105 protein-coding genes, 7 tRNA genes and 1 pseudogene (2 of these 113 cut by a window edge) are annotated in these 113,285 nt (G+C 70.1%); 50 read left to right on the top strand and 63 right to left on the bottom strand.

The features are described 5' to 3' along the window. From ACLBYG_RS00790 to ACLBYG_RS00780, 3 genes are all read left to right on the top strand, one after another. Positions 1–223, top strand: the final stretch of a protein-coding gene (locus ACLBYG_RS00790) for an SURF1 family protein (RefSeq protein ID WP_447680287.1). 542 nt of this gene lie to the left of the window's left edge; the window shows 223 of its 765 coding nt (coding positions 543–765); its start codon lies off the left edge, out of view; it ends in the stop codon at positions 221–223. Between the two features lie 212 nt (positions 224–435). Then, positions 436–1,551 carry a dimethylsulfone monooxygenase SfnG gene (sfnG, locus tag ACLBYG_RS00785; protein WP_091678104.1) on the top strand — a complete coding sequence of 372 codons (1,116 nt, stop codon included), beginning with the start codon at positions 436–438 and terminating at the stop codon, positions 1,549–1,551. 42 nt (positions 1,552–1,593) lie between these two features. Next, complete coding sequence (locus ACLBYG_RS00780; RefSeq protein WP_447680286.1) at positions 1,594–2,850, top strand: SfnB family sulfur acquisition oxidoreductase; 1,257 nt, start codon at positions 1,594–1,596, stop codon at positions 2,848–2,850. 7 nt (positions 2,851–2,857) lie between these two features. Here ACLBYG_RS00780 and ACLBYG_RS00775 read toward each other — a convergent pair whose 3' ends face one another. The 3 genes from ACLBYG_RS00775 to ACLBYG_RS00765 all read right to left on the bottom strand — a co-directional run bounded on the left by ACLBYG_RS00775 (position 2,858) and on the right by ACLBYG_RS00765 (position 4,315). Then, entirely contained in the window at positions 2,858–3,745 is an 888-nt protein-coding gene (locus ACLBYG_RS00775) for a cation diffusion facilitator family transporter (protein WP_447680285.1), read from the bottom strand. 97 nt (positions 3,746–3,842) lie between these two features. Continuing rightward, positions 3,843–4,061 carry a hypothetical protein gene (locus tag ACLBYG_RS00770; protein WP_447680284.1) on the bottom strand — a complete coding sequence of 73 codons (219 nt, stop codon included), beginning with the start codon at positions 4,059–4,061 and terminating at the stop codon, positions 3,843–3,845. Beyond that, positions 4,058–4,315, bottom strand: a complete 258-nt coding sequence (locus ACLBYG_RS00765) for a hypothetical protein (RefSeq protein WP_020091400.1) — start codon at positions 4,313–4,315, stop codon at positions 4,058–4,060. Before ACLBYG_RS00765 ends, ACLBYG_RS00770 begins: the two co-directional genes overlap by 4 nt. A 98-nt stretch (positions 4,316–4,413) precedes the next feature. On the opposite strand from ACLBYG_RS00765, the gene queA reads away from it, so the two are divergent. Beyond that, a complete protein-coding gene (queA, locus tag ACLBYG_RS00760; RefSeq protein WP_447680283.1) occupies positions 4,414–5,478 on the top strand; it encodes a tRNA preQ1(34) S-adenosylmethionine ribosyltransferase-isomerase QueA in 1,065 nt (354 codons plus the stop codon). After that, a complete protein-coding gene (gene tgt, locus ACLBYG_RS00755) occupies positions 5,475–6,611 on the top strand; it encodes a tRNA guanosine(34) transglycosylase Tgt (RefSeq protein WP_091924285.1) in 1,137 nt (378 codons plus the stop codon). The genes queA and tgt overlap by 4 nt, the downstream gene beginning before the upstream one ends. A 7-nt stretch (positions 6,612–6,618) precedes the next feature. On the opposite strand, the gene ACLBYG_RS00750 is transcribed toward tgt, so the two are convergent. Beyond that, a complete protein-coding gene (locus ACLBYG_RS00750; RefSeq protein WP_447680282.1) occupies positions 6,619–7,662 on the bottom strand; it encodes a hypothetical protein in 1,044 nt (347 codons plus the stop codon). 211 nt (positions 7,663–7,873) lie between these two features. On the opposite strand from ACLBYG_RS00750, the gene ACLBYG_RS00745 reads away from it, so the two are divergent. Further along, positions 7,874–8,626, top strand: coding sequence for a class I SAM-dependent methyltransferase (locus ACLBYG_RS00745; protein ID WP_056522071.1), 753 nt, complete (start codon positions 7,874–7,876; stop codon positions 8,624–8,626). 148 nt (positions 8,627–8,774) lie between these two features. Beyond that, entirely contained in the window at positions 8,775–9,485 is a 711-nt protein-coding gene (locus ACLBYG_RS00740; RefSeq protein ID WP_447680281.1) for a restriction endonuclease, read from the top strand. 783 nt (positions 9,486–10,268) lie between these two features. Here the strand turns inward: ACLBYG_RS00740 and ACLBYG_RS00735 are convergent. Together ACLBYG_RS00735 and ACLBYG_RS00730 are read right to left on the bottom strand one after the other, a co-directional pair. Beyond that, a tRNA-Pro gene (locus ACLBYG_RS00735) sits at positions 10,269–10,345 on the bottom strand. Positions 10,346–10,430: 85 nt separating this feature from the next. Then, complete coding sequence (locus ACLBYG_RS00730) at positions 10,431–11,147, bottom strand: 4'-phosphopantetheinyl transferase family protein (RefSeq protein WP_447680280.1); 717 nt, start codon at positions 11,145–11,147, stop codon at positions 10,431–10,433. A 130-nt stretch (positions 11,148–11,277) separates the two neighbouring features. On the opposite strand from ACLBYG_RS00730, the gene ACLBYG_RS00725 reads away from it, so the two are divergent. From ACLBYG_RS00725 to ACLBYG_RS00715, 3 genes are all read left to right on the top strand, one after another. After that, positions 11,278–12,570, top strand: a complete 1,293-nt coding sequence (locus tag ACLBYG_RS00725; RefSeq protein WP_447680279.1) for an MFS transporter — start codon at positions 11,278–11,280, stop codon at positions 12,568–12,570. A 64-nt stretch (positions 12,571–12,634) separates the two neighbouring features. Continuing rightward, positions 12,635–15,067 (top strand): NAD-dependent DNA ligase LigA, encoded by a 2,433-nt coding sequence (gene ligA, locus ACLBYG_RS00720; protein WP_447680278.1) that lies wholly within the window; start codon positions 12,635–12,637, stop codon positions 15,065–15,067. 72 nt (positions 15,068–15,139) lie between these two features. Continuing rightward, positions 15,140–16,009 (top strand): 3'-5' exonuclease, encoded by an 870-nt coding sequence (locus ACLBYG_RS00715; RefSeq protein WP_447680277.1) that lies wholly within the window; start codon positions 15,140–15,142, stop codon positions 16,007–16,009. Positions 16,010–16,015: 6 nt separating this feature from the next. Here ACLBYG_RS00715 and ACLBYG_RS00710 read toward each other — a convergent pair whose 3' ends face one another. Then, positions 16,016–17,074: a GntG family PLP-dependent aldolase gene (locus tag ACLBYG_RS00710; RefSeq protein ID WP_447680276.1), complete on the bottom strand. Its 1,059-nt coding sequence runs from the start codon at positions 17,072–17,074 to the stop codon at positions 16,016–16,018. Between the two features lie 15 nt (positions 17,075–17,089). Further along, positions 17,090–17,974: an amino acid ABC transporter substrate-binding protein gene (locus ACLBYG_RS00705; protein WP_244526823.1), complete on the bottom strand. Its 885-nt coding sequence runs from the start codon at positions 17,972–17,974 to the stop codon at positions 17,090–17,092. A 185-nt stretch (positions 17,975–18,159) separates the two neighbouring features. On the opposite strand from ACLBYG_RS00705, the gene ACLBYG_RS00700 reads away from it, so the two are divergent. Continuing rightward, the gene (locus ACLBYG_RS00700) at positions 18,160–19,122 is read left to right on the top strand and encodes a LysR substrate-binding domain-containing protein (protein ID WP_447680275.1); all 963 of its coding nucleotides are present in this window, start codon (positions 18,160–18,162) and stop codon (positions 19,120–19,122) included. On the opposite strand, the gene ACLBYG_RS00695 is transcribed toward ACLBYG_RS00700, so the two are convergent. Continuing rightward, on the bottom strand, positions 19,092–21,293 hold the full coding sequence (locus ACLBYG_RS00695) for a 3-hydroxyacyl-CoA dehydrogenase NAD-binding domain-containing protein (protein ID WP_427507547.1): 2,202 nt from the start codon (positions 21,291–21,293) through the stop codon (positions 19,092–19,094). The two genes, ACLBYG_RS00700 and ACLBYG_RS00695, sit on opposite strands and share 31 nt — an antisense overlap. A gap of 113 nt (positions 21,294–21,406) precedes the next feature. Between ACLBYG_RS00695 and ACLBYG_RS00690 the strand changes: the two genes are divergently transcribed. Then, positions 21,407–22,186 (top strand): EAL domain-containing protein, encoded by a 780-nt coding sequence (locus tag ACLBYG_RS00690; RefSeq protein WP_447680274.1) that lies wholly within the window; start codon positions 21,407–21,409, stop codon positions 22,184–22,186. 30 nt (positions 22,187–22,216) lie between these two features. Here the strand turns inward: ACLBYG_RS00690 and ACLBYG_RS00685 are convergent, their stop codons facing one another. From ACLBYG_RS00685 to ccmA, 6 genes are all read right to left on the bottom strand, one after another. Further along, on the bottom strand, positions 22,217–22,732 hold the full coding sequence (locus ACLBYG_RS00685; RefSeq protein WP_427507546.1) for a hypothetical protein: 516 nt from the start codon (positions 22,730–22,732) through the stop codon (positions 22,217–22,219). Between the two features lie 120 nt (positions 22,733–22,852). Then, positions 22,853–24,061, bottom strand: coding sequence for an acetyl-CoA C-acetyltransferase (locus ACLBYG_RS00680; protein WP_447680273.1), 1,209 nt, complete (start codon positions 24,059–24,061; stop codon positions 22,853–22,855). A gap of 279 nt (positions 24,062–24,340) precedes the next feature. After that, positions 24,341–25,837: a chromosomal replication initiator protein DnaA gene (dnaA, locus tag ACLBYG_RS00675; RefSeq protein WP_100250871.1), complete on the bottom strand. Its 1,497-nt coding sequence runs from the start codon at positions 25,835–25,837 to the stop codon at positions 24,341–24,343. Positions 25,838–26,326: 489 nt separating this feature from the next. Further along, positions 26,327–26,593, bottom strand: coding sequence for a 30S ribosomal protein S20 (gene rpsT / locus ACLBYG_RS00670; protein WP_007561677.1), 267 nt, complete (start codon positions 26,591–26,593; stop codon positions 26,327–26,329). A 311-nt stretch (positions 26,594–26,904) separates the two neighbouring features. After that, positions 26,905–27,573 (bottom strand): heme exporter protein CcmB, encoded by a 669-nt coding sequence (gene ccmB, locus ACLBYG_RS00665; protein WP_012322650.1) that lies wholly within the window; start codon positions 27,571–27,573, stop codon positions 26,905–26,907. Further along, positions 27,570–28,205, bottom strand: a complete 636-nt coding sequence (ccmA, locus tag ACLBYG_RS00660; protein ID WP_447680272.1) for a heme ABC exporter ATP-binding protein CcmA — start codon at positions 28,203–28,205, stop codon at positions 27,570–27,572. The genes ccmB and ccmA overlap by 4 nt, the downstream gene beginning before the upstream one ends. 127 nt (positions 28,206–28,332) lie before the next feature. On the opposite strand from ccmA, the gene ACLBYG_RS00655 reads away from it, so the two are divergent. Further along, positions 28,333–28,518 (top strand): hypothetical protein, encoded by a 186-nt coding sequence (locus ACLBYG_RS00655; RefSeq protein ID WP_020091379.1) that lies wholly within the window; start codon positions 28,333–28,335, stop codon positions 28,516–28,518. On the opposite strand, the gene ACLBYG_RS00650 is transcribed toward ACLBYG_RS00655, so the two are convergent. After that, on the bottom strand, positions 28,519–29,304 hold the full coding sequence (locus tag ACLBYG_RS00650; protein ID WP_447680271.1) for an RNA methyltransferase: 786 nt from the start codon (positions 29,302–29,304) through the stop codon (positions 28,519–28,521). 206 nt (positions 29,305–29,510) lie between these two features. Here ACLBYG_RS00650 and ACLBYG_RS00645 point away from each other — a divergent pair, with 206 nt between their 5' ends. Further along, positions 29,511–30,725 (top strand): NADP-dependent isocitrate dehydrogenase, encoded by a 1,215-nt coding sequence (locus ACLBYG_RS00645; protein ID WP_020091377.1) that lies wholly within the window; start codon positions 29,511–29,513, stop codon positions 30,723–30,725. Between the two features lie 78 nt (positions 30,726–30,803). Here the strand turns inward: ACLBYG_RS00645 and ACLBYG_RS00640 are convergent, their stop codons facing one another. The 3 genes from ACLBYG_RS00640 to ACLBYG_RS00630 form a co-directional block, all read right to left on the bottom strand. After that, entirely contained in the window at positions 30,804–30,983 is a 180-nt protein-coding gene (locus ACLBYG_RS00640; protein ID WP_447680270.1) for a hypothetical protein, read from the bottom strand. 2 nt (positions 30,984–30,985) lie between these two features. Then, a complete protein-coding gene (locus tag ACLBYG_RS00635) occupies positions 30,986–31,609 on the bottom strand; it encodes an acyl-homoserine-lactone synthase (protein ID WP_026604656.1) in 624 nt (207 codons plus the stop codon). Positions 31,610–31,784: 175 nt separating this feature from the next. After that, positions 31,785–32,477 carry an autoinducer binding domain-containing protein gene (locus ACLBYG_RS00630; protein WP_447680269.1) on the bottom strand — a complete coding sequence of 231 codons (693 nt, stop codon included), beginning with the start codon at positions 32,475–32,477 and terminating at the stop codon, positions 31,785–31,787. 186 nt (positions 32,478–32,663) lie between these two features. Between ACLBYG_RS00630 and ACLBYG_RS00625 the strand changes: the two genes are divergently transcribed. Beyond that, positions 32,664–32,894 (top strand): hypothetical protein, encoded by a 231-nt coding sequence (locus tag ACLBYG_RS00625; protein ID WP_020091373.1) that lies wholly within the window; start codon positions 32,664–32,666, stop codon positions 32,892–32,894. A gap of 31 nt (positions 32,895–32,925) precedes the next feature. Here ACLBYG_RS00625 and ACLBYG_RS00620 read toward each other — a convergent pair whose 3' ends face one another. Together ACLBYG_RS00620 and ACLBYG_RS00615 are read right to left on the bottom strand one after the other, a co-directional pair. Then, a complete protein-coding gene (locus ACLBYG_RS00620; protein WP_020091372.1) occupies positions 32,926–33,363 on the bottom strand; it encodes a DUF3429 domain-containing protein in 438 nt (145 codons plus the stop codon). 138 nt (positions 33,364–33,501) lie between these two features. Further along, positions 33,502–36,759: a hypothetical protein gene (locus ACLBYG_RS00615; RefSeq protein ID WP_447680268.1), complete on the bottom strand. Its 3,258-nt coding sequence runs from the start codon at positions 36,757–36,759 to the stop codon at positions 33,502–33,504. A 301-nt stretch (positions 36,760–37,060) separates the two neighbouring features. On the opposite strand from ACLBYG_RS00615, the gene ACLBYG_RS00610 reads away from it, so the two are divergent. Beyond that, positions 37,061–38,848: an acyl-CoA dehydrogenase C-terminal domain-containing protein gene (locus tag ACLBYG_RS00610; protein ID WP_447680267.1), complete on the top strand. Its 1,788-nt coding sequence runs from the start codon at positions 37,061–37,063 to the stop codon at positions 38,846–38,848. A gap of 128 nt (positions 38,849–38,976) precedes the next feature. Here the strand turns inward: ACLBYG_RS00610 and ACLBYG_RS00605 are convergent, their stop codons facing one another. From ACLBYG_RS00605 to ACLBYG_RS00595, 3 genes are all read right to left on the bottom strand, one after another. After that, a complete protein-coding gene (locus ACLBYG_RS00605; protein ID WP_020091369.1) occupies positions 38,977–40,257 on the bottom strand; it encodes an O-acetylhomoserine aminocarboxypropyltransferase in 1,281 nt (426 codons plus the stop codon). Between the two features lie 101 nt (positions 40,258–40,358). Then, on the bottom strand, positions 40,359–40,574 hold the full coding sequence (locus ACLBYG_RS00600) for a hypothetical protein (protein WP_056522126.1): 216 nt from the start codon (positions 40,572–40,574) through the stop codon (positions 40,359–40,361). Between the two features lie 34 nt (positions 40,575–40,608). Beyond that, positions 40,609–40,851 carry a hypothetical protein gene (locus ACLBYG_RS00595; protein ID WP_020091367.1) on the bottom strand — a complete coding sequence of 81 codons (243 nt, stop codon included), beginning with the start codon at positions 40,849–40,851 and terminating at the stop codon, positions 40,609–40,611. 190 nt (positions 40,852–41,041) lie between these two features. On the opposite strand from ACLBYG_RS00595, the gene ACLBYG_RS00590 reads away from it, so the two are divergent. The 3 genes from ACLBYG_RS00590 (at position 41,042) to ACLBYG_RS00580 (ending at position 45,055) form a co-directional block, all read left to right on the top strand. Further along, positions 41,042–41,242 (top strand): hypothetical protein, encoded by a 201-nt coding sequence (locus ACLBYG_RS00590; RefSeq protein ID WP_056522129.1) that lies wholly within the window; start codon positions 41,042–41,044, stop codon positions 41,240–41,242. 289 nt (positions 41,243–41,531) lie between these two features. Continuing rightward, the gene (locus ACLBYG_RS00585; protein ID WP_447680266.1) at positions 41,532–43,370 is read left to right on the top strand and encodes an ATP-binding protein; all 1,839 of its coding nucleotides are present in this window, start codon (positions 41,532–41,534) and stop codon (positions 43,368–43,370) included. Continuing rightward, the gene (locus ACLBYG_RS00580) at positions 43,367–45,055 is read left to right on the top strand and encodes a putative bifunctional diguanylate cyclase/phosphodiesterase (protein ID WP_447680265.1); all 1,689 of its coding nucleotides are present in this window, start codon (positions 43,367–43,369) and stop codon (positions 45,053–45,055) included. The genes ACLBYG_RS00585 and ACLBYG_RS00580 overlap by 4 nt, the downstream gene beginning before the upstream one ends. A gap of 26 nt (positions 45,056–45,081) precedes the next feature. Here ACLBYG_RS00580 and ACLBYG_RS00575 read toward each other — a convergent pair whose 3' ends face one another. The 8 genes from ACLBYG_RS00575 to ACLBYG_RS00540 all read right to left on the bottom strand — a co-directional run bounded on the left by ACLBYG_RS00575 (position 45,082) and on the right by ACLBYG_RS00540 (position 56,152). Continuing rightward, entirely contained in the window at positions 45,082–46,956 is a 1,875-nt protein-coding gene (locus tag ACLBYG_RS00575) for a Hint domain-containing protein (RefSeq protein ID WP_447680264.1), read from the bottom strand. A gap of 757 nt (positions 46,957–47,713) precedes the next feature. Continuing rightward, complete coding sequence (locus ACLBYG_RS00570) at positions 47,714–49,615, bottom strand: TRAP transporter large permease (RefSeq protein WP_447680263.1); 1,902 nt, start codon at positions 49,613–49,615, stop codon at positions 47,714–47,716. A gap of 12 nt (positions 49,616–49,627) precedes the next feature. After that, the gene (locus ACLBYG_RS00565) at positions 49,628–50,644 is read right to left on the bottom strand and encodes a TRAP transporter substrate-binding protein (RefSeq protein ID WP_447680262.1); all 1,017 of its coding nucleotides are present in this window, start codon (positions 50,642–50,644) and stop codon (positions 49,628–49,630) included. A gap of 303 nt (positions 50,645–50,947) precedes the next feature. Further along, complete coding sequence (locus ACLBYG_RS00560) at positions 50,948–51,970, bottom strand: transketolase family protein (RefSeq protein WP_447680261.1); 1,023 nt, start codon at positions 51,968–51,970, stop codon at positions 50,948–50,950. Next, positions 51,967–52,818 (bottom strand): transketolase, encoded by an 852-nt coding sequence (locus ACLBYG_RS00555; protein ID WP_056522141.1) that lies wholly within the window; start codon positions 52,816–52,818, stop codon positions 51,967–51,969. Before ACLBYG_RS00555 ends, ACLBYG_RS00560 begins: the two co-directional genes overlap by 4 nt. A 13-nt stretch (positions 52,819–52,831) precedes the next feature. Then, complete coding sequence (locus ACLBYG_RS00550) at positions 52,832–53,581, bottom strand: SDR family NAD(P)-dependent oxidoreductase (RefSeq protein WP_447680260.1); 750 nt, start codon at positions 53,579–53,581, stop codon at positions 52,832–52,834. Between the two features lie 219 nt (positions 53,582–53,800). Beyond that, on the bottom strand, positions 53,801–54,697 hold the full coding sequence (locus ACLBYG_RS00545; RefSeq protein ID WP_447680259.1) for a LysR substrate-binding domain-containing protein: 897 nt from the start codon (positions 54,695–54,697) through the stop codon (positions 53,801–53,803). Positions 54,698–55,543: 846 nt separating this feature from the next. Then, positions 55,544–56,152 carry a PAS domain-containing protein gene (locus tag ACLBYG_RS00540; RefSeq protein WP_447680258.1) on the bottom strand — a complete coding sequence of 203 codons (609 nt, stop codon included), beginning with the start codon at positions 56,150–56,152 and terminating at the stop codon, positions 55,544–55,546. A 170-nt stretch (positions 56,153–56,322) separates the two neighbouring features. Between ACLBYG_RS00540 and ACLBYG_RS00535 the strand changes: the two genes are divergently transcribed. Next, positions 56,323–56,631, top strand: coding sequence for a hypothetical protein (locus tag ACLBYG_RS00535; protein WP_447680257.1), 309 nt, complete (start codon positions 56,323–56,325; stop codon positions 56,629–56,631). Between the two features lie 67 nt (positions 56,632–56,698). Here ACLBYG_RS00535 and ACLBYG_RS00530 read toward each other — a convergent pair whose 3' ends face one another. Next, positions 56,699–57,091 carry an Ivy family c-type lysozyme inhibitor gene (locus ACLBYG_RS00530; RefSeq protein ID WP_447680256.1) on the bottom strand — a complete coding sequence of 131 codons (393 nt, stop codon included), beginning with the start codon at positions 57,089–57,091 and terminating at the stop codon, positions 56,699–56,701. A 220-nt stretch (positions 57,092–57,311) separates the two neighbouring features. On the opposite strand from ACLBYG_RS00530, the pseudogene ACLBYG_RS00525 reads away from it, so the two are divergent. Further along, positions 57,312–57,764 (top strand): annotated as a pseudogene (locus tag ACLBYG_RS00525) (transposase); the annotation flags it as partial. Between the two features lie 200 nt (positions 57,765–57,964). Beyond that, positions 57,965–59,182: a flagellin N-terminal helical domain-containing protein gene (locus tag ACLBYG_RS00520; RefSeq protein ID WP_091678195.1), complete on the top strand. Its 1,218-nt coding sequence runs from the start codon at positions 57,965–57,967 to the stop codon at positions 59,180–59,182. Between the two features lie 445 nt (positions 59,183–59,627). Here ACLBYG_RS00520 and ACLBYG_RS00515 read toward each other — a convergent pair whose 3' ends face one another. The 3 genes from ACLBYG_RS00515 to ACLBYG_RS00505 form a co-directional block, all read right to left on the bottom strand. Continuing rightward, positions 59,628–59,834: a hypothetical protein gene (locus tag ACLBYG_RS00515; RefSeq protein ID WP_447680255.1), complete on the bottom strand. Its 207-nt coding sequence runs from the start codon at positions 59,832–59,834 to the stop codon at positions 59,628–59,630. Between the two features lie 58 nt (positions 59,835–59,892). Beyond that, the gene (locus tag ACLBYG_RS00510) at positions 59,893–60,036 is read right to left on the bottom strand and encodes a hypothetical protein (RefSeq protein WP_331299921.1); all 144 of its coding nucleotides are present in this window, start codon (positions 60,034–60,036) and stop codon (positions 59,893–59,895) included. 166 nt (positions 60,037–60,202) lie between these two features. Continuing rightward, on the bottom strand, positions 60,203–61,894 hold the full coding sequence (locus ACLBYG_RS00505) for a methyl-accepting chemotaxis protein (RefSeq protein WP_447680254.1): 1,692 nt from the start codon (positions 61,892–61,894) through the stop codon (positions 60,203–60,205). Positions 61,895–63,012: 1,118 nt separating this feature from the next. Here ACLBYG_RS00505 and ACLBYG_RS00500 point away from each other — a divergent pair. Then, positions 63,013–63,462, top strand: coding sequence for a MucR family transcriptional regulator (locus tag ACLBYG_RS00500; RefSeq protein ID WP_447680253.1), 450 nt, complete (start codon positions 63,013–63,015; stop codon positions 63,460–63,462). A gap of 58 nt (positions 63,463–63,520) precedes the next feature. After that, positions 63,521–63,745, top strand: a complete 225-nt coding sequence (locus ACLBYG_RS00495) for a hypothetical protein (protein WP_447680252.1) — start codon at positions 63,521–63,523, stop codon at positions 63,743–63,745. Positions 63,746–63,878: 133 nt separating this feature from the next. Here the strand turns inward: ACLBYG_RS00495 and ACLBYG_RS00490 are convergent. After that, positions 63,879–63,968 (bottom strand) — tRNA-Ser (locus ACLBYG_RS00490). Positions 63,969–64,146: 178 nt separating this feature from the next. Between ACLBYG_RS00490 and ACLBYG_RS00485 the strand changes: the two genes are divergently transcribed. From ACLBYG_RS00485 to ACLBYG_RS00440, 10 genes are all read left to right on the top strand, one after another. Further along, a tRNA-Gln gene (locus tag ACLBYG_RS00485) sits at positions 64,147–64,220 on the top strand. A gap of 201 nt (positions 64,221–64,421) precedes the next feature. Beyond that, positions 64,422–64,733, top strand: coding sequence for a hypothetical protein (locus ACLBYG_RS00480; RefSeq protein ID WP_447680251.1), 312 nt, complete (start codon positions 64,422–64,424; stop codon positions 64,731–64,733). A 39-nt stretch (positions 64,734–64,772) separates the two neighbouring features. Continuing rightward, a complete protein-coding gene (locus ACLBYG_RS00475) occupies positions 64,773–66,149 on the top strand; it encodes a PepSY-associated TM helix domain-containing protein (protein WP_447680250.1) in 1,377 nt (458 codons plus the stop codon). Positions 66,150–66,174: 25 nt separating this feature from the next. Then, entirely contained in the window at positions 66,175–66,567 is a 393-nt protein-coding gene (locus ACLBYG_RS00470; RefSeq protein WP_447680249.1) for a DUF2946 family protein, read from the top strand. Positions 66,568–66,623: 56 nt separating this feature from the next. After that, on the top strand, positions 66,624–68,933 hold the full coding sequence (locus tag ACLBYG_RS00465) for a TonB-dependent receptor family protein (RefSeq protein WP_447680248.1): 2,310 nt from the start codon (positions 66,624–66,626) through the stop codon (positions 68,931–68,933). Positions 68,934–69,056: 123 nt separating this feature from the next. Beyond that, the gene (locus ACLBYG_RS00460) at positions 69,057–70,034 is read left to right on the top strand and encodes an ABC transporter substrate-binding protein (protein ID WP_447680247.1); all 978 of its coding nucleotides are present in this window, start codon (positions 69,057–69,059) and stop codon (positions 70,032–70,034) included. Then, the gene (locus tag ACLBYG_RS00455) at positions 70,031–72,097 is read left to right on the top strand and encodes a sensor histidine kinase (RefSeq protein ID WP_447680246.1); all 2,067 of its coding nucleotides are present in this window, start codon (positions 70,031–70,033) and stop codon (positions 72,095–72,097) included. Before ACLBYG_RS00460 ends, ACLBYG_RS00455 begins: the two co-directional genes overlap by 4 nt. Continuing rightward, complete coding sequence (locus ACLBYG_RS00450; protein WP_020096377.1) at positions 72,094–72,492, top strand: response regulator; 399 nt, start codon at positions 72,094–72,096, stop codon at positions 72,490–72,492. The genes ACLBYG_RS00455 and ACLBYG_RS00450 overlap by 4 nt, the downstream gene beginning before the upstream one ends. Further along, positions 72,489–73,754 (top strand): adenylate/guanylate cyclase domain-containing protein, encoded by a 1,266-nt coding sequence (locus tag ACLBYG_RS00445; protein ID WP_056527420.1) that lies wholly within the window; start codon positions 72,489–72,491, stop codon positions 73,752–73,754. Before ACLBYG_RS00450 ends, ACLBYG_RS00445 begins: the two co-directional genes overlap by 4 nt. A gap of 138 nt (positions 73,755–73,892) precedes the next feature. Next, on the top strand, positions 73,893–74,879 hold the full coding sequence (locus tag ACLBYG_RS00440) for an ABC transporter substrate-binding protein (RefSeq protein ID WP_447680245.1): 987 nt from the start codon (positions 73,893–73,895) through the stop codon (positions 74,877–74,879). 63 nt (positions 74,880–74,942) lie between these two features. Here ACLBYG_RS00440 and ACLBYG_RS00435 read toward each other — a convergent pair whose 3' ends face one another. The 4 genes from ACLBYG_RS00435 to ACLBYG_RS00420 form a co-directional block, all read right to left on the bottom strand. After that, complete coding sequence (locus ACLBYG_RS00435) at positions 74,943–75,419, bottom strand: YidB family protein (RefSeq protein WP_026605449.1); 477 nt, start codon at positions 75,417–75,419, stop codon at positions 74,943–74,945. 63 nt (positions 75,420–75,482) lie between these two features. Further along, complete coding sequence (locus ACLBYG_RS00430; RefSeq protein WP_447680244.1) at positions 75,483–76,898, bottom strand: TAXI family TRAP transporter solute-binding subunit; 1,416 nt, start codon at positions 76,896–76,898, stop codon at positions 75,483–75,485. A gap of 93 nt (positions 76,899–76,991) precedes the next feature. Then, positions 76,992–77,195 (bottom strand): CsbD family protein, encoded by a 204-nt coding sequence (locus ACLBYG_RS00425; protein WP_020096305.1) that lies wholly within the window; start codon positions 77,193–77,195, stop codon positions 76,992–76,994. A 217-nt stretch (positions 77,196–77,412) separates the two neighbouring features. Beyond that, positions 77,413–78,873: a helix-turn-helix transcriptional regulator gene (locus ACLBYG_RS00420; RefSeq protein ID WP_447680243.1), complete on the bottom strand. Its 1,461-nt coding sequence runs from the start codon at positions 78,871–78,873 to the stop codon at positions 77,413–77,415. Positions 78,874–79,088: 215 nt separating this feature from the next. Between ACLBYG_RS00420 and ACLBYG_RS00415 the strand changes: the two genes are divergently transcribed. Beyond that, positions 79,089–79,763, top strand: a complete 675-nt coding sequence (locus ACLBYG_RS00415; RefSeq protein ID WP_447680242.1) for a sigma-70 family RNA polymerase sigma factor — start codon at positions 79,089–79,091, stop codon at positions 79,761–79,763. 89 nt (positions 79,764–79,852) lie between these two features. Here the strand turns inward: ACLBYG_RS00415 and ACLBYG_RS00410 are convergent, their stop codons facing one another. After that, on the bottom strand, positions 79,853–80,350 hold the full coding sequence (locus tag ACLBYG_RS00410) for a DUF6894 family protein (protein ID WP_447680241.1): 498 nt from the start codon (positions 80,348–80,350) through the stop codon (positions 79,853–79,855). Positions 80,351–81,044: 694 nt separating this feature from the next. Between ACLBYG_RS00410 and ACLBYG_RS00405 the strand changes: the two genes are divergently transcribed. Together ACLBYG_RS00405 and ACLBYG_RS00400 are read left to right on the top strand one after the other, a co-directional pair. Then, positions 81,045–82,001, top strand: a complete 957-nt coding sequence (locus tag ACLBYG_RS00405) for a class I SAM-dependent methyltransferase (RefSeq protein ID WP_447680240.1) — start codon at positions 81,045–81,047, stop codon at positions 81,999–82,001. Between the two features lie 350 nt (positions 82,002–82,351). Continuing rightward, entirely contained in the window at positions 82,352–83,038 is a 687-nt protein-coding gene (locus ACLBYG_RS00400) for a hypothetical protein (RefSeq protein ID WP_447680239.1), read from the top strand. A 77-nt stretch (positions 83,039–83,115) separates the two neighbouring features. Here ACLBYG_RS00400 and ACLBYG_RS00395 read toward each other — a convergent pair whose 3' ends face one another. The 3 genes from ACLBYG_RS00395 to ACLBYG_RS00385 form a co-directional block, all read right to left on the bottom strand. Next, the gene (locus tag ACLBYG_RS00395; RefSeq protein ID WP_447680238.1) at positions 83,116–84,936 is read right to left on the bottom strand and encodes a hypothetical protein; all 1,821 of its coding nucleotides are present in this window, start codon (positions 84,934–84,936) and stop codon (positions 83,116–83,118) included. A gap of 465 nt (positions 84,937–85,401) precedes the next feature. Continuing rightward, positions 85,402–85,599, bottom strand: coding sequence for a hypothetical protein (locus ACLBYG_RS00390; RefSeq protein ID WP_020096365.1), 198 nt, complete (start codon positions 85,597–85,599; stop codon positions 85,402–85,404). Between the two features lie 691 nt (positions 85,600–86,290). Continuing rightward, positions 86,291–86,366: transfer RNA gene (locus ACLBYG_RS00385), tRNA-Glu, on the bottom strand. A gap of 103 nt (positions 86,367–86,469) precedes the next feature. On the opposite strand from ACLBYG_RS00385, the gene ACLBYG_RS00380 reads away from it, so the two are divergent. Next, on the top strand, positions 86,470–87,474 hold the full coding sequence (locus ACLBYG_RS00380; protein WP_447680237.1) for an RluA family pseudouridine synthase: 1,005 nt from the start codon (positions 86,470–86,472) through the stop codon (positions 87,472–87,474). A 237-nt stretch (positions 87,475–87,711) separates the two neighbouring features. Beyond that, the gene (gene rpoH, locus ACLBYG_RS00375) at positions 87,712–88,605 is read left to right on the top strand and encodes an RNA polymerase sigma factor RpoH (protein WP_042672026.1); all 894 of its coding nucleotides are present in this window, start codon (positions 87,712–87,714) and stop codon (positions 88,603–88,605) included. Between the two features lie 135 nt (positions 88,606–88,740). On the opposite strand, the gene ACLBYG_RS00370 is transcribed toward rpoH, so the two are convergent. The 9 genes from ACLBYG_RS00370 to hemB all read right to left on the bottom strand — a co-directional run bounded on the left by ACLBYG_RS00370 (position 88,741) and on the right by hemB (position 97,658). Beyond that, positions 88,741–90,255: a histidine kinase gene (locus tag ACLBYG_RS00370; RefSeq protein WP_447680236.1), complete on the bottom strand. Its 1,515-nt coding sequence runs from the start codon at positions 90,253–90,255 to the stop codon at positions 88,741–88,743. A gap of 280 nt (positions 90,256–90,535) precedes the next feature. After that, positions 90,536–91,828, bottom strand: coding sequence for an adenylosuccinate synthase (locus tag ACLBYG_RS00365; RefSeq protein ID WP_091925032.1), 1,293 nt, complete (start codon positions 91,826–91,828; stop codon positions 90,536–90,538). 157 nt (positions 91,829–91,985) lie between these two features. Then, positions 91,986–92,300: a hypothetical protein gene (locus tag ACLBYG_RS00360; protein WP_447680235.1), complete on the bottom strand. Its 315-nt coding sequence runs from the start codon at positions 92,298–92,300 to the stop codon at positions 91,986–91,988. 112 nt (positions 92,301–92,412) lie between these two features. Further along, on the bottom strand, positions 92,413–93,270 hold the full coding sequence (locus tag ACLBYG_RS00355) for a D-amino-acid transaminase (RefSeq protein ID WP_447680234.1): 858 nt from the start codon (positions 93,268–93,270) through the stop codon (positions 92,413–92,415). Between the two features lie 79 nt (positions 93,271–93,349). Further along, positions 93,350–94,657, bottom strand: a complete 1,308-nt coding sequence (gene purB, locus ACLBYG_RS00350; protein ID WP_447680233.1) for an adenylosuccinate lyase — start codon at positions 94,655–94,657, stop codon at positions 93,350–93,352. Between the two features lie 119 nt (positions 94,658–94,776). Beyond that, positions 94,777–95,523, bottom strand: coding sequence for an arginyltransferase (locus tag ACLBYG_RS00345; RefSeq protein ID WP_091925038.1), 747 nt, complete (start codon positions 95,521–95,523; stop codon positions 94,777–94,779). Positions 95,524–95,647: 124 nt separating this feature from the next. After that, positions 95,648–96,136 (bottom strand): RDD family protein, encoded by a 489-nt coding sequence (locus ACLBYG_RS00340; RefSeq protein ID WP_331299659.1) that lies wholly within the window; start codon positions 96,134–96,136, stop codon positions 95,648–95,650. A 98-nt stretch (positions 96,137–96,234) separates the two neighbouring features. Then, positions 96,235–96,603 carry a hypothetical protein gene (locus tag ACLBYG_RS00335; protein WP_020092850.1) on the bottom strand — a complete coding sequence of 123 codons (369 nt, stop codon included), beginning with the start codon at positions 96,601–96,603 and terminating at the stop codon, positions 96,235–96,237. Then, entirely contained in the window at positions 96,600–97,658 is a 1,059-nt protein-coding gene (gene hemB / locus ACLBYG_RS00330; RefSeq protein WP_026604877.1) for a porphobilinogen synthase, read from the bottom strand. The genes ACLBYG_RS00335 and hemB overlap by 4 nt, the downstream gene beginning before the upstream one ends. Positions 97,659–97,869: 211 nt before the next feature. Between hemB and ACLBYG_RS00325 the strand changes: the two genes are divergently transcribed. After that, on the top strand, positions 97,870–98,328 hold the full coding sequence (locus ACLBYG_RS00325; RefSeq protein ID WP_026604878.1) for a DUF6163 family protein: 459 nt from the start codon (positions 97,870–97,872) through the stop codon (positions 98,326–98,328). Between the two features lie 160 nt (positions 98,329–98,488). After that, positions 98,489–99,001, top strand: a complete 513-nt coding sequence (gene ldtR / locus ACLBYG_RS00320) for a transcriptional regulator LdtR (protein ID WP_056527383.1) — start codon at positions 98,489–98,491, stop codon at positions 98,999–99,001. A gap of 9 nt (positions 99,002–99,010) precedes the next feature. Here the strand turns inward: ldtR and ACLBYG_RS00315 are convergent, their stop codons facing one another. Next, on the bottom strand, positions 99,011–99,613 hold the full coding sequence (locus ACLBYG_RS00315; protein WP_267965786.1) for an exopolysaccharide biosynthesis protein: 603 nt from the start codon (positions 99,611–99,613) through the stop codon (positions 99,011–99,013). A gap of 293 nt (positions 99,614–99,906) precedes the next feature. On the opposite strand from ACLBYG_RS00315, the gene bcsS reads away from it, so the two are divergent. After that, positions 99,907–100,632, top strand: a complete 726-nt coding sequence (gene bcsS / locus ACLBYG_RS00310) for a cellulose biosynthesis protein BcsS (protein ID WP_447680232.1) — start codon at positions 99,907–99,909, stop codon at positions 100,630–100,632. Here bcsS and ACLBYG_RS00305 read toward each other — a convergent pair. Further along, complete coding sequence (locus tag ACLBYG_RS00305; RefSeq protein WP_447680231.1) at positions 100,599–102,197, bottom strand: cryptochrome/photolyase family protein; 1,599 nt, start codon at positions 102,195–102,197, stop codon at positions 100,599–100,601. The genes bcsS and ACLBYG_RS00305 overlap by 34 nt on opposite strands. Before the next feature lie 199 nt (positions 102,198–102,396). Here ACLBYG_RS00305 and ACLBYG_RS00300 point away from each other — a divergent pair, with 199 nt between their 5' ends. Together ACLBYG_RS00300 and ACLBYG_RS00295 are read left to right on the top strand one after the other, a co-directional pair. Next, positions 102,397–103,260: a formyltransferase family protein gene (locus ACLBYG_RS00300; RefSeq protein WP_091681999.1), complete on the top strand. Its 864-nt coding sequence runs from the start codon at positions 102,397–102,399 to the stop codon at positions 103,258–103,260. Positions 103,261–103,342: 82 nt separating this feature from the next. Then, a complete protein-coding gene (locus tag ACLBYG_RS00295) occupies positions 103,343–103,684 on the top strand; it encodes a hypothetical protein (protein ID WP_020092859.1) in 342 nt (113 codons plus the stop codon). Positions 103,685–103,700: 16 nt separating this feature from the next. Here ACLBYG_RS00295 and ACLBYG_RS00290 read toward each other — a convergent pair whose 3' ends face one another. Further along, a complete protein-coding gene (locus ACLBYG_RS00290; protein ID WP_091925052.1) occupies positions 103,701–104,744 on the bottom strand; it encodes a hypothetical protein in 1,044 nt (347 codons plus the stop codon). Between the two features lie 407 nt (positions 104,745–105,151). On the opposite strand from ACLBYG_RS00290, the gene ACLBYG_RS00285 reads away from it, so the two are divergent. Continuing rightward, a complete protein-coding gene (locus ACLBYG_RS00285; RefSeq protein WP_447680230.1) occupies positions 105,152–105,442 on the top strand; it encodes a PilZ domain-containing protein in 291 nt (96 codons plus the stop codon). Between the two features lie 18 nt (positions 105,443–105,460). On the opposite strand, the gene ACLBYG_RS00280 is transcribed toward ACLBYG_RS00285, so the two are convergent. Next, the gene (locus ACLBYG_RS00280) at positions 105,461–105,640 is read right to left on the bottom strand and encodes a hypothetical protein (RefSeq protein WP_020092863.1); all 180 of its coding nucleotides are present in this window, start codon (positions 105,638–105,640) and stop codon (positions 105,461–105,463) included. 262 nt (positions 105,641–105,902) lie between these two features. Between ACLBYG_RS00280 and ACLBYG_RS00275 the strand changes: the two genes are divergently transcribed. Beyond that, positions 105,903–106,841: an alginate O-acetyltransferase AlgX-related protein gene (locus ACLBYG_RS00275; protein WP_447680229.1), complete on the top strand. Its 939-nt coding sequence runs from the start codon at positions 105,903–105,905 to the stop codon at positions 106,839–106,841. A gap of 73 nt (positions 106,842–106,914) precedes the next feature. On the opposite strand, the gene ACLBYG_RS00270 is transcribed toward ACLBYG_RS00275, so the two are convergent. The 4 genes from ACLBYG_RS00270 to aroA form a co-directional block, all read right to left on the bottom strand. Beyond that, entirely contained in the window at positions 106,915–107,202 is a 288-nt protein-coding gene (locus tag ACLBYG_RS00270; protein ID WP_447680228.1) for a hypothetical protein, read from the bottom strand. A gap of 116 nt (positions 107,203–107,318) precedes the next feature. Beyond that, a tRNA-Lys gene (locus ACLBYG_RS00265) sits at positions 107,319–107,394 on the bottom strand. Positions 107,395–107,486: 92 nt separating this feature from the next. Beyond that, positions 107,487–108,125, bottom strand: coding sequence for a (d)CMP kinase (gene cmk / locus ACLBYG_RS00260; protein WP_051123743.1), 639 nt, complete (start codon positions 108,123–108,125; stop codon positions 107,487–107,489). A gap of 5 nt (positions 108,126–108,130) precedes the next feature. Continuing rightward, complete coding sequence (gene aroA, locus ACLBYG_RS00255) at positions 108,131–109,480, bottom strand: 3-phosphoshikimate 1-carboxyvinyltransferase (RefSeq protein WP_427507480.1); 1,350 nt, start codon at positions 109,478–109,480, stop codon at positions 108,131–108,133. A 267-nt stretch (positions 109,481–109,747) separates the two neighbouring features. Here aroA and ACLBYG_RS00250 point away from each other — a divergent pair, with 267 nt between their 5' ends. From ACLBYG_RS00250 to ACLBYG_RS00240, 3 genes are all read left to right on the top strand, one after another. Then, the gene (locus ACLBYG_RS00250) at positions 109,748–110,134 is read left to right on the top strand and encodes a TIGR02300 family protein (protein ID WP_026604880.1); all 387 of its coding nucleotides are present in this window, start codon (positions 109,748–109,750) and stop codon (positions 110,132–110,134) included. Between the two features lie 153 nt (positions 110,135–110,287). Next, positions 110,288–110,363: transfer RNA gene (locus ACLBYG_RS00245), tRNA-Ala, on the top strand. Between the two features lie 55 nt (positions 110,364–110,418). After that, positions 110,419–110,494 (top strand) — tRNA-Ala (locus tag ACLBYG_RS00240). 236 nt (positions 110,495–110,730) lie between these two features. Here the strand turns inward: ACLBYG_RS00240 and ACLBYG_RS00235 are convergent. Further along, positions 110,731–111,219: an Lrp/AsnC family transcriptional regulator gene (locus ACLBYG_RS00235; RefSeq protein ID WP_020092868.1), complete on the bottom strand. Its 489-nt coding sequence runs from the start codon at positions 111,217–111,219 to the stop codon at positions 110,731–110,733. Positions 111,220–111,399: 180 nt separating this feature from the next. On the opposite strand from ACLBYG_RS00235, the gene mdeB reads away from it, so the two are divergent. After that, positions 111,400–113,285, top strand: the 5' portion of a protein-coding gene (gene mdeB / locus ACLBYG_RS00230) for an alpha-ketoglutarate dehydrogenase (protein WP_447680227.1). Its footprint extends 790 nt past the window's final position; only the first 1,886 of its 2,676 coding nucleotides appear in the window; its start codon is at positions 111,400–111,402; its stop codon lies off the right edge, out of view.

Here is a 113,285-nt window from a genome sequence, read left to right as displayed (position 1 = left end):
GGCGGCGCGCGGCCTCGGAACGGTCGAGCCCTACCTGATCGAGGCCGACGCCGTTCCCGGGCAGACGACGTGGCCGCGCGGCGGCCAGCTCCGGGTCGATCTGCCGAACAACCACCTGCAATACGCATTCACGTGGTTCGGCCTCGCCGCCTGCCTGATCGGCGTGTTCTCGGTCTTCGCGTGGCGCCGCCTGCACGATTCGCCCGCGGCCCGCGCCGCCTAGGACAAAGCCGCGCGCGCAGGATCTCGGCGAAGAAGAGTCTCGCCGAGATCGGCTGAAAAACGGCAACCCGTTCCTTTGACCGACGGCCATCGCCCCGGAATACTTTCGGTGTTCTTGAGCGATCGGCCGCGTTCTGCATAGTGTATTCAGTTCGCGGCGATCATCCGAAGACGACACGGCGCCGGACCGCCGTGCAACTGAGGTAACGCCGGATGACCAGCCATCTCGCCGACGCGGCGGCGCGCGAGCCGATCCGCTTCGCCTACTGGGTGCCCAACGTCTCCGGGGGGCTTGTCATCAGCAAGATCCCCCAGCGCACGAGCTGGGACGCCGAGTACAATCGGAAGCTGGCGCAGATCGCCGAGGAGGCAGGGTTCGATTACGGGCTGACGCAGATCCGGTTCACCGCGGGCTACGGCGCCGAGTACCAGCACGAATCGGTCGCCTTCAGCCACGCCCTGCTGGCCGCGACCACCAAGCTCAAGGTGATCGCCGCGCTCCTGCCCGGTCCCTGGCATCCGACCCTCGCCGCCAAGCAGATCGCCACGATCTCGCAACTCACCGAAGGCCGCATCGCGGTGAACATCGTCTCCGGCTGGTTCTCGGGCGAGTTCCGGGCGATCGGCGAGCCCTGGCTCGACCACGACGAGCGCTACCGCCGGTCGGAGGAGTTCATACGGAGCCTGCGCGGGATCTGGACGCAGGACAGCTTCACCTTCCGCGGCGACTTCTACCGCTACAGCGACTACACGCTGAAGCCGAAGCCGGCCCAGCCGCTGCCCGAGATCTTTCAGGGCGGCTCGTCGCGCGCCGCGCGCGACATGGCGACCCGCGTGTCGGACTGGTACTTCACGAATGGCGGCACGCCGGAGACGATCCGCGCCCAGGTGGACGATATCCGCGCCAAGTCGGCCGAGACCGGCAATCATCCCCGGATCGGCGTCAACGCCTTCGTCATCGCCCGCGACACCGAGGAGGAGGCCCGCGCCGTCCTTCAGGAGATCATCGACAACGCCGACCCGGACGCCGTGAAGGCCTTCGGTCACGAGGTCAAGAATGCCGGCAAGGCCTCGCCGGAAGGGGAAGGCAACTGGGCCAAGTCGAGCTTCGAGGATCTCGTTCAGTACAACGACGGCTTCAAGACCGACCTGATCGGCACGCCCGACCAGATCGCCGAGCGGATCCTGGCGCTGAAGGATGCGGGAGCGGACCTCGCCCTGTTGGCCTTCCTGCATTTCCAGGAGGACGTCGCGTATTTCGGCGCGCACGTGATCCCGCGGGTCCGCGCCCTCGAGGCCGCCCGCGACCGGCGCGCCGAGGCCGCCTGAGCGCCGCCCGCCGAACCGTACCCCGACTGATCGGAGTGAGCCATGAACATCGCCGTCGATGCGCGCACGCTCGAGCCGGAGCACCGCCCGGGCGCTCCCGGCCCCGCGCGGCCGCCCTCACCCACCCACGTGATCCGTGACGACGCCGAGGCGCTGGCCGTGGCCCACGGGCTCGCGGCCGAGTTCCGGGCCGGCGCGTCGGAGCGGGACCGCCACGCCGTGCGGCCGCTCAAGGAGCTCGACGCCTTCTCGCAGAGCGGCCTCTGGTCGATCAACGTGCCGCGCGCCTATGGCGGCCCCGAGGTCTCCTACCGGACCCTCGCGCAGGTCATCGCCATCGTGGCGGCCGCCGATCCCGCCATCGCGCAGATCGCCCAGAACCATCTCGGCATCCTGGCGGCGATCCGGACGGTGTCGGACGAGGCGCAGAAGCACCTGCTGTTCGGCGAGGTCCTGCGCGGAACGCGGTTCGGCAACGCCTTCTCGGAGCGCGGCACCAAGCGGGCGGCCGATTTCGACACGCGCATCACCGATCACGGCGACCACGTCGTGGTGCGGGGCCGGAAGTTCTACGCCACCGGCGCCCTCCTCGCGCACCTGGTCCCGATCGTCGCCCTCGATGCCGAGGGACGCGCCTGGTACGCCATCGCCGAGCGGGACGCGCCCGGACTCACGGTGATCGACGACTGGTCGAGCTTCGGCCAGCGCGGCACGGCGAGCGGGACCGTGCTGATCGACGACGTGCGCGTGCCCAAGACCCATCTGGTGCCGGCCTGGAAGGGCTACGCGGCGCCGACCGCCGACGGCGCCGTGTTCCAGATCATCCAGGCCGCGGTCGATGCCGGGATCGGCCGCGAGGCCCTCGACGACACCATCGGCTACGTCCGCGAGAAGGCCCGCCCCTGGATCGACAGCGGGCTGGAGCGGGCGTCCGACGATCCCTACACGATCCAGGCGGTCGGCGACCTGACCATCCGGCAGCACGCCGCCGAGGCGCTGCTCGACCGGGCCGGTCTCGCCCTCGACGCGGCCGTCGCGCGGCCGGACGCCGAGACGGTCGCGGCGGCCCAGATCGCGGTCGCGGAGGCGAAGGTGCTGACCACCGAGGTGGCGCTCGCCGCGTCGAACAAGCTGTTCGAGCTGTCGGGGACCCGCTCGACCCTGGCCGCCGAGAATCTCGACCGCCACTGGCGGAACGCGCGCACGCACACGCTGCACGATCCGGTTCGCTGGAAATACGCGATCGTCGGCAACCACGCCCTCAACGGCGTGAACCCGCCGCTCCACGCCTGGAGCTGACCGGCGCCTACAGCACCGGCAATCCCCGCGCCTTGGCCTCCTCGCCGGGCTCGACGTGGATGGTCACCACCGCCCCGGGGATCGTCGTCTCCAGGGCGGATTCCAGCCGGTCGCAGATCGCGTGCGAATCCTCGACGGTCATCGTGCCGGGGACGACGAGGTGGAAGTCGATGAAGGTCGCCTGACCGGCGGAGCGCGTGCGCACGTCGTGCGCCTCCAGCGCGCCCTCGCCGTGCTGGGAGATGAGCGACCGGATCTGGCTCACCATCTCGGCCGGGGCGGCCCTGTCCATGAGGCCGTCCACCGACTCCCGGACCATGCGGAAGCCGGACCACAGGATGTTCATGGCGACCAGCCCGGCCACCACGGGGTCGAGGACCGGGTAGCCCGTCACCACCACGGCGCCGACGCCGGCCAGGACGCCGCAGGACGTGATTACGTCGGCGAAAACGTGGCGCGCGTCGGCGATCAGGGCCGGCGACCGCCACCGCCTTCCCCAGCGCATCAGTGCCGCCGCCCAGACCGCGTTGACGATCCCGGCCGCGAAGTTGATCGCGAGGCCCACCGCGGGCGCGTCGAGGGCCTTCGGGGCGAGCAGCCCGAAATAGGATTCGCGCAGGATCAGCAGCGCCGCCACCACGATCAGCGCGCCCTCGATCACCGCCGAGAAGAACTCGGCCTTGTGGTGACCGTAGGGATGGTCCTCGTCCGCCGGGCGCGCGGCGACCCGCAGGGCCACGAAGGCGCCGATTGCGGCGACCACGTTGATGATGCTCTCCAGCGCGTCGGAGTACAGGGCGAGGCTGCCGGTGAGCCACGCCGCGTAGAACTTCATCGCCGTGACGGCGAGGCCGATGCCCGCGCTGAAGAGGGCGGCTTTCTGGGTGCGGTCCATGGTTCGCGCCGTTGGGGTGACGCCGCGCCCATACGGCACCGGCCGCGGCCAAGGCCACGGCAAAGGTTCGACGCCGCCGAAAACGTGTTAGCCGCGGCTAAGTCTCCGACGCGCCGCCGTTGTCGCGGGCGGCCTCGCGCCGCCGGCTCGGCTCCGCCTTGGCGCGCGCGGCCTGCGCCTTGCGCAGGTAGCGACGGCGCTGCCAGGCGAAGCGCGCTCCGGCGGCGAGGGTCTCCAGCCGGGCGGCCTCGCGCTCCCAGTACCCGAGGAGCTGCCCGTCGAGGGTGACCCGCCGGGGGCGACCGCGGGGCGTCACGCGTCGCTCCCCCGCGGCGCCGGCGGCTCGCCCGTCTCGGCCACGACCAGGGCGTCCGGATCGCCGCGGAAGCTGCCGGCGCCGGTATTCGGCACCGGGATTCCGGGGCTGCCGAAGGGCTGGCTCGGGTAGGCTGATTCGAACTTCGCGCGGGCGGTGTCGGGATCCTCGGCCTTCAGCACGATCTCGGACGTGCCGGGGAGCGGCCAGCGGGGATCGGCGGCGTCACGGGGGCGAACGGCGTACCAGGGCATGGATCGGGAGCCTCGCGTCTCGGTGACGCTGGAAACGGACGCGCCCCCCGGCGGTTCCGCGGTTGAAACCGCGTGCCGTTCGGTGCAGGCAGCCGGCGATGCGCGTGGACCTCTTCGATTTCGAGCTGCCGGAGACCAGCATCGCCCTGCGCCCGGCCGAGCCGCGCGACGCTGGGCGGATGCTCGTGGTCCGCCCTGGCGCGCCGCTGGCCGACCGGACCGTGCGCGACCTGCCCGACGCCCTCCGGGCCGGCGACGCCCTGGTCTTCAACGACACGCGGGTGATCCCGGCCCGGCTGAACGGCGTGCGCACACGGCCCGGCGCCCCCGGCCAGCGCACCGAGGTGATGCTCCACCTGCGGGAAGCCTCCGACCGCTGGCGCGCCTTCGCGCGTCCGGCCAAGCGGCTCGCGGCGGGCGACGCGCTGCGCTTCGGCGATCTGGCGGCGACCGTTCTCGAGAAGGCCGAGGCCGGGGAGATCGTCCTCGCCTTCGACCGGGCCGGGCCAGACCTCGACGCGGCCATCGCCGCGGAGGGTGCCCTGCCGCTGCCCCCCTACATCGCGGGCAAGCGCGCCACGGATGACCGCGACGCCACCGATTACCAGACGGTCTACGCCCGCAATCCGGGGGCGGTCGCGGCTCCCACGGCCGGCCTGCACTTCTCCGACGCGCTGCTGGCCGATCTCGACGCCGCCGGTCTGCGGCGCCACCACGTCACGCTGCATGTCGGCGCCGGGACCTTCCTGCCGGTCAAGGCCGAAGATACCGAGGCCCACCGCATGCACGCGGAGATCGGCATCCTCGACGCCGCCACGGCCGAGGCCCTGAACGCCGCGCGGGCCGCGGGCGGCCGGATCGTCGCGGTCGGGACCACGGCGCTGCGGCTGCTGGAGAGCGCGGCCCGACCGGACGGCACGCTCGCGCCCTTCTCGGGACCCACCGAGATCTTCATCACGCCGGGCTACCGGTTTCGCGCGGTCGACGCCCTCGTGACCAATTTCCACCTGCCGCGCTCGACGCTGTTCATGCTGGTCTCGGCGTTCTCAGGTCTCGCGACGATGCGCGCGGCCTACGCGCACGCGATCGCCGCCGGGTACCGGTTCTACTCCTACGGCGACGCCAGCCTGCTCTTCCCGGGCCCGAGCGCGGACACCCCATGACCGACAGCGCACCCTTCCGCTTCGACCTGCTGGCCCGGGACGGCACCGCCCGCACCGGCGTGATCGGGACGCCGCGCGGCGAGATCCGGACCCCGGCCTTCATGCCGGTGGGCACGGCCGCGACCGTCAAGGCCATGTACCCCGGCCAGGTCCGCGATCTCGGCGCCGACGTGGTCCTGGGCAACACCTACCACCTGATGCTGCGGCCCGGCCCCGAGCGTATGGCCCGGCTCGGCGGCCTTCACCGCTTCATGAACTGGGACCGGCCGATCCTGACCGATTCCGGCGGCTTCCAGGTGATGTCGCTCTCCGCACTGCGGAAGATCGACGAGCAGGGCGTGACCTTCCGCTCGCACATCGACGGCACCGCGCATCACATGAGCCCGGAGCGCTCCATCGAGATCCAGGGTCTGCTCGGCTCCGACATCCAGATGCAGCTCGACGAGTGCGTCCGCCTGCCGGCGGACCACGGGGCCATCGAGAAGGCCATGCACCTGTCGCTGCGCTGGGCCGAGCGCTGCCGCGTCGCGTTCGGCGAGCAGCCGGGACGGGCCCTGTTCGGCATCGTCCAGGGCGGCGACGTGCCGGCCCTGCGCGTCGAGAGCGCCCGCGCGCTGACGGATCTCGATCTCAAGGGCTACGCGGTGGGCGGCCTCGCCGTCGGCGAGCCGCAGGCGGTCATGTTCGCCATGATCGAGACGGTCGAGCCGCACCTGCCCGCCGGCAAGCCCCGCTACCTGATGGGCGTCGGCACGCCGGACGACATCCTCGGCGCGGTCGCCCGCGGCATCGACATGTTCGACTGCGTGATGCCGACCCGCGCCGGCCGGCACGGCCTCGCCTACACGCGCCACGGACGGGTCAACCTGCGCAACGCCCGCCACGCCGAGGACACCGCGCCGCTCGACGAGACCTCGACCTGTCCGGCCGCGCGGGACTATTCCCGTGCCTACCTGCATCACCTCGTGCGCTCGAACGAGATCCTCGGGATGATGCTGCTGACCTGGAACAACCTCGCCTACTACCAAGACCTGATGGCCGGCGCGCGCGCGGCGATCCGGGACGGCCGCTACGCGGAGTACTGCGCCGAGACCCGCGCCGGCTGGGCGAGCGCCGAGCGCGCCGCCGCCTGACCGGGCGTCACGGGTGCGCGAGCACCCGGTAGATTCCATCCGGATCGTCGCGGCCGGTGGCGGCGGCGCGCGCGAGATCCGAGACGACGCGCGCCGCCACGGGCAGGCGGTAATGCAGCGCGTCCCAATAATTCGCGTCCCGGGTCGTCAGCGGCGAGATCCGGCGAAAATCCACCACGACCGCGCCCCGGCGCTTCCCGATCGCCGCGGCGCGCGCCTTGCAGGCTTCCTCGCGACGGCCCGCGGCCGATCCCGGTGAACCCTGCGCCCCCGCGTGCACCGGCATGAAGGCCACGATCTTCAGGGCCTCGGCGGGCACGCGATCGAGGAGATCGTCCAGGCGGTCGAGGGCCGGCATCGGCAGTTCGGGGGCGTCCGCCGCCGCCGAGTCCACGCGGCCTGCGCGGATATGGGCCTGGGCGCGTGCGAGGTCGTAGCGCGCCTCCGGGGGCGTGAAGACCGCGTAGCCGTCGCCGCGGATCCGCGCCCGCGTCAGCCCGAGATCGGCGAGTCCGGCCCGGACGGCCGTCGTCACCGAGCGTAGGCTGACCTGACGCAGGACATCGCCGGGCGCGCGGTCCGCGTAGAGCCAGTCGGGAAAGGCATGGGCGGTCCGGGCCGGCGGATCGGCGGCGCACCACGGGGCATCGAGGCCGAACAGGACCGCGCGGACCGGCCGGCGGGCCAGGAACAGTGCGGCGAGCCGACCCTGCTCGTCGGGCGTCGCGGCATTCACCGCCAGATTGGCGAACCGGACACCGAAGGCCGCGTCGAGAGCCTGCGGGTCGAGCAGTCGCGCCGTCGAGGTGCCGAAGACCGCCGCGTCGAACGGCCCCCCGCGGGCGATCTGCGGATAGGAGAGCCGCTGATTGGCATCCATGATCGGCCCCGGCGGATGCCCGGGCGCGGCCCGCAGCCCGTAGGGATCGACCGCGGCCACGAAGCCGATCAGCGCCAGGCCCATGAGGGTGGCGCAGACGAGGAAGCTGCGCGCGAAGCCGACCCATCCAGCGGGTCGCCGGCCGGCTCGGCGGTGAGAGGACGGATCCATCGGGCGGCTACATACGCCGTTCGACGGGCCACGTCGCGGGCATCGCGTGCCCGGCCGCACCGTGGAGGCGGCGGTCGCGCCGACCTGACCCATCCCGCCGGTCGACCGTTCGATACGGGCGGATCGACAAAGCGCGTGAACCGATCGGCCGCCGCCCGTATAGACGGACGAAGGCGTTGCCCGGCACGAGTGGGCGGCGTGGGGAGGCGGCATGACGTTCACGGCACACAACATCCGCCTCGCGGACGGGTCCGAGACCTTGCCCGAGGCGGGCTGGCTGATCGCCGACAGCCCCTGGACCCAGGCGGCCCTGCGCTCGCTCCGGCTGTTCTACGGGCACAGGCTGGCCGGCCGGTCGATCGTCGATCTGGGCTGCCTCGAGGGCGGCTACACGCTCGAATTCGCCCGCGCCGGGATGCGCGCCACCGGTGTCGAGGTGCGCCGCTCCAACTTCGAGAACTGCCTGCGGGTCAAGGATGGGACGGGCGTCCCCGACCTCGCCTTCGTCAACGACGACGTGTGGAACCTGGCGGCCCACGGCCCCTTCGATGCCGCCTTCTGCTGCGGACTGCTCTACCACCTCGACAGGCCGGCCGCCTTCATCCGCCTTATGGCCGAATGCGTCCGCGACGTGGTCATCCTGCACACGCATTTCGCGACCGAGACCAACGAGGCCCTGTTCCAGCTCTCGCCGCCCGCCGAGAACGAAGGTCTGCCGGGTCGCTGGATGCACGAGCACGATCTCGACGACACGAGCCAGCTCGAGGCGCACAAATGGACCTCGTGGAGCAACAAGCGCTCCTTCTGGCCCACCAAGCCGGCCCTGATCCAGCTTCTCAAGGAGTGCGGCTTCGACATGGTCTACGAGCAGTACGACATGCTGGGACACGATATCCGCGGCTCGATGGAGAGCGGCTACTACCACCAGCAGGGCCGGAGCATGTTCGTGGCCATGCGGACCTGAGCGGCTGCGGGGCGGACATAAATTTAGAATTCACCATCTCCAAAGACTTGCACTGATCGGTTCAGTACGCATGTGACCGGCAATGTCCGCTTAATTCCTGCGGCGGATAAATGGCGACATCGGCCTTATTTCGCAAAGTCCCGCCGCCATGTTCGCGACGAGCCTCGCCCTGTGGGTGATAGCCATCCTGCTACTGCTCTCTTGGTTGCATCTGCAGGAGCGGGTCACCGAGCGGTGTCGCCGCGCGATCCGACCGCAGATCGAGCGCCTGATCATCGAGAACCGGTGGATGGAGCACCACGCGCGCGGAGCGGCCGCGTTCGAGGCGCTCTGGGACCGGGAACTCGTCAGGCTGCACCGCGCCCATCTCTCGCGCCCGCTCCGCGCCGTCGTCCGGTTCCGCGGCTTCAGGCGTCTGGTCAGCGCGGAATTCGCGTCGATCCTGCCGGCCGAGGTCGCGTCTTGGACCTTCGTCGACCGCGTGAGCGCCTCGCAGGCGCATTACGAGGCGCTGATGCTGCGGTGCCTGAAGGCGGCCGGCTGGCGCCTGGATTACCAGGATCAGGACCACTTCGTGCTCCTCCGGGCCCGAACGCGCGTCGTCGTTTGCCTGCATTGGGCGGACCGCGACGTCGCGTGTCTCCCGATCTCGGACGTCGCGGCGGCGGCGGAGCGCGCTGGGTCGACCACGGCGTGCGTGATGACCAATGGCCGGTTCAGCGGCGCGGCGCGCGCCATGGCGGAGGAGCAGAACGTCCTGGCGCTGCACTGCTCGCAGATCGACCTGCTGCTGCCCCGGGACAAGTCGACGGTCGCGCCCCGCACGGCCCGCGGAACCGGTTTCCGGCTCGCCGCCTGACCGCGCTCGGACCCCGCGTCGTGCGATGAGGGCCCATGAGAACGACGACATCCCGCACGGCCGCGCGCCGGGTCCATTCCTCGACGCGCCTCCCTCTGTCCCGCCGATGAACTGAGCGGCGCGCACGCTTTCGTCAGGGAGAGGCGCGATGCTCCTCTACGCATCGAGCGCTCCGGGCCTCGCCCGCCGGTCCGCCGTTGCGGGCATCGTCTTCCGCGATCGGACTAACGCTCGCTTCACCATCCCGGCCGGACGCTGAGGCCGAATCGTGGTCCGAGCCGTTGAGGCGCATGGATCAGTCCGCAGCCCTCAGAACGGACCACCCCGCGACCGAACAGGACGCTCTCGCCGAGTTGCCGGCGGGCGATTTCGTCAGGCGATGGCGGCAGATCACCGGCGAGCCGCCGGCCATTCTCCTGAGCTCACGGTCCGAGATGATCGCGCTGCTCGTGGAGAGCGTGCCCATGGCGCCCCTGACCCCGCAGGGCGAGAGCCCCGGCACGGCGGGGTCCGGGAAGACTCCGTCCCAGGATCGCGGCTCGGACGGGCCAGACGGGACGGCCTCAGGATCCTCCACGCGCAGTGATCAGCGGGGCGCGAGCCAGGGACCGGCCTGATGCGGAGCCGGGATGGTGCGACGCCTTCGGTCTAGTCGAGGTGGCCGCGTTCGCGAGAGTCTTGGAATACGCGGACGCTGACCAGCGAAGCCACGCGTCATCCGTCAACGAGGTCCCTTGCGAAGGGTGACCGTTCGTCTCGCTGAACTTGAGATCGCGGGAATTTTGGTCGGAGTGGCAGGATTTGAACCTGCGACCCCCACGTCCCGAACGTGGTGCGCTACCAGACTGCGCTACACTCCGAAGGCCGTCCCGCGTGTCCGCCAGGGCCGGCGAGCGGGTGTATAGCCGCGCCTTTCCCGCACCGCAAGCGCGCTGTTGCGCCTTTTCAGCCCAGATGATCGGGCCAGTCGTCCGGGAGACGGTGGCAGGTGATCTCCGCCTCCGCGGAGCGGATCGCCACCGTGGCGACGTGATCGCGCCCGCAATCGACCTCGGCTAGGCTCCACGGACCGTCCAGGTTCCAGGACGCGTCACCGGCGGCCCGGACAAGGCGCGGCGCTTCGGGCGGAACGCTGACGCTGAACCGGTCGAGGGGCAGCGACAGGCCGCTGCCCAAAGCCTTCACCACCGCCTCCTTGCGGGTCCACAGTCCGAAGAAGCGCCGTTCGACCGAGCTTCGCGGGGCCCCGGCCAGGGCCGTCACCTCGTCGGCGGCGAAATGGGCCGCCGCGATCCGCAGCGCGTCCGCGATGGGCCGCACGGCCTCGACATCGACGCCGATCGCCGCGCCGCGGGTGAGCCCGATCAGCGCGCGCCCCCCGGAATGGGAGAGGTTGAAGTCGGCGGCGCCCCGTGCCGGGCCCGCGAGCTCCGGCTTGCCGCCGGCTCCGGCAGCGAACTCGACGTCGGCCGGCGCGAGACCGAGCGCGTCGCCGAGGACCAGCCGCAGCGCGGCGTGGCTGGCGCGGAACCGGGCCCGATCCGCCGGGCGCAGGAAACGGTCAGCCCGCGCGCGCTCCGCGGCGTCGAGGACGACATCGCACCGGTCGACCTGGCTCGGAGACAGGACGAGGTCGACGATCCAGACCTGCACCGCGCTCACGCGACACCTCGCGAGGCGGGAGCTGGGGCGCTAGCGTCGGGAGAGCGAAACGGCACGGGCGACGATCCGATGGGGCAGGAATGAGCAGCATCGGATCGCGGCCCGTCTCCTGCAAGAAGCGCCGCGCGCGGTGACGCGGTCCAGCGCGGATCTCCGCGTCGGCCTCCTGGGCAGACCGAGCCTCGGCCGCCGGTCCGTCCGCTACGGGGTGTTCTTCGCCACCTACCTCTACCAGGGCCTCGTCGCGGGTTTCTCGCTGACGGCGCTCGCCAACCACCTCGCGGCCAGGGGCGTCCCGGCGACCGAGGTCGGGCTGCACTTCGCCCTGGCCGGCCTGCCCTGGACGCTGCAGCCGCTGCTGTGGGGGCCCTGGGTGGACCGGGCCGGGGACACGCGGATCGGACGGCGCCGGCCCTTCGCGGTCGCCGCGCTGGTCGGATGCCACGCGACGCTGGCGCTGCTCCTCGTCGCCGGGGGCGACGCCGTCGGCGCGCTCGGCTTGGTCTTCCTCGCCCACAGCCTGTTCGCGTCGCTCCTCGATACCGCCTGCGACCGGATGATCATGGACCACGTCCCCACCCGGGAACTCGGCCGGGTCAGCGCCTGCACCCGCGCGGGCTTCGTGGCCGGAACGAGCCTCAGCGCCGCTGTCTTCGGATGGACGCTCGCGAATTGGGGCTTCGCCGCGAGCGCCCGCTGGCTGCTCGTCGCCGCGATCGTCGCGAGCCTGCCGATGCTGCTGGTCCGCGAGGCGCCGGCCGATCCGCTCTGGCCGCTCGAGCGCCGGGGACCGGCGCCGCGGCGCCTCCCGTTCCGCCGCTTCCTGCGCCGCACCGTGATCGCCCTGCGCCGCCCGCGCGCCCTGCGGCTGCTCGCCCTGTGCTTCGGCCTCGACGCGGCCCTCGGCCTGTTCGAGCTGCCCTTCTCGATCGACCTCGTCCAGCGTCAGGGCTGGGAGGCCGCGAGCCTGTCGCGTCTCCAGGCGGTCCTAACCCTGGTGAGCGGGACGGCCGGTGCGGTCGCGGTGGGACTCTGGTCGGACCGCGCGGGCGCGGCGTCGCCGCTGCGCGCCCTGCTGCTGGGCAGTGCCGTCACCTTCGTGCTGGCCGGGATCCTGATCGGCGCCGGCCTCGTCGGGGCCGCGGCGCCGGCGATCCTGGCGCTCACCAGCGTGCTGCCCGGCCTGCTGATCGTCGCCCTGATGCCGGCCCTGCTCGCGGCGAGCCGGGGCCGTCCGGGCGCGGCCACGCAGTTCGAGGTCTACATGGCGGCCATGAACCTCGGCTCGGTCGCCGGGACGGCGGTCGCGGGCTGGCTGGCCCCGGTCCTGCCGCTCCAGGCGGTCGCCGCCCTCGTCGCCGCGACGTTCTTCGCGGCCTTCCGGATGGCGGGGCGCGGCGATCTGCTCGGCGCCCGCCGGTGAGGGAATCGGGGATCGCGCGCCGCGGCCGACTCCCCGCCGGCCGCCGATGCGTTAGAACCCCGGCATGGCCGCCACGAAATCCGAACCGCTCGATCTCGACCTCACCGCCGAGGAAGCGCGCGCCGAGTACGCGCGGCTGTCGGACGCGATCCTGGAGGCCGACCGCCTCTACTATCAGGAGGACGCGCCCGAGATATCGGACGCCGAGTACGACCGGCTGCGCCGCCGTCTGGAGGACATCGAGGCCCGATTCCCCGATCTCGCCGGCACGGGCGCCGCCAGCACGTCGGTCGGCGCTAAGCCCTCGGAGAAGTTCGCCAAGGTGCGGCACGCGGTGCCGATGCTCTCGCTGGGCAACGCCTTCGACGACGCGGAGGTGGCCGAGTTCGTCGCGCGCGTGCGCCGCTTCCTCGGCTGGCCGGACGACGCCCCCCTCGCCTTCACGGCCGAGCCGAAGATCGACGGCCTGTCCCTGTCCCTGCGCTACGTGAACGGCCGGCTCGACACCGCCGCCACCCGCGGCGACGGCGAGGTGGGCGAGAACGTCACGGCCAACGCCCGCACGGTGCAGGACATCCCGGCGGTGCTCGCGGGGTCCGGCTGGCCGGAGATCTGCGAGGTGCGCGGGGAGGTCTACCTGTCCCACGCCGACTTCGCCGCCATCAACGCCCGGCAGGAGGCGGCCGGCAAGCCGCTCTTCGCCAACCCGCGCAACGCCGCCGCCGGCAGCCTGCGCCAGCTCGATCCCGCGATCACCGCGTCCCGGCCGCTGCGATTCTTCGCCTATGCCTGGGGCGAGCTGTCGGCGCCGATCGCCCACACGCAGACCGGCGTGCTGGAGCACTTCGCGGCCTGGGGCCTGCCGGTGAACCCGCGGACCCAGACCTTCACCGACACGGAGGCGATGCTCGCCCATTACCGCGGCATCGAGGCCGACCGGGCCGGGCTCGGCTACGACATCGACGGCGTCGTCTACAAGGTCGACGACCTCGCGCTCCAGAAGCGGCTGGGCTTCGTCTCGCGCTCGCCCCGCTGGGCGCTCGCCCACAAATTCGCCGCCCAGGAAGCCACCACGGTCGTCGAGGACATCGTCATCAATGTCGGCCGCACCGGCTCGCTGAACCCGCTCGCCAAGCTCCGTCCCGTGACGGTCGGCGGCGTCGTCGTGTCGAACGCCACCCTGCACAACGAGGGCTACGTGAAGGGCGTCGGCGCCGACGGCGAGCCGATCCGCGACGGCCGCGACATCCGCGTCGGCGACACGGTCACGGTGGTCCGGGCCGGCGACGTCATCCCGAAGGTCATGGATGTCGACCTGACGAAGCGCCCGGCCGACTCGCGGCCCTACGCCTTCCCGGAGACCTGCCCGGCCTGCGGCAGCCGCGCCGTCCGCGCCGTCAACCCCCGCACCGGCCGGCCCGACGCGGTGCGCCGCTGCACCGGCGGGCTGATCTGCCCGGCGCAGGGCGTCGAGCGGATGAAGCACTTCGTGTCGCGCAACGGCTTCGACCTCGAGGGCTTCGGCGAGACCTATATCGAGGTCCTGTTCGAGGCCGGGCTGGTGCGCCAGCCCGCCGACCTGTTCCGCCTCGACTTCGCGGAACTCAAGGCCGCCATCGTGGCGCGGCGCGAGGCGTTGTCGGCCGAGCGGCGCGCGGACTCGGGGACGGTCGAGCCGCCGAAGAAGGCCGCCAAGAAGAAGGGCGACGACGAAGACAAGGCGATCCGGAACCTGCTCGCCGCCGTCGAGGCGCGGCGCGCCGTGCCGATGAACCGCCTGCTCTTCGCCCTCGGCATCCCGCAGATCGGCGAGGCGACCGCCAAGGCGCTGGCGAAGCGCTTCGCCGACATGCCGACGCTGATCGCGGCGATCCGCGAGGCCGCGGCGGCGCAGCCCGGTCCCGACTGGGTCGAGCTCACCGCGGTGCCGCGCGTCGGGGGCACGACCCGGGACCGGCTCCTCGATCTCGGCTTCCCGGAGGACGACGCGGCGCCGGCCAAGGAGCGGGCGCGCCTGAGCGCCGTCCAGCGCGAGAACCTCCTCGCCCATTACGGCGACGTCGACGCGGTACGCGCGGCGATCGCGCGGGCTGCGGCGCAGCGTCCCGGCGACGCCTACCGGGTCTTCGCCGACGACGGCGAGATCGGCCCGGTGGCGACCGACGCGCTACTCCTGTTCTTCTCCGAGCCGCACAATGCCGACGCCGTCGCGGCCCTGCTCGACGCGGTGGCGGTGCAGCCGATGGAGCGGGCCGCCGCGGCCTCAGCGTTCGCGGGAAAGACCGTGGTCTTCACCGGCACCCTGGAGAAGATGACCCGCAACGAGGCCAAGGCGGTGGCCGAGCGCCTGGGCGCGAAGGTCTCGGGCTCGGTCTCGGCCAAGACCGACCTGGTCGTGGCCGGCCCCGGTGCGGGCTCGAAACTGAAGGACGCGGAGAAGCACGGCGTCCGGGTCGTCTCGGAGGACGACTGGCTGGCGATGGTGGCGCAGGGTTGAAGCCCGAGTCCGGGCGGCCTAGACCTCTCGGGGAACACCCCGAGAACTTCCACCCGGTATGGTTGAGCCTCGATGACGGTCCTGGCCCTCGACTTCGAGACGGCCAACGAGCGGCGTGACAGCGCCTGCGCGGTGGGTCTGGCCTGGATCGCGGAGGGCCGCGTCGTGCGCCGCGCGAGCCACCTGATCCGGCCGACCGAGATGCGCTTCGCACCGGGCAACATCCGCGTCCACGGAATCCTGCCGGCCGACGTCGCCGACAAGCCCGACTTCGCCGCCGTCATGGCGCCCTATCTCGGCGATCTCGGGCGGGGGCTGATCCTGGCGCACAACGCGAGCTTCGATATCGGCGTCCTGCGCGCCGGGCTGACGCGGGCCGGCCTGCCGGTCCCCGATCTCGCCTATCTCTGCACGGTCCAGGTGGCACGCCGGGTCTTCCCGGCGCCGGAGGGCTGCGGGCTCGGCAAGGTCGCGCGGCGCCTCGGCATCCGCTTCGAGCACCACGACGCCGGCGAGGACGCCTTCGCCTGCGCGGAGATCGCGCTCGCCGCGATGCGCGAGCGGGCGGTCGCGGACGTGCACGCCCTCGCGGCCGCGCTCGGCCTCCCGGTCGCGCGGGCGGTCGGCGGCCCCGCCGTGCCGCGCCGCGTGCCGGGTGCGATCAGCGCCCGGGCCGTGGCAAGCTTCCCCGACGCGCCGGCGGCCCTGCGGTTCGCCATGCGCGGCTCGACCGGCAACCGCTACCACGTCAGCCTGGAGGAACGGCCGGGGGGCCCGGAGCTGCGCTGCACCTGCACGGCCGGCCGCTACGGCATGCGCTGCCGCCACGTGAAGGCGCTGGAGGTCGGCGACATCACCGACCTGCTCTCGGACAATGCCGGCGACGTCGTGCTCCTCGCCCGCATGCTCGGCGCGAAGACCCGGGTCGCGGGCGCGGCCTGACCGGGCTCAGGCCGCGTCGAGGCAGGCGCGGAAGGCCGCGACGGCGCGGTCGATGTCGGCCGCCGCGATGTGCCGGTGCGTGACGAGCCGCAGCCGCCGCGGGCCGAGCGGGCGCGTGCGGATGCCGGCCGCGTCGAGATCGGCGACCCAGCGCGCGCTGTCCCGCCCGGTCCGAGAGAGGTCGACCTGCACGATGTTGGTCTGCGGCAGGTTCGCCGCGAGGCGCGGCAGGGCGTTGAGCCCGGCGCTCAGTTGCCGGGCCCGGTCGTGGTCCTCGGCGAGACGCGCGCCCATGACGGTGATCGCCTCGAGGCCGGCGGCCGCCACGATCCCGACTTGCCGCTGCGTCCCGCCGATCATCTTCCGCAGGCGCCGTGCCGCGGCGATCACCGGTCCGTCGCCGGCGAGCACGGCGCCGACCGGGGCGCTGAGGCCCTTCGAGAGGCACAGAGACACAGTATCGACATGGGCCGCGAGGTCCGCCGGCGCGACCCCGAGATGGGTGGCGGCATTGAACAGGCGGGCCCCGTCGAGATGGACCGTGATGCCGCGCGCGCGGGCGATCTGCGCCACCGCGGCCATGTGGTCCGGCGGCAGCACGGTGCCGCCGGCGGCGTTGTGCGAGGTCTCCAGCGCGATCATGGCCGTCGACAGCGGGCTCGCGCTCGGCCGGAGGGCGTCCTCGAGCCGGTCGAGGTCCATGGCGCCGTCGGTCCCGGCGATCCCGTCCAGGAACGCCCCGGTCAGGGTGGCGGCCCCGCGCTCGGTGTGGAGCATGTGGGCCTGGGCCTCGAGCAGGACCTGCTCGCTGCGCTGAACCTGGGCCAGGAGCGCCAGCAGGTTGCCCATCGTGCAGCTCGGCACGAACAGGGCCGCCGCCTTGCCGAGCATCGCGGCGGCGGTCTCCTCCAGCGCGCGGGCGGTCGGGTCGGCGTCGAGCCCGTCGTCGCCCAGCGGCGCCGACCGCATCCGGGCGTACATCGCCTCGGTCGGCCGCGTGACGGTGTCGCTCCGCAGGTCGACCGCGGACGGCGCGTCCGTGGCTTCGCCGTGATCGTCTCGCATGTCGGTCTCGCCGCCCTACCGGTAGGCCGCCTCGTCGCCGGAATCGGTCGGGTTGGCGAGGGCCCGCTTGAGCACGTCGCTCATCGGCAACTCCAAGTTGATACCCTTCGGCGGGATCGGCTGCTCGAAATACTTGCCGTAGAGCCGCGCCACGGTCCCGTCCTGGATCAGCTCGACCACCGCCCTGTCGACCGCAGCCTTGAAGGCCGCGTCGTCCTTCGGCTCCAGGATCCCGTAGGGGGCGAATTCCAGGCCCTTGGTGCCGATCTTGTAATCCGCCGGCCGCTTGGCCCCCGCAACCGTGGCGTGGGCCAGGGCGTCGTCGTTGATGGCGCCCGCCGCGCGGCCGGTCTCCACGAGCAGGAACACCTCGGCGGTGTCCTTGGCCGGCATCACCTGGATGTCGAGCTTGTCACGGACGTTGATCCGGGTGGCGACGCGCTGGGTCTCGCCGCCGGCCTGCGCCGAGATGGCCTTGCCGCGGAACGAGGCGATGTCGTCGACATCCACCGGCGTGTCCTTCTTGGCCACCAACACCACCTGCGCCACGAAGGTGGTCGGCGCGAACGAGACCAGCTTGTGCCGCTCGGGCAGGTTGCTGGCGGTGCCGCATTCCAGGTCGATCGTCCCGTTGTTGATCAGCGGGATCCGGGTCGCCGACATCACCGGCACGTGGCGCACCTCGAGCCTGGGCAGGCCGAGCGCGGCCTTGAGCTTCTGCGCGACGTGTTCGCATATCTCCAGCGAATAGCCGACCGGCTTGGCGTTCTGGTCGAGGAAGCCGAAGGGCGGCGAGGCGTCCGGGAAGCCGAGGCTGATCTGTCCGGTCGCGCGGATCTTGTCGAGGCGCCCCTCGGCGACCGACGGCGCGGCGAGGCCGGCCCAGCACAGAGTGGCCAACAGAAGCGGCAGCGTCCTCGACACGATCCGAACCCCCTCGCTATGTCTGAACCGGCGAAGCGCCCGGCCGCCCCGACGGGGAGTCGGCCCGAAGCTTTGCCGACTGATCCTAGGAGCGGCCGCGCGCGTGCGTCCAATGCCGATTCACCTGCCGAGCATACGGATCTGATATGGCCGAGCGGCGCATGACCTTCCGGCACATCGAGGCCTTCCGGGCTGTGGTGGCCACCGGGTCCATGACCGAGGCGAGCCGCCGGCTCCACACCTCGCAGCCTCAGGTCAGCCGGCTGATCGCGCAGCTGGAGGCGATCACCGGCCTGCCCCTGTTCGACCGCAGCGGGAGCCGGGTCGTCCCCTCCCTCGACGGGACGCGGTTCCACGCGGAGGTCGAGCGCGCCTTCGTGGGCCTCACGAGCCTGGAATCGGCGGCCGCGCGGATCCGGGCCTTCGGTGCGGAGCGGCTGCGGGTGGCGGCGATGCCGCGACTGGCGGGCGGGCTCCTCGCGCGCGCGGTCGTCCGCTTCCGGGCCGCGCATCCGGACGTGATCGTGGCGATCCATTCCGGCGACGACGAGACCGTGAACCACTGGCTCGCCACCGGCTCCTGCGACGCCGCGCTGACGATGCTGTACGGCGACGCCCCGGAGGCGCGCGCCGAGCATGTCGAGACGCGCGCCTGCGTCGCCGTCCTGCCGCGGGACCACGCCCTCGCCGCGCGGGAATCGCTCGCGCCCGCGGATTTTCAGGGCGTGCCCTTCGTCGCCGCGTCGCTCGGGAGCGCCCTGCGCGGCCGGACCGAGGCCGTCTTCGAGGCGGCCGGGATCGGCCTGACCATCACCGCCGAGGCCGGCCTCGGCGCCTCGATCTGCACCCTCGTCTCGGCCGGGCTCGGGGTCAGCGTGATGAACCCCCTGGCCGCCCACGAGGAAGCGAAGGTCTCGCCGATCGCGATCCGGCCCTTCGCCGCCGCGCTTCCGGTGCATTTCGCGCTGCTCTTCCCCCCGGACCACGCCCGGGGGCGGCTGATGCGGGCCTTCGGCGCCTGCGCGCGCACGGTCCTGCTGGAGGAGCTCGCCCAGCTGCCGGACGCCGCGAGCGGGCGTCCGGCCGACGTCGCTCAGGCGGCGCGCTTCTCGGCGCCGGCGTAGAAGGTGCCCCCGCGCTCGGCCATGGCGGCCAGGTTGTCGGGGACGTGGAACCGGGGCCCGTGCTTGGCCTCGAGCGTCCGCGCGAGGTCGACGAAGGCCGCCGCGCCCATGAAGTCGATGTACGACAGGGTCCCGCCGGTGAACGGCGCGAAGCCGAAACCGAGGATCGAGCCGACATCGGCCTCGCGCGGGTCGGTGACCACGCCCTCGCCGACCGTGCGGGCGGCCTCCAGCGCCTGGACCACCAGGAGCCGCTGCTTCAGCTCGGTGAAGTCGACGGCGTCGGGGTCGAGGCGGTTCGGCTGCAGGTCCTTCAGGCCGGGCCACAGGCGCTTCGGCGCGCCCTCCGGGTAGTCGTAGAAGCCCTTGCGGTTCTTGCGGCCGAGCCGGCCCTGATTCTCGACCATCTCGGCGAGGATCGCCTTCTGCGCCGGGTCGACGGCGCCCTGCCCGACCTGCGCCTCGGTGGCCTTGGCGATCTTGAGCACGAGGTCGAGGGCGACCTCGTCGTTGAGCGACAGCGGCCCGACCGGCATGCCCGCCTGGCGGCCCGCGCTCTCGATCATCGCCGGCGGCACGCCCTCGAAGAGCATCTTGTGGCCTTCGAGGATGTAGGCGCCGACGCAGCGGTTGGCGAAGAAGCCGCGGGCGTCGTTGACGACGATCGGGGTCTTCTTGATCAGCCGCACGTAGTCGAGGGCGGTGGCGAGCGCCGCGTCCCCGGTCGCCTCGCCCTTGATGATCTCGACGAGCATCATCTTCTCCACGGGCGAGAAGAAGTGGATGCCGACGAACTGCGCGGGCCGCTGCGACGCCTTGGCCAGGCCGGTGATCGGCAGGGTCGAGGTGTTGGACGCGAAGATCGCGTCGGGGCGGATCACCGCCTCGACCTTCTGGATCACCTCGGCCTTCACGCGCGGATCCTCGAAGACGGCCTCGATCACGAGGTCGCACTCCGCGAGGGCGCCGTAATCCGCCGTGGCCTGGATCCGGCCGAGCAGCGCCTCCCGGTCGGCGGTCTTGGCCCGGCCCTTGTTGATCTGGCCGGTGATGAGGGTGTGGGCGTAGGCCTTGCCCTTCTCGGCGGCCTCGACAGACTGGTCGACCAGCACCACCTCGATCCCGGCCTGGGCGGTGACGTAGGCCACGCCCGCGCCCATGAAGCCGGCGCCGATCACGCCGACCTTGCGCAGGTTCGTGGCCGGCACGTCCTTCGGGCGGCGCGCACCCTTGTTCAGCTCGCCCATTGAGATGAACAGCGTGCGGATCATCGCCGCCGCCTCGGTCGAGCGCAGGATATGCGCGAAGTACCGGCTCTCGACCCGCAGGGCGAGGTCCATCGGCAGCTGCAGGCCCTCGTACACGGAGGCCAGGATCGCCTTGGCGGCCGGGTAATTGTCGTGCGTCTCGCGGCGGTAGATGGCGTTGGCCGGCGGCCAGATCATCATGCCGGCCGGCGAGTAGACCTTGCCGGACGGCGCTTTGAACTTCGGCACATCCCAGGGCGCCACAGCCGAGCCGCCCTCGCGGATCCAGGCCTTGGCGCGCTCCACGATCTCGGCCTGCGGCGCCACCGCGTGGATCAGCCCCATGCCCTTGGCCATGGGCGCGCGGATCTGCTCGCCCTTGAACAGCATCTGCAGGGCGTCGCCGGTCTGCATCAGGCGGGCGACCCGCTGCGTGCCGCCGCCGCCCGGGAACAGGCCGACCTTGATCTCCGGCAGGCCGACCCGGGTCTTCCCGTCGTCGGAGGCGACGCGGTGATGGCACGACAGCGCCAGCTCGAAGGCGCCGCCCAGGCACAGGCCCTGGATCGCCGCCGCGAAGGGCTTGCCGCAGGTCTCCAGCCGCCGGAACAGCAGCGACAGGCGTCGGGAGGCCTCGAAGAAGTGGCGCATCGCCACCTCCTCGCCCTGCTCGGCCTTCAGCTGCTCGTAGGCCCGGCCCAGGCCCTGGAGCATGGTGAGATCGGCGCCGCCGGAGAAATTGTCCTTCCCGGTGGCGATGACGCAGCCCTTGATCGCCGGGTCGGACGCGACCTGCTCGATGATCTGCTCGAGCTGGTCCATCACACCTTCGGTGATCACGTTCATCGAGCGGCCGGGCATGTCCCAAGTCGCCAGCGCGACGCCGTCGGGATCGGTCTCGAAGCGGAAATCGGTCAGCGTCACGGTGCCGTCCTCCCTGGGTTCCGCCGACGATCCGCCGGCGCACTTGCATTAAGGTTGTGTTGAGCGCGTCCGGCCATTGTCTGCCGGCCGGGGTCACTCACCGAAAGCCGCACATGACGAAGGATTCCGGCTGCCGCGCCTGTCGCGCCGGCACCAAGCTCGACTTCGACTTCACGATGGCGTTCCAGCCGATCCTCGACCTCGCGGACGGCAGCGTCTGGGCCTACGAGGCGCTGGTGCGCGGCCCGAAGGGTGAGCCGGCCTACACGATCCTCGACCGGGTGACCGACGAGACCCGCTACCAGTTCGACCAGGCCGCCCGCGTCAAGGCGATCGAGCTCGCCGGCACGCTGTTTCCCCGCGACAGCGCCACGCGGCTGTCGATCAACTTCATGCCCAACGCGGTCTACGAGCCGAATGCCTGCATCCGCGCCTCGCTCGAGGCGGCGCGGCGCATCGACTTCGCCCACCGGCGGATCATGTTCGAGTTCACCGAGCAGGAGCGCTTCCGGGACATCGAGCACGTCAAGGGCATCGTCGCCGCCTACCGAAAGCAGGGGTTCCTGACGGCGCTCGACGATTTCGGCGCCGGCTTCGCGGGCCTGAGCCTGCTCGCCAATTTCCGCCCCGACCTGATCAAGATCGACATGGACGTGCTGCGCGGCCTCGACAGCGACGCCGGGCGCTACGCCATCGTCTCGGGCGTGGTCGCCATCGCCCGCGCCCTCGGGGTGACGGTTCTGGCAGAGGGCGTGGAGACCGCGGCGGAACTCGACGCCCTGCGGAATATCGGGATCACGCTCGTGCAGGGCTACCACTTCGCCAAGCCCCTCCTGGCGGGGCTGCCCCCGGTCGCGGGCTTCGCCCCGATGGTGGCCGCGCGCGCAGCCTGACGCCGGACCGACGCGCGCGGCGCTCATCGCCTACTTCGGCGCCGGGGTCGGCGCAGCGGCCGGCGGTGCAGGCGGCACCGGCGGGGTGCCGGGCTTCGGTCCGTTGTCGGTCGCCGCGGCCACCGCCAGCATGTTGAGCAGCTTGGTCACGGAGTTCTGCGAGATCGCCGTCACCGACGAGTTCGGATCGGCGTTCATCGTCTGGAACTTGAGGTAGGTCGGGTCCGAGTAGATCTCGTCGAGGTGCTTGAGCTCGGCGAGACTGAACTTCTCGGCGTAGTCCTTCGAGAGCCCCTGGACCATGAGGGTCCGCTGCTTCTCGAATTCGTCCAGCAGCTCCTTGCGCACGGCCTCGGCGCGGGCCTCCGGCATCGGCGCCACGGTCTTCTCGAGGGCGACGTTGAACCCGGTCTGGAGGTTCTTGATCAGGGTCTTGTTGACGAGGTTGGTTGCCGCGGCGACGCGGTCCGCCGCGTCATCGGCGCGGGCGGCCACCGGCAGGCTCAGGGTGACGCCCAGACAGAGCGTCGCAATCAGGCGGTTCAAGGGCTTGTCTCCCGTTGTTTTATCGTCCGGACCGCGAAAGGGCCGAGCGTCGCCCGCGCCTCTAGCAGCGTTCCCGGACTTTGGGGAGCGGCGCGGCGCCGCTCCCGGCCGCGCGGAGGTTCACACCCGCTCGATGATGGTCGCGGTGCCCATGCCGGCGCCGATGCACAGCGTGACCAGCGCGCGCTCCTTGCCGGTCCGCTCCAGCTCATCGAGCGCGGTTCCGAGGATCATCGCGCCTGTGGCGCCGAGCGGGTGGCCGAGGGCGATCGCCCCGCCGTTCACGTTGACCACCTCCGGGTCGAGGTCGAAGGCCTGGCAGAAGCGCAGGACCACGGCCGCGAAGGCCTCGTTGACCTCGAACAGGTCGATGTCCGACAGGCTCAGGCCCGACTTCGCCAGGACCTTGCGGGTGACGTCCACCGGCCCGGTGAGCATCAGGGCCGGGTCCGACCCGATATTGGCGAAGGCGCGGATCCGGGCGCGCGGGCGCAGGCCCGCGGCCTCGCCGGCAGCGCGGGAACCGATCAGCACGGCGGCGGCGCCGTCGACGATGCCGGAGGAGTTGCCGGCGTGGTGGACGTGCTCGACGCTCTCCACGTCCGGATGGGCGTCCGTCGCGACGGCGTCGAAGCCGCCCATCTGGCCCATCTGCACGAACGAGGCCTTCAGCGCGGCGAGCGACTGCATGTCGGTGCTTGGACGCATGTGCTCGTCGCGGTCGAGCAGCGTGATGCCGTTCACGTCGCGGACCGGAACCACCGAGCGGTCGAACAGCCCCTCACCCCAGGATTTCGCGGCGCGCTCTTGGGAGCGGACCGCGTAGGCGTCGCAATCGTCCCGTGTGAAGCCGTACTTGGTGGCGATCAGGTCGGCCGAGACGCCCTGCGGCATGAAGTAGGACTTGATGGCGATCGCCGGGTCGACCGGCCAGGCGCCGCCCGAGGCGCCGATGCCGATGCGACTCATCGATTCGACGCCGCCGCCCACCGCCATCTCGTGCTGGCCGCTCATGACCTGCGCGGCGGCGAAGTTCACCGCGTCGAGGCCGGAGGCGCAGAAGCGGTTGATCTGCACGCCCGGGACGTGCGCGCCGTAATCTGCCACGAGGGCGGCGGCGCGGGCGATGTCGCCCCCCGCCTCGCCCACCGGATCGACGCAGCCCAGCACCACGTCGTCGACGAGGCCGGTATCGAGTCCGTTGCGGTCCTTGAGGGCGCGGAGCGCGGTCTCGGCGAGCCGCAGGGCGGTGACCTCGTGGAGGGAGCCGTCCGCCTTGCCGCGCCCGCGCGGCGTGCGAACGTGGTCGTAGATGAAGGCGTCCGTCATCAGCACTCCCCCGGGGCGTCGATCTTCGCCGGTCGGCGACGCGGCCTTACAGGGCCGTCTCGGTTCGCGCCAGTCTGCCACGGCGCGCGCGCCCTCGGCCAGCCCCGAGAGCGGGGAGCCGGCGAAGGGCGCGTGACAGCGGGGGTGGTTTGGTCGTGCTCGTCCGGGCTCGGCCAGATCAGCCGGGTGCCCGGCCGTCCCCGCACCCGCCCGGATCGAACCTGCTCGTGAAAGAGCAAACTCAGCCCGGACGCGATGCGGGAAACCCCGCGCGTTCGACTAGTCCTGAAGCATCCGCTTCAGCAGCTCGACCTCGTCGCCGAGCACCGAATCTTCGCCGATCTGCTTCTCGATCTTGCGCACGGCGTGCAGCACCGTGGTGTGGTCGCGGCCTCCGAAGCGGCGACCGATCTCCGGCAGCGAGCGCAGCGTCAGGACCTTCGACAGGTACATGGCGATCTGGCGCGGCTTCACCACCGCGGCGGTGCGCCGTTCCGACAGGATGTCGGACCGCGAGACGTTGTAGCGCGAGGCGACCAGCTTCTGGATGTCCTCGATCTTGATCCGCTTCGGCTCGCGGTTCTTCACGAGGTCGCGGATCGCGCTCTCGGCCGTCTCCATCGTCACGGCGGTCCCGGTGAGCGTGGCGTGGGCCAGCAGGCGGTTGACCGCGCCCTCGAGGTCGCGGCCGTTGGCGGTGATCGCGCGGGCCACGTAGGCCGCCACCTGCGGCGAGACGTCGAAGCCCGGATGCGCGGCCCGCACGGCGGCGAGGCGTGCCGACAGGATCGAGACGCGCAGGGCCTCGTCGAGGGCCGTGATCTCGACCACGAGGCCACCGCCGAGCCGCGAGCGCACCCGCTCGTCCAGGGCCTCGAGTTCGGTCGGGGGCCGGTCGGAGGCGACCACGACCTGACGGCCGGCATCGATGAGCGCGTTGATCGTGTGGCCGAACTCGGCCTGGATCGACTTGCCCTGGATGAACTGGACGTCGTCCAGGATCAGCAGGTCGATGCCCCGCAGCCGCTCCTTGTAGGCGAGCGCCGACTGAGTCTTCAGGGCGTTGACGAAGCCGTACATGAAGCGGTCGGCAGTCAGGTAGATCACCCGGCGGCCGGCCTCGCGGGCGGCGTGGCCGATCCCGTGCAGCAGGTGGGTCTTGCCCAGCCCGACGCCCGCGTGGAGGTAGAGCGGGTTGTAGAGCGCGCCCTCCCCCTGGTGATTGGCGACCCGCTCGGCGGCGGCGTGCGCCAGCGCGTTCGAGCGCCCGATCACGAAGCTCGCGAAGGTCAGCCGCGCGTCGAGCGGCGTGCCGCTCAGGTCACCGCCGGCCTCGGCGCCGCGCGCCTCGGGCGTGGGTGCGACCGCGGCGACCGGCGTCGGCGCGCTGGTCGCGTGGAGGCGGGCGAGCGGGCCGCTGACCGGGCCTGCCTTCGCGGCTCCGACGGCGACCGGACGGACCGGCGCCCCGGTCCCGCGCACGCCGACCTCGATCCGCGCGATCTCCTCGACCTCGGCCTTGAAGGTGTTGAGGACGCGGTCGAGGTAGTGCGACTCGATCCAGCTCTTCAGGAAGCGGGTCGGGACCGTCAGGCGGGCCGTTCCGCCGGCCACGGCCTCCAGCTCCAGCCGGGCGAACCAGCTGGCGAACACGTCCTCGCCGAGTTCGGCCCGCAGCCGGCGCTTCACCCGGGCCCAGGCAGACCCGTAATCCGTGTTGCCGCCGCCGTTGCGGCCCCCGTCGTCGTCGCTCGCCACCGTTCCGTCGACACGCATCACTGGCTCTCCCGACGCTGCCCCCGGAATCCCGCAGGCGGCGCGTACGCACGAATTACGCCCTCAGCGTCCCGCAAGAACGGGCGGGACAGAGTCCTCTGGACGGAGTCAACCCCACCGCGAGGAACTTTTGCCGATTGGGTGAGCCTATCAACAATTACCTACGGTTCCTTTAACAGTGGGACTTGCGGGGACGGCGCCGATTCCCATTCGCAAGTGTTCCCGCGGGAGCTGAACACGGCAGCTAGAGTCTTGGCGAATCAGATCGATTCGCTGGAGTCCCGAAATCGTCGTGTTTTGCTTGTCCAGTGTCAGTTTCTGTTAAGCTACACGCCGTTTCCGGGAACCGCAATCGTGTTGATTCTTGGATAGGGTTAACGCTTTCGACTCATGGCGCCGCCGGCAGCGCGCGGCCCGATCCGGACAGCGCGCACGAAAAAGCCCGGCGCGAAGGCCGGGCTCGAGACCGTCTCGGTGGTGCGTGGCGTCTTAGGCGGCGAGCGCCTTAACGCGGGCAGCGAGGCGCGAGACCTTCCGCGAGGCATTGTTCTTGTGAACGATGCCGTGCTGTGCAGCGCGCATCATCTCGGGCTCGGCGGCGCGGAGGGCAGCCAGCGCGTCCTGCTGGTTACCGGTGGCGATGGCCTCCTCGACCTTGCGGACGAAGGTCCGCATGCGCGAGCGGCGCGAGCGGTTGATCGCCGTGCGCTTGGCGATCTTGCGGGTCATCTTCTTGGCCGAAGCGGTGTTGGCCATGTACGTCCTCGTGTTTCTCGTCGGGCGATGCCGACGGGCCGGCTGTGCCGGAAATCGGTCGTCGCGTCAGGTTGTCTGGCGATGGCCGAGACGCAACGCGCGCGAAAGCGCGGCCCCTCGGCGAAGCGGCTTCTATAGTCAGGGGGGGGCCGCGCGTCAACGCGCTCGGAGGCGAAACCGGATCGCGGGCCTCGGCCTCAGTCCGGGCGCCCGGACGCATCCGGCAGACCTCACCGAAGACGTCGGATCGCGGGAGGCCGCATCGCCGCGACGATGACGGGCGCCGGCCGGCTCTCGCAGGAGCGCTCCGGCTATTCGGGCCAGCGCAGGGCCGCCGCCGCCGCCAGCGTCCCGACCACGGCGGCGATCAGCGTCAGCGCCGCCAGCACCGCCAGCGGCACGAGGAACGGCACCGTGCCGCCGCTCGCCGCCTGCGCGGCCGAGACGCCGAAGATCAGCGTCGGGATCATCAGCGGCAGGACCAGCACGGCAAGGATCAGGCCGCCCCGGCGAATCGAGGCGGTGAGCGCCGCGCCCACCGCGCCGATGAAGCTCAGGGCCGGGGTGCCGGCGAGCAGCGTCAGGGACGTCGCGCCCATGGCGGTGCCGTCGAGGGCCACCAGCAGCCCGAAGAGCGGCGCGGCCAGGGCGAGCGGCAGGCCCGTGGTCAGCCAGTGCGCCGCGACCTTGCCGAGCACCACAAGCTCGAGGGGCACCGGCGCGGCGGTCATCAGGTCGAGGGAGCCGTCCTCCTCGTCGGCCTGGAACAGGCGGTCGAGGCCGATCAGCGTGGCCAGAACGGCGGCGAGCCACAGGATCGCCGGGCCGATCCGCGACAGCAGGTTGAGATCGGGCCCGAGGGCGAAGGGCACCAGCGCGACGATCATCAGGAAGAAGACCAGCGACAGGGCGCCGGAACCGCCGACCCGGCCGGCGAGGCGCAGGTCGCGGGCGATGAGGGCGAGGACCGCGCGAATCACGCCCACTCCTCCAGCACGTCCGCGACCGGCGCCGCGGCGGTCTCGATGCGCAGCTCCGCCGCGCGGGCGAGGCCGAGCGACTGGTGGGTGGCGGCGATCACGAGCCCGCCGCCGGCCCGATGGCCCTCCATCAGCTCCGCGAGCACCGCCTGCGAGGCCGTGTCGAGGGCGGCGGTCGGCTCGTCCAGGAGCCAGAGCGGCCGGGCACAGACGAGGAGCCGCGCCAGGGCCACGCGCCGCCGCTGGCCCGCCGACAGATAGGCCACCGGCAGGTCGTGCGCGTGGCCGAGGCCGAGCCGCTCCAGCGCGGCGCGCGGGTCCAGGCGTGGCGCGCCCAGGAGCCGCTGGGCGAACAGGAGGTTCTCGCCCGCCGTGAGCGAACTCTTCAGCCCGTCGCGGTGGCCGACCGCGTGGAGGCACTCGGGCAGGCTCGCCTCGCCGACGTCGGAGACGTCGACCCGCCCGGCATCGGCCCGCAGCCGGCCCGACAGGATGGCGAGGAGGCTCGACTTGCCCGCGCCGTTCCGCCCGGTGATCGCCAGGGCGTCGCCGGGTCCGAGGGCGAAGGACAGGTTGGCGAAGATGCGGCGGCCGGAGCGGCGGCAGGCCAGATTTTCCACGCTGAGCCGCACCCGATACCCCGCCCTCGTCCCGCCACCGCGCGGCCGCTCGGCCAATCGCCGACTCCATGCCCGATTGCGCCGCGGAACGGAACCGCACGGCCCAGCTGCGCTTTCGTTCTGCAACGGAGGATTGCCCATGGCCGAGGCGAGGAACCCGAGCGAGACCGAGGTCGCCGCGACGCCCGACGCGGTGGCCGGACGCGCCAAGGTCGAGGCGCGCATGGCGCAGTGCACCCCCGAGGAGCAGACGGCGTTCTGGGAGGCGGTCGGCCGCTGCTTCGGCGGCGGCAAGCCCCCGGAGATGAAGCCGGCCTCCGGCTGATCAGCCGCCCTTCCGCGCCAGGGCCCGCAGCGCCCCGCGAAACGTCCGCACATCCTGCTCGGTCAGGCTCATGCGGTGGAGCATGTCGCGCATGTTGCGGGCGATGATCTCCTTCTTCTCCGGCGGGTAGAAGCCGGCCCCGTCGAGCGCCGCCTCCAGGCTTCCGAACAGCGCGATGAGCGCCTCGCGGGTCGCCGGCGGCGACAGGAGTTCGCCCGTGAAGGGCAGGCGCGCCCGGCCGCTCGCCTGCCGCCACGCGTAGCCGACCAGCAGCACCGCCTGGGCGAGGTTGAGCGAGGGAAAGTCCGGGGAGACCGGGAAGGTGACGATCGCGTCGGCGAGCGACACCTCGTCGTTGGTGAGGCCGACCCGCTCGCGGCCGAACATCACCGCGGTGCGCTGGCCCTCGCGGGCCCTGAGCTCGCCCATGGCCTCCTCGGGCGCGAACACCCGCTTCATCTGCCCGCGCTCCCGCGCCGTGGTCGCCAGCACGTACCGGCAGTCGGCGATGGCCTCGGCGACGCTGCCGTAGATCGTGGCCGCGTCCAGGACGTGCGTCGCGCCCGAGGCCGCCTCGCGCACGCCCTTCTTGGGCCAGCCGTTCTTCGGGTTGACGAGGCGCAGCTCCGAGAGGCCGAAATTCGCCATGGCGCGGGCGGTCATGCCGATATTCTCGGCGAGTTGCGGCTCCACCAGGATCACCGCGGGGGCGATCCCGGGCGGCAGTTCGGTGACCTTCCTCGGGGAAACCTCGGGGGCGTCGCCCTGTGCGTCTCGGCTCGTCATGGCGGCCGTCTGGCACGGCGGGCCCGCACCCGTCGAGGGCCGAGTGACGATGCCGCCCGGATGACAGCGCGCGCCTTCCGTCGCCGGAAGGGCCGCGCTATGTCGCGGGGCGATTCCGGCCCGGGGCGCCCGTCAGGCCACCCGGGACAACGACCGCACGGCCCTTGCATGCCGTGCGCGGGGACAACGCGGGAAGGCATCGGTCCATGGCGAAGATCAAGGTAGCGAACCCCGTCGTCGAGCTCGACGGCGACGAGATGACCCGGATCATCTGGGCCGAGATCAAGAACAAGCTTATCCACCCCTATCTCGACGTCGATCTCGAGTATTACGACCTCGGCGTCGAGCACCGCGACGCAACCAACGACAAGGTCACGGTCGACGCCGCCGAGGCGATCAAGCGCCACGGCGTCGGCGTGAAGTGCGCCACCATCACCCCCGACGAGCAGCGGGTGCAGGAATTCGGCCTCAAGGAGATGTGGCGCTCGCCCAACGGCACGATCCGCAACATCCTGGGCGGCGTCATCTTCCGCGAGCCGATCATCTGCAAGAACGTGCCCCGCCTGGTGCCCGGCTGGACCCAGCCCTTCGTGATCGGCCGCCACGCCTACGGCGACCAGTACCGCGCCACGGACTTCAAGGTGCCCGGCAAGGGCCGCCTGACCATCAAGTTCGAGGGCGATGACGGCACGGTCATCGAGAAGGAGGTGTTCAAGTTCCCCGAGGCCGGCGTCGCGATGTCGATGTACAACCTCGACCAGTCGATCATCGACTTCGCCCGCGCCTCGATGAACTACGGCCTCGCACGCAAGTACCCGGTCTACCTGTCGACCAAGAACACGATCCTCAAGGCCTATGACGGCCGGTTCAAGGACCTGTTCCAGAAGGTCTACGAGGAGGAGTTCGAGTCGAAGTTCAAGCCGCTCGGCATCACCTACGAGCATCGCCTGATCGACGACATGGTGGCCTCCTGCCTGAAGTGGTCGGGCGGCTACGTCTGGGCCTGCAAGAACTACGACGGCGACGTGCAGTCCGACACGGCCGCGCAGGGCTTCGGCTCGCTCGGCCTGATGACCTCCGTGCTGATGACGCCGGACGGCCGGACCGTCGAGGCCGAGGCCGCGCACGGCACCGTCACCCGCCACTACCGCGAGCACCAGAAGGGCCGCGAGACCTCGACCAACTCGATCGCGTCGATCTTCGCCTGGACCCGGGGCCTTTCGCACCGCGCCAAGCTCGACGGCAACGACGATCTGGCGAAGTTCTCCGCCACTCTGGAGAAGGTCTGCGTCGACACGGTCGAGGCCGGCCACATGACCAAGGACCTCGCCCTCCTCGTCGGACCGGACCAGAAGTGGCTCTCGACCACCGGCTTCCTCGACAAGGTCGACCAGAACCTGAAGACCGCGATGGGCGCCTGAGGCTCCAGCCTCGACGCGAAAAGCGGCGGGCGTCCTCCGGGACGCCCGCCGCTTTCACATCCGCGTGCCGCCGGCGCCTCAGGCGCCGCTCGCCTGATCCTGCGGACCCGTCTGGGCGAGGGCCCGGGCGACCTCGAGAAGCAGAAGGTCGATGGCGGCCCGCATCAGCGGATCGCCGACCGAGTCGATGAGTTCGCGAACCCGCAGGCACTGCGCGGCGAGCGCGTCCAGCGCGCTATCCTTGCTGTCGAAGATCATGTTCAGGCCACCAGGTAAGCGGGTTCGGAGACGAGGACCGAGCGACTGTCGCCGCGGACGGCGCGGAGCTTGGCCAGGGTGCGGGCATCGAAGCGGGCGGTCGCGGCCATGATCTCCTCGCCGGCGATCTGGACGGGCAGGCCGAGCGGCTGCGGGCGGAAATGCAGCTGGATGACGTGGATCATGTAGAGGGTCGGCATCTGCAGCAGCAGGCTGTTGACCCCGTGGGCGAGGCCCCACTCCACGATCCCGGTGAGCAGCGCGATCGAGACCGGATTGACGACGCGGCCCTTGGCCCGGTGCGAGCGGGCGACGCCCTGGCGGGTCCATTCCCAGATCTGGGGGCCGACCGGCCGCTCGCCCTCGCAGAGCTGCGGCAGGACGTCCGACAGGAGATGCGGGCGCGTGGTCGGCAGGAGCCGGCTGTAGCCGACGACGGTGTCGTCCTCCATGGCGAGGAAGTGGATCGCGTGCGGCGTGTCGAACTGGTCGATCTCGCGGCCGTCCGGCCTGGCCAGCTCGCTCCAGCCCTTCTCGGCGACGAAGATGTCGTGGCGCAGGCGCCAGGCCTGCTCCATCGCGTCGGCGTAGCGATCCGCGTTGGCGGGGGTGACGATGTGGATCACGAGCAAACCTCACGTTGGTCTGGCGTGAGTCTTCGTCGTTTCACCGGGGGCTGTGTACTACGAGAAACCGTAGGGTCCGCGAGCGCAGCCGGCAGCGGCGCCAAGGACTTGCCGCGGTGCGAACCGCGTTCACCGATGCCGGGCCGCGAAATGTGCGGACCGCGTGGCGCGTTCTCTAGGTTATCAGACCCGCTCGGAGCGCCTGCGCCACGGTGTGGGCGCGGTTGACGGTGTCGAGCTTCGCCCGGGCCGAGCGCAGATGGTAGTCGACGCCGGCGGCAGTGATGCCCATGACGATGCCGATCTCGACGTCGGTCTTGCCCTCCGCCGCCCATTGCAGGGTCTCGCGCTCCCGCGGCGAGAGGCGCACCGGCGCGCGCCCAGCCGGCCGGCTGTTCATCAGCAGCAGCTGACCGACCGCGTAGGTCGCGACGAGGTTGAGGGCGACGCGCTCGGCCGGATCGATCTCGATCCGCTCCCCCGAGACGCTGATCCCGCCCGGCTCGCCGTCGAGGGTCACGAACGGGATCGTGATGCCCGCGCGTATGCCGAAATCGCCGGCCTCGTTCATGACGCGCCCGGCCGTCGGGGTATCCGGCAGCACGGCGCTCCAGTCGAACGGCGTCGCCGTGGTGCACAGCCGCCGGACCGTGGGGTCGTGGAGCGCGTAGCCCTGCGTCACGTACCGGCGGGCCCAGCCCTCCGGCATGGTGCTCGCGAGAACGAACCCGGCGTGCCGCCGCTTCGGCAGGCCGGGTTCCGGGACGATCCCGGCCATGATGTACGAGACCCCGTAGCGGGTGAAGGCGTCGACCAGGAGCCGCGCGATCTCGTCGGGCGAGGCGGCCCGTTCCAGATCGCGCAACACGCTGAAGGTCCTATCGAGGTGTTTCGAATGCGGCATGCCCTAGCTCGAAATTGATGCACGCACTGCGACAAATGATGAGTCGAACGCAACCTGAGGATGGCATCGCCGCCGCTGAAAGGCTAGGGTAGCCGCGGAAAGCTCTGCCGTTTGAATCGGCCCAGCGGGCGGAGTGCGAGTTTCAACGGTATGACTGACGACGCGACCCCGCCGACGACGCGCTGGCTACTGGAACGGATCGCAGCCACGCTGAATGTCTGTCCGACCTACTTCCTCCAGACGGAGCGGCCCGACGAGACCGCGGCGGACCAGGACGCGCGCGACTGCGCGGAGGTCGCCGCGCTGTTCCAGGCGATCAAGTCGCCGGCGCGGCGCACCGCCGTCCTGAACCTGCTGCGCGAGATGAGCCGCGAGACCTAACGGCGCGTGCCGCACGGCCGCCGCTCCGCGTTCAGGCCGCCACGAGGAGCGCGGCCCCGGCGACGCCCGAGAGGACCAGGCGCAGGCGGCCGAGCCAGAGGGGCGTGAGCCCGCGGCGGGGCAGATCCTGATCGATGAGGCCCCAGGCGAGCACGAGGCCGCCGAGGATGCGCAGGTCCCACGGTGCGGGGGCGGCCATCGCGGCCCAGGCGACCAGGGACGGCACGATGGCCACGAGATAATCGCCGTTGCCACCATTGCGCGCCGCGGCGGCGCCCCATCGGATCCCGCCGAGGAACGAGGCGATCACGGCGCCGTAGGCCGACAGGATGGTGCGCGGCGACAGGCCGATGCTGCTCAGGCCGCCGTCCGTGCCCGACACCGCCAGGGCAGCGAAGCCCAGGAACGGGATGAGTCCGGCCACGCCGAGAACGATTGCGCCGATCGGGACAGAGTTCCGGTGCGCCATCCATCCTCCGGGCATCGGCAAGGGTTGGCGACCCGCGCGATCCGACCCCGGTCCGACGCCGCCCTGCCGCAGCGTTCCCGCATCGCGGCGTGGCGGTCAAGGTCGGACCCGCGGCCGGGCCGCGGGCCCGAAGCGGCGTCAGCTCCGGCGCGGCGGCGCCGTGAACGGGACAGCGCCGGGCATCGGCGCGCCGAGGAGGGACATCGGCGCGCTCGCCGGCATCTTCGGCGCGGGCGGCTCATTGACCGCCGCGTCGATCTTTCGCGGCTTGAAGTTCGCCGCGAGGCTCTTGGCGCTGGCGAGGTCGGCGGGGCTGAGCTTGTTGGCCACGTCGTCGCGCTTCTTACCGGCATCGTCGTCGCCCTGGCTCGCGGCGGCGGAGAACCACGCGTAGGACTGGATCAGGTCCTGCGTCAGGCCGAGACCGCGCGCGTAGAGGACGCCGAGATTGTACTGGCTGTCGCGGACGCCGAACTCGGCGCCCTGCCGGAACCACGAGGCGGCGGAGGCGAAATCCGGCTTGCCGTTGGCGGCCGGGTTCTCGGCGTAGAGCACCGCCAGATTGTGCATGGAGCGGGCGTGGCCCTGCTCGGCGGCGCGGCCGTACCAGAGCTTCGCCTTGTCGAGGTCTCGGACGACACCCGAGCCCTTCTCGTAATGGCCCGCGACCTTGTACTGGGCGGGCGCGTAGCCGGCCGCGGCCAGCTTCTCGAAGAGCTTGGCGGCGATCGACAGATCGCGCGGCATGCCGCGGCCATCGGCCTCCCGCGTCGCGAGGTCCCAGATCGACGCGCCGTCACCGTCGAGGGCGGCGAGCTTCACCTTCGCCAGCGCCGGCGGGAGGTTGCCGAACTCGGCCTGCAGGCTGTTCATCCCCGAGACCTGCGGCACCGCCGCCTTGGCATTGGGCCGGGCGTCCGAGGGACCGGAGTTGGGCAGAGACTGGGTCGTCGTCGGATCAGCCGGCGCCGGCTTCGACTCCGCGCTCTCCTTGGCGGCGTCTTTCGAAGCGTCCTTGGAGACGTCCGCATTGTCCTTCTGGACCTCCGCGGCATCGCCGCGGGACGGCGCGACCTGGCTCGTCGGAGCCGCCGGCCGCGGCTCGTCCGCGCCCCGCATGGTGATCGCCTGGAGCGCGCCGAGAGCCAGCACGATGGCCGCGAGGCCGAGCAGCAACGGCCGGCGCCGGCGATCGATCTCGGCGCGCAACCGTCCGAGGCGGCCGGTCGCCGCCCCCTGGAGAGCGGCGACCCGGTCACTCCGGGCTTCCCGGCGCTCGGCGGGCGCCTCGGCGGCCAGCTCCGCCTGGGCAGCCTGGGCCGCCCGGCGCGCGGCCGCGATGAAGCTGGTCTTGATTTCGGTCTCGGACTTGGAGTCGGCCGCGGATCGCGCGGCGACGACGTCGCCGAGGCGCTCCTGCGCGGCCCGGCGGGCGGAGGGCTCGCGGGCAGCGCGCGGCTCGCGCGGCGGCCGGCCGCTGCCTGGCTCCAGAAGATCGTCGGCCAGGCGAGATGCCTCGGCACCGTCGCGCCGCGACCTTGCGCGCGCCTCGACGGGCGCGAGGGCCACATCCGGGCTCGTCGACGACATCAGGCGCTCGTCGAGGGACGGCCCCCGCGCCGGGACGGCCTCGGCGGGCCCGAGCCGGACGAGGAGCCGCTCCAGGGCCGACTGAACCCCGTCGAGGGTCGCGCCGAGGCGCTGATCGGAGGCCACCTGCCGGGCCTGCATGTCCGCGAGGCTGGCGCGCAGGAGGCCGATCTCGCCGGACTCGGCGGCACCGAGGCCGGATGTCTGAAGGGTCTGGGCGACCGCGTTGCGGGCGGCACGCTCCACCACGGCCTCGCTCGGCGCCGATTCCCGGAGCGCCGTGACCTGCCGCAGCAGGTCGCCCATCGTGCGCTCCAGCCCGGCCAGCGCCGGATCGGCGCTGTGCGGCGCGTCGAGGCGGCCGGCCAGCGAGACCACCTGCCGCTCCAGGGCGTCGAGGCCCTCGTGCTCGGACCGGGTGCCGACCTGATCGACCTTCTCGGCGAGGCTGCGGAGCATGGCGTGGATGGAGGCCATGTCACCCGAGCGGGCCACGTTCACGTCGCCGGTGCGCTCGGACCAGTCGTCCCGCGCGCAGAGCACGTCGACCTTCTCGGCGAGTGCCTGGATCTGCTCCGCCAGCGCCGCCGGCGCGGCGATCTTCACGTCGCTGCGGATCTCCTCCAGGATCGGCCGCAGGTCGGGGCCGGCGGCCGTCCGCTGCAGCTGGGCGATCTGCGCGCTCACCGCCTGCAGGCTCTGCGCGAGACCCTGGATGCGCTCCGGGCCGGCGAGCGCGGCGATCTGACGGCGGATCTCCTCGAGTTCGGCGAACAGGCCCGCGAGGGTCCGGTCGTCCGGACCGGCGGCGCCGGTCGCGGCGGCGGTGTCGAGGCGCTCGGCGAGGCGCCGGACGTCCTCCGCGACGCGGCTGTGGACGTTCTCGGCCACCTCCTCGGCGAGGCGCTCGACCTGGGCCCGGACCTGCTCGATCGGCACCGCGATGGCGGTGAGATCGGTCCCCGCCTGGGCGCGCTCGATGCCGCTCGCCAGGGTGACGACGGCCTGCTCGAGGGCGCCGATGTCCCGGCTCGTCGCGAGCTGGTTGATCGCCTCGCGCAGGCGCGTGGTCTCCTCCTGAAGCTCGATCAGGGCGGTCGACGGGGCGACGCCCTCCTCGATCCGCGCCTCCAGGCGGCGGGCGAGGTCCAGGCGCATGCTGGCGACGACGCCGCCATCGGCCGCGGACGCGGCGAGCGCCGGCTCGGCGCCCTGTGCCAGCTCGCGCTGGCGCTGGCGAATGTCCTGGACGGCGCTGCGGATGTCGGCGGCGGCGGGACGCGGGCGACGGCCTGGCGGCCGGGTCGCGGCGACCTGCTCGCCGAGCTGGGACATGCGGCGCTCGATGTCGCCGAGCCGCTCGGTCACCTGCTGGACGGGGGCCGCCTTCAGGGCGCGCTCGATGCGGGCCTCGATCTCCGCGAGGCGGCGCGCCTCGGCGTCCTGGGCGGCGCGGCGCTCGTGGTCCAGGGCGCGGTCGAGACCGTCGAGGCGGTCCATCAGAGCGGCGATACCGTCGCCGTAGCCCTCGGCGCGCGGCGCGGTCCCGTGGGTCCGCTGGTCGGGCGAGGCCGGCGGGAGGGCGCGCTCGGCCGAGGCCTCGGGCCGATTGCCGCCGAGGGCAAGCTGCTCGGCGCGGTGGCGCCGCCGGTGCCGGCGATTTCCCTGACCGGCCGATTGCTGCTGCGGCACCACCGACGCGATCCAGGTCTCGAGCGGGACCCCGGCCCGCGCCGCCACGTCGCGGGCCGCGTCGAGCACCTCGGGATCGAAACTGTCGAGCTGCGGCATCGCGTTGCGGGTCATCGGTGGCCTGTCGTCGGCAGCGTTCGGCGTCCGTTTCCTCGGCGCAGAGCGGGACCGGAATTCGGTATCCACGGACGCACGCGTCGGATCGTTCGAGCGTGACCATTAACTTTCTTGGTAAACACGAAGTTAAGGTTTGATGGGCCCGGTAATGGCCGCGACCACGCGGCTGCTGAGGAACGGCCGCGCCTGTCGCGCGATGGGCGGGCGGAGCCGTTGCTCCGGGAGCGGCGCGGCGTTTACATGCGGCCAACGCGGCGGGCCGTTCCGAGAGGCCCGCACCAGACGGGGGAAGCCAGAGATGCCGCAGTATCGCGCTCCGGTCGAGGATACGCTGTTCTTGCTCACCGACGTCCTCGGCTTCCACGCCCGGGACAACCTGGCGGGCTTCGCCGACGCCTCGCCCGACGTGGTCGAGGCCGTCCTGCGCGAGGGCGCGAAGCTCGCCGAGGAGGTGCTCGCCCCGCTCAACCGCACGGGCGACGTCGAGGGCTGCCGCCGCGAGGCCGACGGGACGGTGCGCACGCCGACCGGCTTCAAGGCCGCCTACAACACCTACGCCAGCGGCGGCTGGATGGGCCTGTCGGTGCCGGAGGCCTATGGCGGCCAGGGCCTGCCGCACACCCTCAACACGGCGATCCAGGAATTCGCCTCGGGCGCGAACCTCGCCTTCGGCATGTATCCCGGCCTGACGCAGGGCGCGATGGCGGCGCTGCTGGTCCACGGCTCGGAGGAGCAGAAGGCGCTGTACCTGCCCAAGATGGTCGAGGGCGCCTGGACCGGGACCATGAACCTGACCGAGCCGCACTGCGGCACGGATCTCGGGCTGCTCAAGACCAAGGCCGTGCCGAACGGCGACGGCTCCTACAGCCTCACCGGCACCAAGATCTTCATCTCGGCCGGCGAGCACGACCTTGCCGAGAACATCGTGCACCTCGTCATCGCGCGGATCGAGGGCGCGCCCGCCGGCACAAAGGGCATCTCGCTGTTCGTGGTGCCGAAATTTCTGGTGAACGCCGACGGGTCCCTCGGGGCGCGCAACGGGGTGTCCTGCGGCTCCCTCGAGCACAAGATGGGCATCCACGGCAACGCCACCTGCGTGATGAACTACGACGGGGCGACGGGCTGGCTCGTGGGCGAAGAGAATCGCGGCCTCAACGCCATGTTCGTGATGATGAACGAGGCGCGGCTCGCGGTGGGCGTCCAGGGCCTCGGCCAGTCCGAGGTCGCCTACCAGAACGCCGCCGCCTACGCGAAGGACCGGCTCCAGGGCCGCGCCCTGACCGGCGCCAAGGCGCCCGAGAAGGCCGCCGACCCGATCATCGTCCATCCGGACGTGCGCCGCACGCTGATGCAGATCCGCGCCTTCAACGAGGCGGCCCGAGCCCTCATGCTCTGGACCGCGCTCCAGGCCGACATCCTGCACCGCTCCGAGGATGCCAAGGAGCGGCAGGCCGCCGACGACCATCTCGGCCTGATGACCCCGGTGGTGAAGGGCGTATTCACCGACCGCGGCTTCGCCAACGCGGTCGAGGCCCAGCAGCTCCTCGGCGGCCACGGCTACATCGAGGAATGGGGCATGTCGCAGTTCGTGCGCGATGCCCGCATCGCCATGATCTACGAGGGCGCCAACGGCATCCAGGCCATGGACCTGATCGGCCGCAAGCTGCCGAAGGACGGCGGCCGGGCAATGATGACCTTCCTGGGCGAGGTCCAGACCTTCCTGAAGGACCACGGCGAGGATCCCGCCATGGCGCCGTTCACCAAGCCACTCCAGGCCGGACTGAACGACCTCCAGGGTGCCGTGATGTGGCTGATGCAGAACGCGTTCAGCAAGCCCGACAATGCCGGCGCCGGCGCGACCGACTTCATGCACCTCTTCGGCCTCGTGGCCCTCGGCTACATGTGGGCGAAGATCGCAAAGGCCGCCCAGGCCAAGCACGCCGAGGCCCCCTCCCCCCGCTGGGAGTCGAAGCTGACGAGCGGCCGGTTCTTCATGGAGCGGATGCTGCCGGAGACCGCCCTGCGCCTCAACCGGATCAAGGCCGGGGCCGAGAGCACCATGGCGCTGGAGGCGGAGGCGTTCTGAGCAGCCCGCCGGCTGTGCGCCTCGCGCCAGCCGGCGGCTTCTGGTCAGATCGCTGGAAGCACCGCCGTCCTTGCGAGCGGAGCGAAGCAATCCAGGGTCGCTTCACCGCGCTCGCGATGACGCCGGGCTCACGCACCGAGTGCCGCGTCCAGATCCTCGATCAGGTCGGCCGGATCCTCCAGGCCGATCGACAGCCGCACCACGTCGGGTCCCGCGCCCGCGGCGGTCTTCTGCGCGTCGGTGAGCTGGCGGTGGGTCGTCGAGGCCGGGTGAATGATCAGGGAGCGCGTGTCGCCGATATTGGCGAGGTGCGAGAACAGCTGCAGGCTCGACACCAGCTTGACGCCCGCGTCGTAGCCGCCCTTGAGCCCGAAGGTGAAGACGGCCCCCGCGCCGTTCGGCGTGTAGCGCCGGGCGAGCTGATGGTACCGGTCGGTCTCCAGGCCGGGATAGCTGACCCACGACACCGCCGGATGCGTCGACAGGTGCTTGGCCACCGTCAGCGCGTTGTCGGAGTGGCGCTGCATGCGCAGCGGCAGCGTCTCGATGCCGTTCAGGATCAGGAACGCGTTGAACGGCGACAGCGCCGGCCCGAGATCGCGCAGGCCCAGCACCCGGCAGGCGATGGCGAAGCCGAAATTGCCGAAGGTCTCGGCCAGCACCATGCCGGAATATTCCGGCCGCGGCTGGCTCATCATCGGGTAGCGCGCGTCGCCGGCCCACTGGAACGAGCCGCCGTCGACGATCAGGCCGCCGATCGAGTTGCCGTGGCCGCCGAGGAACTTGGTCGCCGAGTGCACCACGATGTCGGCGCCGTGCTCGAACGGCCGGATCAGGTACGGCGTCGCCATGGTGTTGTCGACGACGAGCGGGATGTTGTGCTTCTTGGCGATCTGCGACAGCGCCGCCAGGTCGGTGATGACGCCGCCAGGATTGGCGATCGATTCGCAGAAGATCGCCTTGGTGCGCGGCGTGATCGCCGCCTCGAAGGAGGCGGGGTCGTCGTTGTCGGCCCAGGCCACCGACCAGCCGAAGTTCTTGTACGAGTGGTTGAACTGGTTGATCGAGCCGCCGTAGAGCTTGTTGGACGCCACGAACTCGTCGCCCGGCTGCATCAGGGCGTGCATGGTCAGGAACTCGGCCGCGTGGCCGGAGGCCACCGCCAGGGCTGCGGTCCCACCTTCAAGCGCGGCGATGCGCTCCTCGAGGACAGCGTTCGTCGGATTGGTGATCCGCGTGTAGATGTTGCCGAAGGCCTGAAGCCCGAACAGCGACGCGGCGTGGTCGACGTCGTCGAACACGAAGCTGGTGGTCTGGTAGATCGGCGTCGCCCGCGCGCCGGTGGCCGCGTCGGGGGCGGCGCCCGCGTGGATCGCCAGCGTGTTGAAGCCGGGCATGCGGTCGGACATCGTCGGGTCTCCTCAGAGCACCCGAGCCTGTACGCACGCCTGGGAGTGCGGCGCAAGACTCGGGCGCGAAGACTCGGGCGCGACCGAGCGCTTCGCAATCCCTAGGCGTCCGGCCGGTGGCCGATGTCGATATGCGGCTGGCCCGCGTCGACCAGGGCACGGTCCACGGCCTCGATGGCGAGCAGGGTCCGGGTCAGGTCCTCGGCCATGGAGATCGGCGCCAGGTCGAGGCCGCCCAGGCGCCGCGCGATGGCGTTCCGCTGGCGGGCCAGGGCGGCGCGCGCCCGGTTCAGATCCTCGATCTCGTCGGCGGTCATCCGCGCTCCTTCTCGTCGGGGTCCCTCGCCGCGCTCAGGCGCCCGGCGTCCAGTCGATGTTCGGGCGCTGGGCCAGCATGCGCTCGAAGTAGTTGGCGACGGCCTGCGCCCCGTCCGTGTGCATCATCGCGACCGGATGCGCGAGGTAGGCGCGGGCAAGATCGACCGGAATCCGGCCGCCCTGGAGCGCGCTCAGCACCTCGTCGATGAAGGCGTCGTTGGCCTCGTTGAAGTCGTTCGACAGCTTCTTGCGGTCGTTGAGGGCCTTGATCGGCATGCAGCATCCTTGTCGCGCGGAGCCGGGTCGCGCCCGGCCGGAGGGCTCGGCCCGAACCGGGCCGCGGTGGGGAAGGTTCCGGCCACGGAACCTGACGGACAGGTCCAACTGGCGTGCGCACCCACACCGCTCGGTAACCTTCCACACACGATCCGTGGAGCGGAGTCCCGCGCTCGAGCGTTTACCGGTCATGACGACCGAGATCACGCGCTCTCATACCGTCGAGATCGTCCCGTGCCTGGACGATCCGCGGTGTTTTCGCTGGATCATCCGCAGCCGCGGCGGCGCGGTCGTGGAGCACTCGCCCTACGCGTTCGTGACGCAGAACGGAGCGCGGATCTCCGGAGAGTGCTGGATGCGCGAGCATTTCGGCGACGGTCAGGTCGCGTAGGCTGCGGCCGCAACCGGCAGGGGCGGGCACGACCGTCCATGTGGATGGTCGCGGGTGTTTCAGCGCCGCGCCGGCATGTCGATGGCAGACGATCCCGCCGGATCATGCGCCGACCGGTCCGCGTCCTCCCGCGTGACCGTCGAGGCGGCCATCAAATACAACCTTGACGATGCGCACGAACCGTAAGGCATCGGTTAAGCATTGTTTCGCTGGCCATATTTCTTTGTCAGAACTTTAATCACGGCCGACCAGTATCGCGCCGATTCTGTTTCTGACCAGGGTGCGAACGATGCTGAGCGGCCACGGAACGGTCCGGCATGACGATGCCGCGTCGCCCATGGGCGCGGTGACGTCCATCGAGGGATCCAAGGTCCATCTCGAACTCATCGTGCAGGGCGGCCGGCCCAGGGTGCGCGTCACCGTCGGCAATCTGGTCCGGATCCGTGCCGGAGAGGCGATCCTCGTCGGCATCGTCACCACGCTGTCCTCGGGCAGCGAGCGCGGGCACCGGCCGGGCGCCTACGCGAGCCTCGACCTGCTCGGCGAGATCGTCGCGGCGCACGGCGCGCGCCGCTTCAGCCGCGGCGTGAGCTGCTACCCGGCGATCGGCGACGATGTGGAACTCCTGTCCGCCACCGACCTCCGGATCGTCCATCAGGTCTCGGCGACCGGCACGGCGGCCGTGGGCGCGCTCTACCAGGATCCCGAGACCCCGGCCTGCATCAAGATCGACGACCTGCTCTCCAAGCACTTCGCGGTGCTCGGCGCGACCGGTGTCGGGAAGTCAAGCGGCGTCACCGTCATCCTCGACGAGGTGATGCGGGCGCGACCGTCCGTGCGCGTCTTCCTGCTGGACGTGCACAACGAGTACGCCGCCAGCTTCGGCGACCGCGCGAGCGTCATCAGCCCGCGGACCCTCAAGCTGCCGTTCTGGCTGTTCAACCTCGAGGAGATCGCCGACGTCATCTACGGCGGCCGGCCGGCCGTGGACGAGGAGATCGAGATCCTGGCCGAGGTGATCCCCCTCGCGAAGAGCAAGTACGGGCAGTACAAGGAGGCGAGCGACCGCCAGATCGTCAAGCGGCCCTTCGGCAAGGGCGCCGGCTACACGGTCGACACGCCGGTCCCCTACATGCTGCAGGATCTGCTCGCGCTCATCGACGAGCGGATGGGTCGGCTCGAGAACCGCGTCTCCCGGATGCACTACCACCGGCTGATCACCCGGATCGAGGCGATCCGGAACGATCCCCGGCACGGCTTCATGTTCGACAACGCCAATGTCGGCGGCGACATGATGGGCGAGATCCTGGCGCACCTGTTCCGGCTCGATCCCGACGGGCGGCCGATGACGATCATGCAGCTCGCCGGTCTTCCGATGGAGGTCGTCGATGCCGTCGTGTGCGTGCTGTGCCGCCTCGCCTTCGAGTTCGGCATCTGGAGCGAGGGCGCCGTCCCGCTGCTGTTCGTCTGCGAGGAGGCCCACCGCTTCGCCTCGGCCGACCGGTCGGTGGGCTTCACGCCGACGCGCCGCGCTCTGGCGCGGATCGCCCGCGAGGGCCGCAAGCACGGCGTCCATCTCGGCCTGGTCACCCAGCGCCCGGCCGAGCTCGACGCGACGATCATGTCGCAATGCAGCACCCTGTTCGCCATGCGCATGACCAACGCGCGCGACCAGGCCTTCCTGGCCGCGGCCGTGTCGGACGCCGCCAACCTCCTCACCTTCGTGCCGTCGCTGGGGACCGGCGAGGTCATCGCCTTCGGCGAGGGCGTCCCGATCCCGGCGCGGATGACCTTCCGGCCGCTGCCGTCGGCCCGTCACCCGCGCAACGACGCGAGCGGCAGGGCCGCCGAGGACGACGCGACCGTCGCCGGCGCGGCCTTCGTCGGCGCCGTCGTCGAGCGCTGGCGCGGGGCAACCATGAACAAGGTCGCCGGGTACGACGGCGATCCGGCCGCGGCGGCGCGCCTCGGGCGCGAGGCGGGCTCGGACAGCCCGCACGGCGCCGCCCTCGAGCAGGTGCATCGCCGCCTCCTCCGCCGCCCCCTGGAGGGCGGCGACCAAGTTCCGACCAGCGCCCAGACCGGCGCCCAGACTGCCAAGCCCCTGTGGCAGCAGGGCGGGGCATGAGCGAGCCCGCCTTCCCGGAGCGTCGAACCCTGCTCGAGGCCGCCATCCAGGCGCTACCCGTCGGGGTCGTAGTCCATGACGGCCAGGGTCACTGCGTCCTCGCCAACGCCGCCGCGCGCGCCCTCGGGGAGAGGGCCGTCCAGGCGCTTCCCGCCGCGGCGGCCGGCGCCCGGGACGCCGGGACCGTCGAGGCGTTCGACGACCGGATGCTCGAGGTGCGGACGCGGCCGGTCACCGAGGACCGGGACAGTTTCACGCTGACGACCCTGATCGACGTCACGCACCATCACCGGATCCAGCGGGAGCTGATCACCAAGGCCTTCATCGACGCCCTGACCGGCCTGCCCAACCGGACGATGTTCGAGCAGAGCATCGCGGATGTCCTGGCGGGGTCCGCGCCGGGGGACCGGTTCGCCCTGGCCTTCATCGATCTCGACAACTTCAAGCACATCAACGACTACTACAGCCACGCCGCGGGCGATGCCCTGCTGCGCAAGGTGTCCGACCGGATCGGCGGCGCGCTGCGCCCGAGCGACCTCCTGGCGCGGATCGGCGGCGACGAGTTCGTGCTGCTCCTCGCTCCCGTCACCGACGGGGACGCGGCGCTGGCCGCCGTGCGCGCCATCTCGGAGCGCCTGAAGCAGCCGTTCTTCATCGACGGGCACGAGATCTTCGCCTCCGCCTCCATCGGCGTCAGCCTCTTCCCGGAGCACGGCGACAGCTACGAGACCCTCGCCCGACAGGCCGACAACGCGATGTACCGGGTGAAGGGCGAGCTGAAGGGCGGCGTCAGCGTCTTCGACGACGCGATGAGCCAGGCCGCGACGGCCCGCATGGCCGTGGAGCAGCGCCTCCGGCTGGCGATCCGCGACCGCTGCTTCTGCTGCGCCTTCCAGCCCAAGGTCGACATGCGCTCCCACGCGGTCACGGGCGTCGAGGTGCTCCTGCGCTGGCGCGACGAGGTCGGCATGATCCAGGCGCCCGGCGATTTCATCGCCCTCGCCATCGAGCTCGGGCTGATCAACGAGATCACCCTGCAGCTCCTGGCCGAGACGGTGCGGGCGATGCCCGACATCGACGAGGTTTTCGGACCCGACGTCACCGTGAGCCTCAACATCGCCGCCAAACAGGCCTGCGACGTGCCGTTCATGACCGCCTTCTGCGCGGCGCTCGGCGAGACGGGACTCGCGGAGCGCTTCGTGCTCGAACTGACCGAGGAGGCCTTCTTCACGACGGGCCGCTTCCAGCGCGAGGTCCTGCCGAAGATCCGGGCGATCGGCGCGCGCGTCTCGATCGACGATTTCGGCGTCGGCTACTCGTCCCTCGCGGCGCTGGCGGACATCACCGCGGACGAGCTCAAGATCGATCGCTCGTTCATCACCGACATCGACAAGCGGCCGCGCAGCCAGATCGTCCTGAAGGCGATCGAGTCGCTCGGTGCGGCGCTGGGCATGACGGTGGTGGCCGAAGGCGTCGAGACCTTCGAGGAGGTCGCCTACCTGCTCGGCGCCACGCAGATCCGCTGCGCCCAGGGCTACTACTTCGCGCGCCCGCTGCTGCTCGACCAGATCCGGCAGGCCGAGCCGCCGCGCATGGCCGGGGCGCGCGGTCCGGCCGCGCGCGGCCGCGCGTCGGACCTGCGCGCGTCGGACCTCCGCGCGTCCAGCCTGATGCGGCGCGCCTGACCCGCCACGCGGCCGCGGTTGGCGCGTCAGGCGGCCAGCAGGGGCCGCCACACGCCCGCCGCGTCCGCGGCCATGGCGCAGATGACCGCCTCGTCGATCGAGCGGCGCACCTCGACCACGTGCGGCACACCGGGAGCGAGGGGCGCCTCGACGCCGAGGTCGAATCCGTGCCGGCCGTCGCCCACGCCCGCCGCCGCGATGTCGGCGCGGTACTCCGCCGCCACCGTCACCGCCACGATCGTCCCGTCGACCACGATGTCCAGGCATACGGGGGCGTCGGGCTGCGCGGCGTCGTGGGCCCAGCCGGCCACGCGCAGCGCGCCGTCCGCGCGCAGCGCGCAGCGATCCAGCCACGCCCGCACGGCGCCCGGACGCGACGTCGCGCCGGCCCGACGGATCAGCCGCCTGCGCAGGGCGGCGAGCTGGGGACCGAGCGCGGTGCGCGGCGCGTAGGCCTGCGGACCGATCGCGCTGTCGTCCGGATCGCGGTCGTCGAAGAGCCGCCGGAGGCCGGGAGCGGGCAGGAAGCTCTCGGCCGGCGCGCCCTCCGCCAGCAACAGGTCGTGGCTGTCGAGCTCGATATGCCAGTAGGTGAGATCGATCACGCGCTCACCGCGGGTGATGCTGGTTCCGTTGACGAGGTGGCCGGCGGCGACGAACAGCCCGTCCAGCCAAACGGCGTGGTCCGGCGAGACGAGCAGGTCGCGGGCGGGGACGCCGTCGTCGAGCGCGCCGGCCCGGATGCGCACAGGCCGCTCGGTCGGCGGGGCCGACGATCCGGGATAGGTGCGGCGACCGATCCACCGGATCGGCCGATGCAGACCCGCGGCCGTGACGACCCTGTCGCCCACCGCGAGCCGCTCGACAGCGACGTCGCCGCGGTCGGTCCTGATGGACGTGCCGGTGCAGTAGCACGGGGCGTTTCCCGGCGCCGCGGTCCCTTGAGCCGTGCCGGAGGACGATTGAGAAGATCCATTCGCCCCGTTGGCGCCCGATGCAGGCGCCGTCGAACCGGAGTTCGACCCGTTCGCGCCCGGCTGCGCGCCGGCCGCGCCGGCGCCCGACCGGAGACCGGCCGTCGCCCCGTACAAACCCGGGTCTCGGCCATCCGGCGACGACACGCGGTCCTGCGGCACCGCGACCGCGTTGGGGTTGTTCGAGTAGACGCGGATATAGTCGATGCTCGAGCTGAAGCGGGTGCCCGTCGTCGCCGTGCTCTGCACGGCCAGGTTGGCCAGCAGATACATGGGGCTGTGCAGGTCGGACGGCGTCGCCTGCGAACCGACGAGCTGACCGTCGACGTAAAAGCTGATGCGATCGGCCTGCCAGTTCATGCCGTAGGTGTGATACCCGTTGGGATTGGGCATCTCGCTGTAGACTTGGCGGGTCTGCTGCCAGGTCGTTCCGGGCAGCTGCGGGTCGGTCGTGTGGATCGTGCTGTAGACGCCGCGGTCGTTGTTTCCGTAATGCTCGACGACGTCGAGTTCCTGGTGCCCGTTGGCGCTGCTCGACTGCGGGCTCTGCTGATTCGGCAGCAGCCAGAAGGCGTCCCAGGCATCGGGATTGTTGGAGAAATCCGCGCGGATCTCGAAGTAGCCGTAAGTCTGCGAGAAGTTGCCCTGCGTGCTGATGAGCCCGGACTGCCAGCTCCCCGGATAGCCGGACGCGCTCGTCCCGGGCGGCGCCGCCGTGATCGTCAGGACACCGTTCTGGACGCTGAAGGGATCGTAACCGGACCCGGAATCGAGGAACGAGGACCGGCCGAAGCCGATGTCGGAGTTGGCGTCGTACCGCCACTCGGCGCGAATATCGCGGTAGGTCGTCCCGACGCCGTTCTGCGAGATGCTGCGCGCGTTGAACTCGTCGTCGTAGGTCAGGCGATAGCCCGTCAGATCAAGCATCGACGCCGTCTCATCACCATTCTGGTTCGCCGGACGTGGCGCGCTGTCAAATCAAGATTGCCAACAAGCAATCCGCGAATAGTTAATAATGTCCTGCGTGTCGCGCGGACGAAGTGAGCATCGGCTGCGACAGGCCGTGGCCTGAACGCCCGCCGGTCGCGTCGCGCCATCGAGCAGGCAAAGACGACACGGTTAAGGCTGACTAACCGTATCGGCCACGTGGCGCAAATCAGTCACGGCGCCGCGCGGCTGCGGCCGTACTGGCTGACGGTCAATCGAGGCGCCGCACGGAACGGCCTTGACGGGCTGGAGGGCCGGTGACGGCGGGGGCCTGTACCGCGTCATCGCGGCCAGCGGATCGGAACGCTGGGTGATGCTCGACCGGATGCTCGGACGTCGCCGCGCGATGAGGCTCGGGTCCGCCCCTGCTGTCGCCGTAGAGGCTGTTCAGGCAGGCGATCGATGCCGGCCCGCAAGCCATTGCAGCTCCGCTCTTCCGGGCCAGAACGCGCGTGCATCGGAAGGAGCCGGCGCAGTCGCACGCGATCGCGGGGGCAAGCGGCGATCCAATCCAGCACGTGGCCTTGTCCAGGGCGACCGATGAGCGACAGGCCGCGCTCACTGCCCTCTTCGGTCGGGCCGTGCGGCCTCGCGGGTCGGCGGCACCTCACAGGATGCGCTGATCGGACCGTCCCCCGACGAGGAAGCGGCTGCATCCCAGTGAATGCAGCCGCGCCCCGGATCGCGTTGCAGCGCCTCAGAGGAAGCCGATCGAGAACCAGGGGACGAGGATGATGGCGAGCAGCCCGACCAGCAGGGCCAGGATGTAGCCGACGATCGGGCGCATCCCGGCGTCAGGGTTGATCCGGCTGATGGCGCAGGCCGCGTAGTAGCCGACGCCGAAGGGCGGGGCGAACAGGCCGATGCCCATGGCGAGGATCACCACCATCGAGTAGTGCACCTCGTGCACGCCCACCGCCCGCGCGATCGGGAACAGCAGCGGCCCGAACAGCACGATCGCCGGTATGCCCTCCAGCACCGACCCCAGGATGATGAAGGCGAAGGCCGAGACGAACAGGAACCCGAGCGCGCCGCCCGGGAGGCCCTTCATCGCGACGGCCAACGTCTCCGAGAAGCCCGACTGGGTGAGCGCCCAGGCCATCCCGGTGGCCGCACCGATGATCAGCAGGATCGCGCCGGACAGCGCGGCGGTGGTCACCAGCATCGGGTAGAGCCGCCGCCACTCGAACTGACGGTAGATCAGCAGGCCGGCCAGCGCCGCGTAGACGATGCCGATGGTCGAGACCTCGGTGGCGGTCGCGATGCCCTCGACCACGGCGAAGCGGATCACGAACGGCAGCGCCAGCGCCGGGATCGCCACCAGGAAGGCGCGGCCGATGACCCGGCCGGACGGCCGGGCGACGTGGCTCAGGTCTTCGCGGCGGTAGCGCCACCAGACCAGCGCGCAGAGCGTCGCGGCGAGGACGAGGCCCGGCATCAGGCCGCTGGTGAACAGCGCGGTGATCGACACGCCGGTGACCGAGCCGATGGTGATCAGCACGATCGAGGGCGGGATCGTCTCGGTCTGCGCGCCGGTGGTGGCGAGCAGGGCCACGAGGTCGCCCTCCTTGGCGCCGCGGGCCTTCATCTCGGGAAACAGCACGGGCGCCACGGCGGCCATGTCGGCGGCCTTGGAGCCGGAGATGCCCGAGACGAGGTACATGGCCCCGACCAGCACGTAGTGCAGGCCGCCGCGGACGTGGCCGAGCAGCGAGGCCAGGAAGCCGACCATGGCTTTCGCCATGCCGGTCATCTCGATCAGCAGGCCGAGGAACACGAACAGCGGCACGGCGAGGAGGATGAGGTGGCTCATGCCCTCGTCCATGCGGCCGACCACGACCATCGACGGGGCGTCGGTGGTCAGCGTGATGTAGGCGAAGGTCGACAGGCCGAACGCGAAGGCGATCGGCACGCCGGAGAAGACCAGCGCGCCGACGCCGACGACGAAGAACAGCAGCAGGTTGAGGTTGCCCAGCCCCGCCAGCCAAGGCTGCAGGGCGACGAGCCCACCCGCGACCGCAATGCCGAGCCCCAGTGCGCCGGCCGTCATCCGCCAATCGGCCGTTTCGAAGAGGCGGATGGCGGCGACCAGCAGCATCAGGCCGAGGCCGATCGGCAAGGCAGCGGCGCGCCACGCATTGTTGAGATCGAGGGCCGGCGTCTGGACGTAGATCTCCTCGGCCGCGAACTCGTAGGCCGGGTGCAGGACGAGGCTCACGAAGATCAGGCCGGCCACCAGCGCGACTGTTTCCAGAAAGGCGCGGGTGCGGGGCCCGGTCATGGCGACGATCGCCGTCATGCGCATGTGCTCGGCGCGGCGGAAGGCGACCACGGCGCCCAGCATGGCGAGCCACAGGAACAGGATGCCGGCGAGTTCGTCCGACCAGACGAGCGGCTCATGGAACACGTAGCGGCTCACGACGCCGGCGAGCAGCACCCCGATCTCGGCCAGCACCAGCAGGGCGGCCGGGATCTCGACGAGATGACCGAGGAACCGATCGGCGGTCCCGAGCCATGGGTGACCGCTCAGCGGGGGCCCGTGCAGGCCGTGACTGGGCGTTGCCTCGACAGAGGCGGCGGCAGCGATATCGACGTGCATGACACCCCACCCTCAACCGAGCTTGCCGGATACGGCTTCGAGGTGGCTCCAGCCGACTTCACCGAACTTCGCCTTCCAGTCCTTGTAGAAACTCGTCTTGGCGAGAGCGGCACGGAAAGGCTCGCGGTCGACATCGATGAACCTGATCCCCTTCTCTGACAGGGTCGTGCGCAGAGAGTCGCTGAGCCTGGCCACATCCGCACGCTGATCCTGACCCGAGCGGTCGAACTCCCTGGTCACGATCGCGCGCAGGTCCTCGGGCAGCTTCTGCCAAGCGCGCTTGTTTCCGAGGATCCAGTAGCCGTCCCAGACGTGGCCGGTCAGGCTGCAGGACTTCTGCACCTCGTAGAGGCGCGTCGTGGCGATGATCGGCAGCGTATTCTCTTCGCCCTCCACGACCTTCGTTTGGAGCGCCGAGTACAGCTCGTTGAAATTGATGGGCGCGGCCCCGGCTTCGAGGGCCTTGAAGAGCGAGGTCAACATCGGTGCTTGGGGCACGCGGATCTTGAAGCCCTTCAGATCCTCGGGCGTCCTGATCTCACGGGTCGAGGAGGTGATCTGACGGAAGCCGTTGTCCCAGCTCTTGCAGATGGTCGTGATCGGCGTCTTGGCGATCTCGGCGCGGACATAGTCTCCGAGCGCCCCGTCCATGGCCTTCCAGACGGCATCGTAATCCTTGAAGGCGAAGCCGGTGTTGGGCAGGCTGGACGCCGGCACGAAGGTCGACAGGATCGAGTGTGAGAGGTTGAAGAACTCGACCGAGCCGTTCCGCACCTGCGACAGCAGGTCGGTGTCCGAGCCGAGTTGGTTGGCCGGGAACAACTTGATGTCGACGCGCCCACTCGTCGCCTCGCGGATCCGGTCGCACGCTTCCTGCGCCCGGACGTTGACCGGATGGGTCGGGTCCTGCCCGGTGGCGAGCTTGTAGCCGAATTCGGCGGCCTCGCCCCGGTGCGTGATGATGCCGAAGATCGGGACAGCCGCGGCGCCAGCAAGAAGTGTCCGACGGCTTATGTTGAATGTGCTCACGATTTCACTCCCTGATGATGCTCGGTGGCGCGATCCCGCCTGCTACGGTCTTTGAGATCGCCGGCCTCTGCCCATGCGCGCAGGTCGCCCTCTTGCTGAGCGTTTTTATTGTTTTGATCGAATATTGAAGTCGTTGATTGTTTTCAGGCGCGCATCATCGCTCGGAGCGCGCGATGCGACCGAATGAATAGAGAAATCATTCTACGGCACAGCATGATCGCGGACGCGGAGATCCGCGATCATCTCAATTCAGCTCAGTTATGGGTGCGAGCAGTCGCTTGTCGGCGCGAGCGACGGCTGCGCCTACAGCCAACCGCGGATGCTTCGAGCCATCGCCTCGGTCGAGATGCCGTAGCGTTCGTGAAGGGTCGGCAGCGCTCCGGCGTCGAGGAACTCGTCCGGCAGGCCGACTTGACGGAAGCCGCGCTCCGGCAGGGTACCGTCGCGCATCAACAATCCCGCCACGGCCTCGCCGAGGCCGCCGACCACCGAGTGGTTCTCGGCGACGACCACGAGGCGCCCACCGCGACGGGCCTCGGCCAGGATCGTCGCCGCGTCGAGCGGCTTGATCGTCGGCACGTGCAGCACCGCCACGTCGACCCGATCCTCGCGCAGGGCCTCGGCCACCTCCAGGGCGCGCATCGTCATCAGGCCCGACGAGATCACCAGCACGTCGCGGCCATCGCGGATCGTCTTGGCCTTGCCCCACTCGAACCGGTAGCCGTACTCGTCGAGCACCAGCGGGACGTTGCCGCGCAGCAGCCGCAGGTAGACCGGGCCCTGGTGGGCGACCATCGCCGGGACCATCTGCTCGATCTCGTGCGCGTCGCACGGGTCGAGGATCGTCATGTTCGGCATGCCGCGGAAGATCGCGACATCCTCGGTCGCCTGATGGCTGGGCCCGTAGCCGGTGGTCAGGCCGGGCAGCGCGCAGGCGATCTTGACGTTGAGGTTCTCCTCCGCGATCGCGAGGCAGATGAAGTCGTAGGCGCGCCGCGCCGCGAACACCGCGTAGGTGGTGGCGACCGAGACGAACCCCTCGCGGGCGAGGCCGGCGGCCGCGCTCATCAGGAGCTGCTCGGCCATCCCCATCTGGTAGAACCGGTCCGGGTGGGCCTGCGCGAAGATGTGCAGGTCCGTGTACTTGGCCAGATCCGCCGAGAGGCCGACGATGTCGGGCCGGGTCTTGGCGAGCTCCACGAGGGCGTGGCCGAACGGGGCGGGCTTCGTGCGCTGCCCCGGGGCGGCCAGCGAGGCGATCATCGCCGAGGTCTTGGCGCCGCCGCCAACGCGCGGCGCGGGCCTCTCATATTTCGATCGTCTCACTGCACCCTCCCCTCGTCCAGGATCTCCAGCGCCTGCGTCCACTCGGCCGGCTCGACCCGCAGGAAGTGGTTGCGCTCGCGCTCCTCGAGGAACGGCACGCCCTTGGCCATCTTCGTGTCGCAGATGATCACCCGGGGTTCGGGACCCGGATGGTGCCGGGCGGCATCGAAGGCCTTCACGAGCGCGTCGAGGTCGTTGCCGTCGACCCGCTGAACGAACCAGTTGAACGCCTCGAACTTCGGCGCCAGCGGCTCGAAGTTGAGAACCCCGTGCGAGGGGCCGTCCGCCTGCATGCCGTTCACGTCGACGATGCCGATCAGGTTGTCGAGCTTGAACGACCCGGCCGACATGGCGGCCTCCCAGGTCGAGCCCTCGTCGAGCTCGCCATCGGAGAACAGGTTGTAGACGAAGCTCTTCGCGTTCTTCCGCTTGAGCCCAAGCGCCATGCCGACCGCGATCCCGAGCCCGTGGCCGAGCGACCCGCCGGTGATCTCCATGCCGGGCGTGTAGGCGGCCATGCCGGACATCGGCAGGCGGCTGTCGTCGCCGCCGTAGCTCGTCAGCTCGTCCTCCGGGATGATCCCGGCCTCGATCAGCGCCGCGTAGAGGGCGATGGCGTAGTGGCCGATGGAGAGGCAGAAGCGGTCGCGGCCCTCCCATTCCGGATCCTCCGGACGGTAGGTCATCGCGTGGAAGTAGCTCACCGCCAGCACGTCCGAGATTCCGAGCGCCTGGGCGATGTAGCCCTGGCCCTGGACCTCGCCCATCAGCAGGGCGTGGCGGCGGATATTGTAGGCCCGGTCGGCCAGCGAGATGTTCGAACCCTCGTGGGGCCGTTCGGTTGACATGAGGTCCTCCCTCTCAGTGGATCAGCATGCCGCCGTTCACGTCGATCACCGCGCCGGTGATGTACGCGGACAGGTCGGAGGCCAGGAACAGGCAGGCATTGGCGATGTCGTCGGCGACGCCGAGGCGGCCGAGCGGGATGCCCCTGGCGATCTCGACCTTGAGCTCGGGGGTGAGCTTGTCGCCGGTGATGTCGGTCTGGATCAGACCGGGAGTGACGGAATTGACCCGGATGCTGTCAGCGCCCAGCTCGCGGGCCATGGCCTTCTGCAGGCCGAGGACGCCGGCCTTCGCCGCGGAATAGTGCGGACCGCCGAAGATGCCGCCGCCGCGCTGGGCCGAGACCGACGACATGCAGACGATCGAGCCGGATTTCTGCTTCCGCATCTGCGGGACCACGGCCTGGCTCATGTAGAGCGTGCCCCGCAGGTTGACGTCGGTGACCGCGTCGTAGTTCTCCGGTCCCACATCCATCAGCTTGAGCGGCTGGGTGATGCCGGCGTTGTTGATCAGCACGTCGATCGAGCCGAGGCGGGCGATCGTCTCATCGGCGGCAGCTTGGCATGCACCCCGATCGGTGACGTTGCAGGCGAGGCCGAGATGGCCGTCACCGAGGTCGCGGGCGGCCGCCTCGGCCTGGCCGGCGTCGAGGTCGAGGATGACGACGCGGGCGCCCTGGTTCGCGAAGAGCCGCGCGGTGGCCTTGCCGATGCCGCGGGCGGAGGCAGCCCCGGTGATCACGCAGACCTTGTTCTCGAGAAGCATGTAGACCCTCCCTGCAAACCGGCCGAACCCGGCTTCTTCTGCGATGGGAGGCGGAGAAAGCTTGGCATGAAGCCAGCTCACCCTCTCGGGCCGCGCTCTGACAGGCGTCAGCGTCCGAGCCGTTTCCTCGCGTCCTATCGTTGACGCCCTTATGGCTGCCCGAGAGGCAATGAACAAACGCGAAGATTGCATTCAAACATGAATGAAATTCATTAAACGCTATTCCAGCTCCGAGCTCGGCGATACAGACAGTTCTCTAGCGAGCCAGCGCGCGAAGATCCTCAGAGGTTCGCGCCGTCGCGATGATGGCGGAAAGACGAGATGGTGACCGGTGTAGTGGATATCCACTGACCGACCCGCAAGCGGTGCCACGAGGCGTCCGATCGTCATTTCCCGTTCCGCGAGACGCGTCGACTCCAGGGCGACGCCGAGGCCGTCGGCCGCTCCGGTCAATGCCAGGAAGCTGCGGTCGAAGCGCAGGGCTGCGGATGCGGGCGCCGTCAGGCCGTTCTTGTCGAACCAGTGCGGCCAGCGCACCAGTTTCGTGTCGCTCTGGATCAAGGGATGCCGGAACAGATCGGACGGCTTCTTGATCTGCTCTGCTCGCGACGGGTCGCAGAGCGGTGTCACCGTTTCAACGCCGAGAGGCATGCGCAGCAAGCCCTCGCCGCGCGGGGGGCCGTAGACGATATCGGCATCGAACTCGTCGTTGGTGAAGCGCGCGTAGTCCATGCCCGCGGCCAGTCGCACCTCCATCCCAGGATGGTCGCGCAGAAAACCCGCCAGCCTGGGCGTCAGCCACTGTGCGGCAAAGCTCGGGGCGCAATGCAGGCGCAGCAATTGCGAGCCACGGACGGAGATCATATCGAGCCCGCGATGCAGCTCGGCGAAAGCCCGGCTGACGTGATCGAGGAGCGCCTCTCCCGCTGTCGTTGGCGCGATCCCCTGCCCGACGCGCTCGAAAAGAGGCACGCCGAGCGACTCCTCGAGCTTGCTCATGGCGTGGCTGACAGCGCTGGCCGAGAGGTTCAACTCGCCGGCAGCCTCCTTGAAAGAGCGACGTCGCGCCGCTGCCTCGAAGATGCGGAACGCGGACAAAGGAAGATCCGAAGCCATGACGCTATCTTAAAGTCTCCCATTTTATGAGAATATCATATCGCCTATTTGCGAGCAGTTTCATTACGATGCTTGATCTTATTGCGCTGTCTGCATCCGCGACAATGAATAACGCGTCACGATGCCCCGCCCGCCTTATGACCGGTCGCCTTCCGGGTTGAGGGCCTAGGCATTCCATAGGGGCACCTGCCGCATGAGATGATGCGCCAGTGTCTGGTCGAAGCAACACCTATCGGACCGCTTCCCCTTCTGTCCGCGCGGGGAACCAGCGCGCATCGGTCCAATCAGCAGAATCGAACCGGAGGCAGCACGTCCGCTTCCAGACGAAAGCGCGACATCCGATTGCCATCCTGAGCGGACAATCAGGACCGGCTCCGGCAGCCCGACACGGTCGTCGCGTTCCTCGCACGCCCACCCTTCTGGACGCGCTTCGGATCCGGGGACCGGTCGCGCGAAAATCCATGAGGCCGTACAAGCTGGACGAGGATAGACCGGGCTGCCCCTCGAACTCGGCTCGACTGGTATCGGTGACGCTGTACTCGACGTTCTCCGAATCCGGATCAGACGACCCGGTGGCGACGACCAAGCCGACCATCTACAGGCCACGCAGGTGACCGCTCACCTGATAGAAGCGGCGTCGGTCTGAGCGAGCGTGCGGAGCCGGCAGAGGCTTGCAGGCGAGATCCGGTACATCGGCCGCGAGTCTATCGATCGTCGGCTCACCCGTCAGTGGAGATGGCGTGGTAGCCGCCGGCCATCCTGCCGATGAGCGGCCTCGCGTCGCGGCTCACACGCTGGTGACGTCGGGCGCGCCTCCGCGTCGTGAGGGGGCAAGAGCGCCCTCGATCAGTTCATCTTCCGGCGCCGGTCCTGTACCTCTTGCTGCGCAAGCTTCCGGCCCAGCGATATTAAGAGCGCGTCGGCCAGCGCTTTCAGAGCCGGATCTCGCAACTCCACAATCGCCTCCTGTGCGGCGATGGCGTGATCGGCGGCCCGGTCGAGCGCGGTTTCATCGGGGCGGCGCGTGCCCTCCGCGAAAGTGCCCTCGTTCATCCGCAGTGAGGTGATGTCCACGAGGATGCCGCCACCACCGACCGGTCGCCCCTGATGATCAGCGGTGAAGCGGCCTCGCGCCAGAACCCAGCGGGTCTGACGGTCGACCGAGATGACCCTGTACTCGGTCAGGAAGGTGCTACCTTCGCTGGCGCTGCGCCGGATCAGATCGAGAACCCGCACCCGATCCTCGGGGTGTATGGCTTCGACGTATTGGGTCAGTGGAACGCCCGCCTCCGCCTGCTGCGGGTCGACATCGAAGAGCAGCGCCACGAAGGCGTCCGAGCGCGCGCAGTCCGTCGCCGCGTCCCACTCCCACTGGCCGATGACGTCGAGTTCATCGAGCGCCGACTGAAACGCCTTCGGACACGTCTGACCGCCAAGGGATCGGGGCTTCGGCACGCCGTACCTGCTCTCGCTGTTCGCTCACACCCGTGTGACCTGTCGCACGACACAACCACAAAGGGCAAGCTTTGCGCTAGCACAACCGTTGCGCTTCACACGCATTCAAATAGAATTTGAAACGGTATAACAGTGTACACGGCGCGTGCGGGACGCCGAGACGGAGGCCTATGAGCAGCAAGACGCCGCCCCCCAGCGCCCTTCATCATGAGGAGGACTGCGGGGTCTCGACGCTTCGGCAACAGAGGACGGAACGGCTCCTGAGTCGTATCGCGGAAGCGGTGCAGGTGCCGCCCTCTGCGTTCTACAGGCCACCGAACGCCGTCGTTGCGGGAGCGTCCGCCGCGGCCATTCCGGTGGCCCCGGTCGCCAGCGACGCTGAGTGCGCGGAGTTGCTGGCCGCTTTCAACCTGGTCCGTGATCCTGAGGATCGACGCAGGCTCCTGGAACTGGTGCAGAAGACCGCCGAGCGCGCCTGAGGCTGAACAGCCGGCCCTCCGCCCGGTGAGCCGATCGGGACGTCGCGACTTAGCCTATGCGACCGCCTCAGAGTCCGATCCGATCGGCCGCCTTCCTGAGCGCCGGCGATGGGCTGCCTATCCAGCTGGTGCGGCCGTTCTCATACAGCCGGCCCCACGCGCGCCGCCCGCCCGGCGCGAATATCACCTGAAGCTTATGGTCGAGGCAGTCGTGGACCTTGCACACGTCAGCGAGCAGGTAGATTTCGCCGTCCGCTTTGATTTCTCTGGAAGGTTGGGACGGTCCGTTCAATGTGCGGCTATAGGCCGTCACCCACTTCGGCACTGAAGGTCCACTTCTCAGCATCGCGTTGTAGGCGCGCTCGTAGTCGGGTCGGCGCAGCAGATCGAACAGGTAGACGTCCGCAGCAGCGGCCGGTCCGACAGCGACGAGACTGAGTACAGCGAACACTGTGCGCATAAGAGGGAGGATAGCTCAGCCGCTGGCGCCGGCAACTGCTAGACCCAAAACATCAGGTTTGGCAATCTAGTCCGCGGTATGCGACACCCGTCTGGTTCTTCCAGACCATTATCTCCTGCCCCGCCCACACCACCGCGCGGGGCTATTGTGCATTCTGCTCTTCAGACGCGCTCTCAGGCTGTTAGGGTCCTGATTGGGGCTGATGCTCGGATGGGTGGGGATGAGCCCTGCCCGCGAGCCGTATCCGTCCGACGTTTCCGATGAGGAGCGGGCGCCGGTCGCGCCCGAACTGACGCTGCTGCGCGAGGATGCCGGTCAGCGCGAGCATGCGTTTCGGGAGGTGTTCAGCGCGCTGCGCCACATCGTCAGGACCGGCTGCCCGTGGCGGCTGAGGCCGCACGACCTGCCGCCCCGGTTTGCCGTGTATCGGCAGGCGCAGCGCTGATTATCAGGTGGCTGCTTCGAGCAACGGGCCGAGGATCCGCGCGCGGTGCTGCACCTCGCCGCGGGTCGGCCGCCGGAGCCGACCGCAACCATGCTCGACGGCCGGACCTCGCGCTCCTCGCCCGAGAGCGGCGAACGAGCGGGCTACAATGGGGCCAAGCGCGCGAAGGGCTCGATGCTGCGCATGGCGGTGGAAACCCTCGGCCCCCTCCTGACGCGGCATGTCACTTCAGAATCAACCCTTGGGCGACTCGACGTGTCTCAGTTCCATGAAAAGTATAGTCGCCGGCAACGCGCGTCGTTATATTTCTGTTCACTTCGGTAATTTAATTTCTGCATTGTTTCCGAGTCGAGCTTGATCAATTTCGAGCGCCGTTGTCCATGAGGCCGCCGAAAAAGCGGCGCGTTGAGTCAGAAAGATAGCGATCCATGTCTTCGATCACACTGTCGGCCGCCACGCGTCAGAACCTGCTCTCGTTGCAGGACACCGCCCAGCTGATGTCGACCACCCAGAACCGGCTCGCGACCGGCAAGACCGTCAACTCCGCCCTCGACAACCCGACCAACTTCTTCACCTCCCAGGCCCTCGACGGACGCTCCTCGAGCCTGAACTCGCTCCTCGACGGCATCTCCAACGGCATCCAGTCGATCCAGGCCGCCAACCAGGGCATCACCTCGATCCAGAAGCTGGTCAGCCAGGCCAAGTCGATCGCCAGCCAAGCGCTCTCGACCCAGCTCTCGACCACCGGCACCGCCGCCAACGCCTACAGCGCCAGCACCGCCTCCCAGACCGTGCTCCTGACCATCAACGGCAGCTCGGTCTCGGCCACGGTCGCCGCCTCCTCGAGCATCAGCGCCACGGTCGCGGCCCTCAACGCCGCGGTCAGCTCGGCCTCGACCTCTTCGAGCGGTGCCTTCGGCGCCGGCGCGATCTTCTCGGCCGACAGCACCGGCACCAAGATCGTCCTCAACGCCCAGGCGGACGTGGAATTCCAGAACTCGGGCAGCCAGACGGCGCTCGGCTTCACCGCCTCGGCCACCACCGCCTCGACCTACGGCACCGCCGCCAGCACCGTGGTGTCCAGCGACCTGTCGATCTCGGGCGTGACGCAGCGCGCCTCGCTGGCCAATCAGTACAACAACCTGCTCAACCAGATCACGCAGCTCGCCAGCGACGCCAGCTACAACGGCGTCAACCTCATTGCCGGCAAGGGCAATGACATGAACATCAAGTTCAACGACACCGGCAGCTCGAACCTGAACGTCGCCTCGGTCGACGCGACCTCCAGCGGCCTGGGCCTGTCGTCGATCACCAGCTCGAACAGTTCGTCGAGCCAGAACGGCCTCGGCAACTTCCTGCTGAACGCGGACGTCAACAAGACCTTGTCGACCCTGACCAAAGCCGACGCGACCTTGAATTCCGCGGCGAGCGCGCTGGGCTCGAACCTGTCGGTGGTTCAGAACCGCCAGGATTTCTCCAAGCAGCTGATCAACGTGCTGCAGACGGGCTCGGCCAACCTGACGAACGCCGACCTGAACCAGGAGGCGGCGAACTCGCAGGCGCTGTCGACCCGCCAGTCGATGGGCATCTCGGCCCTGTCGCTGGCCAACTCCGCCCAGCAGGGCGTCCTCCAGCTCCTGCGGTAAACCTCACCCTGAGCGTCTACACCACGCCCGGAGCTCGGCTCCGGGCAAACGCATTCCAAGGTATGAATAGTGGCGCCCGGCTACCTGCGATCGATTGCCGGGCGCCGAAAGCGTGCAGAAGCGGGACGGTTACAACGCTACTGCCCGGAACGTAGGGGAATCGTAGATCTGGAAGCAGCCTGCCGAGTGCAGGGCCAGAGATGCTCCAGGGCCCTATGTTGAGGAACCCCAATTCATTCTGAGCCGATGTCGATGACTGACCGGCGGATGGCTACTTTCGGGATCAGCCAGACAGCTGTCCACAAAGCGGTGTGGGTCGGCACCAGTCCGTTCGGTCCTGGAGCCGGTCGATCCGATCCAGCAGCCGCTCGAGCACGGACAGGGCCGGGAGGATGTCGGTCGGAGCGAGGAGCCGGGCCTGGGCCTCGGCGCGGGCAGCGTTGCCTCAGGCGAGAAACAGAAACGGGGCGCCGTTCGCGCGCAGCGGCTCCGAGGTCAGCCCGGCGACGTCGCCGACGATGAGGTCCGGCAGCTCCGCCGGCGCGATGTCGTCATACAGGTCGTGGACGGTGCAACGCCGCGCGGGGCCGAGGGAACGTGCGAGGCGCCCGGTCCGGGTCAGGTCATCAGAGATCAGCAACAGCCCGCCCAAGGCGGCCTCCGTGCGACGACGGGGCGGTGCAGCGTCCAGCTTCGATTGGCGGCCACAGTCACAGAGTGGGCGGAAACCGCTGCGCCGCGTTGGCGAGCTCCTCTGCCGCGCTCACGAAGCTTCGCAAGGCTTCGATCGTGGCCGCATCCTGCAGCCCGAGCTCATGGAGTGAGAGATCCATATCCTTGATCGGGTGCTCCAACGCGCGGCTCAGTTGGAGCAGCCTTTCGCCGCCGGCCTGGATGTACGGCGCGCGCCGAGATCCTCGCCCCGCGCGTACGCGGCAGCGAGATTTGCGTGCAGCCGGTCGGACTGGTCTGAGCCGTTCGGCCGGGCCGTGAGGACGCGGATCTCGGCCGTGGCCACCCTCAGGCGGCGCGCACGGTTGCGAGGAAGCGGGCGACCTCGGCGCCGAGATGCTCGGATTGCCGCGACAGCTCCGAGGCCGCCGACAGGACCTGCGAGGCCGCAGCCCCCGTCTCCTCCGACGCCTGCGCCACGCCGGCGATGTTGCCCGTCACTTCGTTCGTCCCCGCCGAGGCCTGGGCCACGTTGCGCACGATCTCCTGGGTCGCCGCGCCCTGCTCCTCGACGGCGGCCGCGATCGAGGTCGCCACGCTGTCGATCTCCCGGATCCGGCCCGTGATCCCGCCGATCGCCGTCACCGCCTGCGCGGTCACCCCCTGGACCTCGCCGATCTGACGGCTGATCTCTTCCGTCGTCTTGGCAGTCTGGTCGGCGAGCGCCTTCACCTCGGAGGCCACCACCGCGAAGCCCCGACCCGCGGCACCCGCCCGCGCCGCCTCGATCGTGGCGTTGAGCGCCAGCAGGTTGGTCTGGGCGGCGATCCCCGAGATCATCCCGACCATGTCACCGATCCGCGCGGCGTTCTGGCTGAGCGCCTGGACGAGGTGGGCGGTCTGGTCGGCTTCGCCCACCGCGGCCTGGGCGAGGTGGGCCGAGCCGGTCACCTGCCGGCCGATCTCCTGCACGGAGGAGCCGAGCTCCTCGGCGGCGGCCGCCACCGTGTTGACGTTGGTCGACGCCTCCTCGGCGGCCGCGGCCACGGTGGTCGACTGGGATGCGGTCTCCTGGGCGGTGGCGGTCATCTGCTGGGCGGTGGCCTGGAGTTCGGTGGCCGAGGACGAGACCAGGCCGACGATCCCGCCGACCGCGCGCTCGAAGCCGTCGGCGAGCTCGATCATGGTACGCTTGCGCTCGGCAGCCGCGGCCTCATCGGCGCGGCGTTTCACCTCGGCCTCCTCGGCGGCCTTGCGGGCGACCATGGCCTTGATGCCCTCGACGGCCTGGCCGACGGCGCCGATCTCGTCGCCGCGGGTGGCCTCGCGGATCTCGGCATCGACCTCGCCGCGGGCCATCCGCTGCAGGACGCCCACGAGGCTGCCCAGCGGGCGGGTGATGCCGAAGATCACGATCAGCGCGGAGAGCGCGACGGCGCTGACGAGGCCAGCCACGGAGGCGCCGATCAGCACGGTTTTAGCCGTGGTGACGGCCTGCTCGGCGTCATCGCGGGCTTGGCGCAGCTCGGTGTTCAGCCGCGTGACGCGACCTTGAACAAAATCCCGCATCTTGGTGCGCGCGGCAGAAGCGTCAGTCAGAAGGACCTTAGCAGCAGCTTCATTGTCATTCTTGAGGCCGAGCGCGTTGGATTTATCCAGAGCAGAGTAGAACTCCTTGAGAATACTCTGGAGACTTTCGTTGGTGACCTTCCGATCGGGCGTGTCCGCCATCGCGATCAAGGTGTTCGCAGCATCGAGTGACGTCTTTACAGCCGCATCGTACCGCACTTTATAGCCGGCCATCTCCTGCTCGCGGGTTTCGAGAATGAGGTTGCGCGCCTGGATCGCTGCATCGTTGGTGTTGACCTGGACAGCCAAGATCCGTTCGAGGCGGACCGCCTGCGTGTCGACGATCTCGCGCATTTGCCCTGCGAGTAGATTGAGCTCTCCGATAGCGTAATGAACCAGGCCGGCGGCGACTGCGGCCATGATCAGCAGCGGAACAGACGCCTTGATCAGGATACTGGAGTATCGCAGCATAGAGGTACCACTTTATCAATCTTCAAGCGACACAAAATAATCTGCATTACTTAAAATAAGGTTAAAATACATCGATTATGCAGATCATGCAACAGAGATTCCGATATCATATTCGATAATAGAATGATTGAACAGATTACAAGTGTGCACCTGAATATCGTTATTTGCAGATGCGACGACGCAATCAATCGATGCTTAATGGCGAATATCGGTATCCAGGATGCATTCGCGGGACAGGTCACGCTCGATGGCTGGCTGCCTCGGCATCATCATCGGTGTAGCAGATTTGATCGCGGTCACCGTCGCCTCATGGCGCACCGCATGCCTGATCCTTAACATTCAGCGCTGGGGTAAGCTCTCAAGACAGCCGACGCCCTCTTAAGCCTCATGGCAGTTGACGTATCTGACCCATCAACGGTCCGAGGCGTGACGCGATCGCGGCCAAGCGATCGGCGATTGCCGAAAACTTGCAGCTTCATCCCGGCTACCGGGATATCCCGTGAAAGAAGCCCGCACCCGAGGCTCTGACGCTGTCTATAGAGATCCAGAAGACTTGCCCCACGGCAATCGCGTTCCGGGATGTGAGACCGCACTCAATCGATGGAGTCCGACGATCCGTGGAAGGCCGCTTTCAGGAGCCGTCAGCTCCGTTCCGGCCGTCTCGGTTGGGTCGCGATGGGCCGTGAGCATAGTCACGCTGACAGGGCCCTGTTCCGAGCAGACAAAATCCGGCGCTGAAGCGGCGTTATGCGACCGGCCGCGGGCGTCGGGAAGGGATCCAGACTCGTCAGGGCGGAAACGCGGTGAGCGATTCTGATCGCCTCGTGACGAGTCGAGCCGCCTGCAAGAAGCGGCCTGCTGTGAGGCGCGTCATGCGCTCGACGCCACCCTGCGTTGAATGACGATAAGCGCATTGTCCTAAGCACGCGATTCCGAGTGCCTCGAAGCGCTGTATCGCCCGGTTATCAACCACCGATAGCCAGATCAACGCGAGTGCCTTTACCTAAAGTAGTCATTATGAATACATTACATTAATGTGGACTAGATTTCATATGCGCCGCGTCTTTCTCAGACGTATAGACAATTTTCGACCGAAATGTGCGGGAGTAGACAGAGAAATGCATAATGATGCGGCCAACGCATACAACGTCTCCCTCGATTACAGCGCAATGACGGCGAACCTCGTGGCGGCCTACGTGTCTCACAATCGCGTCGCAGCCTCGGAGATGCCGGCGCTGATCGCGACGGCGGCCGCTGCCCTGACCGGCCTTCAGCCCACCGATCCGTCGACCGCGGATGGAGACAGGAAAGCGACACCGGTGATGGTCCGGGCGTCGATCACACGCGAGGCACTGATCAGCTTCGAGGATGGTAAGCGGTACAAGACGATCAAGCGGCATCTGACCGCCTGTGGTTTGACGCCGGAGACGTACCGGGCGAAGTGGGGCCTGCCGAACGACTACCCAATGGTCGCTCCTGCCTACGCGGCGAAGCGGTCCAGGATCGCCAGGAACTTGGCTCAGGGTCGGTCCCAGCGCGATCCCGGTCCGGAAACTGCAGCCGGATAGCGGGCGCATTCCGAAGCTTCGTGCCCAGTCATGAAGTTCGCGAAATATTCGAAAGGTGATGGCTGGCCAGAGTGGTTCTGCCCCGGTCCGCTTTCAGGGGGCAGAGGCAAAAGAGCGGACATCGCCATTCGGCCCGCTGCCGATCCTGGACCGATCTGAAGCCGGTGCGATCCCCTTCCATGATCGGGTGAATAACCCGGCAGGGCACGCCTGCGGCGACGATATTCGGCGTTATGTTCTTCGTGACGACGCTGCCCGCCCGGACGATGCCGTGATCGCCTGATCCGTGATCTCGGCGGCCTCGCGCAGTCCGGAGACGGTCTTGGGTTCCTGAGCCAACGAGTCCCGTCAACGGGTGGGGCAGACGATGGGGTGGACCGCCAAACGGCGGGACTCTGTCCACGATCCAGGCCTGCTGGCGGAAGGGGTGGGATTCGAACCCACGGTGGAGTTGCCCCCACGGCGGTTTTCAAGACCGCTGCCTTAAACCACTCGGCCACCCTTCCTGGCAGCATCCGCGACCTCACGGTTACGGCCGCGGCCGAGGTGGCGTCAACCGCAGAACAACCGGTTGACCTCCCGAACCATTCCGCCTATCTCACCGCCCACGCCCGGAGCCGCTCGATGCGCTGCGGGCTCTGCCCCGCCATCTTCGAAACCGGATGCGCAGGGCTCACGGCTGATTGGGGGATAGTTTAACGGTAGAACGGTGGACTCTGACTCCTCTAGTCCTGGTTCGAATCCAGGTCCCCCAGCCACCGCGCCGGCCCGCCCGATCTCAGATCCGGCGGGTTTTTTCTTGCCCGGAGCCCGGCGCATCCTCCTCTGATCCTCAGCGAGGCGTGGGTCTGACACGGACCGAACTGCGGTCGGCCGTTGACGCGCCGCGGCGCGGCCGCCTAGATCGGTCCATGCGCCGGTGCCAGCCTCTCACGGTTCGAGGGCGCGCGATCATCGGCTTGGTCGCGCTCTACGCGCTGCTGCTCCAAGCCTTCCTCGGCTTCGCCACCCCGGCACAGGCCTGGGTCGATCCGGACGCGGCGATCTGCGCCGGTCACGCCTCGGGTGACCCCGCCGGCCCGGTGGCGCACGCGCATCCGTGCTGCACGCTCGTGCAGGCCGGCGCGCTGGTCCTGCCGATTATCAACCCGACCGCGACCGACTGGCCCGTCGCCGCCGAGACGCGTCGCGCGTGGCGCCCCGAATCCGAGATCCCGACGACCGGCCCGCCGGCCTCGACCGGCACCGCGCGAGGTCCACCCAAGGCCTGACGATCCCGCTCCCGATCGTTCAGGCCCGGACCTCCCATCATGTCGATTGTTCTCCACGGCGACGCCCCCGCATACGGGGCGGCCGCAACGCGGCGACTGTCCCGCGACGCCGTCTATCGGGCCGTCTGGCGGTGGCACTTCTACGCCGGCCTGCTCTGCCTGCCCTTCCTGATCGGCCTCTCGGCCACCGGCGCGCTCTACCTGTTCAAGGACGAGATCAACGGCAGCCTGTTCGCGTACCGGACCCGGGTCGCGCCGCAGGCTACGGCGCCGATCGGCCCGGACCGGCTGATCTTCAACGCGCTGCAGGCCGTGCCCGACGGCGCGCCCGTCACCTACATCGACCCGGCCGCGCCGGACGCCGCGGCGCGAGTGACGCTCGCTTCCGGCGACCGCCGGATCCACGTCTACCTGAATTCCTATACCGGCGACGTGCTCGACCGCGTCGACCGTGACCGCGAGCTCATGGCGGTGGTCCGCGGACTGCACAGCCTCGCCCTGGTCGGGCCCCTCGCGAACGCCGTCATCGAGATCGTCGCCGGTTTCGCGATCGTCCTGGTGTTGACCGGCGCGTATCTCTGGTGGCCCCGCGGCCGCGCGGGCGGCGTCGTCACGGTGCGCGGCGGCCCGCGCCGGCGCGTGTGGTGGCGCGACCTTCACGCCGTCACCGGGTTCGTGGCCGGCGGCGGGCTGCTCTTCCTGGCCCTCACGGGCCTGCCCTGGTCGATCTGGTGGGGGCAGGAACTGCGCGCGTGGTCGAACGCCGCCGGCCTCGGGCAACCGGCCGCGCTCTGGGCGAATCGGCCGGTCTCGACGGTGCCGCTGCGCGACCGGCTGGAGGAGGCCGGGTGGACCCTGCAGGACGCGCCGGTGCCGCGCTCCGTGCCGGCCGCGGCCGCGAGCGTCGGGATCGACGAAGCCGTGGCGATCCTTCGACATCTGGGGATGCCCCCCGGCTTCGAGCTGGCGCTGCCCGTCGGCACGGACGGCGTCTACGCCGCCGCGATCTACCCGCGCGACGTCACGCGGCAGCGGGTCATCACCCTCGACCAGTATTCCGGCCGCCCGCTGGTGGACGTCCGTTTCACCGATCTCGGACCGGTCGGCCGGGCGATCCAGTACGGGATCGGCATCCACAAGGGCGAGCACTGGGGCCGCGCGAACCAGTTGGCGATGCTGGGCTTCTGCCTCGCCACATTCCTGCTCGCCGTCACCGCCGGGACGATGTGGTGGAAGCGGCGCCCGGCCGGCGGCCTCGGCGTGCCACCCTGGCCCGCGGATCGGCGGGTGGCCGCGACCGTGACCGCGATCATCCTCGGCCTCGGAGCGCTCTTCCCGCTGACCGGGCTCGCCATCGGCGCCATGGTCGGTCTCGACCTCGCCGCGGACCGGCTCCGAAGACGGTGGGCGCGCTGAGCCGGTGCGGGCGGGCGCCGTGCCCGTGCACACGTCTGCGCGCCTGAGACGCGGGCGCCCGGGCCTCCCGGGCGCGGTGCTGATCGCGCTCGCGCTCTGGATCCAGGCGCTCGCGCCGGCCGTCGCGCTCCGGATGGTGCAGGCGGATCGGGGCGCGCTGCCCGGCCAGATCCTGTGCGGGCACGCGCCGGATCAGGCCGGTGACGCAGCGGTCGGCCCTGGCGCGCCGGCACCGGGGTCCTGCGCCCTCTGCGGGCTGTGTCGGGCCGGTGCCGTCCCGCCGCTGCTCCCGCACGCGCCCGGCCTCGCGCGCCGCCTGCGCTGGACGGCGGTGGCGTGGCCGATCCCGCCCCCCGTCCGGACCGCGTCGGTCCCCGCCGTCATCGGCCAGCCCCGCGGGCCGCCCCGCTCCGCCTGATCGCCCGTCCTCCGGGCGCCGCCGCCGCTCGCCCCATCGATCAGACGAGACCTCCGATGACCTCCGACTCTCCCGTCCTGCGCGGCGGCGCCCTCGCGTTCCTGCTCGCCGGAAGCCCCCTCCCCGCCCTCGGCCAGGCCGCCGTCACCCTCGAGGAACTCTCCGTGGAGGGCGAGGCCGCGCCCGTTGCGGGCCGGCCCGCCGCGCCGGCCTTCGGCGTGGCGGCGCCGCCGGGCTCGGCGCCCGCGGTGATCGAGCACCCGGTCGGCGAGATCGTCACCGGCATCGGCCGCGACGACACGATCGCGAACCGGCCGGCGACCAGCATCGGCTCGGTCCTGGTGAACAGCCCCGGCGTGACCGTGCGGCAGGGGAACGGCGGCCGCGACGTGGTCATCTCGATCCGCGGCAACAACGCCCGCTCCACCGGCGTGATCAAGAACACCGTCGTCCTGGAGGACGGCTTCATCCTCACCCAGCCGGACGGGGCGTCGCGCTTCGACCTCACGGACCCCCGCGCCTACGGCCGGATCGACGTGTTCCGCGGGCCGCAATCGCCGCTCTTCGGCAACTACGCCACCGGGGGCGCCATCGCGTTCCGGACACGCACCGGGCGGGAGATCGACGGCTACGAGATCGGGGTGGATGCCGGCAGCTTCGGCTACCTCAGCAACTATTTCACCGTCGGCGGCGTCAGCGGCCCGTTCGAGATCAGTCTGTTCGCCAGCGATGTCCGCGCGAACGGCTACCAGGACCACGCGAGCTACGACACGCAGACCATCAACCTGCTCGCGAGCTACACCCCGACTCCGGACAACCGCTTCACCCTGAAGGTGATCAACAACACCCTCGACGCCAACCTGCCCGCCCGCGCGTCGCTGGCCCAGTACCGGATCAACCCGTACCAGCGCGGCTGCGCCGCCGCGGCGAGCGCGGCCCCGGGCTGCACCACCTTCAACCTGTTCCGGAACGGGGCGTTCGGCGCGACCGTGCCGGTGACCGCCGACGAGGGCGGCTTCGGGCGCAACGACCGCCGGACCCTCGTGGCCGCCCGCTGGGAGCACGACATCGACGCGTTCACCACGTGGCGCACGCAGCTCGGCTTCGACGAGCGCAACTTCGATCAGCCGTTCTACACGACCTCGTCGCGGGGCTCCTACCCGTCCTGGAACTTCCTGACCGACCTGACCCGGCGGGGCGACCTGTTCGGCCTGCCGGCGACCGGATACGTCGCGCTGGCCTACAACACGATCGACAACCACATCACCACCTTCAACCGGGCCCCGTACGACGGCCCGCGCCTCGGGGCGCTCATCGGCGATCAGGCGGCGGTGCAGTCGAACCTCGGCGGCCGGGCGCGGCTCGAGCTGGCGCTGTCGGACCAGTGGACCGGCATCCTCGGCCTGAGCGCCGAGACCACCTCGATCACCGGGCGCAACGTCGCCTACGCGTACGCGGCGAGCGGCACGACGCGGACGGTGGCGGACGCGAACCGGTCCTTCCTCAACGTCGCCCCCGAACTGGCCCTGGTCTACCGGCCGGACGCGGCCTGGGCGCTGCGCGGCCGGGTCGCCACCGGCTACACCACGCCGGCCGCCAGCAACCTGTTCATCACCCCCGCCGGGCTGCCCGGCAACAACACGCAGCTCCGGACGCAGGAGAACCTCGGCTTCGATCTCGGCGCCGAGTGGAGCCCGGTGGCCGATCTCCGCCTGAGCGTGACCGGGTTCTACGAGTTCTTCCGCAACGAGCTGGTCTCGCAATCGCCGGGGGCCGGGCTCCTCGCCTACACGTTCAACGCGCCGGCCTCGGAGCATCGCGGCATCGAGGTCGGCGCCGACTGGGCCTTCGCGCCCGGCTGGCGCGGGACGCTGGCCTACACGTTCGACGACCAGATCTACACCCACTACACCGAGCAGCTCAGCGCCGGCAGCCTGAGCCGGTCCTTCGACCGTGCCGGGAACCGGATCCCCGGGGTTCCGGCCCACCAGCTCCTCGCCCGCCTCGGCTACGACGTGCCGAGCGGCCCACTCGCGGGTCTCGGCGCCTTCGTGGAGACGGTCGTCCAGGGCGATTTCTACCTCGACAACGCCAACCTGCTGAAGGCGCCCGGCTACGCGGTGGTCAACGCCAACCTGCACTACGCCACGGAGCTGACGGGCGGCTACGCGAAGCGGCTGAGCCTGTACGTCGAGGTGCGCAACCTGTTCGACACGACCTACGTCGCCTCCGCGCAGAACCTCGCCAACAGCATCAGCGGCACGAACGGACTCCAGAACGGCGCCGCCGTGCTGGCGACCACCACGGGATCGGTCTTCGCGGGTGCTCCGCGAAACATCGTCGGCGGCATGCGGCTGGCATTTTGATAACTGCGCGGCGGCTCGCGCGTGGTGTCGCAGTCGAGCGTACACTATGCTTCGGCAGTCGATCGCAGGGCGGGGCCTGAGCGCGCGGCGGGGCCGTGGGCGGGGATGTGGCGCGATGGTCCGATGAGGCGGCGAACCGTACTCGCTGGGTTGCCCCTGGCGTTCGCCGGGTGGCCGCGCGCCGTGCTGGCGCAGGGTCAGGCCCATATCGCGGCCCTCTGGCCGTTCGCGGAGGGCGATCCCGAGGGCCGGGTGCTGGCGGAATCGTTCCATGCCGGCCTGCGCGACCACGGTCATCCCGATCAGCGGGTCGAGGATCGCTGGACCGGTGCCGACCGCGAGCGCACGCGTCTCCTCGCGACCGAACTGGTGGCCGCACAGCCGCAGGTGATCTTCGCCTACCTCAGCGCGCAGCTCACGGCCGTGGCGGCCCTGACGAAGCAGATCCCGATCGTGTTCGTCGGCGCCTCGAACCCGGTCCGCTTCGGGTACGTGGAGAGTCTCCAGCGCCCGGGCGGCAACATCACCGGCTTCACGCTCTACGAGGCGCCGCTGGGCGGGAAATGGGTGGCGGCCCTCAAAGAGGCCGTTCCCAGCCTCAGGCACGTCACGCTCCTGTCCAATCCGAGCACCGAGATCCGCGGCGAGAACCTCTACGCCGAGCCGTTCCGCGCCACCGCGGCCGCGCTCGGGATCGAGCCGGTGGTGGTGAAGATCGACAAGGCGGCCGAGATCGAGCCGGTGATCGCCGCGCTCGCGCGGCAGGGCGACGGGGGCCTGATCGTCGCCCCCGGCACGTTCAGCGAGGCCAACGGCGACCACATCGTCGCGCTCACCACGAGTCTCCGGGTCCCCGCGGTCTTCGCGATCCGGCGTTTCGCCTACCGGGGCGGCCTGATGTCGTACGGACCGGATCCGGTGGAGACGGTCCGTCGGGCCGCTGCCTATGTCGGCCGCATCCTGCGCGGCGAGAACCCCGCGACCCTGCCGGTCCAGGCGCCCACGAAGTTCGACTTCATCGTGAATCTCAAGACGGCCCGCAGCATGGGCGTGACGATCTCGTCGGCGCTCCTCGCCCAGGCGGACGAGATCGTCGAATGACGGCGCCGCGCCCGACAGCCTCCCCGCCGGCCGCGACAGCGCCGCCGCGCTGGTTCCGCCTGCCGCTCGCGGGGAAGTTCGCGGTGGCCTTCGTGGGCCTCGTCAGCCTCGTGCTGCTCATCAACGGCGCCGTCGACCTGACGCTGAACTACCAAGACGCCAAGCGGACCGCGATCGAGACGCAGCGCACCAAGGCGCGCGCCGCCGCCGAGCGCGTCGACGCCTTCCTGTCCTCGATCGAGGGCCAGATCGGCTGGACGACGCGCGCCGAGTGGCGGCGCGTCTCCCCGGAGCAGCAGCGCTACGACTTCATCCGCCTGCTGCGCCAGGCGCCGGCCATCACGGAGGTGGCCTACCTCGATCCGGCCGGCAAGGAGCAGCTGCGCGTCTCCCGACTGGAGCCGGACTCCGTCGCCAGCGGCAAGGATTTCTCGACCTCGCCGCGCTTCACCCAGGCGCTCGCCCAGAAGACGTGGTTCGGCCCGGTCTATTTCCGGCGCGGGTCCGAGCCGTACATGACCGTCTCGGTGGCCCATGCCGGCCGCGACCCGGGCGTGACCGTCGCGGAAGTCAATCTCAAGCTGATCTGGGACGTGGTCAGCGCGATCAACGTCGGCGAGCACGGCTACGCCTTCGTGACGACGGCGACCGGTCGCCTGATCGCGCACCCGGACCTCAGTCTCGTCCTGCGCGACACCGACCTCTCCGGCCTGCCCGAGGTCGCGGCGGCCCTGCCCGGCTCCCGCATGGCGGGTCAGGACTACGAGATCACGACCGGCCTCGACGGCGGCTGGGTGCTGGCGGCTCACGCCACCATCCCGCGGGTCGACTGGATCGTCTTCGTGCAGGAATCGCTGCGCGACGCCATGGGGCCGGCACTCGAATCCGTGATCCAGACCACGTCGTTGATGGGTCTCGGCGTCCTGCTGGCGGCGGTGGCGGGCACCTTCCTCGCGCGGCGCATGGTCGTGCCCATCCGCGAGCTCGAGGACGGGGCGGAGCGGTTCGGCGCGGGTGACCTGTCCGAGCGGATCGTGATCCGCACCGGCGACGAGATCGAGACCCTCGCCCACCGGTTCAACACGATGGCGAGCCGGGTCCAGGATTCCTACGAGACGCTCGAGGCCAAGGTCGAGGAGCGGACCCGCGACCTCAACCGGTCGCTCGACGATCTCCAGCGGGCGCAGAGCCGGCTCGTCCAGTCCGAGAAGCTCGCCTCGCTGGGGCAGCTCACCGCCGGCATCGCCCACGAGATCAAGAACCCGCTGAACTTCGTCAACAACTTCGCGTCGCTCTCGAACGAGCTGGTGGACGAGCTGCGGGAGGTGCTCGAACCGACCACCCTCGACCCGGACACGCGCGCGGAGGTCGAGGAGCTCGCCGGCCTGCTCAAGGGCAATCTCGAGAAGGTCGTCCAGCACGGCAAGCGCGCGGACTCGATCGTCAAGAACATGCTGCTGCACTCGCGGACCGGGTCCGGCGAGCATCGCCCGGTCGAGGTCAACGCGCTGGTCGAGGAGAGCCTGAATCTTGCCTATCACGGGGCCCGTGCGGCGAAACCCGGCTTCAACGTGACCCTCGTGCGCGATTACGATCCGGCGGCCGGCCTCGCCGACCTGTACCCTCAGGAGATCACGCGGGTCCTGCTGAACCTGATGTCGAACGGATTCTACGCCACCGAGAAGCGGGCCGCCGAAGGCGAACCCGGCTATGCGCCCACGCTCTCGGTCGCCACCCGGGACCGGGGCGACGGCGTCGAGATCCGGGTGCGCGACAACGGCACCGGCATCCCGGACAGCGTCAAGGCCAAGATGTTCGACCCGTTCTTCACCACCAAGCCGGCCGGCGAGGGAACGGGGCTCGGCCTGTCGCTGAGCCACGACATCCTCGTCAAGCAGCACGGCGGAACGGTTGACGTCGCCACAGAACCGGGTGCCTTCACGGAATTCATCATCACCCTGCCGCGGCAGAGTGTTACGCCGGACGCGCCGCCTCGGCCACCGACCGTGGCGGCGACAGAGCCGGCGACCGAGGCGGCGACCGAGACTGAGAGCCAGCCATGAACGTCCTGATCCTCGTCGTCGATGACGAACCCGACGTAACAGACCTTTTCCGGCAGCAGTTTCGCCGCGAGCTGCGCGCCGGACGCTTCGCGATGGCCTTCGCGCACTCGGCCGCGGAGGCCCTGGAGCGGATCAACGGCTCGAACGAGCCGAGCCTGATCCTGATGCTGTCGGACATCAACATGCCCGGGATGACCGGCCTCGAATTGCTGCCGCTGGTGCGCGCGGCCCGGCCCGACGTGCCGGTGATCATGATTACGGCCTACGGCGACGCCGAGACGCGCGAGAAAGTCCGCGCCGCCGGCGCCGTGGGCCTGATCACCAAGCCGATCGACTTCGCCGTTCTGAAGGCCGAGATCGATCGCCGTCTGTCCGCCTTCGCGGGGACCGAATGACGCCCGGCGCCCCGAGCGCCAAGATCCTCGTCGTCGACGACGAGCCGGATCTCGAGGCGCTGATCACCCAGAAGTTCCGCCGCCAGATCCGGCAGGGCCTCGTCACGTTCCTGTTCGCCCACGACGGGCAGGAGGCGCTGGACCGCCTGGCCGAGAGCCGCGACGTCGATCTGGTGGTTTCCGACATCAACATGCCACGGATGGACGGGCTGACCCTGCTCGCCAAGCTGCAGGAGCTGGCCGAGCGCCCCTCGATCATCATCGTCTCGGCCTACGGCGACATGGCGAACATCCGCACGGCGATGAACCGGGGCGCCTTCGACTTCCTGACGAAGCCGATCGACTTCGCCGACCTCGAGACGACGATCGAGCGGACGCTGCGCCACGTCGAGGACCTGCGCGAGGGGCGGCGGCGGCAATCGCTCGCCGAGCGGGCCCACGCCTCCCTGGCCCGGTACTTCTCGCCGAACCTCGCCGAGCGGCTCGCGGGGGACGCGTCGGGCCTCGAACTCGGCGGCCACCGCCGCGACGTGGCCTCCCTGTTCACCGACATCGCGGGCTTCACCGGCCTCGTGGAGAGCCTCGACCCGGCGCAGCTCGCCGAGATCCTCAACGGCTACTTCGCCGAGATGACCGACGTGGTCTTCGCCCACGAGGGGACGGTGGCCAAGATCGTCGGCGACGCCCTGCACGTCCTGTTCGGCGCGCCGGGGGATCAGCCGGACCACGCGGCGCGGGCGGTGGCCTGCGCCCTCGCCCTGGACGAGGCGGCCGAGGGCTTCCGCAATCGCTGGCGCGAGCGGGGAATCGAGATCGGCGTGACGCGGATCGGCGTTCATGCCGGCCCGGCGATCGTGGGCAACTTCGGCGGCGGCCGCTACTTCGACTACACGGCCTACGGCGACACCATCAACACGGCCGCCCGTCTGGAGAACGCCAACAAGGCCTTCGGCACGCGGATCTGCGTCAGCGACGCCGTCGTGATCCGCGCCGGACAGTTCCGCGGCCGCCCCCTCGGCGACCTCCTCCTGCGCGGCAAGCAGACGGCCCTGCGCGCCTACGAACCCCTGACGGAAGCGGCCTACGGCGACGCGCTGCTCGCCCAGTACCAGGACGCGTACGCCAAGCTCGATACCGGGGAGGCCGGCGCGCTGGCCGCCTTCGCGGCCCTGGTCGGTCTGCGCCCCGACGACGGGGTGGCGGCCTTCCACCTGAAGCGGCTGCTGAACGGCGGCAGCGGCAGTCGGGTCGAGGTCCGCTGAGTCGCGCGCGCCCGGCTTCACCGTCGCCCGCCCCGATAGCCCCGCCTTAAGGCAGCGCCTATTACCGTCCGGGGGCGTGCGATCGGAATCCCTCCCGATCGGCGATGCTCGGAACGGGTTCGGACGGGAGACCGGCGGATGAGACGGCGCGACGTCATCGCGGCCCTCGGCGGCGCGGCCGCGTGGCCGGCCCTCGCCGCCGCGCCGGCGAAGGGTCAGCGTCGCCTGGGGATCCTGCTGGTCTACGGCGCGGCGCATCCCGACAGTCCCGTCATCGTCGAGACGCTGAAGGAGAGCCTGAAGCGGGCCGGCTGGATCTGGGGTGAGAACCTCACGGTCGACCTGCAGTACGGCAACGGCGACGCCGAGCGGATGCGCGTCCAGGCGGAGGAGATCGTCGCCCGCGCGCCCGACGTGGTGCTCGCGCAGGGCGTCGTCGGCGCGACCGCGCTCCAGCGGGCGACCACGACGGTTCCGATCGTCTTCATGATGCTTCAGGACCCGGTCGGCGGCGGCTTCGTGACGAACCTGTCGCGGCCCGGCGGGAACCTCACCGGCTTCACCAACTTCGACTTCGTCCTCGTCGGCAAGTGGCTGCAGCTCCTGAAGGAACTCAGCCCCGGCGTGACGCGGGCGCTCGCCCTCATCAACCCCGATTACCGGGCGCGCTTGGCGGGCTACACGGCCGAGATGGCCCGGATCGGCCCGGCACTCGGGATCGATGCCCGGATCGCGGGCGTGCACGACGCGGCCGAGATCCAGGCGGCGATCGCCGACTTCGCCGCCCAGCCGAAGGGCGGCCTCATCGCGCTGCCGGACGCGGTGACCGGGGTATACGGCCAGCTGATCGTCGATCTGGCGGCGACCTACCGCCTGCCGGCCGTGTACGCCTACGCGGCGCCGGTCCATCTCGGCGGCCTCGCCGCCTACACGACCAGCGTTGAGCAGGACGTGCAGCGGGCGGCGGGCTACATCGATCGGATCCTGCGCGGCGCGGTGGTCGGCGACCTGCCGGTGCAGGCGAGCGAGCGCTTCATCACCCTGCTCAACCTGACGACGGCCGCCTCCCTGGGATTGACCATCTCGCCCTCGCTGATGGCGAAAGTGGACGAGCTGGTCGAGTAGCGGCCGCCGGAACCGGTGCCGGTCGTCGCGGCGGCACCGCCGCGACGACCGCGATGGAGTGGATCAGCTGAAAGCCGGCAGGCGTCCGTCGGGCGAGTAGCGGTCGATGGCCGAGGGCAGGTCGCGCGAGAGGCGCGCCAGCAGCTCGCTCTTGCTCAGGCCGGTGCGCTGCTCCAGGGCCGCCAGCGTGTCCGGTCCGATGGCGCGCTCCAGATCCGCGGTCGGGATGTCGCGGTTCGGCCCGTGATTGATCCAGGACTGGGCCGTCTCGGCGTGGCCGCCCTTGGTGAAATGGTCGACCAGCTCGGTCAGGCCCCCGGCGATGAGGCCGCCGACGCCGCCCGCGCTGGCGCCGCCGAGGAGCCGATCCAGGTTCGCCGGGATGGTCGAGCCCGTCGCGGGCGGGACCTGCGGCGCCGGCGACCGGGACGCGTCCTTGGCGTGGCCGCCGAGCCACTCGGCGATCCGGTCGCGGTTCTGGTAACCGGCCACGGCCAGCAGGCCCAGCAGAGCGGTCATCGAAGGGTATCCCTTGCTCATCGCGTCGTCCTCTTGAGGCGGGCCCTCGGCCCGGGTGGTACGGCGGTCATCCGCCGCAATGGGTCAGGCCCCGCTCGGGCCCGCGTCGCTCGCGACCGTCCGGCCAGCCAACGCGGACCCGTCCTCCACGCTCCGGCCGGTCGTGATGGCGCGCTTGACGGTCGATCGGGCGGCGTCGATGGCGATCGCCGCGGCCGACATGGTCCGCGCCTCGGTCGGTCGCTCGAGGGCGTGCTTGGCGATGTCGCCCGCGAGATCGTCGATCTCCCGGGCGAGGCTCTCGAGACGCGCAGGGTCGGTCGTCTCCTGCGCCTCCTGGCGGATCCTCAGCAGGCGGTCCGTCGCTTCCTCGACGCGCTCCCGGCGCAGGCGCGACAGGCGCTGGCCGATCCAGGCGAGCGCGGAGCCGATACCGCCGCCGAGGAAGGCGAGCAGGTAGATCCAGGTCTCGTAGCGCTCGATGAAGCTCTGCTGCTCGCGCTCGTAATAGTCGACGGCGCCGGGATGGATCGGCAGCCGGGCGCTCGTCGCGCCGACGGTCCCGTCATAGGCGGGCGCCTGAAAATAGTCGGCCGCGGGCGTGACGTTGGCCATGGCGCTGCGCAGCTCGAACAGGTGCTGGGTGACGTCGGCCGCCACCGACCGGGCGAGGTTCGCGCGCGCCATCAGGCGGTACGAGGCGCCGACCGTGTGAACCTCCTCGTCGGGCACCTTGGGGCTGCCGCCGAAGGTCTCGGCCGGCATGGTGACGACCTGCAGCCGCGGCAGACGGGCAACGATCGCCTCGGCGTTCTCGACATCCACGAAGGAGATCTTGCGATCACGGCTGGCCGCCTGGACGAGGCCGACGATCCGCTGCGCCGTCGGCGCGGTCGGCGCGATGACCGAGATCACCGCGTCGACCCGCTTCCGGGCGAAGGCCGCGCCCAGGTCGCTCTCGGCCATCTCGACCAGGGCGACGTGGCGCGGCGGCAGCGCGCCTGCCGGCTCGGTGGTCACCAGCGTCAGACCGTAATGCTCCAGCATGGCGCGGATGAGCGCCTCGTCGGCGTCCCTGTGGGCCAGGATCGCCAGGCGCTTGCGGTCGAGATCGGGGAAGCGGGCGATCCCGGCGGATTCCGGCGACGCGATGATCATCGCCTGATCGCGCAGGATCGCCAGCGTCAGGCCGTTATCCGGAAGCTCCACATCCGGCCGCACGATCGCCAGATCGGCGCGGCCGTCGCCCAGCGCCTCGGCGCTGTCGCGCACGTCGTCGAAGGGCAGGATCTTGAGGCGGATCTCCTTGTGGCGCTTGGCCAGGGCGTCCGCGTAGGCCTGGATCAGGGCCGGCTCGGTTCCGTCCTTCGGGGCGACCGCGATCGTCAGGACGGTGGCCCGCGACGCCCAGTAGGCCACGCCCGCGCCGACGCTCAGCAGGATGGCCAGCATCAGGAAGACGAATTCCTGACGCAGGAAGAGGCTGGCGAAGCGCCGCATCGGCTCTGCTCTCGCGCATCGAGCGGCCAAGCCCGGCACCGTGCCGGGCAAGGGCCTGAGGGCGGCGCCGAGGAGACGGCGCCGCGGGACGGATCAGTGCTTGCCGGTGATCTTGTCGGCGACGGACTTGGCGCCGTCCTTGACGTCGCCGACGGTCTTCTGCGCCTCGCCCTTCAGCTCCTGCGCCTTGCCCTCGGCCACCAGCTTGTCGTTGCCCGTCGCCTTGCCGGCCGCCTGCTTGACGTTGCCCACCGCCTCGTTGGCCAGGCCCTTGATCTTGTCGGTCGTGCTGCTCATCGCGTGCGCTCCTTCACGGTCGTGGTGGCGGTCGTACTCGTCGGTCGAGAGGTCCAGTCGGGCGCGCGGCCCACCGGGATAGACGGCCCCCCGCATGCACGCGGGGGCCGAGGGGATCACCGGGTGACCGGAGAACGGTCCGCCGACGGTGAGATGGCGGTCAGATGATGGCGACGTCTGGTGGATCAATAGTTCCAAATTACCAGTATAATGAAATTTATCCACCGGGTCCCTGGAGTGGAAATCCGTTCTCCCGGCCCCAAACAACCGCTTCGGTCCGCCGATGGACTCCGAGCTTACGGTACAGTGCGGCGCCGTGATTGCGCACCGTGTTGCGCGACAGCCCGAGCTTGCGCGCGATCGCGTCGTCGCTGAGCCCCGCGCAGATCAGGTTGAGGATCTGGCGCTCGCGCACGGTCAGGTTCGGCGCCCCCGCGTCGCCGCCCTCCCGGCCAGGCCGGCGCAGGTTCGCCAGCTTCTCGATCAGCCCGCGGCTGAACCACGACGTGTCGGCCATCACCGTCTCAATCGCGTCGAACAGCTCCCGCTCCGAGTGCTTGCGCTCGGTGATGTCCTGCAGCACCAGCAGAAGGAAATCGGCGTCGTTGATCGTGATCCGCTCGGCCGAGACCAGGCAGTCGAGGTTCGCGCCGCTCTCGTGGCGCAGGCAGACCTCGGTACCCAGCACGTAGCCCTCGCTCACCAGCCTCTTCTCGAAGGCTTCCCGCTGGGACGACGTCACCCACAGGCCGGCCTCCTCCAGCGAGCGGCCGACGACGCGGTCCTCGCCCAGGCCGAAGACCCGGCTGAACGCCTCGTTCACGCCCGTGACCTGGCCGTCCTCGGCCCGCACCAGCACGGTCGGGATCGGCGTCAGCCTGAACGCCTTGGCGAAGCGCTCCTCGCTCTGGCGCAGGGCGGCCTCGGCCTTCCGGCGCAGCTCCAGGTCCGCGAAGGTGAACAGCATGCAGGGCTCGTCGCCCATCTCGATCGGCTGCCCGGCGACGATCACGAAGCGACGCCCGCCGTCGGGCAGGTCGAGGCAGGCCTCCATCTGCGGGATCGTGCCGCCCGCGTTGAGCCGCGCGACGGCGAGGTCGCGGTTGCGCGCGCCGGCCAGGACGTCGACCTCGTAGACGCTGCGGCCGATGACGGCGTCGCGGGTGTAGCCGGTCATCTCCAGGAAGCCGAGATTGACCCTGACGTGGCGCAGGTCGGACAGCCGCGTGATCACGGCCGGGGCCGGGTTGGCGTTGAAGGTGCGCTCGAACCGCTCCTCGGCCTCGAACTGGTCGGAGACGTCCTTCAGGATCAGCGCGAGGCAGCTCGGGTTGCCGTCGCGGTCCGTGGCGACCAAGCCTCTGAGGGAGTGAACGAACTCGACACCTGGTCTGTCTGTCCGCGTGACCTCGACCACCACGTCGTGGAAGGTCTCGCCGGCAATCACGCGCTCGATCGGGTAGTTCTCCGGCTCATGATTGTTGCGGTAGCGGAGGCAGAAGCGGTCGCGATAGGCGTCGACGGTGGGGCCGAGCTCGTCGAGGCTCTCGGCACCGTGCATCGCCAGAGCGGCCGCGTTGGCGTAGGCGATGGTCTGGTCGGGCTCGACCAGGATCACGCCCTCGCTCAGGCCGGCGATGATCTGCCGGAGCTCATGCCTGTCGACACCCGCCGTCACGATCCGTCCGGTCCCCGCCGCCTCGACGCCGCGTCCCTCGCAGCGGGGCACAAACGGGTTGCGCGCAAGCAGGTTCCGCCCGATCCGCAATTTTCACTGGTATACCTGCATCATTGACGTCGTCGAGATCAACCAGAGATAAGTTCGCAGCCCTCCCGCGAGATGTCGTGCCCGTCGCGACGCCGTCTCCACCCCATCGAGCCCAGAGCTTCACCGTGAAGCCCGCTGTCGAAGAGCGCGATCCGGCCGGCGCGTCCGATCCCGTCATCTCGTATATCCAGGCGCAACTCGGTCTTCGACTGCGCCAGTACTATTCAGAAGTTGCACCGATCGAGATGAGCTCACGGCTGGCCGGCGTGCTGGGCCGCCTGTCCGCGGCCCTGGATGCCGCCGAGTCCGAACGGCAGGTTCCGGGTGCTTTCAAGGACGATCTGATCGCCCTGGTGCCGCGCCTGCGCCGCTACGCCCTGTCGCTGACGTTCGACGGCGTCGAGGCCGACGATCTCGTGCAGTTCACGCTGCTCAAGGCGTGGGAGCACCGGCAGCGCTTCCAGCCCGGCACGAGCCTGGTGGCCTGGCTGTTCACGATCTTACGCAACGGCTTCATCAACGGACGACGCAAGCGACGCTTCGAAGTCTCCGATCCCGACGGCGCGCACGCCGTCACCCTCTCCGAACCGGCCGCCCAGGAGCACAGCATGGGCCTGAAGGAGGTCCGGGCCGCGATCGACCGGCTCGAACCGGCCTATCGCGAGGCGCTGATCCTCGTGGCCGTCGACGGTCTACCGTACGAGGCCGCGGCCTCCGTGATCGGGTGCCCGCCGGGCACGGTGAAGAGCCGGGTCAGCCGCGCCCGCGACCGCCTGCTTCACGAGCTGGGCGAGCGCTGACACACGCGCGACTCCGGTGGCCAGCGCAGGATGCTGGGCCATCGTCGCGAGCCAGCAATCGCGGGGACGCGAACGCCGCCCCCGATCGATCAGGCGGAGCGGCGGTCGGGCCGTGTCTGCGCGGGCGTCCGCTCGATGGGCAGGCGCGCGACCGAAGCCCCTCTGGCATCGCGCACCACCAGCACCCAGTCCTCCGCGTAGCCCTCGTCGGCGAGCTCCTGGATCATGTCCCGGATCACGCTGCGGGCGTCGTCGAGCGCCTGGTCGATGCTCGTGGCCTCGATGCCGATCTCGTCCTTGATGATCTCGCGACCGTGCTCGATGTCAAAGTAGAGGCGCCGCGGAACGAGCCGAAAGTCGCTGCGGTCGCCGTTCGTGAGCCTGTCGATGTCGAAGATCTTCGCCGGATCCCGCGAAGTCCGGGACCTCGCGACCTTCAGGAGCGCGAGTCCGCCACCCACCAGTACGGCGGCTGCACTGGCGACACAGGACGCGAGTATTACCGTGTAGAAGCCGAACGTTTGCCAGCCAAAGGCAAGCACAGCCAGTCCGCCGCACAGGGCGGCTAAGATGACAACCAGCGGCATCCCCCCGGCCCTCGATCGCGCGTTGGCTCTCCGATGTGGGGTATACGGCAAAACTCCGGTCCGCAAGAACGTCCTGACAATCGGTGCGCGTTCGACGGGACGGGCTGAAATTAACGCTACTCGAGCGACCGACGGATCGAGTATCCCGCGTGAAGAGCGAACACAGGGCGCCGAAATCCGTCTCGCGCGGTAGCTGGTCGATGGTTGCTTCAGCGATCGGAACGCGATCGAGCGCTCGGATCGCGAGATCTGGCGCACGCGGTGAGGCACAATCTCGTGAGCCTGCACGTGTCGACTGACGGAACCTCGCGCGCCACGCACCGCGCAGTCTGATCGAAAGCCTACCGGATCTCAGCGGCGCCTTCGCCCGGGCCGGTAATGGATACGTCGCCGATGTCCCATGCCGTCGGCCATCCGGCGCGCCCAATCACAATGACAGCATCCCCGCGCAACCCGGCCATAAATCAACCCGGAGTTGTTGTCAGCAATCTCATAATATAAGAATCCGATCTGAAACACTAACTTCTGAGCGAAATTTCTCAATTATACAGCGATTCGTCCACAGGCGGCTCCGCCAAAATCCTCACATGAATGTATTTCTCTCTTCGCTTGGCTTAGGATATCTCTGAACAGTGGAGATGCGCGATCACGCCTGTCGTTCTGTTGGGCTCGTGCGCGTTAACGGAGTGGGTTGGTGGACAACAGCGACGCGGCTCGCCCGACGACTATCGAGCAGTCCGACCTCCCACTCTCCGATCGGGTCGCGGCCATCGACGCCAAGCTCGACGATCTCTTGGGACGCATCTCGGCGCTGCAGACACACTGCTATTATGACTCGATCAATTGGAATAACTTTAAGGCTCGATTCGATCGATTCGTCCTCGAATGCGAGGATCGGCAGCGAGATATCTTGGAGACCTTGATCAGAGGAAGCGCGGTCGAACCAGTCGACTTGCGTGTCGCGACAGCGAACCCGCTTGCCGGCGACACGCCTGACCATCTGTTTCCTCGAGGCACAGCCGCTGACAACACGCGCTCGCCCCGCTTCGTCGCGGCGTGCGAAACCCATTTCGGTTTCCCCTTGCGTCACCTCGATATCGGTTCGGCCGGCGGAGGGCTCGTCTGGGATTTCACACGGCGCGGACATTTCTCGATCGGGATCGAGGGCTCGGACTGGTCGCGGAAGGAGCAGCGCGCCGAGTGGCGCACCATTCCGGACCGGCTGTTCACTGCCGACGTACGTTTCCCGTTTCGCGTCGAGGACGGCGCCGGCGCGGTCCAGCAGTTCGATCTGGTGACGGCCTGGGAATTGTTCGAGCACATACCGGAAACGGACCTGCCCACACTGCTGCATTCGATCCACCAGCACCTGAGACCGGGCGGAGTCGTGGTGGCCTCCATCGCGACCTTCGCGGATTGCGACGCGGCGGGTCACGAGTTTCACGCGACGATCCGCGATCGCACTTGGTGGGAGACCGCCTTCGCGGCGTCAGGACTTGACCCGGTCCAGAGCCCGTTCCAGCTTCGCGACTATCCGCGTGGTTCGAGCAATCCCCGCGCCTACGACTGGAACGCACACGCCAATCCGGAACTCGGCTTCCATATCGTAGCCAGACGTCAACCGGAAAACGCACCGCGGACAGGCACGTAGATCGCGTCTCGATCCGGTGATGGCTCGGCACCCACCAGCCTCGATGCGCGATGGCCTGCGGCGGACGCTTCGCGATACCGCGCCTCCACTCCATCGCGCATGGCGAGGATCGGATCCGGTCCCCCGCGAATGATCAATGCTCGCGGCTCGAGCGAGCCACCGACACGCGGAGCTATCGACGTTGCGCGGAAGCCCGCGGAAGCTGCGGGGCCCAAGATCGATCTCGCGCCGCGAGCCAGCGACACATCTGACGCTGAGACTTTCGTGCCACCTCGAAATCGGTTCGCCGGGCTTGCGGCCTCACCCGCAATGGTAGACCGAGCACGAGCCCTGACGTGCTCGGATGGCCCATGAAGTTCCGATTGCCCCTCTCATCCAATCAGCGCCGCCCCCTGTTCGGCAACCCGCTCCCCGGCTTCGACCCGGCCTACTACCTTGATCGCAACCCCGATGTTCGCGAAGCCGGCCTGGATCCGCTGAAACACTTCCTCGAACATGGCTGGAAGGAAGGGCGTGACCCGAGCCCAGGTTTCAGCACGACAGGCTATTTGGCCGCGAACCCGGACGTTGCTGTCGCGGAACAGAATCCGCTGCTCCACTTTCTGCAGAACGGTCTTGCCGAAGGACGAAGCGGTTTCGCCCGCGCCGCCTTGTCGATGGGTGCGGTGACACAGACCGGATCTGCACCGGCTCACGGCACGCCCGCGTCGCCGGGAGGGCATGATCCCGTATCGCTGCAGGGCTTTATCGACGAGGCCGACCACAGCCGGATGCGCGGCTGGGCCTTCACGCCCTCCACCCCTCACTCACCGACCGTGATCGCCATCGTCGTCAATCAATCAACCGTCAATACGGTCATCGCGGGCAAATTTCGTCCGGATCTACGCGAGGCGGGTATCGGCAACGCGCATCACGGCTTCACATACGCGTTCTTTCCACCGCTGCGCAAAGACGTGGAGCAGACCATCGTGCTTCGCCGCAGTGCGGATGGCCAGGAACTGGCCCGGGCTGTCCTGCCTCCGGGGCGTCGGATCTGATCGACGGGTCTTCCCGCTCGCAGGAAAGGAGCTTTGCGGCCGACTTCAGACCGCGATCATGGAAGCTGGCTTGGGCGTCAATCCTTGCATTCCAGATCGCCGGTGAGCAGAGGCTGTGCACTGGCGGTCGCCGGCACCGTCCCGTCCATGCTGTAGATGTAGACTTTCGGATCGGCGAAACCGATCCGTCCCTGCACGGATCGACCGGTCGCCCGGTCGAATCCTGTCAGGACCGTATCCTTGAACGGCAGGCAAGGAAGCGATGCGGTGATGTAGCCCGAGCCGCCGACCACCTTGACGTCGAGCCGGATGCCGAGGATCTCGCGACCGAATCGGCGGTAATCGGCCGTTGCCGAAACAGTCGCGGCGGCTGTACCACCGCGGGCGACGACGGGCGTGTAGACGGTTCGCGCGAGGTTCGTCGTAAAGCCCGTATTCCCGATGGGCTGGCCGCTGTCATCGGTAATATTGATGCCCGCACCATCTTCCCATTTCGGCGGCGCCTCACCGCTCTCGGTATTGTACTTGGCCACGACATTTCTGACGCTCGGCCGAGCGCCCCCGCGCGCGACCAGGCCGCCCGTGGCGGAGATCGTACCGAAGCGATTGGCCCGGGCGGCGGACGGCGACGTCCAGGCCCCGGCCTTCAGGTCGATCCCGATCCCGGTCCGTCCTTCGCGATCGGCGCGGATGAAGATAAACTCGTTGGTATCGGCGTTGCCGATCTCGAACCCTGTTCCCTCTTGGGTCAGCGTCAGAACGTTGATCCACTGACTCGAGTTGGTGTCGAGCCAAGGCGATCCAGGGCCGATGCGGACGCCCTGCGCGCGCAGGCTCGCTCTGCCCTGCTGCGTCACGCGCAGCTTCCACTCGTTCTGCGACGTATCGAGGAACGAGGACGCGGCGTTGCCGGAGTTGGCGACGGTGATGGTCACGTCCCGCGTCCCACCGATGTCGGAAGGCCGGACAGTCAGGACATCGCCCAACACGTAATTCGATCCACCTTCCGTAACGTCGATGGTGGACACGGACCCGTCCTTGACCGTGATCGTCGCTTTGGCGCCCTCTCCTGTGTCGATGCCGGCGCTGACCAGGGGAACACCGGAGTAAGTCCCGCTCCGGCCGCCGGAACCGGGTGTGAACGCCGCCCAGACGGATCCCGTGAGGAGGCCCTTGGCGAGGGGACCACGAGCCTCGTCGACGTCGATATCGACGCCCGGACCGGTCGTGTCCCGCACCATGATGTCGATCCTGGAGTTCTTCAGCCCGCGCACCAGCAGTCCGGTCTTCGCTCGTCCATTCCCGTTCAGCGTCAGGTCCGAGAGCGTCACGGCGGTCACCGGTGTCTGGGGTGTCATGCTCCGAAGGTCGAGCATCGCGAGACCGAGCGCTCCGACCCATTTCAGCTCGGTTCCCGCGATGGAGAAGGCGCCTGCGCCCTGGCCGATGATCTTGATGCGGGACATGTTGGGCGCGCGCAGCGACGTCGCGCATCGGGCGACGCCGGGAGGCAGGACCAGGGTCCCGCCTCCGCGGGCGTCAAGGAAGGCCGACGCGGCGTTGATGGCGGGACACACGTCCGCGGATTCTGTCCACGCCTTGCCATCACCGTGGGCGGCGAAATCATCGTATGTCGCCAGGACGGCCCTGAACTTGGCGACGAGCGGGCTGTCGACCGGGTCCGCCAGCTGGTCGAGACTCACGACGCTGCCGCTCGGCAGGGTCGCCGCCGCATTCGCCTCGGATCGCGCGTCGCTCGAATTGCGCCACTGTCTGCCATTCTCGGCAGGACGAGGCCGCTCCGGTTCGTGCGTGGGAGGAACCGTTCGCGCATCCAGGGCCCATGCGCGAGCTGCATTCAGCGCGAGGCACAGGGCGATGAGGTGACCGCGGCGCATAGTCCAGATCCCGTTTCCCGCGTGTTTCCCGCGCGACGCCACGCACCGCGTGGCGGGGCCCGCCTGTGCCGGGCGGAGCCGTCCGTGATACGATGGCATACGACTGCGCGATGAGGACAGGGATGCGCGTGCGCGGCGTCGACAACCGAGAGCGTAGGCACTGGTTTTACGACAGCCGACTAATGGTCTTCGACTTCTGCTTGACGGCGTTCGTCGCGATCTTCTAGCAGGTCAGCCGGTTCGAGGGCTTTCAGCCGATCTTCTCCTGCGCCCGCACGACGGACGTCGATCGTCAATTGTTGCGCCTGGGAATGGATGCCTGCATGGGCAACGCGCGCACCCAGTCGGATCGCGAGGGATGCATGCGGACCGTCCATCTGCTCGCTTGCATGAAGGAGCGCTGGCGCTGATCGACCGCGGCCGCGGCGCGAGAACCCGCAGCGGGGTTGCAGCGGACGCGATCACCTACAGCAGGCCGCTCGATGCGCCCCCGTTCAGAGAGCGGCTGGCGCGCGCGACCAGCTTCGCGAAGGCCAGAGCCGCCGCCGAGGCCTGCGTCCGGGAGGGAAACGATCGATCGGATTCGGCCACCGTCATCTCGGTCTCGTCGAGCAGCACCCAGGTCCAGAGATGCTGTCCGGTGGCTTGGATCCTGAAATGCATCGCGAACTCGCAGGCTGAGGCATCGTGCGATCATGCCCGGCGTAAAGTCGCGCCGTGTTAAAGGGTTGCGCCGCGCAACATCCTATGTCGGTGGGATTGCCTTCCATCCCCGATATCCCCGCCGATCACAGGCTGCGACGCTCGGCAGCGATCGATCGGAGATTCGCACGACGCGCTGAGCCGGCACCCCGATCGGCGCGTAGGCATCTTTTGATGAGGACAGCGACGGCGGATGTTGGTCGTAAGGCACCGTTGTCGCCGACCGCATCCACGGGGCCTCGAGCGCCCCGGGCGAGCAGCCTTCGGGAATGCGTTCGGCCGGAGATGCCGTCCGCCTCGCTCATGGATCAGATCGCCCCCGCTCGTTCCGGCCGCACCTTCAGGAGGCCTCATCCGGCCCTTGTCGTGGCGTCTGTCGCCCTCGCCATCGGCCTCTGGTTCGTCATCTACGCTGTGGCCGGACGCGCCATCTGGTTCTGGTGAGGCGGGACACCCGGCCCCGTCCCGCCGGAGCTTCCCAACCCTCGGGAGGTCGCGACGGGGCCGGCGCAAACCATCGCCTGTAAAGAAGCTCAGCGGCTGGACGACGCGCATGCCTCGAGTGCGCGGAGCGCCCACGGAACGAGTCGGGCTTTCCGCACGATCAGGTTTCTCGGAGAAAGTTCGCAGATTCTGGTGACTGCCAGCGCGCTGGCGCTCCCAAGGGGAATCGAACCCCTGTTTTCGCCGTGAGAGGGCGACGTCCTAGACCGCTAGACGATGGGAGCTTTCCGGCGGCGCGGGGCTGCTATAGCCACCACTCGGCGGGGGAGCAAGTGCCTTCGTCAGGAAATCCGCCGCGGCGGGTCAGATCGGGGGCGAATAGCGGTCGTGGTGGACAACGTGCAGGACGAGCGGGCCGGGATCGTGGCCGAGGGAGGCGTGCGGCTCGACCGGGCGCTGGTCGCGCTGTTCCCGGATCTGTCCCGGGCCCGGCTGCAGGATCTGGTCCGCACCGGCCAGGTTCAGCGGGACGGTCTCCCGGCACTCGACCCGGCCGCCAAGGTCGCCGCGGGCGCGCGCATCGTGCTCACGGTGCCCCCCGCAGCCCCGGCGGAGCCGGTGGCCGAGGCCGCGGATCTGCCGATCGTCCACGAGGACGACGACCTGATCGTCATCGACAAGCCCGCCGGCCTCGTGGTCCATCCCGCCCCGGGCCACGAGAGCGGCACGCTGGTCAACGCCCTGATCGCCCATTGCGGGGCCAGCCTGTCGGGCATCGGCGGCGTCCGCCGGCCCGGCATCGTCCACCGCCTCGACAAGGACACGAGCGGCCTGATCGTCGTCGCCAAGAACGACGTGGCCCACCAGGGCCTCACCGCCCAGTTCGCCGATCACGGCCGGTCCGGACCGCTGGAACGCGCCTACGCCGCCGTGGTCTGGGGCGTGCCCCAGCCGCGGGCCGGGACGATCCAGGCAAGCCTCGCGCGGTCGCGCTTCCACCGGGAGAAGATCGCCGTCGTCTCGGACGCGAGCGGACGCCACGCCGTCACCCACTACGCCGTGGCCGAGGCGTATCGCGATGCCGCCCTCGTAAGGTGCCGCCTGGAGACGGGCCGCACCCACCAGATCCGCGTGCATCTCGCCCATCGCGGCCATCCCCTGCTCGGGGACACGGTCTACGGCGGCGCCTTCCGGACCAAGGCGGCCCGCCTGACGCCGGAGGCCCGCGCCGCCCTCGCGGCGCTCGGGCGCCAGGCACTCCACGCGGAACTGCTCGGCTTCAGCCACCCGCGGACCGGCGCGACGCTGCGGTTCGAGAGCCCGCTGCCGCCCGATATGGCCGCGCTGGTGAACGCCCTGAGGGCGGAAGAGGACGGGGCGCCGCGCCCGTAACCGCCGCGCCGCGGCGTGCGAAAGATCACGCCGTACCGCGTCACATCGTGACATGGTACGACCAAAATCGCCGGTGGCGCGTTGTTGACGACGTGGGTGTCATCGACCGCGACCGGCTCCCCGGCGTCCCGTACGAGATGGGGGGCCGGCAGGGTCGGCTCAAGAGCGGCCCGAGTGGACGGCACTGTTGTCCGTCGCGTCCGCCCGACAGGGGGACATAAGGTCCAGGAGAATGCCATGGCCGGTACGCTGCCCGTGCTCGCCAACGAAGGTGGCCTCTCGCGCTACCTCGACGAGATTCGCAAGTTCCCGATGCTGGAGCCGTCGGAAGAGTTCACGCTGGCGAAGGCTTGGCGCGACGCCGGCGACCGCGAGGCCGCGCATCGCCTCGTGACGTCGCACCTGCGCCTGGTCGCCAAGATCGCCATGGGCTACCGCGGCTACGGCCTGCCGATCGGCGAAGTCGTGTCGGAGGGCAATGTCGGCCTCATGCAGGCGGTCAAGCGCTTCGATCCCGACAAGGGCTTCCGCCTGGCCACCTACGCGATGTGGTGGATCAAGGCGGCGATCCAGGAATACATCCTGCGCTCGTGGTCGCTCGTGAAGATGGGCACGACCGCGAACCAGAAGAAGCTGTTCTTCAACCTGCGCAAGGCCAAGGGCAAGATCTCGGCCCTCGACGAGGGTGACCTCAAGCCCGATCAGGTAAAGCAGATCGCCACCCGTCTCGGCGTGCCCGAGCAGGACGTGATCGACATGAACCGGCGCCTGTCCGGCGACACGTCGCTCAACGCGCCCCTGCGCGAGGAGGGCGAGGGCGAGTGGCAGGACTGGCTCGTGGACAACAGCCCGAGCCAGGAGACCGTGCTGGCGCGGGAGCAGGAGGGTCAGAACCGCCTCTCCGCGCTCAAGGACGCTCTCGGTGTGCTCAATCCGCGCGAGCGCCGCATCTTCGAGGCCCGGCGCCTCGCCGAGGACCCGATCACCCTGGAGGACCTCTCCGGCGAGTTCGGCGTGTCTCGCGAACGCGTCCGGCAGATCGAGGTCCGCGCCTTCGAGAAGGTGCAGGAAGCGGTCAAGCGCAACATCGCGAGCCGCGAGCTGCCCCGGACCGGCATCGAGGCCCGCTGAGCCGCGCGCCCGGCGCGCGACGCGCCGGGCGCGCCGGTTCGGGTCAGGGCTCGGACGGCGGGCGCCGTCGACCGATCGCTGCCAGGCGTCGAAGGCGTTCTGCATCACCTGGGCGCCGGCGGCGCCCTCGACCGATCACTGCCAGGCGTCGAAGGCGTTCTGCATCACCTGGGCGCCGGCGGCGCCCTTCTCGAAGGTCAGCACCGCCCGGCGGCCGGACGTGTAGCGCAGCGCGATATCGAACCAGTTCCGGTGCAGGAGCAGGTCGGTGTTGCGCTCGACGTCGTTATGCAGCGACGACAGGCCGATCAGGAACAGGTTGTCGCGGACCCGAACCGGCAGGCCCGAGACCGGCGAGCCGCGGGCGCTCTGCTCGTCCTTGGCCTGGAGCAACCCGACATCTTGGACGGTTCTGGACGCGGCGTTGCTGCCGCTCTGGCTGAAGGCCAAGCTCACCGTGTGGGAGGCCGGCAGGGTCGCGTCGAGATTGCGCTGGATGGTCATCACCAGCGTCAGGCCGGCATCCGGGATGGTCACAGTGGCGACGACGGCGTTCTGGACCGGCTGCCCCTGATCCCCGTTGACGGTCTCGAGCCGCCACGTCACCCGCCCCGGCGTCACGGTCGGCTGACCGCCCTCGGCCCCCGTCGCCTCCTCGACGAGTTCCGCCCTCTGCGCGACCGCGACGCCCGCGTCGGCCGGCGCGGGCGTGGCCGCGGCCCGTGCCGGCGCGCCGTTCTCGACGCGCGTCGGGGCCTTGGGGGTCGGGGCGGCGTCGCCGCCGACCCGGTCGCCGAACTTGGTCTCACCTTCCGGCTGCTGCGTGTCCGCGGTCTCCGTGCCGTTCGACGGCAGGTTCTGCGGCCGGTCGCGCAGCAGGAAGGCCGCGACGGCGATCAGGCCGATCACCACAGCCAGGACACCGCCCACGAAGACGTTGCGCAGCACGCGCGACCGACCGGTGCGCGGGGGGACCACCTCGATCCGCGGACGCTGACGCCCGCCCGCGCCCTCGGCCGCCTCGGCGTCAGGGTCCTCGACGGCGGGCACCTCGGCGCCGGACGTCTCGGCGCCGGACGTCTCGGCGACCAGCGGGGCCGTGTCGGGCGCGGCCGCCTGCGGCGTGCCCGGACGCGGCGGCGCGATCGGGATCGGTGCCTCGCGCGGCCCATCCGCGGCCTCCCGATCCCCGTCGCGGGACGCCACCGCGAAGGGCGGCTTCGCCGACGGGAGGATGGGCGCCAGCGCGGGACCGGATCCCGGCTCCGGCGGGGACGGCTCCGGGATCTCGGGCTCCGTCGCCGCGGGGACGATCGGCTCTGGGATGGCGGGTTCTGGCGCGGCGGGTGCGGGCACGGCCGGTGCTGGTGGCGGCGCCGAAACCGTGGCCGGAGCGGGCGTCCCGGGCGCCTGCGCGGCATCGTTGGCGGGGGCCGGGAGGCCGCCGTGATCGACCTCGAGCCGCTCGATCGCGGCGTCGAGCGCCCGACGCTCGAGATCGATATCGGCCTCCGACAGCGGCGGATCGAGGGAGCGCAACTGGCTGATCAGGGCGTTGCGCGCGCGGTCGTAGACCGCCTTGCGCAGGGCGGGCGTTCGGTCCGGCAGCGCGTCGAGCGCGCGGGCCAGAAGCGGGTAGTAATCGGCCATGATACTCTGGTCCGCCCCTTCGGCCGCCGTCCGGCAACGCCGGTCGGAGGCCGGGGACCGAGGTCCGCGCCCGCCCGACAGGTCCGGTCGCGGCCGTCGGCCGGTTTGTCGTATCCCGCCGCGCGGGATCAGGGCCCGCGCGCCGGTTGCCTTCGAGACGGCGGGCGGATCGCGATACGGACCGCCCAGCCGCCAGCCCGTTCTAGATCAAGCCCGCGCGGACTGGATACAGGCAGGGCCGCCGAAAACACGCGTCGTCAACGGGATAGCGCGCGAAGGGTCAATCCTCGAACGGGTTGTGCATGAGGATCGTGTCGTCGCGCTCGGGCGAGGTCGACAGCAGCGCCACCGGCGCCCCGATCAGCTCCTCGATCCGGCGCACGTACTTGATCGCCTGCGCGGGCAGATCCGCCCAGGACCGGGCCCCCGCTGTCGTCTCCGACCAACCCGGGATCACCTCGTAGACCGGCTCGATCCGGGCCTGCGCGGCCTGGCTCGCCGGCAGATGGTCGATCGGCTGGCCGTCCAGCATGTAGCCGGTGCAGACGCGGATCTCCTCGAAGCCGTCGAGGATGTCGAGCTTGGTCAGCGCGATGCCGTGGATGCCGGAGGTCCGGACCGTCTGGCGCACCAGCACGGCGTCGAACCAGCCGCAGCGGCGCTTGCGCCCGGTGTTGACGCCGAACTCGCGCCCGCGGCTGCCGATGGTCTCGCCGATCTCGTCGAACAGCTCGGTGGGGAACGGTCCCTCGCCGACGCGGGTCGTGTACGCCTTGGCGATGCCCAGGACGTAGCCGATCGCGCCCGGGCCGAGGCCCGAGCCCGTCGCCGCCTGCGCGGCCACGATGTTGGAGGAGGTCACGAACGGGTAGGTGCCGTGGTCGACGTCGAGCAGCGCGCCCTGCGCGCCCTCGAACAGGATGCGCTTGCCGGCCCGGCGCTCCTCGTCGAGCAGCGACCACACGGTGTCGGCGAAGGGCAGGATCTTCGGCGCGATCGCCTTCAGCTCGGTCAGCAGCGCCTCGGCATTCACCTCGTCGATCCCGAGGCCGCGCCGAAGGGCGTTGTGGTGGGTCAGCACGCGCTCGATCTTGGCCGGCAGCGCGTCGGGGTCGGCGAGGTCGACGACCCGGATCGCGCGGCGGCCGACCTTGTCCTCGTAGGCCGGCCCGATGCCGCGCTTGGTCGTGCCGATCTTCAGGCCGGCATTGGCCGTCTCACGGAAATGATCCAGCTCGCGGTGGAGCGGCAGGATCAGCGTGGCGTTGTCGGCGATCCGCAGAGAGGACGGCGAGACGTCCACGCCCTGCGCCTTGATCCGCTCGATCTCGTCGATCAGGTGCCAGGGATCGACGACGACGCCGTTGCCGATGACCGAGAGCTTGCCGCCGCGGACCACGCCCGACGGCAGCAGCGCCAGCTTGTAGGTCACGCCGTCGATGACGAGCGTGTGGCCGGCATTATGGCCGCCCTGGAAACGGACCACGATGTCGGCCTGCTCGGAGAGCCAGTCGACGATCTTGCCCTTGCCCTCGTCGCCCCACTGGGCGCCCACAACGACGACGTTGGCCATGCCTGCCTGCTTACCCGCGACGGAAACCGGGACGGCGCGGCCCACGGGTGCAGGCGGCGCACGTCGTGAGCCGTTTCCGCGATCCGGCCAGCGAAATCAAGCAAGGGGCCGCATGATCGGACCGCATGGCGGTCTTCTCGGCCTCGCCGCGACCGGCCTACTTGGCCTCGGTGCCGGGGTCCCGACCGGGCAGTTCGTGCGGCTTGATCACCGGCATGGAGCCGGACTGGTCGGGCTTCACCACGGTGCCGGTCGTGCCGGAATCCGGCGGCTTGATCACGCCGTCGTTCTTCTGGAGCTTGTCGCTGAGCGACTGGTCCTGCGGCGGCGCGTCCGCGTTCGGGCGCACGCGCTCGGGCGGCGCCGGGGCCGGACTGGTCGTCTGGGCGCCGGCGGGTACCGCCGCGACGGTCGCCGCCAGGGTCATCGCGAGAGTCGTCGCGAGGGCGGCGGGCAGGGTCTTGTTCGGCACGAGGGCCTCCCCGGTTCGAGACACGAATTCGGGGAGGAACAGCCGGGGACGGGATCCGTTCCTGTCCGCGGCGGGGTCCGATGTCCCGTCCTGTGGACGGGATAGAGCGGTCTCAACCCTGGCGGGCGGCTTCGATGTAGAGCTCGCGCAGGCGTCGGGTCAGCGCGCCCGGCCGCCCCTCGCCGATCGACCGCCCGTCGATCTCGACGACCGGCATCACGAAGGCGGAGGCGCTGGTGTAGAAGGCCTCCTGGGCCGCGTAGACCTCGTCCACGGGGATCAGCCGCTCCTCGATCCGCAGGTCGGCCTCCTGCGCGAGGCGCAGCACCGAGGCCCGGGTGATGCCCGGCAGGAGCGCCGTGGAGAGTGGCCGGGTCACGAGCACGCGGTCGCGGCCGATGATGAACGCGGTCGAGGAGGAGCCCTCGGTGACCGCCCCGTCCTCGACCATCCAGGCCTCGGCGACGCCGGCCTCGGCCGCCTGCTGCTTGGCGAGCACCTGCGCCAGCAGGGCCACCGACTTGATGTCCCGCCGCTTCCAGCGCAGGTCCTCGACGGTGATCACCCGGGCGCCGCTCTCGGCGAGCGGGTTGGCGAGCACGGTCTTGGCCTGCGTGAACATCACCACGGTGGGCTCGGTGCCGGCCTTCGGGAAGGCGAAGTCGCGCTCGGCCACCCCGCGGGTCACCTGCATGTAGACGAGCCCCTCGGTGACGCCGTTGCGGGCGACGAGCTCGGTCTGCAGGCGCTCCCAGCCCGCCGCGTCGTGCGGGTTGCGGATGCCGATCTCGCCGAGCGAGCGGTCGAGGCGCGCGAGGTGCGCGGCGTTGTCGACGAGCTTGCCGTCGATGATCGCCGAGACCTCGTAGATGCCGTCGGCGAACAGGAAGCCGCGGTCCATGATCGGCACGCGCGCCTCCTCGTAGGGGAGGAACTGGCCGTTGAGGTAGACGATGCGGGGAGCGGTCACGGGGAGCTGTCCTGTGTTCGGCGCGGGCCCGGAGACGCGGGCCCGCGAGCGCGGGTCGAAGCAGGAATCGTGCGGGGTCTCAGCGGTCGCCGAAGACCCGCCCGAAGATCGTGTCCACGTGCTTGAAGTGGTAGCCGAGATCGAAGCAGGCCTCGATCTGCTCGGCCGGGAGCGCCGCGGCGACCTCCGGGTCCGCCTTGAGCAGCGCCAGGAAGTCGCCCTCGCCGCGCCAGACCGGCATCGCGTTGCGCTGGACCAGCCGGTAGGAATCCTCGCGGGAGACCCCGGCCTGCGTCAGCGCCAGCAGCACGCGCTGCGAGTGGATCAGGCCGCCGAGCCGGTCGAGATTCTTCTGCATGTTGGCCGGGTAGATCAGCAGCTTCTCCATCACCCCGGTCATCCGTGCCAGGGCGAAGTCAAGGGTGACGGTGGCGTCGGGGCCGATCATCCGCTCCACCGACGAGTGGGAGATGTCGCGCTCGTGCCAGAGGGCGACGTTCTCCAGGGCCGGGGTGACGTAGCCGCGCACCATCCGGGCGAGGCCCGTGATGTTCTCGGTGAGGACCGGGTTGCGCTTGTGCGGCATCGCCGAGGAGCCCTTCTGCCCCTCGGAGAAGAACTCCTCCGCCTCGAGGACTTCGGTGCGCTGGAGGTGCCGGATCTCGATCGCCAGCCGCTCCAGCGACGAGGCGACGACGCCGAGGGTCGCGAAGAACATCGCGTGCCGGTCGCGCGGGATCACCTGGGTCGAGACCGGCTCGGCGGTCAGGCCCATCTTCTCGGCGACGTACTGCTCCACCCGCGGGTCGATGTTGGCGAACGTGCCGACCGCGCCCGAGATCGCGCAGGTGGCGACCTCCTCGCGGGCCGCGACGAGGCGGCGGCGGTTGCGCTCGAACTCGGCGTAGGCCTGGGCGAGCTTCAGACCGAAGGTGACCGGCTCGGCGTGGATGCCGTGCGACCGGCCGATGGTCGGGGTGAGCTTGTGCTCCAGGGCCCGGGTCTTCAGGGCGGAGAGCAGCGAGTCGACGTCGGCGATCAGGATATCGGCGGCCCGCACCAATTGCACGTTAAGGCAGGTGTCGAGCACGTCCGAGGAGGTCATGCCCTGGTGGACGAAGCGCGCCTCGGGACCGACGATCTCGGCGAGGTGGGTCAGGAAGGCGATGACGTCGTGCTTCGTCACCGCCTCGATCGCGTCGATGCGGGCGACGTCGAAGACCGCGTCCTTGCCCTTGGTCCAGATCGTCTCGGCCGCCGCCTTCGGCACGACACCGATCTCGGCGAGCGCCGTGGTGGCGTGGGCCTCGATCTCGAACCAGATCCGGAAGCGGCTCTCGGGCGACCAGATCGCCGTCATCGCGGGGCGGCTATAGCGGGGGATCATGGGGGCCTCGGCACGGTCCGGATTGCGTGCGTGGCCGGTAGCATGCGCCGGGCCGGCCGCTCAATGCGCATCGGGCATGCCGGGACGGCAACCGACGTGAAACGCGCGCCGCACCGGGCTCAGTCGATCCGCACCCAGCCCTGGCCCATCAGCCGTTCCTGCGGCCGGAAGCGGGACTTGTAGTCCATCTTGCGCGAGCCCTCGACCCAGTAGCCGAGATAGAGGTACGGCAGCCCGAGCCCGCGAGCCCGGCGGATGTGGTCGAGGATCATGAAGGTCCCGGGCGAGCGCGCGGCCTCCGCGGGATCGTAGAACGAGTAGACCATCGACAGGCCGTCCGAGAGGACGTCGGTCAGGCAGAACGCGAGCGGCGGCCCGGAGCCGCGGCCGGTGATCGCCGTGTCCGGCCCGTGCCGGCGATACGACACGAGGTGCGTGTCGACGTGGCTGTCCTCGACCATCATTGCGTAGTCGAGCACGGTCATGTCGACCATGCCGCCGTCGCCGTGCCGGGCGTCGAGGTAGCGGCGGAACAGGGCGTACTGCTCGGAGGCGGGCCGGTTCGGTTCCGGCGTGCCGACCCAGTCGGCGCTGCGGGCCAGGATGCGCCGCTGGCTGGCGCTCGGCTCGAACTCGTCGACCACCACGCGGACCGAGACGCAGGCCCGGCAGGTCTCGCAGGCCGGCCGGTACGCGATGGTCTGGGAACGGCGGAAGCCGCCCTGGGTCAGGATCTCGTTCAGGTCGCGGGCGCGCCGTCCGACCAGGTGGGTGAAGACCTTCCGCTCCTCCTGCCCCGGCAGATAGGGGCACGGCGAGGGGGCGGTGAGGTAGAATTGCGGTGTGTCGCGCGGGTGGCTGGTCACGCTTCTCACAGACCCTGCGCCGGGTTCATCCTCGCGGCGCCGGCGTGACAGTGTACAGGCGACCGGCCGGGGCTCAATGGCCCGGCCGGTCGCACCGTCAGATTTTCATCAGCGGAATCGCGGCTCAGCGCGCGTGGACGACGGCGAGGCCGAGGAGCAGGTCGTGCCCGAGGCGGCGGTCGGCGCGCATGAGCCCGAACGCGATGTCGACGCACCAGAGCAGGAAGGTCGAGATCGCCACGTAGAACAGCAGCGCGTGGACCGCGGCCGTGATGACGTCGACCCGCGCGCCGCTCTCGGGCGCGACGGTCCGCAGGCCCATCATCCGCTGGCCGATCGTGCTCTGTTTCGGCCCGCCCACCGTGATCGCGCTGTAGATGATGCCGCTCGCCGGAAGGACCGCGAACAGCGTCCAGCCGAGGCCGAAGGTGACCACCCCGATCACGGTGATCGCGAGGGTCAGCAGGGCCGTGAAGCCGAAGATGAACAGGATGTCGAGGAGATAGGCGACCGTCCGGCCACCCAGGCTCGCCCGCACGAACGGGATCGGCAACGCGGTGGCGTAGCCGGGCGCTTCGAAGCGCTGCGCGTATCCGGGTTGTGGGTTCTGCATGGTGTCGCGTCCTGCAAGCGAGGCTGCGGACGTGAAGGTGGGTGCGCGCGCCGGATGCCGCAAGGGGATCCGTGAGGAGACGCGGGCGTGGGCGCGCCTCAGCGCCCGGCCGGGTCTCCGGCCGCGGCGTCGGGCGTGTCGAGGTAGAAGCGCTTGAGCATGTAGAGGGACGGGCCCGACAGGGTGCTCGCCTCGGTGGCGAGGGCGACCAGGGTCGTGCCGGCATCGAAGCGGCAGGTCAGCCAGTGCTGCCGGTTCCCGTCGGCGTAGTCGACGCGCACCGAATTCGCCGACGGCCCCGGCGCCGCGCGCAGGAGCCGGATCCCGTCCTGCGGCGCGACCGCCGGGAGCGCCCGGCGGCAGGTGGCGACGCGATCCCGGCGCAGGGTGTCCTGGCAGGCGACGAGCCCCCCGAGGAAGCCGACCACGACCGCGGCCCCGAGGAGCCAGCGGTGCCCGCGCTTCACGGATGGTTGCGCAGGCGCTCCGCGACCCGCGGCGCGTGATAGGTGAGGACGCCGTCGGCGCCGGCCCGCTTGAAGGCGAGGAGCGCCTCGACCATCGCGCGGTCGCCGTCGAGCCAGCCGTTGCGGGCGGCCGCCTCGATCATCGCGTACTCGCCCGACACCTGGTAGGCGAAGGTCGGCACCTGGAACTCGTCCCGCACCCGGCGGATGATGTCGAGATAGGGCAGGCCCGGCTTCACCATCACCGAATCCGCGCCCTCGTCGAGGTCGAGCCGGACCTCGCGCAGGGCCTCGGCCGAGTTGCCGGGATCCATCTGGTAGGTGCGCTTGTCGCCGACCAGCGCCGCCTTGGTGCCGATCGCGTCCCGGAACGGCCCGTAGAAGGCGCTGGCGTATTTCGCCGCGTAGGCCATGATCTGCACGTCGAGGAAGCCGGCCTTGTCGAGGCCCGCGCGGATCGCGCCGACGCGCCCGTCCATCATGTCGGAGGGCGCGATGATGTCGGTCCCGGCCTCGGCCTGGATCAGGCTCTGCTCGACGAGGACCGCGACCGTCTCGTCGTTGAGGATCGCGCCGTCCCGCATCAGGCCGTCGTGGCCGTGGCTCGTGTAGGGATCGAGCGCCACGTCGGTCATGATCCCGATCTCGGGCACGGCCCGCTTCACGGCGCGGACCGCCCGGCAGACGAGGTTGTTGGCGTTCAGCGCCTCCGAGCCGGTCGGGTCGCGCAGCGACACCTCCGTGTAGGGGAAGAACGACACCGCCGGGATGCCGAGCTTCGCGGCGCGCTCCGCGTCGCGGACGATCTCGTCCACCGAGAGGCGCTCGACGCCCGGCATCGAGGCGACCGGCTCGCGGCGGCCCTCGCCGTCGATCACGAACATCGGCCAGATCAGGTCGTCGACCGTCAGGGTGTGCTCGCGGACGAGGCGGCGCGACCAGTCGGCCTTCCGGTTCCGGCGCGGGCGCTGGGTGATCTTCAGACCCTCCACGCGGGCGCCCTCGCGGGCGGCCTCCACGGCGAGAGGGCGCGGCTCTGGCAGGGTGTCTGACATGCGGCTTCGCTACCGTTCGCGCGGACCACGCCGCGGATCGCGCGGCGCCCGTGCGCCGGAGGCGATCGACTACCACACCGGGCCGGCGCAACGAAACCCGACCGTTGACGCCGGACGGCGGAACCGCTTCAACCCGGCGACCCCCGCCCGATCGATCAGGATCCCGGCCCTTCGCCATGAACCGGCCCCCACCATCCGCGAGCGCTCGATAGTGCCCAGCTACTTTCCGATCCGGCGCAGGACGCCGCGGCCGGGCGGCATCCCGAGCGACCGCATCGAGCGGGCCCAGGGCCCCGCGTCCGGCACGTGGGACACAGTGCTGATCTGGTTCATGCGGCTCACGGCCCTCGTCTGGCTACTGAAGAGCGTCTTCGCCTGGGCGACCATCCTCGACGTCCTGCCGGGCGTGCGCCCCTTCGAGGCCGAGCCGTTCGGCCGGCAGTCCGCGATCGTCTACTTCGCGGTGATCGACGCCGCGGCGGCGATCGGATTGTGGCTGACGAGCGCCTGGGGCGGCGTGATCTGGTTGCTCGCCGTCACGTCGGCGATGACGCTCGCTGTCCTGACACCGCAACTCTTGCCGTTATCGGTGCCGCTGCTCGTATTCGGAGGCTGTGTTGTGACGTTGTACTTCCTGCTGTCATGGCTGGCCGCGCAGGAAGCACGGTGAACGAACCGTTCTTGTCTTCATTCAGTTTGTCTTTACCGCGAAGAGTAAATCGCGAATTCATCCTGTCGCTTAAATCGCCTTTCATTCCCGAGCCCTAGCTTAGCCATCATCAACGGCGCCGCATCCAACGGGTGCCGGATCATCGGATGGCGAGGCAGAGATGAAGACCCAGAACGCCCGAGTCGCGCAGATCGAGGCCCCCGAGGAAGCCGCCTCCACCAAGGGCTCCTACCTCGAGGCGCTGCACCTCGTGGAGCGGCTGCATCGCCGGCTGCTCGACGTGATCAAGGACGAGTTCGAGCGCCGCGGCCGCGAGGACGTCAACAGCGTCCAGGCGCTGCTCCTGTACAACATCGGCGACAAGGAGCTGACCGCGAGCGAGCTGCGGACCAAGGGCTACTACCTGGGCTCCAACGTCTCGTACAACGTGAAGAAGCTTGTCGAGGCCGGCTATCTCCACCACGCCCGCTCGAAGACCGACCGGCGCTCCGTCCGGATCAGCCTGACCGACAAGGGCCGCCAGGTCCACGAGATCATCCAGGGGCTCTACGACAAGCATGCCCGGACGATCACGCCGATCGGCGGGATCTCGGAGGAGGATTTCATTCGCCTGAACCAGGCCCTCACCCGCCTGGAGCGCTTCTGGACCGATCAGATCCGTTACCGCCTCTGAGGCGCGCCCTCAGAGGTTCAGCAGGCCGATGATCCCGGCGATCACCGCGTAGGCGAAGCCGGCGTTGATGGCGACGCCGAACATTCCGATCACGAGACCGCCCAGCACGACCAGACCGTCGCGCTCGACGAGACCGAGCCCGACCAGGCAGACGGCGAGACCCAGCGGGATCTGCCCGACGATGGGCGCGGCCACGATCAGCGCCAGCGCCAGGGCGAGCAGGACGATCCCCATGCCGCGCATGCCGAGCGCGGTCTCGAACACGCTGACGCGGGGGCGCGACCAGCGCTCCAGGCGGCGCAGGATCGGCACCGCGCGGGTGACGGCGCGCCGGACATCCGTCAGGGCGATCGAGCGGCCGAGGAGCATCCGCGGCAGCCACGGCGCCGACATCCCGGCGGCGATCTGGATCGCCACGAGGAGCAGGAGCAGGCCGCAGATCAGCGGGATCGGCGGCGGCATGGGCAGGCAGTTCGGCAGCCCGAGCAGGACCACGAGCAGCGCGAAGGCACGGTCCCGCAGGACCGCGACGATGTCGCCCACGGTGAGGCGCTCGCCCTCCTGGCTCGCCAGCACGGTGAGGACGTCCGACGTTCGTGCACCGGAGGTCAAGGATCTGCCAACCTTCGCTTTCCCGCGGGGGCTCTAGCCGAGAACATCTGGCACGCCAAGCACGGCAGATTCGCGACAGCGCGATGGCGTCCCGCGGGCGGACGCGCGGCGGACGGCCCGCGAAGTCCCGGCCAGCACAGCGCGCGCACCGGCGCACCTTTCCGAAGCAACGTCGTCCCTGCGACCCGAAGATCGGCGTGCGAATCCGGCAATTCCGGGGGATCGCGAGCGGATCGCGATGAAACGCGGTTAATTTTCTACTACCGTTCTCCGCAGACGTCGGAGGCTCGACTGTGCCGAACCAGCGCCCTCGCCCGAAGATTGCTGGACGTGCGCCCGTTCTCGCGGTTCTGCTCGCGGGACAGGCGGCCGTCTCGCACCCCGCCGGCGGCAGCGAGATCGACACGCTGCTGTTCGGCAGCCTCGACGCCGGCGGCGACACCTTCCTGACAATCGGGGCGAAGGCCGGCCTCACCTCCCTCGCGCAGGACGGGTTCACCGCGCTCGCGAGCGTCGGTGGCGGGCGGCGCGCGGAGTCCGGTCCGGACGGCCCCCGCACGCGCTACACGGTCGCCGCCGCCGCCCTGGCCGGATACCAGTGGGTCTTCGACTGGGGCGCGGTCGCGGCCTTTGCCGGGCCCGAGATCGCGCGGGAGATGCTGATCGCGGGGCCGCTCTTCGACGCCCTGCCGACGCGCTTCGGGCTCCGGCTCCACGGCGAGGTCTGGGCACGCCCGAGCGAGGCGACGCTGCTCCAGGCGAGCGCCGTCGCGGGGTCGGCCCGCGACAGCCTGTGGGCGCGCCTCGCCTGGGGTTACCGGCTCTGGGAGACCTATCTGGGTCCCGAGGCCGCCCTCTACACGGACAGGACCGGCTACGCGAAGTGGAGCGTCGGGCTGCACGGGACCGACTTCGCCCTCGGCCGGTACAGCTTCCGCGCATCGGCGGGCCTCCAGTCCGAGAGCGGCCGGGGTCGCGCCTGCCCCTACCTGAGCCTGTCGGTCTGGTCGCCGCTCTGATCGGCGCCCGGCCGGGCCTCGAGGGCGTCGAGGAACGCGGCCGCGTCGCGGCGGATCTCGGCGCGGCGCCTGTCGCCCAGCCCGCGGAGCGTCCGGTACGGCATGGCCATCCGCTGATTGCCCGCCAGCCGGTCCTCGTTCTCGATGAGGAAGTTCCAGTAGAGATAGTTGAACGGGCACGCCTCCGGCCCGGCCTTGACCTTCACGTCGTACGCGCAGGACGCGCAGTAATCGGACATCCGGTCGATATAGGCGCCCGAGGCCGCGTAGGGCTTGGAGCCCATGACGCCGCCGTCGGCCCACAGCACCATGCCGTGGACGTTGGGCAGCTCGACCCACTCGTAGGCGTCCGCGAACACGATCAGGTACCATTCCTCAACCTGAGCCGGGTCGAGGCCGGCGATGAGGGCGAAGTTGCCGGTCACCATCAGGCGCTGGATGTGGTGGGCGTAGGCGTGGGCGCGCGTCTCGGCGACGACCTGCGCGACGCAGTTCAGCGCCGTCTCGCCGGACCAGTAGAACCACGGCAGGTCGCGGCCCGCGCCGAGGGCGTTGCTGTCGCGGTAGGCGGGCATCCGGGCCCAGTAGAGGCCGCGCACGTACTCCCGCCAGCCGAGGATCTGCCGGATGAAGCCCTCGACGCAGTGGAGCGGCGCCGCGCCGTCGCGGTAGGCGCGCTCGGCGGCCCAGCACACCTCCTCGGCGGAGAGCAGCCCGGCGTTGAGGGCGGGCGACAGGAGCGCGTGGTACAGGAACGGCGCGCCGGTCTTCATCGCGTCCTGATAGTCGCCGAAGGTCGGCAGGGCGTCGGCCAGGAAGCGCCGGAGCGCCGCGAGGGCGTCGGCCCGGGTCACCGGCCATGAGAAGCCGCTGAGATCGCCGAAATGGTCGCCGAACTCCGCCTCCACGAGGGCGATGACCGCGCGCGTGACGGCATCGGGCTGGAAGCCGATCCGATCGGGCGGACGATGCCCCCTGGGCAGGCGCTTGCGGTTCTCGGGGTCGTAGTTCCAGCGGCCGCCCGCGGGCTCGCCGTCGTCCATCAGGAGGCCGGTCCGGCGCCGCATGCCCCGGTAGAAGGTCTCCATCCGCAGGTGATGCCGGCCCTCCGCCCAGCGGGCGAAATCCTCCCGCGGGCACAGGAAGCGGTTGTCGCCGCGGATCTCGACCGGGACCGCCAGGGTCTCGCGCCAGTCCTGCATCATCTCCCAGACGCGCCACTCGCCCGGCTCGGTCACCACGACCCGCTCCGGCCGGTGGCGCGCCACGGCGCGCTCCAGCTCGCCGGTGAAGCTGCCGGTGTTGCCCGCGTCGGTCAGGCGCACGTACGCGACCGTGATCCCCTCCGCCTCCAGCTCGGCCGCGAAGTGGCGCATGGCGGCGAACAGGAAGGCGATCTTCTGCTTGTGGTGGCGGACATACGTCGCCTCGTCGCGAACCTCGACGATGAGGACGACGTCGCGCTCGGCGTCGAGGTCGACGAGGCTCGACACCCGGCGGGTCAGCTGATCGCCGAGGACGAAGCGCAGCGTTCCGGACGGGGCGGCGCGGCGTTTCCCGGCCATGCCTAGACCTTCCCGTCCGGGGCGGAGCGTTCGCCATCCGCGGCGCGGCCGAACCCTCCGGTCCCGCCGTCGAAGATCACCCGAACCACGCCGTTCCCCCTTGCCACCGCCGCCGGCCCAATCAAGGTAGGCCCGGGGACGCGGCCGGGCAGGCGGCGGACCCGCGCCCTCCACGTGCACAAGGTCGCAGGCGGCAAGCATGAAGTTCGCGTTCGCCGGCATCGACTTCCTCGGCGGGGTCTTCGAGGGTCTGCTGGACGCCGGCTGGACGCCGGTGAAGCTGTTCACGCGCCCCTGCGACGGGGTCTACGACCACAACGAGGTCGTCGTGGCCCGCGCCCGATCCCTCCGGCTGCCGATCCAGCTCTCGCGGATCCGCGAGCGGGACATCGAGGCGCTCCAGGCCGAGCACGGGCGCGACTGGGCACTCGTGGTCGCGGGCTATCCCTGGCTCATCAAGGGCTGGAAGGGCCGCGCCGCCTACGGCCTCAACTTCCACCCCTCCCCGCTCCCGACGGGCCGCGGCCCCTACCCGCTGTTCCGGGCCGTCCTCGACCGCTACGAGACCTGGGGCGTCACCGCCCACGTGCTCGCCGACGGGTTCGACACCGGCGATATCCTGGCGCAGGAGATCTTCGCCCTGAGCCCCCGCGAGAGCCACGAGACGCTGCTCGCCAAGTGCCAGATGGCGGCGCGCCGCCTCGCCGCGGGCCCGCTGGGCCGCGACCTGCCCAACCGCTGGCGGCGCTCCGAGCCGCAGGGCGACGGCTCCTACTGGCCGCGCGCGACCGACGCCGACCGGACGCTCGACTTCCGGCAGGACGTCGAGACGGTCCTGCGCCGGGTGCGGGCCTTCGGCACGGTCGAGACGATCGCGCGGCTCGGCGATGCCCGGGTCTACGTGGCGGAGGCGCAGGGGTGGCAGGAGCGCCACGCGCACACGCCCGGAGCGGTGGTGCACCGCCACCGCCGCCACGTCGTGGTGGCGGCCCTCGACGGGTACGTCCAGCTGACCCGCTGGTCGCCGGTTCCCCTCGCGGAGGCCGGGCAGATCGGCCGCTGACCCGCCCGTCCGGGAACCCGAACGCCGACCCCGATGTTTCCGGCGGCCCGGGCACTCCGCCGGGGCCCCACGGGAGTCCGCCATGTCGACCCGCGCCAGCCTCGCCGCAGCCCTCGGATTCGCCGCGCTGTTCACCGGCTCCGCCCTCGCGCAGGCGGTGATCGTCACGCCCGACGAGTTCGGCCCCGACGACGACGTGGTGGTGCGCGACTACATCGTGCGCCGGCCGGTGGGTCCGGGCCCGATCGTCGGATCGATCCCGCTGCGGCCCGGCAGCATCGTGCCGCCCGACGTGCGGCTCGCACCCTTCACGGAGGCCCCGAACCCGCGCCTGCGCCGATTCGGCTACTTCGTGGCGCCGGGCGACAAGATCGTGGTCGTCGATCCCGATACCCGCGCGGTGGTGCGCATCCTGGACCGCTGACGGCCGGCGCCGGCGCTCACCAGTCGCTGAGCACCGCGCGCTTCCAGCGGTCGGGCGCGACGCAGCGGTACTCGTAGGCCTCGTCCCAGGCGTGGTCGCCGGGGGTGCAGGGCGCGCGGCTGCTCGCGGGCGGCCGCGGCAGGCTCTCGCGGAGCGAGGCGGCCTCGATCTGCCCGCTGTCGCTCACGCGCATGACCGGCCCGGCCGCCGTGCCGTAGACCAGATCGCGCCCGTCGAAGCCGAGGCTGCGGGAGAAGCCGCCCTCGCGGTTGCCGTCGAGCCCAATCGCCTGCCCGGCCGCGAGCAGCATCGGGACGCCGGTGAAGCGCGCGGCGGCGGCGTCGATGCCGATGCCGTAGGTCCCCTCCCCCTGGAACGAGATCGCCCGATCGGTGATGGAGCCGGTCAGGTTGCCCATCAGGATCCCGTAGCCGGTATGGGCGCCCGGAACGCCGCCGGTGGAGATCTGCAGTCCGACCCGCTGGCGATTGCGGTCGGTGGTCGGCGACTGCGCCGAGACGTCGATCTCGGCGCCGATGCAGGAGGCGACCGGATCGGCCTCGTCGGTCATGTCGACACAGTTGAAATTGCCGGCCCAGGAGGGCCCGACCGGCCCCAGCCCGTTGGGCTCCTTGAAGATCGTGCCGTTGACCGCGACGTTCTGCGCGCCGGTGCTGGCGAGGGCGCGGTTGTGCAGCTCGCCCGTGATCGTCCACTCGTAGCCGGCATTGTGCGGGCCGGTGGATCCGAGCGCCCAGAGCGCCTTGTAGGTGTGGGTGGCCTCGCCCGACCCCTCCGGCACGTGCCGGTCGACCCGCAGCGTCGAGACCGGATCGAAGCCTTGGGGCCGGTTCCAGAGGAAGACGTGGCCGCCATCGAGGCCCATCACCCCGGTCCCCTGCACGCTGCGGGAGAAATTCGGCGGCCACGGCTGCGGTGCGGACGCCGGATCCGTCGCCGGCGCTGCGCGCGGCGGCTGTCCGGGCGCCTCGGCGGCCGCGACCGTCGGAACGCCGATCGCGAAGCACGCCATCAGGGCGGTGCCGGGGCGGATGCGCATGATCGTCTCCGGATATCCTCTCGGTGCGGCCTCGCCCGGGATCGCACTGGCAGAACCCGCCCGCGGGACCAGATAGGTTACAGCATCGCATCGGCGACGCCGGCCACGGGCGCCCGCGGATGCGGCACCCGCCGCGCCATGGGAGCGAACCGATGACCGCCCTGCGATTCCTGCGCAATTGGTTCCTGGTGTCGATCCCGCTCGGCCTCCTGATCGGCCGGTTCATCAAGGCCGGCGAAGGGCCGCCGAGACGAGACCGGCGGTGATTACCGGAGACCGGTCCGATAGACAGGGCGCGACTTGCTATTCTGACGCTCGGATGTCGATCATCAATAACATGTTAGCGAATCCGGCGCATTTTTACTGATATCGCGCCATACCGGCCGACCAGGGCAGGAACTTCGGCCGTGTCCCGCAACGCCAGCACCCCTGCCGCCGTCGCGGAACGCCGGGCGACCGAGCGGAGACCCACCGCCCTGCTGGCCTTCGCCCAGCAACGGGACGGCGCGCGCTATCCCTGCCAGGTCATGAACATCTCCGATCGCGGCGCGATGCTGGAGTTCCTGGGTTCGCAGGCGGTGCTGCTGGAGGACAAGTTCGACCTCGTGCTGGCGAGCGCCGAGATGCGCTACGCGGTCCAGCTCGTCTGGCGGAAGGAGCGGACGGTCGGCGTCCTGTTCTGCGGCGAGGCCGTGTGAGAGGTCGACCCTGCGGGCTCAGACCGCGAGCGTCGCCATCAGCGTGAGCCCGACGGCCGGCAGCGCCAGCGCCAGGACCGCGAGGGTGTCGAGGGGTGCGGGCCGGCTCGCCGCGAGCCAGCGACGCTCGGCGAACTTCTCGGCCGCGAACCCGGACAGGACCAGGCCGCAGCCGACGAACGTGACAAGCGCGGACATGGGTCGACCCTTCTTCGCAACGCCGCGCCGAGTGATGCGCCTGACGGGAGTACCCGCGGCGCGGCCATAAAGTTTCACCGCGGCGCGGATACGCCGGCGAAAGCGGCGGCGCGCCGGGAACGCCGCCGGCGCGTTCCCGCCGCTCCCGGGGACGAAGGGGTTGCAATCCCGCGCGGATCCATCGAGGCGGAAGCCCAGCGTCATCGACGGGATTGTGGCGGGCGGCGGGAGGCCGGAAGCTTTGAAGACGAGCGGCAACGGCGTGGCCGTCGGACACGATGGCTGGCTGTACTGGGTCGGACGCGCCCGCGAGGTCGAAGCCTTCTACGGCGACACCGCGACCTCGCGGCGGATCCTGAAGCGCTGGACGCGGCTCATCGGGCGGCGCGCGCGGCGCCTCGACGACCTCGGGATCCGGCACGTGCACACCGTCGTCCCCGACAAGCTCGCGATCTATCCGGACCTGCTCGGCCGCCCCTTCCCGGGGCTCGACGACCCGCCCGGGGTTCGGCTCGCCCGGCTGGTCGCCGGGGACAGCGGGGCCCCGATGGTCGACCTGCAAGCACCGCTGCTGGCGGCGCGGGCCGAGGAGCCCGTCTACCTGCGGACGGACACCCACTGGACCTACCGGGGCTACCTGACGGCGTACCGCGCGCTCTGCGAGGCCCTGGACGCGCCGGTGGCGGCGCACGTCTTCGCCGGAACCAGCGTGACCGAGCGCTTCACCTTCGATCTCGGTGAGAAGCTCGTCCCGCCCATCGACGAGGCCTACGTCGCCTACGACTTCCCGCGCCGCGCGGCACGGATCGACGCGAACGCCCTGGTGGCCGTGCGGGAATCCGGCCGGGCGGTGCGGCCGCGCGGACTGTTCGTCGGATCCCGCGTCGTCCTGAGGAACCCGGAGGCGCCAGATCGGCGCCGCGTGGTGCTGTTCGGCGATTCCTACATCTACAGCCCGGGCGCCCGGCTCACGGCGATGCTGGCGGAGACCTTCGCCGAGGTGCACGCGATCTGGTCGGCGAACATCGACTGGGCCTACGTCGAGGACGTCCGGCCCGACATCATCGTCTTCGAGATCGCCGAGCGGTTCCTGCGGCAGGTCCCGAACGACCGGATCCGCATCGATCGCTTCGCGGCGGCGCGCGCGCGGCGGGCCGTCCGCCCGACGCTCCGGGAGCGGATCCGGCGCTGGCTGCGCTGAGGCCGGACGCTTCTAAAAGCGAGAGCCCCGCCGCGGTGGCGGCGGGGCTCTGCACCCTCAGGTGCGCGGCGGCTCAGTAACCGCGGCCGTAATAGCCCGGGCCCCGGTCGAAGGCGCCCGCCGCGGCGGCGCCGGCGGCCGCGCCCGCGATACCGAGACCGATGGCGGCCCCGGTCGACAGGCCGCGGTGACGGCGGTAGCCGAAATCGCGCCGGTGGCCGTAGCCGCGATCGTAGCCGCGGCCGTAGCCGTAGCCGTGGTGGCCGCCGTAGCCGTAGCCAGAACCCTGCGCCTGGGCGCCGGTGGCGCCGAGCGCGCCGAGGGACAGGGTGACGGCGGAGATGAGAGCGAGCTTGCGCATCGGTGACTCCTTCGCAGTTGCGTTGGGACCCCAACCCAAAGCGCAACCAGGGGTTCCGATTTTCATGTGGGCAGGGCGCCGACTGCGCCGGATGTCAAAAGTGAGGATCGAGGATGTGGTGAGCGCGCTGGGACTCGAACCCAGGACCTACAGATTAAAAGTCCGTTGCTCTACCAGCTGAGCTACGCGCTCGCGTCCCGGGCCGCGCGGCGGCCCGTCGGGGACGGCGCGTCCGCAATAGGTGAGCGGGACCGGGGGGTCAACACGACGGAGGTGGACAACCCTCAGGCCGCGTCGCCGCGGGTCCGCTCCACGATGTCCCGGGCCTCGTCGAAGGCCGCGTCCGCGTCGAGCTCGGTGGTGTCGAGCCGGACCGCGTCCTCGGCCATGCGCAGGGGCGCGGCGCTGCGCGACGCGTCCCGGGCGTCGCGGGCCTCGATGTCGGCCAGGATCGCCGCGAAGGTCGCCGCCTCGCCGCGGCCGGCCAGTTCGCGGTGGCGACGGCGGGCACGCTCCTCGGACGAGGCGGTGATGAACAGCTTCACCGCGGCCTCGGGGCACACGACCGTGCCGATGTCGCGCCCGTCGAGCACCGCCCCCTGCGGGTCGGCGGCGAAGCGGCGCTGCCACGCGAGCAGCCCGGCGCGGACCTCCGGCACCGACGAGACGCGGGAGGCCGCCTCGCCCATCGCCCGCTCGCGCAGGCGCGGATCGTCGAGCCGACCGGCGTCGAGGGCCTGGGCCGCCCGCGCCGCGGCGGCGGCATCGTCCAGCGACAGACCGGCGTCGATCAGGGCGAGCGCCACCGCCCGGTAGAGGAGCCCGGTGTCGAGATGCGGCAGGCCGTAATGGTCGGCCAGACGCTTGGCGAGGGTACCCTTGCCGGACGCGGCCGGTCCGTCGATCGCGATGACGAGCGGCATGGCGGTCACGCCCCGATCTGGCCGCCGAGGGCCTGCATGGTCGGAAGGAAGCTCGGGAAGCTCGTGGCGATCATCGCGCCGTCATCCACCGTGACCGGGTTCCGCGCCGCGAGGCCCATCACCAGGAACGCCATGGCGATGCGGTGGTCGAGGTGGGTCGCCACCGTCCCGCCGCCCGGCGCCGCGGTGCCGTCGCCCTCGACCACGAGATCGTCGCCCTCGACCGCGTGGCGGACGCCGTTCGCGGCGAGCCCGGCCGCCACGGCCGCGAGGCGGTCCGATTCCTTCACCCGCAGCTCGTGCAGGCCGTTCATCCGGGTCCGGCCCTCGGCGAAGCTCGCCGCCACCGCCAGCACCGGGTACTCGTCGATCATCGCGGGCGCCCGCTCGGCCGGAACGTCGACGCCGGTCAGGCGGCTCGCGCGCACGCGCAGGTCGGCTACGGTCTCGCCGCCCTCCTCCCGCTCGGCCACGCGCTCGATCTGCGCGCCCATCTCCAGGAGCGTCGTGATCAGCCCGATGCGCAGCGGGTTCATCATCACGCCCTCGATCACCACGTCGGAGCCGGGCACGATCAGCGCCGCCACCAGCGGGAACGCCGCCGAGGACGGGTCGGCCGGCACCACCACGTCGGTGCCGCGCAGGGTCGGCTGCCCCGTCAGCGCGACCCTGCGGCCGTGGCCGCCCGGACCGTGCGGCTCGACGCTGACCGCGGCGCCGAACAGGCGCAGCATCCGCTCGGTGTGGTCGCGGGTCGCAGCCGCCTCGATCACGGTCGTGACGCCGGGGGCGTTGAGGCCGGCGAGCAGGACCGCCGACTTGATCTGCGCGGAGGCCGCCGGGGTCTCGTAGGTGATCGGAATCGCCTCCCTGGGACCCCGCAGGGTCAGGGGCACGCGTCCGCCCTCGGCCTCGGCCAGGACCTGCGTGCCCATCCGGGTGAGCGGGTCGAGGATGCGGCGCATCGGCCGCGAGCGCAGGGAGGCGTCGCCGTCGAAGGTCGCGGTCACCGGCTGCCCGCCGACCACGCCCATCATCAGCCGCGAACCGGTGCCGGCATTGCCGAAATCGAGAACCTCGGCCGGGTCGCCGAGGCCGCCGATCCCGACGCCCCGGACCCGCCAGCTCCCGGCCCCGAGGCGCTCGACCCCTGCCCCGAGCGCCTTCGCGGCGGCGGCGGTGCGCAGGACGTCGTCGCCCTCCAGCAGGCCTTCGACCCGCGTCTCGCCCTGGCTGAGCAGGCCGAGGATCATCGACCGGTGCGAGATCGACTTGTCGCCGGGCGGGCGCAGGCGTCCGCGCAGCGGGGCGCCCGGCGCGGCGGTGAGGGGCTGGGGGGTCGAATCGTGCGACACGGGACGTCCGTTCGGGCTCTGAGACGTGGGCCTGGATCCGGCGCGTCGCGCGGCCCTGCCGCGGCGCTGCAATCGGACGGTGAAATCGCCGCGCCGTTAACACGGGCACCGCCCGCCGTCATCCATCCGCTGCCCGCGCCGATCCCGGGCGCCGCACGCGGGGGCGCGCCGCCCGAAACGCCCTGCGCGGGCTCGATTGACAGGCGCTTTCACCGCGACTAACGGGGCGCCTCCCCCAAGACAGTACTGACGACGAGGTGTCCGCCCGTGGCCCGACCGGAACTTGGCTTGAAGCGCCAGTGCATGAGCTGCGGCGCGAAGTTCTACGACCTCGCCCGCGATCCCGCGGTCTGCCCGAAATGCGGCGCGGTCTATCAGGCGGTGGCCACCTCCAGCCGTGCGGCCCCCCCGGCGCTGTCGCGGGGCCCGGCCAACACCGACGATGAGGACGAGACGGACGAGAAGGGCCCGGAGATGGTCTCCCTCGACGAGGTCGAGGCCGCCGAGGACGACGCCGATCCGACGCCCGAGGACGACTCGGTCGAGGACGGGGAATCCTCCGACGACGATACCTTCCTGGAGGAAGAGGATTCCGGCGACGACGACGTCTCCGACCTGATCGACGGCGATATCGAGAACGACGAGGAGGGCTGAGGCGGCCTCCGTCTCTCCCGACCAAAAACCCCCGGCGGCAGCGAAAAAGGGGGTTGAGTCCGCGATGCGAGCCGCCTATAGAACCGGCCTCGCCGACCGCGACCCGGACCGGCGAGACCCCGCGGTACCCAAACCGCGGTGGATGTAAAAAGTGGGGCCTTAGCTCAGCTGGGAGAGCGCTTCCATGGCATGGAAGAGGTCATCGGTTCGATCCCGTTAGGCTCCACCATCCCACCCTCGCGCGACGCGGCCCTGTCGGGGACGCGGACCGCGTTTAAAAATATGGGGCCTTAGCTCAGCTGGGAGAGCGCTTCCATGGCATGGAAGAGGTCATCGGTTCGATCCCGTTAGGCTCCACCATTCCTCGCAGGCGCGACGCGGCCGTCCCGGCCTTCCGCGCCGTCAGGCAGATCCCCACAGCACCGTCCCTGCGCGCGCAGCGAAAAGATCCCGTGGGCGCGACGACTGAGGTCGCGCGGTCCTGAGTCACCACGCGTTGCTCGTGATGGCGGAGAGGACATCGCCCGAGGGTTTCAGGCGGAACCCGTCCCGGCCGACCAGGCCCGCATCGGGACTCCTCGCTGAAACAATCCGGCTCAGCGGGTCAGGTGACCGAGCGGCAGCGCGGTCGTGTACTTCACCTGCCCCAGGGCGAAGCTCGAGCGGATGTTGGCCACGCCGGGGATCCGCGTGAGGTGGTCGAGGACGAGCTTCTGGTACTGGCCCAGATCCTCGACGACGACGCGCAGCATGTAGTCGGCCTCGCCGCTCATCAGGTAGCACTCCATCACCTCCGGGCGGCTGCGCACCGCCTCGTCGAAGGCCTGGAGCGCGGCCTGGGTCTGCTTCTCCAGCGAAACGTGGACGAAGACGTTGACCGCGAGCCCGAGGCTCAGCGGGTCGACCACCGCCACGCAGCCGCGGATCACCCCCGCCTCCTTCAGGTCGTTGACGCGTCGCCAGCACGGCGACGTCGACAGGCCGACCCGCTCCGCGAGATCCGCGATGCTGATCTCGCTGTCCTGCTGCAGGCACTCGAGGATGCGCAGGCTCGCGGCGTCGAGGGCGGCCGGTCGGGCGGGCATGCGATCGGTCTCCGGTCGGGAGCCGCGTGCGCGGTCCGGGGCGCAGGATGCGGCATGTTTTGCCGCCTACAGCTCGCATCAAGGAATATCAATCCGCGAACCCCGGCATAGCGGCAAATATCCGGCATGTCCCGCCGCCGCGATCCTCGTATGATCGCGCCGACCAGGGAGGCCGCGCCGATGAACGCCATACCGCCGAAAGCCACGATCGCGCGGTCCGCCGAGGTGGATCACGATCCGGCCGAGACCCAGGACTGGCTCGCCGCGCTGGAATCCGTCTTCCGCACTGAGGGCGCGGCCCGGGCGCGCTTCATCCTCGATCGCCTGGAGCGGCGCTCGAAGGAGATCGGCATCCTCGACGAGGCCCTGCCCTACTCGCCCTACCGGAACACGATCGCGCTGGAGAAGCAGCCGCGCTACCCCGGCGACCTCGACATCGAGGAGCGCCTGACCTCGATCATGCGCTGGAACGCGCTGGCCATGGTGGTGCGTGCCAACATGGCCTACGGCGAGCTCGGCGGCCACGTGGCGAGCTACGCTTCGGCGGCGGAGCTGTTCGAGGTCGGCTTCAACCACTTCTTCAAGGGCGGCACGGACGGCGACCTCGTCTATTTCCAGCCGCACTCCGCGCCGGGCGTCTACGCGCGTGCCTTCCTCGAGGGCCGGCTGTCCGAGGAGCAGCTGAAGCACTACCGCCAGGAGATCGCCGGCGACGGGCTGTGCTCCTACCCGCATCCCTGGCTGATGCCGGACTTCTGGCAGGTCCCCACCGGCTCCATGGGCATCGGCCCGATCCACGCGGTCTACCAGGCCCGGTTCATGCGCTACCTCGGCGACCGGGGCCTCGCCGACACGACCGGGCGGCACGTCTGGGGCGTGTTCGGCGACGGCGAGATGGACGAGCCCGAGTCGATCGGCGGCCTGGCGCTCGCCGCGCGCGAGAATCTCGACAACCTGACCTTCGTCATCAACTGCAACCTGCAGCGGCTCGACGGACCGGTGCGCGGCAACGGCCAGATCATCCAGGAGTTGGAGAGCCTGTTCCGCGGCGCCGGCTGGAACGTCATCAAGGTGCTGTGGGGCTCGGAGTGGGACGGGATCTTCGCCCGCGACACCAACCACGCCCTGCTGCGCCGCTTCGCCGAGACGGTGGACGGCAAGTACCAGACGCTCGGTGCCAAGGACGGCGCATACAACCTCGCGCACTTCTTCGGCGAGGATCCAGAGGTGCGCGAGCTCGTCGCCCACATGTCGGACGCCGACGTTGACCGGCTGAAGCGCGGCGGCCACGACTTCCGCAAGCTCTACGCGGCATTCGCGGCCGCCAAGGCCACCAAGGGCCGGCCGACGGTGATCCTGGCCAAGACCAAGAAGGGCTACGGCATGGGCGGCGCGGGCGAGTCGCGCATGACCGCCCACCAGGCCAAGAAGCTCGACGTCGACGCGCTGCGCGCCTTCCGCGACCGCTTCGCCCTGCCGCTGTCGGACGCGCAGGTGGAGGGCCTCGCCTTCTACAAGCCGGCCGAGGACGGCGCCGAGATGCGCTACCTGCGCGAGCGGCGCGAGATGCTCGGCGGCGTCCTCCCGGCCCGCCGCCGCACGGCGCCGACGGTCCCGGTTCCGGAGCTCTCCACCTACGCGGGCTTCGCCCTCGAGGCGGGCGGCAAGGAGATGTCGACCACCACCGCGGTGGTGCGCCTGTTCGGCAACCTCCTGAAGCACAAGGATCTCGGGCCGCGCATCGTGCCGATCGTCGCCGACGAGGCGCGGACCTTCGGCATGGCCAACCTGTTCCGGCAGGTCGGGATCTACGCGCCGCAGGGGCAGCTCTACGAGCCGGAGGATGCCGGCTCCATGCTCTACTACCGCGAGGCCCGGGACGGGCAGCTCCTCGAGGAGGGCATCACCGAGGCCGGGGCGATCTCGTCCTGGACGGCGGCGGCCACGTCCTACAGCGTCCACGGCCTGTCGATGCTGCCGTTCTACATCTACTACTCGATGTTCGGCTTCCAGCGGGTCGGCGACCTGATCTGGGCGGCGGCCGACCAGCGGGCCCGCGGCTTCCT

Source organism: Methylobacterium sp. D53M (genome assembly GCF_053345625.1).
Note: the sequence above shows the minus strand (reverse complement) of the source record. Positions and strands in the feature narration are given on the sequence as shown.

Coding starts and splice junctions, on each gene's coding strand:
- sfnG (WP_091678104.1), top strand. CDS start 436: ATGACCAGCCATCTCGCCGACGCGGCGGCGCGCGAGCCGATCCGCTTC.
- ACLBYG_RS00780 (WP_447680286.1), top strand. CDS start 1,594: ATGAACATCGCCGTCGATGCGCGCACGCTCGAGCCGGAGCACCGCCCG.
- ACLBYG_RS00775 (WP_447680285.1), bottom strand. CDS start 3,745: ATGGACCGCACCCAGAAAGCCGCCCTCTTCAGCGCGGGCATCGGCCTC.
- ACLBYG_RS00765 (WP_020091400.1), bottom strand. CDS start 4,315: ATGCCCTGGTACGCCGTTCGCCCCCGTGACGCCGCCGATCCCCGCTGG.
- queA (WP_447680283.1), top strand. CDS start 4,414: ATGCGCGTGGACCTCTTCGATTTCGAGCTGCCGGAGACCAGCATCGCC.
- tgt (WP_091924285.1), top strand. CDS start 5,475: ATGACCGACAGCGCACCCTTCCGCTTCGACCTGCTGGCCCGGGACGGC.
- ACLBYG_RS00750 (WP_447680282.1), bottom strand. CDS start 7,662: ATGGATCCGTCCTCTCACCGCCGAGCCGGCCGGCGACCCGCTGGATGG.
- ACLBYG_RS00745 (WP_056522071.1), top strand. CDS start 7,874: ATGACGTTCACGGCACACAACATCCGCCTCGCGGACGGGTCCGAGACC.
- ACLBYG_RS00740 (WP_447680281.1), top strand. CDS start 8,775: ATGTTCGCGACGAGCCTCGCCCTGTGGGTGATAGCCATCCTGCTACTG.
- ligA (WP_447680278.1), top strand. CDS start 12,635: ATGGCCGCCACGAAATCCGAACCGCTCGATCTCGACCTCACCGCCGAG.
- ACLBYG_RS00715 (WP_447680277.1), top strand. CDS start 15,140: ATGACGGTCCTGGCCCTCGACTTCGAGACGGCCAACGAGCGGCGTGAC.
- ACLBYG_RS00710 (WP_447680276.1), bottom strand. CDS start 17,074: ATGCGAGACGATCACGGCGAAGCCACGGACGCGCCGTCCGCGGTCGAC.
- ACLBYG_RS00700 (WP_447680275.1), top strand. CDS start 18,160: ATGACCTTCCGGCACATCGAGGCCTTCCGGGCTGTGGTGGCCACCGGG.
- ACLBYG_RS00690 (WP_447680274.1), top strand. CDS start 21,407: ATGACGAAGGATTCCGGCTGCCGCGCCTGTCGCGCCGGCACCAAGCTC.
- ACLBYG_RS00680 (WP_447680273.1), bottom strand. CDS start 24,061: ATGACGGACGCCTTCATCTACGACCACGTTCGCACGCCGCGCGGGCGC.
- dnaA (WP_100250871.1), bottom strand. CDS start 25,837: ATGCGTGTCGACGGAACGGTGGCGAGCGACGACGACGGGGGCCGCAAC.
- rpsT (WP_007561677.1), bottom strand. CDS start 26,593: ATGGCCAACACCGCTTCGGCCAAGAAGATGACCCGCAAGATCGCCAAG.
- ACLBYG_RS00655 (WP_020091379.1), top strand. CDS start 28,333: ATGGCCGAGGCGAGGAACCCGAGCGAGACCGAGGTCGCCGCGACGCCC.
- ACLBYG_RS00650 (WP_447680271.1), bottom strand. CDS start 29,304: ATGACGAGCCGAGACGCACAGGGCGACGCCCCCGAGGTTTCCCCGAGG.
- ACLBYG_RS00645 (WP_020091377.1), top strand. CDS start 29,511: ATGGCGAAGATCAAGGTAGCGAACCCCGTCGTCGAGCTCGACGGCGAC.
- ACLBYG_RS00640 (WP_447680270.1), bottom strand. CDS start 30,983: ATGATCTTCGACAGCAAGGATAGCGCGCTGGACGCGCTCGCCGCGCAG.
- ACLBYG_RS00625 (WP_020091373.1), top strand. CDS start 32,664: ATGACTGACGACGCGACCCCGCCGACGACGCGCTGGCTACTGGAACGG.
- ACLBYG_RS00620 (WP_020091372.1), bottom strand. CDS start 33,363: ATGGCGCACCGGAACTCTGTCCCGATCGGCGCAATCGTTCTCGGCGTG.
- ACLBYG_RS00615 (WP_447680268.1), bottom strand. CDS start 36,759: ATGACCCGCAACGCGATGCCGCAGCTCGACAGTTTCGATCCCGAGGTG.
- ACLBYG_RS00610 (WP_447680267.1), top strand. CDS start 37,061: ATGCCGCAGTATCGCGCTCCGGTCGAGGATACGCTGTTCTTGCTCACC.
- ACLBYG_RS00605 (WP_020091369.1), bottom strand. CDS start 40,257: ATGTCCGACCGCATGCCCGGCTTCAACACGCTGGCGATCCACGCGGGC.
- ACLBYG_RS00600 (WP_056522126.1), bottom strand. CDS start 40,574: ATGACCGCCGACGAGATCGAGGATCTGAACCGGGCGCGCGCCGCCCTG.
- ACLBYG_RS00595 (WP_020091367.1), bottom strand. CDS start 40,851: ATGCCGATCAAGGCCCTCAACGACCGCAAGAAGCTGTCGAACGACTTC.
- ACLBYG_RS00590 (WP_056522129.1), top strand. CDS start 41,042: ATGACGACCGAGATCACGCGCTCTCATACCGTCGAGATCGTCCCGTGC.
- ACLBYG_RS00585 (WP_447680266.1), top strand. CDS start 41,532: ATGCTGAGCGGCCACGGAACGGTCCGGCATGACGATGCCGCGTCGCCC.
- ACLBYG_RS00580 (WP_447680265.1), top strand. CDS start 43,367: ATGAGCGAGCCCGCCTTCCCGGAGCGTCGAACCCTGCTCGAGGCCGCC.
- ACLBYG_RS00575 (WP_447680264.1), bottom strand. CDS start 46,956: ATGCTTGATCTGACGGGCTATCGCCTGACCTACGACGACGAGTTCAAC.
- ACLBYG_RS00570 (WP_447680263.1), bottom strand. CDS start 49,615: ATGCACGTCGATATCGCTGCCGCCGCCTCTGTCGAGGCAACGCCCAGT.
- ACLBYG_RS00555 (WP_056522141.1), bottom strand. CDS start 52,818: ATGTCAACCGAACGGCCCCACGAGGGTTCGAACATCTCGCTGGCCGAC.
- ACLBYG_RS00550 (WP_447680260.1), bottom strand. CDS start 53,581: ATGCTTCTCGAGAACAAGGTCTGCGTGATCACCGGGGCTGCCTCCGCC.
- ACLBYG_RS00545 (WP_447680259.1), bottom strand. CDS start 54,697: ATGGCTTCGGATCTTCCTTTGTCCGCGTTCCGCATCTTCGAGGCAGCG.
- ACLBYG_RS00535 (WP_447680257.1), top strand. CDS start 56,323: ATGAGCAGCAAGACGCCGCCCCCCAGCGCCCTTCATCATGAGGAGGAC.
- ACLBYG_RS00530 (WP_447680256.1), bottom strand. CDS start 57,091: ATGCGCACAGTGTTCGCTGTACTCAGTCTCGTCGCTGTCGGACCGGCC.
- ACLBYG_RS00520 (WP_091678195.1), top strand. CDS start 57,965: ATGTCTTCGATCACACTGTCGGCCGCCACGCGTCAGAACCTGCTCTCG.
- ACLBYG_RS00505 (WP_447680254.1), bottom strand. CDS start 61,894: ATGCTGCGATACTCCAGTATCCTGATCAAGGCGTCTGTTCCGCTGCTG.
- ACLBYG_RS00500 (WP_447680253.1), top strand. CDS start 63,013: ATGCATAATGATGCGGCCAACGCATACAACGTCTCCCTCGATTACAGC.
- ACLBYG_RS00495 (WP_447680252.1), top strand. CDS start 63,521: ATGGCTGGCCAGAGTGGTTCTGCCCCGGTCCGCTTTCAGGGGGCAGAG.
- ACLBYG_RS00475 (WP_447680250.1), top strand. CDS start 64,773: ATGTCGATTGTTCTCCACGGCGACGCCCCCGCATACGGGGCGGCCGCA.
- ACLBYG_RS00465 (WP_447680248.1), top strand. CDS start 66,624: ATGACCTCCGACTCTCCCGTCCTGCGCGGCGGCGCCCTCGCGTTCCTG.
- ACLBYG_RS00460 (WP_447680247.1), top strand. CDS start 69,057: ATGAGGCGGCGAACCGTACTCGCTGGGTTGCCCCTGGCGTTCGCCGGG.
- ACLBYG_RS00455 (WP_447680246.1), top strand. CDS start 70,031: ATGACGGCGCCGCGCCCGACAGCCTCCCCGCCGGCCGCGACAGCGCCG.
- ACLBYG_RS00450 (WP_020096377.1), top strand. CDS start 72,094: ATGAACGTCCTGATCCTCGTCGTCGATGACGAACCCGACGTAACAGAC.
- ACLBYG_RS00445 (WP_056527420.1), top strand. CDS start 72,489: ATGACGCCCGGCGCCCCGAGCGCCAAGATCCTCGTCGTCGACGACGAG.
- ACLBYG_RS00440 (WP_447680245.1), top strand. CDS start 73,893: ATGAGACGGCGCGACGTCATCGCGGCCCTCGGCGGCGCGGCCGCGTGG.
- ACLBYG_RS00435 (WP_026605449.1), bottom strand. CDS start 75,419: ATGAGCAAGGGATACCCTTCGATGACCGCTCTGCTGGGCCTGCTGGCC.
- ACLBYG_RS00430 (WP_447680244.1), bottom strand. CDS start 76,898: ATGCGGCGCTTCGCCAGCCTCTTCCTGCGTCAGGAATTCGTCTTCCTG.
- ACLBYG_RS00425 (WP_020096305.1), bottom strand. CDS start 77,195: ATGAGCAGCACGACCGACAAGATCAAGGGCCTGGCCAACGAGGCGGTG.
- ACLBYG_RS00410 (WP_447680241.1), bottom strand. CDS start 80,350: ATGCCGCTGGTTGTCATCTTAGCCGCCCTGTGCGGCGGACTGGCTGTG.
- ACLBYG_RS00400 (WP_447680239.1), top strand. CDS start 82,352: ATGAAGTTCCGATTGCCCCTCTCATCCAATCAGCGCCGCCCCCTGTTC.
- ACLBYG_RS00395 (WP_447680238.1), bottom strand. CDS start 84,936: ATGCGCCGCGGTCACCTCATCGCCCTGTGCCTCGCGCTGAATGCAGCT.
- ACLBYG_RS00390 (WP_020096365.1), bottom strand. CDS start 85,599: ATGCATTTCAGGATCCAAGCCACCGGACAGCATCTCTGGACCTGGGTG.
- rpoH (WP_042672026.1), top strand. CDS start 87,712: ATGGCCGGTACGCTGCCCGTGCTCGCCAACGAAGGTGGCCTCTCGCGC.
- ACLBYG_RS00370 (WP_447680236.1), bottom strand. CDS start 90,255: ATGGCCGATTACTACCCGCTTCTGGCCCGCGCGCTCGACGCGCTGCCG.
- ACLBYG_RS00365 (WP_091925032.1), bottom strand. CDS start 91,828: ATGGCCAACGTCGTCGTTGTGGGCGCCCAGTGGGGCGACGAGGGCAAG.
- purB (WP_447680233.1), bottom strand. CDS start 94,657: ATGATCCCCCGCTATAGCCGCCCCGCGATGACGGCGATCTGGTCGCCC.
- ACLBYG_RS00340 (WP_331299659.1), bottom strand. CDS start 96,136: ATGCAGAACCCACAACCCGGATACGCGCAGCGCTTCGAAGCGCCCGGC.
- hemB (WP_026604877.1), bottom strand. CDS start 97,658: ATGTCAGACACCCTGCCAGAGCCGCGCCCTCTCGCCGTGGAGGCCGCC.
- ldtR (WP_056527383.1), top strand. CDS start 98,489: ATGAAGACCCAGAACGCCCGAGTCGCGCAGATCGAGGCCCCCGAGGAA.
- ACLBYG_RS00305 (WP_447680231.1), bottom strand. CDS start 102,197: ATGGCCGGGAAACGCCGCGCCGCCCCGTCCGGAACGCTGCGCTTCGTC.
- ACLBYG_RS00300 (WP_091681999.1), top strand. CDS start 102,397: ATGAAGTTCGCGTTCGCCGGCATCGACTTCCTCGGCGGGGTCTTCGAG.
- ACLBYG_RS00295 (WP_020092859.1), top strand. CDS start 103,343: ATGTCGACCCGCGCCAGCCTCGCCGCAGCCCTCGGATTCGCCGCGCTG.
- ACLBYG_RS00290 (WP_091925052.1), bottom strand. CDS start 104,744: ATGCGCATCCGCCCCGGCACCGCCCTGATGGCGTGCTTCGCGATCGGC.
- ACLBYG_RS00280 (WP_020092863.1), bottom strand. CDS start 105,640: ATGTCCGCGCTTGTCACGTTCGTCGGCTGCGGCCTGGTCCTGTCCGGG.
- ACLBYG_RS00270 (WP_447680228.1), bottom strand. CDS start 107,202: ATGCGCAAGCTCGCTCTCATCTCCGCCGTCACCCTGTCCCTCGGCGCG.
- cmk (WP_051123743.1), bottom strand. CDS start 108,125: ATGCCGCTCGTCATCGCGATCGACGGACCGGCCGCGTCCGGCAAGGGT.
- ACLBYG_RS00235 (WP_020092868.1), bottom strand. CDS start 111,219: ATGCCCGCCCGACCGGCCGCCCTCGACGCCGCGAGCCTGCGCATCCTC.